This window comes from Streptomyces diversicolor, assembly GCF_057537855.1.
Genome location: NZ_BAAJXA010000042.1, coordinates 1 through 85,217, shown reverse-complemented (window position 1 = coordinate 85,217; position 85,217 = coordinate 1). Strand labels below are relative to the sequence as shown.

At 71.3% G+C, this 85,217-nt stretch carries 85 protein-coding genes; 35 read left to right on the top strand and 50 right to left on the bottom strand.

Annotated elements, in window-relative coordinates:
- The 3 genes from AC27LF_RS36340 to AC27LF_RS36330 all read left to right on the top strand — a co-directional run.
- Nucleotides 1-426, top strand: a 426-nt coding sequence (locus AC27LF_RS36340; RefSeq protein ID WP_487227826.1) for a Pycsar system effector family protein, incomplete at its 5' end; no start/stop codon positions are given.
- Between the two features lie 18 nt (nt 427-444).
- Complete coding sequence (locus AC27LF_RS36335; RefSeq protein ID WP_479660612.1) at nt 445-753, top strand: hypothetical protein; 309 nt, start codon at nt 445-447, stop codon at nt 751-753.
- A 3-nt stretch (nt 754-756) separates the two neighbouring features.
- Nucleotides 757-1,014 carry a hypothetical protein gene (locus AC27LF_RS36330; protein ID WP_479660611.1) on the top strand — a complete coding sequence of 86 codons (258 nt, stop codon included), beginning with the start codon at nt 757-759 and terminating at the stop codon, nt 1,012-1,014.
- 55 nt (nt 1,015-1,069) lie between these two features.
- Here AC27LF_RS36330 and AC27LF_RS36325 read toward each other — a convergent pair whose 3' ends face one another.
- The 3 genes from AC27LF_RS36325 to AC27LF_RS36315 form a co-directional block, all read right to left on the bottom strand.
- A complete protein-coding gene (locus tag AC27LF_RS36325; protein ID WP_479660610.1) occupies nt 1,070-1,993 on the bottom strand; it encodes a hypothetical protein in 924 nt (307 codons plus the stop codon).
- Nucleotides 1,993-2,781, bottom strand: a complete 789-nt coding sequence (locus AC27LF_RS36320) for a ParA family protein (protein ID WP_479663436.1) — start codon at nt 2,779-2,781, stop codon at nt 1,993-1,995. The genes AC27LF_RS36325 and AC27LF_RS36320 overlap by 1 nt, the downstream gene beginning before the upstream one ends.
- A 157-nt stretch (nt 2,782-2,938) precedes the next feature.
- A complete protein-coding gene (locus tag AC27LF_RS36315; RefSeq protein ID WP_479660608.1) occupies nt 2,939-3,646 on the bottom strand; it encodes a hypothetical protein in 708 nt (235 codons plus the stop codon).
- Nucleotides 3,647-3,857: 211 nt separating this feature from the next.
- Between AC27LF_RS36315 and AC27LF_RS36310 the strand changes: the two genes are divergently transcribed.
- Both AC27LF_RS36310 and AC27LF_RS36305 read left to right on the top strand, forming a co-directional pair.
- The gene (locus AC27LF_RS36310) at nt 3,858-4,277 is read left to right on the top strand and encodes a DUF6292 family protein (protein WP_479660607.1); all 420 of its coding nucleotides are present in this window, start codon (nt 3,858-3,860) and stop codon (nt 4,275-4,277) included.
- Nucleotides 4,278-4,354: 77 nt separating this feature from the next.
- Complete coding sequence (locus AC27LF_RS36305; protein WP_479660606.1) at nt 4,355-16,102, top strand: hypothetical protein; 11,748 nt, start codon at nt 4,355-4,357, stop codon at nt 16,100-16,102.
- 203 nt (nt 16,103-16,305) lie between these two features.
- On the opposite strand, the gene AC27LF_RS36300 is transcribed toward AC27LF_RS36305, so the two are convergent.
- From AC27LF_RS36300 to AC27LF_RS36290, 3 genes are all read right to left on the bottom strand, one after another.
- Entirely contained in the window at nt 16,306-16,758 is a 453-nt protein-coding gene (locus AC27LF_RS36300; RefSeq protein ID WP_479660605.1) for a hypothetical protein, read from the bottom strand.
- Between the two features lie 89 nt (nt 16,759-16,847).
- Nucleotides 16,848-17,243 (bottom strand): hypothetical protein, encoded by a 396-nt coding sequence (locus AC27LF_RS36295; RefSeq protein ID WP_479660604.1) that lies wholly within the window; start codon nt 17,241-17,243, stop codon nt 16,848-16,850.
- Nucleotides 17,228-17,599, bottom strand: a complete 372-nt coding sequence (locus tag AC27LF_RS36290; protein ID WP_479660603.1) for an SH3 domain-containing protein — start codon at nt 17,597-17,599, stop codon at nt 17,228-17,230. Before AC27LF_RS36290 ends, AC27LF_RS36295 begins: the two co-directional genes overlap by 16 nt.
- Before the next feature lie 533 nt (nt 17,600-18,132).
- On the opposite strand from AC27LF_RS36290, the gene AC27LF_RS36285 reads away from it, so the two are divergent.
- Nucleotides 18,133-18,897 carry an IclR family transcriptional regulator gene (locus AC27LF_RS36285; RefSeq protein WP_479660602.1) on the top strand — a complete coding sequence of 255 codons (765 nt, stop codon included), beginning with the start codon at nt 18,133-18,135 and terminating at the stop codon, nt 18,895-18,897.
- A 255-nt stretch (nt 18,898-19,152) separates the two neighbouring features.
- Here the strand turns inward: AC27LF_RS36285 and AC27LF_RS36280 are convergent, their stop codons facing one another.
- Both AC27LF_RS36280 and AC27LF_RS36275 read right to left on the bottom strand, forming a co-directional pair.
- The gene (locus AC27LF_RS36280) at nt 19,153-19,722 is read right to left on the bottom strand and encodes a peptide deformylase (RefSeq protein WP_479660601.1); all 570 of its coding nucleotides are present in this window, start codon (nt 19,720-19,722) and stop codon (nt 19,153-19,155) included.
- Nucleotides 19,719-20,693 (bottom strand): helix-turn-helix domain-containing protein, encoded by a 975-nt coding sequence (locus AC27LF_RS36275; RefSeq protein ID WP_479660600.1) that lies wholly within the window; start codon nt 20,691-20,693, stop codon nt 19,719-19,721. Before AC27LF_RS36275 ends, AC27LF_RS36280 begins: the two co-directional genes overlap by 4 nt.
- Before the next feature lie 139 nt (nt 20,694-20,832).
- Here AC27LF_RS36275 and AC27LF_RS36270 point away from each other — a divergent pair, with 139 nt between their 5' ends.
- From AC27LF_RS36270 to AC27LF_RS36255, 4 genes are read left to right on the top strand one after another with little or no spacing between them, the layout of a single operon-like run.
- Complete coding sequence (locus tag AC27LF_RS36270) at nt 20,833-21,987, top strand: glycosyltransferase family protein (RefSeq protein WP_479660599.1); 1,155 nt, start codon at nt 20,833-20,835, stop codon at nt 21,985-21,987.
- The gene (locus AC27LF_RS36265; RefSeq protein WP_479660598.1) at nt 21,984-22,688 is read left to right on the top strand and encodes a hypothetical protein; all 705 of its coding nucleotides are present in this window, start codon (nt 21,984-21,986) and stop codon (nt 22,686-22,688) included. Before AC27LF_RS36270 ends, AC27LF_RS36265 begins: the two co-directional genes overlap by 4 nt.
- Nucleotides 22,685-23,899, top strand: coding sequence for a glycosyltransferase family protein (locus AC27LF_RS36260; RefSeq protein ID WP_479660597.1), 1,215 nt, complete (start codon nt 22,685-22,687; stop codon nt 23,897-23,899). The genes AC27LF_RS36265 and AC27LF_RS36260 overlap by 4 nt, the downstream gene beginning before the upstream one ends.
- Nucleotides 23,899-24,795, top strand: coding sequence for a glycosyltransferase family protein (locus AC27LF_RS36255; protein ID WP_479660596.1), 897 nt, complete (start codon nt 23,899-23,901; stop codon nt 24,793-24,795). Before AC27LF_RS36260 ends, AC27LF_RS36255 begins: the two co-directional genes overlap by 1 nt.
- Here AC27LF_RS36255 and AC27LF_RS36250 read toward each other — a convergent pair.
- Nucleotides 24,753-25,280, bottom strand: coding sequence for a P-loop nucleotide/nucleoside kinase family protein (locus AC27LF_RS36250; protein WP_479660595.1), 528 nt, complete (start codon nt 25,278-25,280; stop codon nt 24,753-24,755). The genes AC27LF_RS36255 and AC27LF_RS36250 overlap by 43 nt on opposite strands.
- 101 nt (nt 25,281-25,381) lie before the next feature.
- Between AC27LF_RS36250 and AC27LF_RS36245 the strand changes: the two genes are divergently transcribed.
- The 5 genes from AC27LF_RS36245 to AC27LF_RS36225 all read left to right on the top strand — a co-directional run bounded on the left by AC27LF_RS36245 (nt 25,382) and on the right by AC27LF_RS36225 (nt 28,615).
- Nucleotides 25,382-26,284 carry an FkbM family methyltransferase gene (locus AC27LF_RS36245; RefSeq protein ID WP_479660594.1) on the top strand — a complete coding sequence of 301 codons (903 nt, stop codon included), beginning with the start codon at nt 25,382-25,384 and terminating at the stop codon, nt 26,282-26,284.
- Nucleotides 26,285-26,399: 115 nt separating this feature from the next.
- Nucleotides 26,400-26,750: a DUF6233 domain-containing protein gene (locus tag AC27LF_RS36240; protein ID WP_479660593.1), complete on the top strand. Its 351-nt coding sequence runs from the start codon at nt 26,400-26,402 to the stop codon at nt 26,748-26,750.
- Nucleotides 26,751-26,791: 41 nt separating this feature from the next.
- Nucleotides 26,792-27,784 (top strand): ATP-dependent DNA ligase, encoded by a 993-nt coding sequence (locus AC27LF_RS36235; RefSeq protein ID WP_479660592.1) that lies wholly within the window; start codon nt 26,792-26,794, stop codon nt 27,782-27,784.
- A 163-nt stretch (nt 27,785-27,947) separates the two neighbouring features.
- Entirely contained in the window at nt 27,948-28,148 is a 201-nt protein-coding gene (locus AC27LF_RS36230) for a hypothetical protein (protein WP_479660591.1), read from the top strand.
- The gene (locus tag AC27LF_RS36225; RefSeq protein WP_479660590.1) at nt 28,148-28,615 is read left to right on the top strand and encodes a hypothetical protein; all 468 of its coding nucleotides are present in this window, start codon (nt 28,148-28,150) and stop codon (nt 28,613-28,615) included. Before AC27LF_RS36230 ends, AC27LF_RS36225 begins: the two co-directional genes overlap by 1 nt.
- A 53-nt stretch (nt 28,616-28,668) precedes the next feature.
- Here the strand turns inward: AC27LF_RS36225 and AC27LF_RS36220 are convergent, their stop codons facing one another.
- The 8 genes from AC27LF_RS36220 to AC27LF_RS36185 form a co-directional block, all read right to left on the bottom strand.
- Complete coding sequence (locus AC27LF_RS36220; protein WP_479660589.1) at nt 28,669-30,015, bottom strand: exonuclease domain-containing protein; 1,347 nt, start codon at nt 30,013-30,015, stop codon at nt 28,669-28,671.
- 219 nt (nt 30,016-30,234) lie between these two features.
- Entirely contained in the window at nt 30,235-31,368 is a 1,134-nt protein-coding gene (locus AC27LF_RS36215) for a site-specific integrase (RefSeq protein WP_479660588.1), read from the bottom strand.
- Nucleotides 31,365-31,931: a hypothetical protein gene (locus tag AC27LF_RS36210; RefSeq protein ID WP_479660587.1), complete on the bottom strand. Its 567-nt coding sequence runs from the start codon at nt 31,929-31,931 to the stop codon at nt 31,365-31,367. The genes AC27LF_RS36215 and AC27LF_RS36210 overlap by 4 nt, the downstream gene beginning before the upstream one ends.
- Nucleotides 31,928-32,308 (bottom strand): hypothetical protein, encoded by a 381-nt coding sequence (locus AC27LF_RS36205; protein ID WP_479660586.1) that lies wholly within the window; start codon nt 32,306-32,308, stop codon nt 31,928-31,930. Before AC27LF_RS36205 ends, AC27LF_RS36210 begins: the two co-directional genes overlap by 4 nt.
- Nucleotides 32,305-32,946 (bottom strand): hypothetical protein, encoded by a 642-nt coding sequence (locus AC27LF_RS36200; RefSeq protein WP_479660585.1) that lies wholly within the window; start codon nt 32,944-32,946, stop codon nt 32,305-32,307. The genes AC27LF_RS36205 and AC27LF_RS36200 overlap by 4 nt, the downstream gene beginning before the upstream one ends.
- A 4-nt stretch (nt 32,947-32,950) precedes the next feature.
- The gene (locus AC27LF_RS36195) at nt 32,951-34,132 is read right to left on the bottom strand and encodes a hypothetical protein (RefSeq protein ID WP_479660584.1); all 1,182 of its coding nucleotides are present in this window, start codon (nt 34,130-34,132) and stop codon (nt 32,951-32,953) included.
- 4 nt (nt 34,133-34,136) lie between these two features.
- Entirely contained in the window at nt 34,137-34,328 is a 192-nt protein-coding gene (locus AC27LF_RS36190; protein ID WP_479660583.1) for a hypothetical protein, read from the bottom strand.
- On the bottom strand, nt 34,325-34,780 hold the full coding sequence (locus tag AC27LF_RS36185) for a hypothetical protein (protein WP_479660582.1): 456 nt from the start codon (nt 34,778-34,780) through the stop codon (nt 34,325-34,327). The genes AC27LF_RS36190 and AC27LF_RS36185 overlap by 4 nt, the downstream gene beginning before the upstream one ends.
- 236 nt (nt 34,781-35,016) lie before the next feature.
- Between AC27LF_RS36185 and AC27LF_RS36180 the strand changes: the two genes are divergently transcribed.
- The 7 genes from AC27LF_RS36180 to AC27LF_RS36150 all read left to right on the top strand — a co-directional run bounded on the left by AC27LF_RS36180 (nt 35,017) and on the right by AC27LF_RS36150 (nt 39,677).
- A complete protein-coding gene (locus AC27LF_RS36180; protein WP_479660581.1) occupies nt 35,017-35,550 on the top strand; it encodes a hypothetical protein in 534 nt (177 codons plus the stop codon).
- Nucleotides 35,547-35,993 carry a hypothetical protein gene (locus tag AC27LF_RS36175; protein ID WP_479660580.1) on the top strand — a complete coding sequence of 149 codons (447 nt, stop codon included), beginning with the start codon at nt 35,547-35,549 and terminating at the stop codon, nt 35,991-35,993. Before AC27LF_RS36180 ends, AC27LF_RS36175 begins: the two co-directional genes overlap by 4 nt.
- A complete protein-coding gene (locus AC27LF_RS36170) occupies nt 35,990-37,207 on the top strand; it encodes an AAA family ATPase (RefSeq protein ID WP_479660579.1) in 1,218 nt (405 codons plus the stop codon). The genes AC27LF_RS36175 and AC27LF_RS36170 overlap by 4 nt, the downstream gene beginning before the upstream one ends.
- A 22-nt stretch (nt 37,208-37,229) precedes the next feature.
- Nucleotides 37,230-37,835 carry a DUF4326 domain-containing protein gene (locus tag AC27LF_RS36165; protein ID WP_479660578.1) on the top strand — a complete coding sequence of 202 codons (606 nt, stop codon included), beginning with the start codon at nt 37,230-37,232 and terminating at the stop codon, nt 37,833-37,835.
- Complete coding sequence (locus tag AC27LF_RS36160) at nt 37,832-38,617, top strand: hypothetical protein (protein WP_479660577.1); 786 nt, start codon at nt 37,832-37,834, stop codon at nt 38,615-38,617. Before AC27LF_RS36165 ends, AC27LF_RS36160 begins: the two co-directional genes overlap by 4 nt.
- Before the next feature lie 38 nt (nt 38,618-38,655).
- Complete coding sequence (locus tag AC27LF_RS36155; protein WP_479660576.1) at nt 38,656-39,096, top strand: DUF6197 family protein; 441 nt, start codon at nt 38,656-38,658, stop codon at nt 39,094-39,096.
- An 86-nt stretch (nt 39,097-39,182) separates the two neighbouring features.
- Nucleotides 39,183-39,677 (top strand): hypothetical protein, encoded by a 495-nt coding sequence (locus AC27LF_RS36150; RefSeq protein ID WP_479660575.1) that lies wholly within the window; start codon nt 39,183-39,185, stop codon nt 39,675-39,677.
- A 217-nt stretch (nt 39,678-39,894) separates the two neighbouring features.
- On the opposite strand, the gene AC27LF_RS36145 is transcribed toward AC27LF_RS36150, so the two are convergent.
- Both AC27LF_RS36145 and AC27LF_RS36140 read right to left on the bottom strand, forming a co-directional pair.
- Complete coding sequence (locus AC27LF_RS36145; protein ID WP_479660574.1) at nt 39,895-40,203, bottom strand: hypothetical protein; 309 nt, start codon at nt 40,201-40,203, stop codon at nt 39,895-39,897.
- Nucleotides 40,203-41,057 carry a sigma factor-like helix-turn-helix DNA-binding protein gene (locus AC27LF_RS36140; protein ID WP_479660573.1) on the bottom strand — a complete coding sequence of 285 codons (855 nt, stop codon included), beginning with the start codon at nt 41,055-41,057 and terminating at the stop codon, nt 40,203-40,205. Before AC27LF_RS36140 ends, AC27LF_RS36145 begins: the two co-directional genes overlap by 1 nt.
- Before the next feature lie 311 nt (nt 41,058-41,368).
- On the opposite strand from AC27LF_RS36140, the gene AC27LF_RS36135 reads away from it, so the two are divergent.
- The gene (locus AC27LF_RS36135) at nt 41,369-42,040 is read left to right on the top strand and encodes a helix-turn-helix domain-containing protein (protein WP_479660572.1); all 672 of its coding nucleotides are present in this window, start codon (nt 41,369-41,371) and stop codon (nt 42,038-42,040) included.
- Between the two features lie 112 nt (nt 42,041-42,152).
- Here AC27LF_RS36135 and AC27LF_RS36130 read toward each other — a convergent pair whose 3' ends face one another.
- Nucleotides 42,153-42,986, bottom strand: coding sequence for a hypothetical protein (locus AC27LF_RS36130; RefSeq protein ID WP_479660571.1), 834 nt, complete (start codon nt 42,984-42,986; stop codon nt 42,153-42,155).
- A gap of 148 nt (nt 42,987-43,134) precedes the next feature.
- Between AC27LF_RS36130 and AC27LF_RS36125 the strand changes: the two genes are divergently transcribed.
- A complete protein-coding gene (locus tag AC27LF_RS36125) occupies nt 43,135-43,449 on the top strand; it encodes a hypothetical protein (protein WP_479660570.1) in 315 nt (104 codons plus the stop codon).
- A gap of 71 nt (nt 43,450-43,520) precedes the next feature.
- Here AC27LF_RS36125 and AC27LF_RS36120 read toward each other — a convergent pair whose 3' ends face one another.
- From AC27LF_RS36120 to AC27LF_RS36085, 8 genes are read right to left on the bottom strand one after another with little or no spacing between them, the layout of a single operon-like run.
- On the bottom strand, nt 43,521-44,120 hold the full coding sequence (locus AC27LF_RS36120; RefSeq protein WP_479660569.1) for a DUF4913 domain-containing protein: 600 nt from the start codon (nt 44,118-44,120) through the stop codon (nt 43,521-43,523).
- Complete coding sequence (locus AC27LF_RS36115) at nt 44,110-45,849, bottom strand: type IV secretory system conjugative DNA transfer family protein (RefSeq protein WP_479660568.1); 1,740 nt, start codon at nt 45,847-45,849, stop codon at nt 44,110-44,112. The genes AC27LF_RS36120 and AC27LF_RS36115 overlap by 11 nt, the downstream gene beginning before the upstream one ends.
- Complete coding sequence (locus tag AC27LF_RS36110; RefSeq protein ID WP_479660567.1) at nt 45,846-47,441, bottom strand: ATP-binding protein; 1,596 nt, start codon at nt 47,439-47,441, stop codon at nt 45,846-45,848. Before AC27LF_RS36110 ends, AC27LF_RS36115 begins: the two co-directional genes overlap by 4 nt.
- 16 nt (nt 47,442-47,457) lie before the next feature.
- A complete protein-coding gene (locus AC27LF_RS36105; RefSeq protein WP_479660566.1) occupies nt 47,458-48,906 on the bottom strand; it encodes an SCO6880 family protein in 1,449 nt (482 codons plus the stop codon).
- Nucleotides 48,903-50,438, bottom strand: coding sequence for a hypothetical protein (locus AC27LF_RS36100; protein ID WP_487231288.1), 1,536 nt, complete (start codon nt 50,436-50,438; stop codon nt 48,903-48,905). The genes AC27LF_RS36105 and AC27LF_RS36100 overlap by 4 nt, the downstream gene beginning before the upstream one ends.
- Entirely contained in the window at nt 50,435-51,241 is an 807-nt protein-coding gene (locus AC27LF_RS36095) for a hypothetical protein (RefSeq protein WP_479660564.1), read from the bottom strand. The genes AC27LF_RS36100 and AC27LF_RS36095 overlap by 4 nt, the downstream gene beginning before the upstream one ends.
- Nucleotides 51,242-51,254: 13 nt before the next feature.
- On the bottom strand, nt 51,255-51,557 hold the full coding sequence (locus AC27LF_RS36090; RefSeq protein ID WP_479660563.1) for a hypothetical protein: 303 nt from the start codon (nt 51,555-51,557) through the stop codon (nt 51,255-51,257).
- A complete protein-coding gene (locus AC27LF_RS36085) occupies nt 51,554-52,033 on the bottom strand; it encodes a hypothetical protein (protein ID WP_479660562.1) in 480 nt (159 codons plus the stop codon). The genes AC27LF_RS36090 and AC27LF_RS36085 overlap by 4 nt, the downstream gene beginning before the upstream one ends.
- Before the next feature lie 506 nt (nt 52,034-52,539).
- Here AC27LF_RS36085 and AC27LF_RS36080 point away from each other — a divergent pair.
- Nucleotides 52,540-53,601 (top strand): C40 family peptidase, encoded by a 1,062-nt coding sequence (locus AC27LF_RS36080; RefSeq protein ID WP_479660561.1) that lies wholly within the window; start codon nt 52,540-52,542, stop codon nt 53,599-53,601.
- Nucleotides 53,602-53,665: 64 nt separating this feature from the next.
- Here AC27LF_RS36080 and AC27LF_RS36075 read toward each other — a convergent pair whose 3' ends face one another.
- Genes AC27LF_RS36075 through mobC form a run of 3 tightly spaced genes read right to left on the bottom strand, consistent with a single transcriptional unit; the run spans nt 53,666 to nt 57,032 of the window.
- Nucleotides 53,666-54,808 carry a hypothetical protein gene (locus AC27LF_RS36075; protein ID WP_479660560.1) on the bottom strand — a complete coding sequence of 381 codons (1,143 nt, stop codon included), beginning with the start codon at nt 54,806-54,808 and terminating at the stop codon, nt 53,666-53,668.
- 14 nt (nt 54,809-54,822) lie between these two features.
- Nucleotides 54,823-56,592 (bottom strand): relaxase/mobilization nuclease domain-containing protein, encoded by a 1,770-nt coding sequence (locus tag AC27LF_RS36070; protein ID WP_479660559.1) that lies wholly within the window; start codon nt 56,590-56,592, stop codon nt 54,823-54,825.
- Nucleotides 56,589-57,032 (bottom strand): plasmid mobilization relaxosome protein MobC, encoded by a 444-nt coding sequence (mobC, locus tag AC27LF_RS36065; RefSeq protein WP_479660558.1) that lies wholly within the window; start codon nt 57,030-57,032, stop codon nt 56,589-56,591. Before mobC ends, AC27LF_RS36070 begins: the two co-directional genes overlap by 4 nt.
- A gap of 244 nt (nt 57,033-57,276) precedes the next feature.
- Between mobC and AC27LF_RS36060 the strand changes: the two genes are divergently transcribed.
- Nucleotides 57,277-57,657 carry a hypothetical protein gene (locus tag AC27LF_RS36060; protein WP_479660557.1) on the top strand — a complete coding sequence of 127 codons (381 nt, stop codon included), beginning with the start codon at nt 57,277-57,279 and terminating at the stop codon, nt 57,655-57,657.
- Nucleotides 57,658-58,098: 441 nt separating this feature from the next.
- Here AC27LF_RS36060 and AC27LF_RS36055 read toward each other — a convergent pair whose 3' ends face one another.
- The 19 genes from AC27LF_RS36055 to AC27LF_RS35965 form a co-directional block, all read right to left on the bottom strand.
- Nucleotides 58,099-58,299 (bottom strand): hypothetical protein, encoded by a 201-nt coding sequence (locus tag AC27LF_RS36055; protein ID WP_479663439.1) that lies wholly within the window; start codon nt 58,297-58,299, stop codon nt 58,099-58,101.
- Nucleotides 58,296-58,721 carry an ATP-binding protein gene (locus AC27LF_RS36050; protein ID WP_479663440.1) on the bottom strand — a complete coding sequence of 142 codons (426 nt, stop codon included), beginning with the start codon at nt 58,719-58,721 and terminating at the stop codon, nt 58,296-58,298. The genes AC27LF_RS36055 and AC27LF_RS36050 overlap by 4 nt, the downstream gene beginning before the upstream one ends.
- A 117-nt stretch (nt 58,722-58,838) precedes the next feature.
- Nucleotides 58,839-60,065: a helix-turn-helix domain-containing protein gene (locus AC27LF_RS36045; protein ID WP_479660639.1), complete on the bottom strand. Its 1,227-nt coding sequence runs from the start codon at nt 60,063-60,065 to the stop codon at nt 58,839-58,841.
- Nucleotides 60,066-60,226: 161 nt separating this feature from the next.
- Nucleotides 60,227-61,882, bottom strand: a complete 1,656-nt coding sequence (locus AC27LF_RS36040) for a DNA cytosine methyltransferase (RefSeq protein WP_479660638.1) — start codon at nt 61,880-61,882, stop codon at nt 60,227-60,229.
- 569 nt (nt 61,883-62,451) lie between these two features.
- Complete coding sequence (locus AC27LF_RS36035; protein WP_479660637.1) at nt 62,452-63,096, bottom strand: hypothetical protein; 645 nt, start codon at nt 63,094-63,096, stop codon at nt 62,452-62,454.
- 152 nt (nt 63,097-63,248) lie between these two features.
- On the bottom strand, nt 63,249-64,124 hold the full coding sequence (locus AC27LF_RS36030; RefSeq protein WP_479660636.1) for a phosphoadenosine phosphosulfate reductase domain-containing protein: 876 nt from the start codon (nt 64,122-64,124) through the stop codon (nt 63,249-63,251).
- 94 nt (nt 64,125-64,218) lie between these two features.
- Nucleotides 64,219-64,896, bottom strand: coding sequence for a hypothetical protein (locus AC27LF_RS36025; protein ID WP_479660635.1), 678 nt, complete (start codon nt 64,894-64,896; stop codon nt 64,219-64,221).
- A gap of 181 nt (nt 64,897-65,077) precedes the next feature.
- Entirely contained in the window at nt 65,078-65,830 is a 753-nt protein-coding gene (locus tag AC27LF_RS36020) for a hypothetical protein (RefSeq protein ID WP_479660634.1), read from the bottom strand.
- Nucleotides 65,831-65,911: 81 nt separating this feature from the next.
- Nucleotides 65,912-66,403 carry a hypothetical protein gene (locus AC27LF_RS36015; protein WP_479660633.1) on the bottom strand — a complete coding sequence of 164 codons (492 nt, stop codon included), beginning with the start codon at nt 66,401-66,403 and terminating at the stop codon, nt 65,912-65,914.
- Nucleotides 66,404-66,537: 134 nt separating this feature from the next.
- Nucleotides 66,538-67,107: a hypothetical protein gene (locus AC27LF_RS36010; protein WP_479660632.1), complete on the bottom strand. Its 570-nt coding sequence runs from the start codon at nt 67,105-67,107 to the stop codon at nt 66,538-66,540.
- Between the two features lie 86 nt (nt 67,108-67,193).
- Nucleotides 67,194-67,580 (bottom strand): hypothetical protein, encoded by a 387-nt coding sequence (locus AC27LF_RS36005; RefSeq protein ID WP_479660631.1) that lies wholly within the window; start codon nt 67,578-67,580, stop codon nt 67,194-67,196.
- Between the two features lie 79 nt (nt 67,581-67,659).
- Nucleotides 67,660-68,118, bottom strand: coding sequence for a hypothetical protein (locus AC27LF_RS36000; protein ID WP_479660630.1), 459 nt, complete (start codon nt 68,116-68,118; stop codon nt 67,660-67,662).
- Between the two features lie 678 nt (nt 68,119-68,796).
- Nucleotides 68,797-69,093 (bottom strand): hypothetical protein, encoded by a 297-nt coding sequence (locus AC27LF_RS35995; protein WP_479660629.1) that lies wholly within the window; start codon nt 69,091-69,093, stop codon nt 68,797-68,799.
- Complete coding sequence (locus AC27LF_RS35990; protein ID WP_479660628.1) at nt 69,086-69,376, bottom strand: hypothetical protein; 291 nt, start codon at nt 69,374-69,376, stop codon at nt 69,086-69,088. The genes AC27LF_RS35995 and AC27LF_RS35990 overlap by 8 nt, the downstream gene beginning before the upstream one ends.
- Nucleotides 69,373-69,846, bottom strand: coding sequence for a hypothetical protein (locus AC27LF_RS35985; protein WP_479660627.1), 474 nt, complete (start codon nt 69,844-69,846; stop codon nt 69,373-69,375). The genes AC27LF_RS35990 and AC27LF_RS35985 overlap by 4 nt, the downstream gene beginning before the upstream one ends.
- A 22-nt stretch (nt 69,847-69,868) precedes the next feature.
- Entirely contained in the window at nt 69,869-71,266 is a 1,398-nt protein-coding gene (gene dnaB / locus AC27LF_RS35980) for a replicative DNA helicase (protein ID WP_479660626.1), read from the bottom strand.
- 87 nt (nt 71,267-71,353) lie between these two features.
- The gene (locus tag AC27LF_RS35975) at nt 71,354-72,646 is read right to left on the bottom strand and encodes a hypothetical protein (RefSeq protein WP_479660625.1); all 1,293 of its coding nucleotides are present in this window, start codon (nt 72,644-72,646) and stop codon (nt 71,354-71,356) included.
- A 669-nt stretch (nt 72,647-73,315) separates the two neighbouring features.
- Entirely contained in the window at nt 73,316-73,882 is a 567-nt protein-coding gene (locus AC27LF_RS35970) for a GNAT family N-acetyltransferase (protein WP_479660624.1), read from the bottom strand.
- Between the two features lie 3 nt (nt 73,883-73,885).
- Entirely contained in the window at nt 73,886-74,665 is a 780-nt protein-coding gene (locus tag AC27LF_RS35965; protein ID WP_479660623.1) for a GntR family transcriptional regulator, read from the bottom strand.
- Nucleotides 74,666-75,256: 591 nt separating this feature from the next.
- On the opposite strand from AC27LF_RS35965, the gene AC27LF_RS35960 reads away from it, so the two are divergent.
- The 9 genes from AC27LF_RS35960 to AC27LF_RS35920 all read left to right on the top strand — a co-directional run.
- Nucleotides 75,257-75,643 carry a hypothetical protein gene (locus tag AC27LF_RS35960; RefSeq protein WP_479660622.1) on the top strand — a complete coding sequence of 129 codons (387 nt, stop codon included), beginning with the start codon at nt 75,257-75,259 and terminating at the stop codon, nt 75,641-75,643.
- 109 nt (nt 75,644-75,752) lie between these two features.
- Nucleotides 75,753-76,172, top strand: coding sequence for a hypothetical protein (locus AC27LF_RS35955; protein WP_479660621.1), 420 nt, complete (start codon nt 75,753-75,755; stop codon nt 76,170-76,172).
- A 58-nt stretch (nt 76,173-76,230) separates the two neighbouring features.
- Nucleotides 76,231-78,009 (top strand): coiled-coil domain-containing protein, encoded by a 1,779-nt coding sequence (locus tag AC27LF_RS35950; RefSeq protein ID WP_479660620.1) that lies wholly within the window; start codon nt 76,231-76,233, stop codon nt 78,007-78,009.
- Nucleotides 78,010-78,092: 83 nt separating this feature from the next.
- Complete coding sequence (locus AC27LF_RS35945) at nt 78,093-78,653, top strand: hypothetical protein (RefSeq protein WP_479660619.1); 561 nt, start codon at nt 78,093-78,095, stop codon at nt 78,651-78,653.
- Between the two features lie 514 nt (nt 78,654-79,167).
- A complete protein-coding gene (locus AC27LF_RS35940; protein WP_479660618.1) occupies nt 79,168-81,351 on the top strand; it encodes a hypothetical protein in 2,184 nt (727 codons plus the stop codon).
- An 11-nt stretch (nt 81,352-81,362) separates the two neighbouring features.
- Nucleotides 81,363-81,842, top strand: a complete 480-nt coding sequence (locus AC27LF_RS35935; protein WP_479660617.1) for a conjugal transfer protein TraB — start codon at nt 81,363-81,365, stop codon at nt 81,840-81,842.
- 110 nt (nt 81,843-81,952) lie between these two features.
- Nucleotides 81,953-84,307: a hypothetical protein gene (locus tag AC27LF_RS35930; protein ID WP_479660616.1), complete on the top strand. Its 2,355-nt coding sequence runs from the start codon at nt 81,953-81,955 to the stop codon at nt 84,305-84,307.
- Nucleotides 84,308-84,396: 89 nt separating this feature from the next.
- Nucleotides 84,397-84,897: a hypothetical protein gene (locus AC27LF_RS35925; RefSeq protein ID WP_479660615.1), complete on the top strand. Its 501-nt coding sequence runs from the start codon at nt 84,397-84,399 to the stop codon at nt 84,895-84,897.
- A 12-nt stretch (nt 84,898-84,909) separates the two neighbouring features.
- Nucleotides 84,910-85,217, top strand: a 308-nt coding sequence (locus tag AC27LF_RS35920; protein WP_487227827.1) for a hypothetical protein, incomplete at its 3' end; no start/stop codon positions are given.

Genomic DNA, 85,217 nt, shown 5'->3' with positions numbered 1-85,217 from the left:
GCGGCCAACGCCACCGTCCTCGCCGAGATCTCCCGCACGGACGCAAAGTCCGGCGTCCTGCTCACATCCTTCTCCCTGCCCCTCGCCGCGCTCGTCGCGGTGGTCCCGGGTCACCACTTACCGTCCGTCGTCGGCCTCCTCGTCGGCGCCGGCGCCCTCGGACTCATCGCCGCCATGCTCGTCGTGCTCGTCGTCGTCCACCCGCGCCTGTCGGGCGCCGCACGCGGCAGCTTCCTCTACTGGTCGCTATGCACTCCCCAGGATCTGGTGGAGGACCTCCAGGCCCCGGACGACCGCGTAGCCCACGTCATCCACCTCGCGCAGATCGCCCGCCGAAAGTACGAGGGCCTGCGCCTTGCCGGAATCATCACCGGCGCCTCGCTCGTCGTCCTTGGCGCCGCCCTGCTCGCCGCCCTCGTCGCCTGACTGCTCTGGAGAAACCGCATGACAACCGACCTCGACCCCATCACCGCGGCCCGTCGCGCCGGACGCTGGGTGATCGGAACCTTCCACGGAGCCCACGACGACGCCGACGTCGTCGCCCTCGCCGTGCGTGACGACTCCACCCCGCTCCCGTATGGCTGGGAGTGCACGTGCGGGATCGGCCAGCGCTTCCCCGCCGAAGAGGGCGTGTGGTCAAGTGCCTTGCGCCATGTCCACCCGCCCCGCTGGCGCGCATGGGCCCGCCGAGTGCCGCTCCTGCGCAGCCTCGTCCAGCCCACGGCACGCCTCCAGCACCCCCGGACGGCCTGACCGGTGACCGGCCGTGCGGTGCCCGCCGACCTGTACGCCGCACTGCAAGTCTGCTTCCCGCACGGAGGGCTGCCCGGCTGGCTCACCGCCACCGGCCCCCGTTGCGGAACCGGAGCCGCCTCGATCCCAGTCAAGAACCCCGACCAGGCGAGCGAACTCGCCGACCTGGTCGCCCTCGCCTGGTGGGAACTCCTCCAGGACCCCGGCGACGACGCGTTCACCAAGCTGTTCACTGCGGCCTGCGCACGGCACCTGAGCTGAAAACAAGAAGCGGGCCCCGTCCTCGGACGGGGCCCGCTTCTTTGTGTTCGGGAACTTACGCCGCGGATGCGGCCGACGCGTCCGCGGCTTCGACCTCGGGGCTGCTCTCCTCGGGGTCTTCGCTCACATCGGCGAGCCCTCCTTCAAGCTCGCCGCCCTCGGCTTCGGTCTCGCCGTCCAGGAACGTGACCGTCACCCCGCTGACCGAGGACAGGACCTCGATCAGGGACCTCACCGCAGTGCGAGCCCGCTTCGGGTCGTGTTCCAGTGCGGCCTGGAGGGCGCCCGTATCGAAGGTGCGAGCAGCCTTCGACAGCGCCCGCACGGTCTTCGCGGGGTCGGCCGCGGAGGTCGAGCGTGCTTCGTTCTCCTCGGAGGAGAGGTAGGAGACCACCGCTTCCTCCGTCTTGGCCTTGTGCCCGGCGGCTCCCTCGGGCAGGGCCTCTACGGCTCCCTGAACGAGTGCGGCGGTGACACTCGCGCCCTTGGCCTTCACGAGCCCGAGGTACAGGTAGACGGCCGCCTGCACGCTGTGCTTCTCGACCAGTGGGACCAGGGCCCACGCGTGCCCGTACCCCAGCTTCGTAGAAACAATTGTTTCCAAACCGCCCCCTGGCCTGGCCTGGAACAGGGCTTCGGCCACGCGCCACGTACGGATCAGCTTGCCTGCGTACTGCGGCGTGATGTCCCAGCGGGCCTGTGTGTACTCCTCGAAGGTCTCGAACTGAGCCCGATACAGCCGGGCATCACGCACCACCTGGAGCGCCTTGCCAGCGGCCCAGAAGGCGAAGCGCAGGTTCTCGATTGCGCTCTCGCACTTCACCAACATGTCCTGCTCCTGCGCGATGAGCGCCGGAGTGTCGGTGAGCTGTTTCGTCGGGAGCTTCGTGGAGTCGCCGAGTGCGCGAGCCAGCTCGATCGCGTTGTTCGGGCGCCCCGGGGCGACCGGGGCCCCGCCTACGTTGATCGCCTTACCCATCAGAGCATCTGCTCCATCGTCAGGGCCACGCGCATGAAGTCCTCACGCGCCTTCAGGGCCGTACCCGACATCTTGTACTCGGTGACCAGGGTGCCGTTCTCGTAGGCGTGCTCATGGATGGTGTACCGGCGGATCGGGTCTGCGACCCGCGGGTAGTTCCGCTCGTCAATCCATGCCTTGACCTTGTCGAGCTGCGTCTCGAACTTGTCCTTGCCGGGGTCGTGCATGTTGATCACGACCAGGAAGGGGATGCCTCGCGGCTTGAGTACGCGCTCGATCGTGTACTCGCACTCATCCCAGGTGATCTTTGACGGAGTGATCGGGACGAGCGCCAGGTCCGCGACCTCCAGCACCTCGCGCAGTGCATCTGCTGTCCGGCTCTCGCCGAGCGGGTCGGCCCCCCATTCGGCGTCAGGGTCGACGTCCAGGAAGCCCGGCGTGTCAACGATGATCCGCCGCCGCTCGGGGTCGTTGATGACGCTAGGCAAGATGTTGAGCTTGCTGCGGGTGACGACGAAGTCGAACGGGAGGGCCTCCTCTCGTACGCCCGCGCACCACTTCTCCAGGGTGCCCTGGACGTCGATGCCGGCCGCAACGACGGGAGCGCCCGCGGACTCGTCCGCGTTGGACAGCACCGCCGACCGGCCCGCGCACGCGGCCGTGTTGACGGCGATGGTGGACTTGCCCGCGCCGCCCTTCTGCTGGATGACGACGATCACTTTCGCCGTTCTGGCGACAGCGTCAGCGGCCGTGTCGATGGCCGTTGAGAGGGCTGTGGATGTGCTCATTCCGAGGCCTTCCGTTGATTTCACCGCACGATGGGCGGTTACTCGGATCGCGCACAGCTTGCCAGACGTTTGGGGCGTTGATGTGCATCGGAGCATTACGGAAAGAGCAATGGCGTTCGAGTGAAATCGAACGACTTGGAAACAGTTGTTTCTACTCTCAAGCCTGGTCGGGGATTTCGGGCTGATCCGCTGCCGTGGCCCGGTCGATCGCGGCACGGAGTAGGTCGCCGGTGGTGAGGACCTTGGCGCGGAGGCGGTCGCGGATCTCTAGTGCGGACTGCGGCGCGGAAGGCCGCCCGGCTGCGACCATGAGGGCGAGTTCGGCGGGGATGCCGTCACGTTCGGCTTCCCGGAGGGCGACGTCGACTCCATCACCCCAGCGGTCGGCCCAATCCTGGAGGGCTTCGACGGCCTCCTTGCTGGTCCAGTAGGCGGCGCGGCGGACGGTGTCGCCGAGGCTGTAGGGCAGGTTCACGGACACGCGGTGGGTGTATCCGCCGTCGCCCATGGGTGTGCTCGGTGGGGTGCCCCACGGGCGGCCCGGGGCCTCGATTTCGCCCTCTGGCGGCTTGGGCCACTTGCGGTCCAGGCCGCGGGCGCGCAGCTCCTCGCGGACTGCCCGGGTCACGATGTCGTCCCGGGTGCCGCCGAACTCGCCGGTGCGGCGCATCCTCGCGACCCGGGCCCGGATGTCGCTGCGGACAGCCGCGGCCGCGCGCCGAGACATGCCCGGCAGGATCAACTCCTTCCGGCGCGCGGCGACCCACTCTTCCTCTCGCTCCCGCTCGTCCCTGCGGCGCGCGTTCAGCGCCTCCAAGGCCTCCTCGGTCACGGCCACGTGGAACTTCATGCTCACCCTCGCCATGAAGGAAATGTAGCCAGATAACCCGAGGGACGAACGCGGGCCCCGGGGCGGGAGGTTCGTGTCGGGGTGGGAACTTAAATCGGTTGCTCCTGAGTCGTTATGGTCGTCAGGTAGGGATCAAGGATGTCCGCCGCCGGCCGGGTGGTACCCGGTGCAGGCGGTGCGGGACGGGCCAACGTCCGCCCGCCGGAGCAACGGGGGAGTAGCGCGCATGACGAACAGCCGCACCGATCACCAGCCCTACGTGCAGGCCGTGGTCGCCGAGATCGAAGAGATCGGCCTGAGCGTCGCGGGGGACGCCGTGACCGGACGCCCGCCGGCGGTCCGCACGGCCGTCGTCACGCTGGAGGTGCCGGACAGCGGTCCGTACGCCGACGAGGACAACGACCTCGAACTCGTCTGGAACGAGGCGTACGGCTGGGTGCTCCACCTGCCCGCCGAGGCCGGGATCAGCGACTGGTTCATGGGCGAGGACCTGGTGCCTGCGCCCGCCCGGGTCGCCCGCTGGGTCGACATGGTGCTGTCGAACCCGGGCCTGACACCGAGCCGGGAGGACGGGCCGCAGCGCCTGCCCGAGAGCGAGGACGAGGCGTTCGAGTCGCGCCTGTCGGCCTTCGCCGCGTCCGCCTGACGCGCTCGCTGTCCTCCCGACCGCCCGCGGGCCGTCGGCGCTGAGGCTGCGCCGGGCCCCGCAGCTTGGAGAACGACATGTCCAACCCCGTCGAAACCCCGGTCGCCCCTGCCCCCGAGCCCGGTCCGGAGGGCCGCCTCGGACCGATCGGGCGTGCCCGCGCGAGCCTGACGGCGATCGAGACCCTCCTCCGGCTGCGCGAGGACCAGTCCCCGCCCACCCCGGAAGACCTCGCCGCCCTGCGGCACTGGCCCGGCTGGGGTCCGCTCGCCCCCGCCCTGGCGGAGAACCGCGAAGGAACCTGGGCGGAGATCGGAGAGGAGCTGCAACGCCTGCTGTCGCCGCGCGAGTACCGGCAGGCCGAACAGGGCACACCGACCGCCTACTACACCCCCGACCGGATCGCAGAGGCCTGCTGGACGGCCCTACGCGATCTCGGCTTCCGCGGCGGCCGCATCCTCGAACCCGGCTGCGGCGCGGGCACCTTCATCAACCACACCCCCGACCGGATGCCGGTCGAGTGGTTCGGTGTCGAGCGCGACCCGACCACCGCGGGCATCGCCGCACTGCTGCACCCGGACGCGCAGATCATCAACGCCCGGCTCCAGGAAGCCGGACTCGCCTCGAACAGCGTGGACGCCGTCCTGGGCAACGTGCCGTACGGCAACTTCCAGGTCCACGACAAGACCGCACCGAAGGCGGTCACCGACTCGATCCACAACTACTTCATCTGGCGTTCGGTGCAGGCACTGCGCCCCGGCGGCGTCGCCATCCTGCTGACCTCCCGCTACACGATGGACTCCGCGGACGACACCGCCCGCCGCGCCATCGCCAAGCACGCCGACCTGCTGGGCGCTATCCGGCTGCCCAACGGTGCCCTCGCCGAGGGTGGCACCGGCGTCCTGGCCGACATCCTCATCGTCCGCCGGCGCGACACCGACGGTCCCCTGGACGACAGTTGGATGGAGGTCAGCGAGGTTCCGACGGTCCCCGGCCAGTACGCCAACGACTACTTCCTCCGGCACCCGGAGAACGTGCTGGGCAGGTTCGAGCAGGGGCGGGCCGCGCAGTACGGGCACACCCTGGCGGTGAAGGCGCCCGAGGGCCAGGACCTCGGGGCCGCGCTCGGCACCGCCTTCGAAGGCATCACCGCGCAGGCCCGCAACGAGGGCCGCGACTGGCGGGTCGCGGTCGGCGCGCAGCCGTTCACCGAGGACACGCTGCCCTTCCCCGTCCGCGAAGACGGCCGGAAGGAAGGCTCCTTCCACCTCGTGGACGGCAAGCCGCACGAGGTGGTCGACGGCGAGCTGGTCGCGGTCGAGCGCGCGGGCAAGGAACTGCCCAAGCTCATCGCGCTGCGCGATGCCACGCTGAAGCTGATCGAGGCGGAGACCGACCACGACACCCCCGACGCGCAGCTCGACCCGCTGCGCGCCGAGGTGAACCGGCTCTACGACGCCTATGTCAAGGCGCACGGCCCGATCAACCGCTTCACCCTCGCCGAGGGGCAGGTTGACGAGGAGACGGGGGAGAAGTCGGTCAGCCGCCGCTACCCGCGGCTGGGCGGGTTCCGTCGTGACCCGGACGTCGTCTCGGTCCTCGCGCTGGAGGACTTTGACGACGAGACGCAGAAGGCGGACAAGGCCCCGTTGCTGCTGCGTCGGGTCAACCGCCGCATCGAGCGGCCGACGTCGGCGGAGACGCCGGAAGAGGCGCTGTCGCTCTGCCTGAACTTCAAGAACAAGGTCGACGTCCCGACCATCGCGCAGCTCCTGGGGATCGAAGAGGACCAGGTGCCCGGCGCCCTCGGGGACCTGGTCTTCCCCGACCCGGACAGCGGCGAACTGCTGACCCGCGGCGCGTACCTGTCCGGGCCGGTCGTGGACAAGCTGGAGCGCGCCGAGTTCCTGCTGTCGCAGGGCCGCGAGGACCTTCAGGGGCACGTCGACGCCCTGCGCGAGGTGCAGCCCGAGCCGCTGCCGCCGGAGGACATCAAGGCCAAGCTCGGCGCCCCCTGGATTCCGGTGGAGGACGTCACTGCGTTCGCCGAGGAGATGCTGGGCGTACGGGTCGACATCATCCACGTGGCCAAGACGGCGACGTGGAACGTCGACATGCCGATGACGATCCCGGAGGCTGCGACCAGCGAGTGGGGCACGGCCCGCGTCAACGCCTTCGAGCTGCTCGACCTCGCGCTGAACGGGCAGGCCCCGAAGGTCTACGACACCTTCCGCACGCCCGACGGCGGCTCGCGGCGGGTGCGTAACGACAAGGAGACGATGCTCGCGGAGTCGAAGATGACGGCGCTGATGCGCCGCTTCGCGAGCTGGGTGTGGGAGGACCCGGACCGGGCGGACCGCCTGGCCGCCGACTACAACCGCATCTTCAACAGCACGGTGCTGCCCAAGCATGACGGCTCGCACCTGACGGTCGACGGCATGGACCCGGAGTTCAAGCCGTACGAGCACCAGTGGGACTTCGTCCAGCGCGTGCTGAGCGCGGAAGAGGGCTCGCTGTGCCCGTACCCGGTCGGCGCGGGCAAGACGGCCACGATGTTCATGACGGCGGTCAAGCTCAAGCAGCTCGGCCTGGTCAACAAGCCGATGATCGTGGTCCCGAACCACCTGCTGGAGCAGATCTCCCGGGACGGCAAGAAGCTGTTTCCGAACGCCAAGATCCTCATGGCGGGCAAGAAGGACCTCGCCGACGCCCGCTCGCGGATGCTGTTCGCGGCCCGGTGCGCCACCGGCGACTGGGACGCGATCGTGATGACGCACAACTCCTTCGGCCGTCTCGGGGTCCACCCCGTCACCGAGGCCACCTACCTGGAGGAGCTGGCCAACGAGTACCGCGTCGCGCTGAGCGCGATCGACGGCGACGACGCCAACCAGCGGCGGATCAAAGAGATCGCCAAGATGGTCGACCGGTTCGACGCCCGCGCGTCCGACCTCCGCTCCAAGGCCACCGACGCCGGTGTCACGTACGAGAACCTCGGTGTCGACTTCCTCCAGATCGACGAAGCCCACCTGTTCAAGAACCTCGCCCTGCCGGCCACGACCGAAGGTATGTCGCTCGGCAAGCCATCCAAGCGGGCCACCGACCTCGACCTGAAGCTCATCGTCACCCGCGAGCGCACCGGCCGGGACAACGTCACCGCCCTCTACAGCGGCACGTTCATCTCGAACTCGGTGCGCGAGATGTACGTCTTCAAGCACTTCACGATGCCCAAGCGTCTGGAGAAGCTGGGGCTGGGCAGCCCGGATGCCTGGGCGGCGAACTTCATCCAGTTCGAGTCCCGGCCGGAGGTCGGGGTCGACGGCGTTAGCTTCCGCCTGAAGCGGCGCCCGGTGGAGTACACCAACGCCGATGAAGCACTCGCCCTGTTTGCGGAGGTCGCGGAACTGCGGCCGCGTGAAGACTTCAAGATCAAGCGGCCCAAGCGCGTCGATCGCTACGTGGAGGTCGAGGCCACACCGAACCTGGTCCAGTACGTTAGCTCGATCTCCGGCCGCATCGACCTGATTCAGCAGGGCAAGGTCAAGCCGTTCGAGGACAACATGCTCAACGTCATCACGGACGGCCGGAAGGCAGCCCTGGACCTTGAGCTGGTCGGGATGGAGCCGGACGGCCCGGGCAAGGTCGGGGCCGTCGTCAGGAACGTTCTGGAGATCCACGAGCGCACCAAGGACCTGAAGTTCCCCGGCTATCCGGACGATGTCTCCGGTGGTCTTCAGCTCGTCTTCTGCGACCTGGGCACCCCGAGCAAGGACCGTGGGAGTCAGGTCTACGGCAAGATCCGCCGGGGCCTGATCGACGGTCTGCCGGAGGAAGGCCTGCCGGGCATCCCGCGCGAGCGCATCCGCTTCATCCACGACTACAACAGCGACCTCGCCAAGGAGCAGTTGTTCACCGACGCCCGGGCGGGCAAGGTCAGCGTCCTGTTCATGTCCTCGGAGAAGGGCGCAACGGGCGTCAACGTCCAGCCCCTCGGCGTCGCGCTGCACCACGTCGACCCGCCGCACAAGCCCGCCGAGTGGGAGCAGCGCGAGGGCCGCCTCGACCGGCCCGGCAACCTGCTCATCGACCTCGACATGGAAGTCGAGTTCCTGCGCTACATCGCGCTGAACAGCTTCGACAGCTACATGTTCCAGCAACTGGAGCGCAAGCAGCGGCCCATCGTGCAGATCATGTCCGGCCGCAAGGTCGGCCGCGTGATCCAGGAGATCGACCCTGTCGGGGCGGGCTTCGGGCAGGCCAAGGCCATCGCCACGGGCAACCCGATGCTGCTGGAGCTGGCTGACGTCAACGGCGAGCTGACCATGCTCCTCAACGAAGCCGACGGCCACCGGCAGGCGCAGGCCCGCATGAGGCGCAAGGTCGAAGTCCTCTCCGACCAGATCAGCGACGCGGAGCGCACCCTGCCCGCCATGCGCGCCATGGCTGACGCGATCACTGCTGCCGGGGACGACGACACATGGCGCACCGCAGACGGCCGCCTCATCGAGCCCGACGACGTCGCCGGCGTCCTCGCACAGACCGCACAGGGCTCCAAGCCCACCCTCGACCTGGACGCGGGCTACCGCTGGCGAGGCCTGCAAGTCGGCTTCACCTGGCACCGGCGCCAACAGTTCGGCGGGATGGCCTACGAGGGGTGGGCGCACCTGGTCGCGGGCGGACATCAGGTTGACGTCCGCCTGAACCTGAGCTGGTTCGGCAAGGGCCAGTCCTGGCGCATCGTCAAGGCGCTCGGAGAGGCCGCCGACGAAGCGGTGACCGCCCCGGTCGAGATCGAGCAGAGGGTCGTCAAGCAGCGTGCGGCGCTGGAAGACACCCGGTCCCACATCGGGCGCCCCTTCGAGAAGCACGCCGAACTGGAAGCGGTCCGCGAGCGGAAGGCCGCCCTGGAGGAGCAGATCTCGGGCGCCGCCATCGCCTCCGGTCGTGAGAGCGGGTCGGGTCCGCAGTTCGATCCCGGCGCCGCCGCCGACGGCGGCCGCGAGATGACCGAGGCGGAGATGGCGATGCACGACGCCACCGCCATGGCCGGGATGCTTGGCGGCACCGCCGTCGTCATCAGCGACGGCCAGATCATCGGCGGCGCCCGCCTGGTCGACGGGACCTCGCCCGGGGAAGATCCCACACCCGATCTGACCGATCCGCGCCTGTGGGATGAGGCCGTGCGCGCCTTCGCCACGGCCGCGGCCGCCGACGCCGACGTGACCGCATGGGCGCAGATCGACGCCAACGAGGGTGCGCCGTTCCGCGAGGGCTTCGCTGGATGGGCACAGGATTGGGCCCTGGAGCGCGCCAACCTCCCCGAGGACCGCCCGGCGTGGCTCCAAGCCTGGCTGTACACCTTGCGCGACCCCGAAGGGGCCGACACGCGTCAAGCCATCCTTGCCGAGGCCGCCGGGATCGCCTGGCGGCAGGCCAGGGCCACCGAACCCGAAGAAGCGCAGCCCACCCCGCAGGACACCCCGACCCCCGAGCCGGAACCGGCACCGGCGCCCGAGGAGTCCGCCGCGCCTCCCGCGCCCCCGCAGACCGAGCAGCAGGAAGCGGCGCCGGCCGCACCGGAGGCACCACAGGCGCCCGCCGAGGACTCGACGGAACCCGCCCCCGCCCCGGCGGAGACATCGACCGACGACGCACGACAGGCGCTCTGGCAGGACGCGGTCGACGCTCTCGGCGACCGCGTCATGGTCGGCCACATCGGCGGCCCGCAGCCCGCCCGCACCCACCAGTCCGCCGGGTGGGCCATCATGGGCGTGCTCAGCGACGACCAGGTCAAGACACTGGTCAGCGCCGTCACGATGGACGAGCAGCCGGTCAGCACGGAGCCCGGCGAGATGCCCACCGACCTCGTACGCGAGTGGATTGCCGAGCAGCAGCAGACACCGACGACGGCCTTCTACGCCTCCACCAGCAACGACCTGCCGCCCGCCCTGCGCGGCGACGGCGACGTGCACCTGTCGACCCGCGCGGACGGGCTGACCATCGAGCAGGGCGACGTCTCCACCACGATCCTGTGGGAGGAACTCCCGGCCTGGATCAACGCCGCCGTCACCCACAACACCGCCAACCGCGACCCGTTCAAGCCGTGGTGGCGATACGGGCGCCTGGACCACGAGATCCACTTCCGGCGCGACGAGAACAACCAGGCCATCCGCACCGCGCTGGACGCCCTGGCCGACGCGCTGCGCGAGACCGTGCCCCCGACCGACGAACAGCTCGCCGAAGCACGCGACCGGTACGCCCCGCCGGCGGCCACGCCCGCCACGGCCACGGAGCCCGCGGCCCCCACCGAGGACGCCCCCGCCGAGGAGAACGCGCCGCAGGAGTCCGCACAGCTCCCCGAGGACGCCGTACCGGTCCCGGGCGCCGAGGGCTACCACTACACCGAGGAAGGCCGCACCGTCCGCCTCTACACCGAGGAGGGCGAGGAGGTCGGCACGGCGAAGTGGAGCTACAGCAAGTACCGCTACCTGGGCGACGTCCAGGGCGACACCGTCCGGGGCACCGATGACGGCGCCACCGTGGCCAAGCGCATGGCCAACCACCACGCGGTCGTCTACGGCGACCGGGTACACCGGCCCACGCTCGATGACCAGGGCCGTGACCCGGTCTGGATTCTGCACAACGGCTCCGACACCCTCGTCTTCGGCGTGAGCCCGGAGGACGACACCGCCCGGGCGGCGATGTGGACCGGCGGCGGCTTCAAGGAGTCCCGCAAGGTCAGCGGCTGGTACCTGCCCCGCACCTGGAAGGAACCGACCCGCAGGCAGCGCGTGGACGACGCCGTGCGCGTCCTCGCGGCCGCCGGACGCACGGTCACCGTGCACACCACCCGGGAGGAGCGCCAGCAGCCTCCCCAGCGGCCCGCGCGGCTGCCGGAGTTGGAGGTGACGGCGCCGAACCTGGACGAGGTGCCGCAGTTCTTCAACGCTGCACCCTTCACCGACCAGGACGACCTGCAAGACGTGCAGGCGCTGGACGCCGCCTACGACCGGTGGAGCCAGCACCCCACCGTCCGGGCCTACCTCAACCAGGACAACGACGCCCGGCCCGACGGCTTCGGCACCCCGGACAACCCCATCGCCGAACTGCACATCGCCTACCACCGAGCCCGGTTGGCGCTGCGCGAACCCGTCCCCGGGGGCCCGGACGAGATTGTCCGCCGGGTCTACGGCGTGGCCGCCTGGTGCCAGGCGCTGGAGCCCGCCGTGGAACAGGCTCTCCTCGACCCCCTCCAGGACGTATACGCGGCGGCTCACGGCCTTGCCGCCCGCTCGCAGGCCACCATCGCGGCCCTGACCGCAGAACGGGCCGCGGCCGCCGAGAACACCCCCGCCCCGACGCAGGAGGCGCCCGCCGCTCAGCAGCAGCCGGACGCCGGAGACCAGCCGGACCAGACCGCCCCTGCGGCCGCTGAGGAGCAGGGCCCGGCCGACCCCGCCCCGGCCGCCGAGGAACCGCCCGCGGCGCCGCCGGTGCCCGTGCCGGACGCCGACAGTGACCTGCCCGTCGTCTCCGATGAGTTCGCGATCCTCTACGCCGCCTACCGGGAACTGGTGCCCGCCGGCATCGCCGACGGCGGCGTCACCCGGGACACCAGTCGCATCGTCATCACCGGCGACGGCGTCCGTGTCGACGGCGCCACGGTCGAGCGGCTGATGGACGCGGGACTGCTGGAGTACGGGGCGACACCGAACGTCGACATCACCCCGGCCGGTCGCCAGCGCATCAACGAACTGGAGCGCACCGACCGCCCGGAGCCCGCGGTCGGCGACCGCGTCCTGTTCGTGGCCACCGGCCGGTTGGGCATCGTCGGCGGCTACGCGGACAAGGAACACGGGCGCGAGGCACAGGTCGTCTGCGACCGCGACGGCTCGCCGAACGGCTGGGACGTCGACATCGCCCCCCTCTACATCGTCACGGTGGAGCCGGGGGTCATGGAGCCGGACGCGGCCGCCGAGGCGTACCGGGTGGCCGCGCTGCGCCAGATCCCCGGGACCCTGACCGACCCGGCCCTGCGCGGGCCCGCGCTGGAGGCCATGACCGCTGCGGCACTGGCCGCCCCGCCGGTGGCACAGGCGGCCCGCGCCAACGACCTCAACAACTTCATCTACCCGTTGGCCGCCTGGGTGGACGAGTGGGTGACCGAGGAATGGGCGGACGTCCCGCCGGACGACTGGCCCAACTGGGTCCGCGCCTACTTCCGTGAGGGCGACGACGTCGTAGACGACCGCAACGGCCTGTACGCCGAACTGGCGGGTCCGGTCTACGCGCGGCTCCGCACCACGGAGGCCGAACCGGACACCGCTCCGGCCTCCGACCTCGCCGACGCGGAGCAGCAGACCGCAGAGCCGGAGCCCGTCCCGGATGCCGACGCCGAGCCGGAGGAACAGCTCGACCTGTTCGGCACCGGCAGCGTGCCCGCCCCGCAGGAGACACCGCCCGGCCCCGCCCCGGTGCCGGACGCCCCCGATGCCCCGGAGCCGGAGCCTGCCCCGGAGCCGGAGCCCGATCCTGCCCCCGAGCCGGAGCCGGAGCCTGCGCCGGACGAGCCGGACGAGGAGGAAGGACAACTCGACCTCTTCGGCGAGGCAGCCCCCGCGCCTGCCCCCGCGCAGCGTCCCGGCCGCCGGCGCGGTCGGCGCGAGCCGGAACCCGCTGTCTCACCGGGCACCGAGGGAGCCCCTGACGGACGCCTCGGTGTGTACGGACACGCCGACCACGGCGAGTGCGAGCGCTGCGGAACCACCGACACCGACCGCTACACCGTGGTCCTTCACTGGTTCGGCCCGGACCACGCCGAGATGGCTGCCGAGTGCGGCCCCTGCGTCGAACTGACCTTGGGATTGCCCTACCAGCAGTACCGGAGCCTCGCCGACCTCGCCGAGGCCCGGCGTGACGGTGTACGCATCCAGCCCCGGCCCCACCCGGAGGACGACGAAGTCGTCTATCGGCGCACCGCCGAGAACGAGTGGACCAGCGTCCACCGGCCGACCGGCCAGCGCTACCGCACCGCGAAGGAGACCGAGAGCGGATACCGGGGCTTCGTGACGCGCGAGCTGTCCGGCGTGTCCGTGGGCACCGGTGGCTCCGTCAGCTCCATCCAGGAACTCACCGAACGAGCCGCGCTGGGACGTACCGCCGAGACCCACCCCAACGCCAGCGACGACTGGGTCTACTTCTCCTACGGCCAGGACCTGAAGAAACTCGGCATCCCCGAAGGTGAGTCCGTCACCGCCCGCTCGGAGGGGGCCCGCCGGAACCGGGCGCCGCTGGAGCATGGTCCCCTGTGGGACCTCCGCATCGGCGACACCGACTTCACGGTGGAGATGGTCTACCAGCAGGGGCTGCCGGGCCAGGACGGTCACCGCCTGGAAGTGACCGGGCCCGGAGACATGAGTACGCGTCATCCGCAGTGGGAGGGCGTACTGGAGTGGGCCCGTCAGCGCGTGCGGGACGCCCAGACCGAGCGGGCGGCCGCAGAGACCATGGCACCACCGACGGTGCAGCAGGAGCCCGCGCAGCCCGACCCCGAGCCGGAGCCCGAGCCCGAGGAGGCCCCGGTCGACGCGCCCGTCGCCGAGACGGCCGCGCCGGAGGTTGCTTCCGCGCCGGAGGTCGCAGCGAACGAGGAACCAGAACAGCCCGAGCAGGAGGAAACAGTGGCAGGCGAGCCGGACCCAACCGTCGTCGCACCGGACGCCGCCCCGGTCGCCGATCCGCCCTCGGAGGACGCCCCTGCGGAGGCTCCCGCAGCGGAAGCCGTACCGGCCGTGGACGTTGAAGACCCGCCCGCACCCCGGACCTTCACCGAGACGGTCCCGCTCGCGGCCGACGCCCGCTACCGACTCCGGCTGACCACGGCGGAGGGCGAGGGCCCCCGCGAGGGTGAGCTGTTGTACGGCGAGGCCACCGTCGCCGCGGTGCGCCTGTCCGCCTCCGGACGGTGGTTCGCCCGGCTGACTGTCGACGGCCAGCCTGTCGACGTCACGGAACTCAACGGCTCACCGATGGATGCCGCACGTCAGGGCGCGGTGATGTTCGCCGTCGTCACCGGGGAGCCGTACGGCGCCCCGCCGGTTGCCGTCAACGTCCGGGGAGTGCAGTCACGAGCGGACGTGCTGCGCGTTGAACTGCGTACCGCCGCCGAGCAGCACCTGCGCACCCTCACCCTGGCGGCCGCGCGGGCGAGCGATAACTACGGGCAGAACCCCCTGTTCCAGGCCCTGAGCGTCCAGCTCGGGCGTCTCGGTGCCGCCGACGTGGAAGACCACGGCTCGCGGCAGATGGCCGCGAACCTCACCGCAGTCCGAGAGGCGGTCATCGCCTGGGCGGCCGCGCTGCCGGCGGACCCCGCCCTCGATGAGCGCCAGCACCTGGCCTTCCCGCTCATGAACCTGCTGCACGAGACCACGCGCCTGGAGGGACGCCTCCAGGCCACCCTGGACGCGATGGTGGTCGAGCGCGCCGCCGCCCAGGAACAAGAGGCTGCGGCCGCCGCAGCCGCCGCGCAGGCCGAACCCGCCCGCGACGACACCGCGCAGCAGGCCGAACCCGCCCGCGACGACACCGCGCAGCAGGCTGACCCGGCACCGACGCCGGAGCCCGCTTCGGACCCGGTGGCCGCCGAGACGCCGGAACCGCCCGCGGCCGCCGACACCCCCGGCCCGGAGCAGGTTCCCGACGCGACCGACCAGCCCGCCCCGCTCCCCGACGACGCCCCGGAGGACACCGAGATGGCCACGCCCGCCCGCCCCGCGACACCCGAGAGCCCGGCGACTCCCGGCCCGGACGGCGCCGCCGAGCCGGGCGAGGAACAGCCCACGGCCGACCCCGCGCCGCCCGCCGCTGCTGAGCCGGAGGCCGACCTGCCGCTGTGGACCGGCCCGGCGGAAGACTCCGGCCCGCAGGAGGACCGTCCGCTCGACGTCGTCGCCGACTTCGCTGCCGTCCAAGAGGCGTGGGACGAACTCGTGCCCGCCGACAAGGGCACGGGCGCGGATCTGTTCGCCAGCGTGGAGGACGAACTCCAGCGGCTGGAAGCGCTGTTCGCCGAAGCCGTGGCCAAGCTCCACCCGCCCGCCGAACCGCAGCCCGCCCCGGCCGCCGAGACGCGACAGCCCGACCTCGCTGCCCCGGCGAACGAGGCCCCTGCCGAGCAGGAGAAGGCGCCGGACCGCGACCCGCAGCAGTCGGCGGACGCCGTCAACACAGCGCTGCGGGAGGCGGACGCCCATGCGCCCGCACTCCAGGACCTGCCAGAGTGGCAGCGCATCCAGAGCGTGCGGGGGGCCTTCGGCCACCTGATGCACGTCATGAAGGAGCGGGCGGGCGAGCACATCGGCAAGCTCATGGCCGACGGGCGCGTCGCAGACTTCGTCCGCCGGGTCTCGATCACCGCGTGCGAGAAGGTCGCCGGGTGGGCGCAGGCCGCCGCCGACAAGCTGCGCCGCACCGACGAACGCGCCACGGACAAGCGCGAGGCACTGCCGAGCGCGGAGGCACTGCTGCGGCTGGGAGGCGCGGCCCTCGAGTATCGGGGACCGCGACGTACGGGCGGCGGCACCCCGCCGTCGGCGAACGGCGCGGCCGACCCGGTGGACATCCCGGCGATGCGCAAGATGGGGGAGGCCCTCAACCGGCCGATGCCCGGGGCCAAGCGCGGTGTCTCCGCGGCCGCCGCCCGGGGCCGGTCGACCACCACGAGGCGAGGGAAGAAGCCCGCCGCCGGCGGCAGCGCCGAGCAGGCCGGGCACCTCCGCCGCGACGCCGCCGAGCAACCGCAGGCACGCAAGCCCACCCAGCGCTGACCGGCCGGGCCGGAGTCCGGGCACCCACGAGGCGCCCCGGCTCCGGCCCGCCCCCGTGGGTGGTCTATCTGGCCAGATAACCCGCGGGCCCTCGCGGTTCCCAAAAGCCCTCGTGGCGGGGCCCGTCGGCGTGGTGCGAAACGTCGTGGGGCCCGGCACCAGCGGCGTGAGGACTACTGACTCCGGGCCCCGTACAAGCCTGTTCAGGCGCCGCGCAGCGCCTTGGGGGGCGTGACCGGCATACCGCTGATTGCGGGGACTGCCTTGGGGTCGCCGGTGAGGGCGGGCCCCTGCGGGAGGGTCGTGCTGGCCTGCCAGTGCGTGACCCATCCCTCCGTCGACCGGGCCGGGTACACGTACCGCGTGGTGCCCGCCGCCACCTTGGCGGTGTTCATCGCGTCCAGCAGCGTCCCGACGATGACTTCGCCCCGTTCCGGGGCGCAGACGGCTGCCTCCTGCCAGACGGCCTTGCCGCTGTCCTCCTCGGCGGGCAGCGTCGTGCACACCATGAGCCGCTGGCTGCGGTCGGTGCTGGCCCGCCACCGGCCGCCGAGCGCGGCCCCGGCGGCGGCCTCCAGCCGGACACCGACGATGTGGTCGGCCCGCACCCACTGCTCGCCTATCCGGACCCAGGTCACGGCGAGTTGCGCTGACATGGCGTTGCTCCTTCGGTGACACGGACGCCGCCGGGCGGGCCGCATGGACCCGCCCGGCGGCGTGGTGGTGTTCTGGGTGCGCTCGGTTCCTACTTGTCGAACTCGTGCCAGGACCCGCACTGGGTGGGCTTCGTCTTGTAGGCGCAGACCCGCATCTTGAAGCGGACCCCCGAGTACAGGGTCGGCGTCTTCCAGGAGCCGCCGTTGTTGGCGACCGTGTCCTTGACGTCGACCACGAAATAGCCGTGCTTGGCGGTGCGGACCTGGGTGATCGCGCTGTAGCCGTCGGCCTTGATGTCGTTCGCGTAGACGCGTCCGGTCAGCGCGTTGTAGAAGCCCTCGGCACGCTTGTTCGGGGACGTCCACCAGCCGGAGCTGTTGGCGGAGGCGGGCGTGGCCGCCAGGCCCGTGACGAGAGCGATGCTCAGGGCGCCCACGACCGCGCCGGCGCGGGCACGGGAGCGCGTGATCAGCCGTGATGGCATGCCGTGTCCTCCGGGATGCACATGCCCGTGTCGTCCGCGCTGGTGTGGAGGAGGTCGCTCCTGATCCAGCCGGTCTTGCCCTTGGCGTTGCCGGTGGTCATCTTGACCTTGTACCAGATGCCGCTGGTGATGACCTTGACGTCCTTCTCGCTGCACTTGTTGCCCTTGTAGGCGACCCCCACCACGGTCGAGTGGGTGGACGCCTTGGAGCGGAGGTTCGCCGACGACGCCGTGACGTAGCAGCCCTTCGCGGCGGCCTCGGCGGTACCCGCGGCGGCCAGACCGGACCCCGCAAGAGCGGCGGTCAGGGTCAGTGCGGTGACGACTCTGCGCATCTGCATGTACTCCCCCGTCATTTCTAGGCACCCTCACGAATGCCTTTGCTTGTGAAACCGAAATGAATTCAAGAAGTACCGGCACGGGGCTGTCAAATCTTTTCGCACCGCGCAATATGCGTCATCTCTTAGGCTTTTCGCACCGCGCAATAATCCTGAATATCGGATTGGTTGGGTGGCCCTTTTCGTGTGGCGAGTCGGCCTCATTTCGCGTAGCGCAATGAAGGGTCGCCCCGCCCGATATGGGGCGAAGTAAAAGTATGAAGACGTTCCGCGTGGCGCATGTAGGGTTGGATCAGTGGTTCGATTTTTGACCAACGGGGGTGACGGGGTTCTAGAGGGGTCGGGGGCCGTGCGCGCGACCGGCAACGCCGGGCCAGACACAGGCCTATGGGGATGACCGCCCACCACCGCACGCCGGGGGAAGGGCGACATGCGCGACAAGGGACAGCATGCTCAGCCGCACCACGTCGAAGGAAATTCAGCCTGCTCAAACGTCGCCGGACGATGAACCCGCAGCCCGCACGGGCGGAACGCTGCATGCGCACCGGGTCATGCTCGTCGTCCAGGCCTTCACCGCATTACCCGGTACCGATCACGGCCCCAGCGAACTTGCTGCCGCCACGGGTCTGAACATTGCCGTCGTCTACCGGATTCTGCAATCAGGGATCGCCACCTCGACGTTCCTGCGGGTGCCGCCCGGCCGCTATCGGCTGGGGCCCGGCGCTGCCCGGATCGGCATGCAAGCTATGGCCACCACTCCGGACGTGGCGGCCGCCCAACCTGCACTGGAGCGCCTGAGCCGCACCGTGGACGGCTTCGCCCTGCTGTGGGTGCTCTCGCCGTACGGTGGCCCGCGCAAGGCCTACGCCGCCAGTGCGGCGGGCCGCTACGACTTCGAGTCGCTCGGGCTCGGTGTCGCCGACCTGGTGGAGGTCGCCCAGTCCCTGCGGGTGGGTGCCTCGGGCCGTGTGATCGCCGCCCACCTCTCCCCGTCGCTGCTCTCCGCCGTCCTCAAGCAGCCGGTTCCCGCCGGCGCCGGGCCTGGCACGGTGCGCGACGCCGCGGCGTACGGGGCGTCCCTGACGGAGATCCGTGAGGCGGGGTATGCCGTCGCCCGCGAGGAGGTGCCCGGCTGGAGTGCGGTCGCCGCACCCGTGATGTGGGGCGAGGCCGTCTACGGTGCGGTCTCCGTGCTCAAGCCGTCCTCGTTGATGCCCGAGGACCTGGCGCTGCCCGTCGCCGCGACCACCGCGGCCGCCGAACGGCTCACCCGACTCGTCTCGGGCGAGAGCGACGGGTACCCCGCAGCCGGGTAGGCCTCCGCGTCGACCACGACACAGGGCCGCCCCCGGCATCCGGAGCAGGATGCCGGGGGCGGCCCTCAGTCGAGTCAGGGTGCGGCGCCACGGGGGGAGCGCCGCACCCTGTGGCCAGCGTAGCGACGGGTCGCACGGTGTGCGCCCGGTTTCCGCCGCACGGGGGTGCCGGGCCCGGTCACTCCGTCAACTCACCTCTTAAGAGGTGAGTTTGTGAGGGTGAGATGCCCCGCGTCAGGTGGGGACCGGAACCGCCTACTGCTCGTATGCCCAGCTCCGGCCTGTCTGCCGGTACTCCTCAACGGGGATGGGGTAGACGCCCGGCCGCATGCGGCTCACGTACAGGTGCCCCTCAAGGTGGTCGACCTCGTGGGCGATGAGCCGGGCGAGGCCCCTCTCGTACGTCGTGGTGATGGTGGCGCCATCGAGCGTCGTCGTCTCGACCGTGATGCGCAGGGGGCGGGGGACCATGCCGCGGACGTCGAAGAACGACAGGCACCCCTCGTACTGCTCGTCCGTGTCGTCGGACGCGTCGGTGATCCGGGGGTTGAGCAACACGATGGCACCGGCGCCGTGCTCGGCGGGCTGGACGATGGCGGCCGCGCGGCCGACGCCGATCTGCGGGGCGGCGATGCCCATCCCCTTGGCGAAGGTGTGGACGCGCGAGATGCGCTCCATGAAGGCGAACAGCGTGTCCACGGCCTGCTCGGCGGCCTCCCGTTCGGCGGGCAGATCGAAGCGGCGCGCAACCTCGGCGAGGACGGGGGCGCCCTGCTGGACGACGCCGAGGTTGCGCATCTGCTCGCTGGGCTGCACCACGGTCACTTGAACTCCCCTTGATTCACGTCCTGTTCGGGCCGGGCCCGGAACCGCCATTCGAGACGATAGCGAGCGTGCAGGGCCGGGCGGGCGGTCGACCAGGTGAAGAGACGCATCGCGTTCTCCTCGTGCCGCGCGGGGGCGCTGGGCAGTGGTGAGGCCTCGGCGGTCATCGAGGTCTCGGTTCCCCACACCACCGGATCGAGCGCGGCGGGGAAGGCGAGCGTGACCTCCAGGTGCTCGGTGGGCAGCCGGACCGCGCGCTGGAACCACCTGCCCCATTTGGTGTCGCTGACCGTGTAGGCGTACTCGATCCACACCGAATCGCCGGGGTAGAGCGGGAAGCGGCCCTGGTCGTTGTCGAACAGCAGCCACACCTCCTTGAACGCGTCCCGGTCCGCCTTGGCCTGCCAGCGCATCGCCTCCCCGCGGCAGGTCGCGGTGAGCGCGAGTTCGTCCCAGGTCAGCGGGTGCTGCCGGTAGTGGGCGTTGGAGCGTTCGGGGTCGCCGGGGTAGCGGTCGACCGAGATGCGGATCAGGTAGCGGGTGATCGGAGCGGTGCCGGTGTTGCGCAGCAGGCGGCGCATGGTGAGCCGGTATGCGCGGCCGTCGTAGTCGAGGCGGGCGGCGTCGTGCGCGACGACGATCGCCGACCCGGTGGCGTACGGCTGCTCGGGCCCCCGTGGCGCGGGCACGGTGGCCACCGTGGTGGTCTGGCGGGCGCGGGCCGACTCGTACTCGCCCCACCGGCGCCAGATCGCCTTGCCCGCGTTCAGCGTCTCGTCCGCACGGCGGGCGAAGTCCTCGGTCGGCCTGTGCCGGCCGGATTCCATGTGGCTGACGTAGCTGGGGTGGAACCCCATCAGCTCGGCGAGCGCCTTCTTCGACATGCCGCGCACCTCGCGCCAGTACGCGACCTCGGCGGCGAAGTCCTCGGTGGCCTGTTCCACGGTGATCGCGTCGTCCTGCGCGTCCATCAAAGCTCCGCCCTGCGTGGCCAGTTGAGTGCGTGAGTGAACCGTGAGTGAGGACAGTTCACCATTCTGTCGCCATGCCCGGCACCGGTTTGCTCCCATCACCGGCCCGACCGTCGCGGCCGGTGAGAGGGGATCTGCGATGCGCGTGCTGTATCTGCTCAACGTCTCCAACCCGAACCGGTTGTCGGCCGACTCCGGCTTCACCTTCGCCGAGCTGCTGGCCCCGGCCCTGACGGACGCCGGGGCTGAGGTCACGGTGGCGGCACCGGTTGCCACGGGGGACCGGCGGGTGAACTTCGAGCCCACCACGGCGCCGGCCACGAAGTACCGGGCCCGCTTCGACCCGGGCGTGAGCGCACTGACCGCCCTGATCCGGCGTCGGCGGCCGGAGGTGGTGGTGGCCAACCAGATCGAGGCGGCCCCCGCCATCCGGGCCGCCCTGCTGGAAGCGGGTACGGACGCGCTGATCGCCGGGTACTGCCACTACCTGCCGTTCTCGTTCACCGACGACGGGCGGCTCCTGGCGGACCCGTCGCTGGACGACGGCGGACTGGGGTCCAGCGTGCTGCTGGCCTTCGCCGCCGGGCTCGCGGCCTGCGACCGCCTGCTGGTGCACTCCTCCACCGCCGCGTCCTGGACCACGGCGGCCGCCGCGCGCACGGGCGTGGACCTGGGGGAGAAGCTGCACATCGTGCCCGCACCGCGTGATGAGCGCCTGGTGCGCGACCCCGCCGACGTCGCCGTGCCGGACGGCACCGCGGCCGCCCTCTACAACCACCGGCTCTACGCCCACTACGGCACCGCTGCCTTCACCGACCTGGCCCGCCGCCTGGTGGCACAGGCGCCCGTCACGCTGACGGTGATGGACCTGTTCGGCACCCGCAGCCCGGAGCGGGTCCGGCTGGACCCGAGCCCCGAGCGGCACCGCGACGAACTCGCCGCCCTCGACGGCGTCACCATCGCCTCCGACCGCGGCGACCGGGTGCGCTACCGCGAGCTGCTGGCCGGGGCGCACTTCGGGATCGCACCGTTCCGGCCGGGCTGTCCCTGGTCGATGTCCGTCATCGACTGCCAGGGCATGGGCCTGCCGGTCGTCGCCCCGCGCACCGGATGGCTCGCCGAGCACATCGACGACGAACTCCTCTTCGACACCCCGGACCAGGCCGTGGCCGTCGCTACCCGGCTGGCCACGGACGCCGAGTTCTACCGGGTGCACGCCAAGCGCGCCCACGCCGCCACCGCCGACCTCACCCCTGCCGCCGTGGCGGCCCGCTACCTGGAGGCCCTGCGATGACCTTGTTCGACGCGGTGATGCTCTCCTACGACGAACCCCTCGCCGACCGGCTGCACGCCCGGCTCCAGCGAGTGCTCGGGGTGAAGGTGAAGCGGCTGCACGGCGTGCAGGGGATGCGCCGGGCCTACCGGCTGGCCGCCGAGGTGGTCGAGAGCGAACAGTTCCTGCTCGCCGACGGCGACTTCGTCCTCGCCGCCGAGTTCGCCCTGTCCGCCGTCGAACCGCTGGCCGAAGGGGTGTCGATGCGGGTGTGGCGGGCCCGCAACCCGCTCAACGGTCTGGTCTACGGCTACGGCGGACTCAAGCTGATCCGCCGCTCGGCCCTGCGGGACCTCGGCGACGCGGTCGACGTGTTGGCCGCACTGCCCGGGCGGTGCGAGTTCGCCGCCGACATCGCCGGGACCACCCGGATCAACCAGTCGCCGTATCACGCCTGGAAGGCGGGCTTTCGGGAGTGCGCGATGCTCGCACGCGGCAGCGAGTACGGCATGGCCGACGCGGAGGCCACCGAACGGATCGACGCGTGGACGGCGGGCGGTCAGGGCGAGTTCGCCGAGTTCGCGGTCTCCGGGGCCCGTGAGGGCGTCGCCTTCGCCCACGAGGCCGCCCGCGTCCCGGCCCTGTTCGACAAGCTCAACGACCCCGGATGGCTCTACCAGCGGTTCACCGCCGGTCACGGCGAACAGGCCATCGCCGGATGACCGCCGTGCCGCTGGTCCTCGTGGAACCCGGCGCCCACCGGCCGGGCGGCCACCGTGACCATGCCCTGACCGCGCTGGCGGCCGCGCACGGCAACACGGTGGTCGTCGCCCCGTACGGCGTCGCGGCACAGACGCGGGCCGCGCTGGAGGGCGCCGGGGCCCGGGTCGCCGTTCCCGCCGGCGTGGTGCCCGCGCTGCTGGCGGCCGCCGGGACGTGCACGGCGGAGCTCGCGGCCCACGGGCGGCGGGCGTTCGCCTCCCGCCGCTGGCCCACTGCGGTGCGGCGCCTGCCGCACCAGGTCGCGATGGTGTCCCGCTGCCTGCTCGAAGCCGCCTGTGTCCGCACCGGGCTTCGCCTCACCGGCGGCGCCGCCGTGGTGGTGGTGCTCAGTGCCAGCGAGGCCCTGCATGGCGCCGCTGGACTGCTCGGCGGGCCGCACCTGCGGTTCGTGCACGAACTGGTCACCACCGAGGACACCGCGCTCAGGACGCTCGGGCGTCTGGCCCGCCGGGGGGAGCGGCGGGTGATCGCGCTCGCCCCCACCGGTGCCGTCCGCGACGACCTGGCGGCCCGCTTCCCCCGCCTGCCGCTGCACGTGCGGCCGTTCGCCGTCGCGGACCCCGGCGACCGGCTCACCGACACCGACCGCGGGCGGGCGCGGGAGGCCTTCGGCATCCCCTCCCACGAGGCGGCCGTGTGCCTGGTCGGCGGCTGGTGGCCCTACAAGGACACCGGCATCGTCGGCGCCGCGCTCGCCCGGCTCGACACCGCCGTGCACGTGCTGGTCGTCGGCGGACCGGCCACCCACCACCGGCTCAAGACGTGGGCGGCGCTGCCGCACGTCCGCCTGCACACCCGCCCCGGCCCCGTCCCCGAGACGCTCGTCCGGGAGGCCTACGCCGCCTGCGACGCGACGCTGGTCGCCCGCCACCCCGGGGTGGCCAAGGAATCCGGGCTGGTGGTCGACGCCGTACGGCTGGGTGTCCCCCTGATCGTCTCCGACCATGACCCGGCGCTCACCAAGGCTCTGGCCGGGCATGACTGGGTCCGCCTCTTCCCGACCGGCGACGCCGCCGCCCTGGCCACCGTCCTGCGGGACCTGGCCTGGTCCCCGCTGCCCCGGCCCGCCGTGTCCGCGGCCGCCGACCTCGGCGTGCCCACGGCCGCCGCACAGACCGCCTTCCTCGCCCACCTGAAGGAGCCGTGCTGATGTCCGCCCTGCCCCCGTTGATCGCCGTCGTCGGCGGCGTCGAACCGGCCCTGCTCACCGCATGGGTCACCCACTACCGCGGCCTCGGGATCGAGCGGTTCCACCTGGCCTTCCACTTCCCGGAGCACGTCACCGTCGACCGGCGCCACCAGGTGCAGGCCGCCTGCCGTGAACTGGGCATCGTCCCGGACGCGGTGAGCGTCGGGCCCTGGCACGAGCACACCAACCCCCGGCTGCGGGACGCCCTGCGCGAGCGCGCCGGCGCCGGGTGGCATCTGCTCGCCGACTCCGACGAACTCCACTCCTACCCCGCACCGCTGGAGGAGGTCATCGCCGCGGCGGAGACATCGGGGACCGGCACGGTCGGCGGGCTGATGCTCGACCGGGTCACCGCCGACGGCACCCTGACCGGCTGGGACCCGGACCAGGGCCTGGACGCCGCGTATCCGCTCGGCGCGTTCCTCACGCACCGGCTCCTGCGCGGCGACCCCCGCAAGATCGTGGCCGCGCACTCCAGCGTGCCCGTGGCATCCGGCAACCACCGCGCCCCGGGGCACCGCCCCGCCAATCAGCCCGTCGTGGTCCACCACTTCAAGTGGCGCGAGGGTGTCCGCCGGGATGTCGAACGGCGCGCGGAGCACTCGGCGGACGGCACCTGGCAGACCGCGTCACCGGCCCGACTGGCGGAGGCCCGGCGGCTGCTGGAACACCTTCAGCGGCACGGCGGGCGGATCGCCGTCGGCTCCGCACGGCTGAACTTCCGGCCCGTCTCGCTGGCCGCCGTACCCGACTGGTGGGCGCGGGAGGCGACCCGTCTGGTCGCCACCTGGCGGCCGCCCGCCCTGGCGCCGGGTCAGAACGAGCCGGGCTCGATGATCTCCTCGTCCTCGTCGTGAGGGGCCTCGAACCGGGCGTAGAAGTCGTCCAGCGCCTCCGGGGAGACGGTCAGCGCGTTGGCGTCCTCGCGCTCGTTGCGCTCGGCAAGGCGCCGCAACAGCTCCTCGCGGTCGACCGGGAAGTACAGCAGGCGGGGCCTGCCGCCCGCCTCGATGACCAGCTTCTTCCACTCCTCGCGGTCCGAGCGCAGCCACAGCCCGTGATCCAGCACCGCATCCCGCCCGGCCGCGACCAGCGCGACCAGCTCCTCGCGGACCTCGGCGACCACCGGCGCCTCCAGCGCGAAGTAGTCCCGCTCCGGGTAGTCGACGCCGTAGCGGCCGTGCCGGGCATGCACCCGCTCATCCACCGACAGCCGCGCCGCACCCGGCTCCAGCCGCCGCTTCGCGTACGTCGTCTTGCCCGACCCGGTCAGCCCGACCAGCAGATACACCACCGGCCTCTCCTGGCCGTGCACGGACCGGTCGGACACTGCCGCCTTCACCGAGGCTCCTCCTGCGTCGCGGGACCTGCTCCTCACCCCAGCGTGCCACCCACCGCCCCGCCGTGCGGCCCGATTGCCGCCCCCTCACCCGGGAGCCTGCCGTGATCCCTCCGTCCGTGCTCCACGCCCTGCGCGCGTACGTCCGCCACCTGCCCGGCGGCCCCGGCGCGCCCCAACTGGCCGCCCGGCTGAGCGACCACCTCAAGCACCACCCCCTCACCGGAGTGGCTCACACCCTCGACGGCACCGCCTTCCCCGTTGTGACCAGCGACGTCATCCAGCGCTACCTGTGGCTGTTCGGGGTGTGGGAACCCCACCTCACCGCCTGGATGCGCTCCCGCCTCGCCCCGGGCGACCTGGTGGTCGACGCGGGGGCGCACACCGGCTACTACACGGTGCTGGCCTCCCGCCTCGTTGGGCCCGCCGGCCGGGTCGTCGCCATCGAGCCGTCGCCCGCCTTCCACGAGTCCCTGACGGCGAACCTCACGGCCAACGGGTGCGGCAACGTCCGCACCGTCAACGCCGCCGTCTCCGACACCCCCAGTCGGCTCACCTTCTACACGGAGCGCTCCACGAACCTCGGCGGGACCACCACGGTGCGCCCTCGCACCGTGGAAGCCTCCTTCGAAGCCGACGCGGCACCGCTGCCGACCCTCCTCACCGGCGAGGAACTCGCCGCCGCCCGACTGATCAAGCTCGACGTAGAGGGAGGTGAGGCCGCCGCCGTGCGCGGCCTCGTGCCCGTGCTGCACCGGCTGCGGGACGATGCCGAACTGGTCGTAGAGGTCACTCCCCGGACGCTGGCCAAGCAGGGCCTGAACGTCGATGACGTCCTCGGGCCCCTGCGCGGCCACGGCTTCCACGTCTACCGGCTCGCCAACGACTACGCCGCGTCCAGCTACCCGGCCGCCCTGCGCCGAGCCGCACCGCCGATCCGCTGGCGCAGGCCCGTCACGGAGATGAGCGACCTGGTCTTCTCCCGCCTCGACGCCGAGGTGCTGTGACGGGGCGCCCGTACGCACGGCGAAGGCCTCCAGGAACGTACTGGAGGCCTTCGCCGTGCCGGTCGTCCTTGACCGGGTGAGGCTCGGGTGGGCGCCTCCGCCTAGAATCGAACGCGTGAACGACCAGCCGTCTCGCCTCGACCTGCTCCGCTTCGCGCGCCGCGTCGTGGTCCAGCAGGCGACCGCGGCGCTGAACCAGATAGACGGGTGGATCGCCGACGAGGAGCGGCGCGAGGTCGAACGCCGACAGGGGGAGGAGCGGCGGCCGCCGCCTCCGGCCTGGCTGATCCAGTACGGCCTGAACCGTGCGAACGTCGACGCCGTCCACACCGGCGACTGCTGGGCCGCAGCCAAGAGCGGTCGGTGCCGACCGGTCAGCCGGGAACAGGCCCTCGATGCCCTGCGGCAGCACGTGAAGCCGTGCGTGCACTGCCGTCCGGACACGGAACTCGGCGTGCTGGACTGACGGCGGACCGGCGCCCGCGTGGAAGGCATGAGCCCGTGTGGATGCTGCCAGAGCCGATGATCGCGGAACCCGTTGCAGACCCGATACTGCCCGACGGGTGGGCGGGAGAGGTCAAGTGGGACGGATGGCGAGCGCTTCTGTCGTGGGATGCCGGGCGCCTGGTGGTGCGCTCACGCAGGGGCGCGGACCTGGTCCCCGGCTTCCCTGAGCTGCACTCCGGTGCGCTCCAGCTCCCCGACGCGACGGCGCTGGACGGGGAAGTGGTCGTATGGGAATCCGGCAGGCTCGCCTTCGAGCGGCTCCAGGGTCGCCTCCAGCGGCGCGGCGCCGGCGCGGCCCGGTTCGCCGAGCAGTGGCCCGCCCACTATGTGGCCTTCGACGTCCTGCGGCTGGAGGGCACCGACACCACCACCTGGCCGTACCGGCGCCGCAGGGCCGCCCTCGAACGCCTCTTCGCCGAGTATCAGCTCACCGCGCCGTGGGCGCTGTGCCCGTCGACCACCGACCCGGCCACCGTCCGGGAGTGGCTGACGAGCTGGACGGCCGTCGGGGTCGAAGGGGTGGTCTACAAGAGGCTGGAGAGCACCTACCAGCCGACCGTGAAGGGGGCCTGGAGGAAGTACAAGGCCCGGCATACCGAGGACGCCATCGTCGGGGCGTTCACCGGCTCTCCGGCGGCTCCGCGCACGCTGCTGTTGGGCCGGTACGACACCGAAGGGCGCCTGCGCTACGTCGGGCGCAGCACGACGCTCCCGCAGGCCTCGGGCAGGGCGGTCGCCGGGTTCCTCGCCCGGGCCGGAGATCATCCGTGGACGGGCTGGACCTTCAGCGCGGGATGGGGCTCGCGTGAGAGCCTGCACGTCACTCTCGTCGTGCCGGAGCTGGTGGTGGAGGTCGGCGTCGACGTCGCACGCGACGGTGCCGGCCGCTGGCGCCACCCGGCGCGCTGGCACCGGATGCGCCCGGAGCTGGCGCCCGCCGACACCCCGCGCTTCGAGCCGGGGCCGACAGACCGGGAGGGCCCGGCCCCCTGAGCCGCTGGCCGATCCGGAGCCGTCCGGTGAATCCGGCCGGATGGCGCCGGAATCCGGTGCCGATCCGACGCCGGAAACCGGACCCGGACTCGCCGGATTCGGTGCTGACCAGGCTGGAATCCGGTTTCGTGCCGGACGGAAATCCCTGCTGCACGCTCACCTCATGAGCGAAGAGCAGAGCAGGGGCGGGGCGACCCCGGACGGGGCTCAGCCCATCAACGCCCCTGAGAACATAGCGGCTTCAGATCGGCATGAACTGGTGAAGAAGGGCTGCCTGGCGGCGGCCTGCGGCGCGGTCGCGGGGGCCTGCCGGGCGCTCGCGGCCTGGGCGGTCAACATCTGGCTGGAGGGTGGGGGGCACTGATGGGTGACGAAGAGGGCTACAGCTTCGAGGGCATGAATCGGGCCGGGTTCTTCGCGTACGTCCGCACGACGCACGAGAAGTTCGACAAGCCGAAGTACAAGGTGATTGTCGAGCAGGCGAAGGCGCAGGACGATCTGTCCACGCTGAGCACGTCGACCGTCAGTGACGTACTCCGGGGCAAGAGCTTCCCGCGGATCGAGACCGCGAAGTGGCTCGGCCTCGGCATCGGCGGCGAGCAGGTCGGTAGAGACTTCGAAATCGCGTGGCGAGCGGCCAGGGCCAACCATTACAACGAGGCACGCGATGACGCCCTGCACGCCGCCGATCGGGCCCAGCGGCGCTCGGCCGACTCCTCCGAGAGCTGGTGGCGCGACATCTGGTCCAGGCGGGGGCAGATGACCGTGGCGGTGTTCACCGCGGTCCTTTCAGTGGTGGCGGCGCTGCTGATCCAGTTCTACTGGCGCTGATCCGTACGGCGCGGGTCCTGCCGCAGGAGGGGCGGCAGGACCACACGCAGGGGTCAGGCAGCCTCGGCGTCGACTTGCCTCGCCATCCCTTTCAGGAGATCTACTACGGCCCGGCAGTCCGACAGTGCTCGATGGTCCCCGCCGTGCAGGGGCTGCCACGCGTAGTTGCCCCAGTAGTCGGACCAGTCGCCGAACCACTCGGAGTACGGCAGCATCACGTCCTCGAACTTCACGGCGGCGAGCCAGGCCGCGGTCTGCTTCTGCGCCCGCGCCACCGCCTGCTCCCGCAGCCCCTCGGGCATGATGCCCGTCGCCGCCACCTGCCGGGCCGCGTCCTGCGCCGCCTGGTCGAGGTAGTGCAGCGTCAGCTCGTGGCGCAGCCGTCCGACGTCGAAGGACTTGTTGTAGATCAGGCAGCGTCGCCCCTCCAGAACCTCCTTCAGGCGCGGAAGGACGTCGGCGAACGAGGGGGCGCCCGTCGTCATTTGGTTGGTGATTCCGTGAATGTCGGTCGACTCGGCGGGGATCGGGATGCCCGGGTCGATGAGCGTGTCCAGGAGGACGTCCCCGCCCATGCTGTACACGGCCAGGTCCACGATCCTGGCGTCGTCCTCCAGGCCGGTGGTCTCCGAATCCAGGATGACGACTGTCGGATCGTCCACCAGGGTCTGCGCCCAGTCGACCAGTTCGGCGACCCGCCGGCGCCGGTGTTCTGCTGCCTGCCGCTGGGCTTCCTCGTGTGCCCGTTGCCGCTCAGCGCGTTCCCGGGTGTCGCGCTCGGCGCAGGGCGGGCACCATCGCGGCACCCAGCCCACCCGGTGGGTGGGGTCCGCCCGGACGGCGGCGATCTCCTCGTCGGTGGCCGTCACCACGTTGCAGTCCCGGCCCGGGCAGGTGCGTCGCCACACGGCCAGCCGCTCGGCCTCGAACTGTTTCTGCAACCGCCACAGCACCCAGCACGGCGTGCAGCGGTCCTGCTCCTGCTGCCCAATCCGGAACGAGGCCAGCGAGACACGGTGGCATTTCCAGCAGGTCCGGGCTTGCAGGGCCTGCCGTTCCTGCTGCTCCTGTACCTGGCACGGCCCGCACTTCCCGTACACGACGTGATCGCGGACGTTGCCGCACTGGGGGCACGTCCGGCGGGCTGTCTTCGCGGCCTGCTGCTTCGCCGACAGAGGCCGCATCTGCGCGGCGGCCGCCGGATCGTACAGCGGAAAGTCCCCCCACCCGTGGCCCCGCCGGTACACACGCACGAACGCCACCGGTTCCTGGCCGGGAGCTGGCTTCAACCGCAGGCTCTTGAGTTCCGTCATCGTCCGCAGATGCTGCTGATCCGCTGGAATGTCCCTGCGCTCGTACACGGGCAGGGACTCCGGCTTTGCGGGTACAGACGTGGTCACGAGAACCTCCAGACGATCGACGGTCGTAGACACAGCACAGCGCACGGCACTGACAAGCGGGCTGAGGCGGGTGGTCGCTGGGGGCCTTCGCCGGCCCCCAGACCCCCGCTCCCCGCGGCACCGACCGGCGCGGGCAGGTAGCGAGGGGTAGCGCTGGGTGCGCGCCGGACGGCACCGCGGCCTGCGCCGTCCGGGCGGGCGTGATCGGGCGTCAGGTCTTCACAGGCCGATGCCCTCGGTCGGGGCGTCCTCGAACATCGAGCCTTCGTCCACGTACTCCCAGAAGACCGGGCTGTTGGCAGACCAGCCGCCCTGACGACGCAGCTTGTCGACGCGCTTGCCGTTCTTGATGCCGAGGGTGACCAGCGTGCGCCGGGCAGAGTGGCCGGTGATCCGGCGCCCGGTCAGGCCCGCGTACCGCGCGGAGCGCGCGAGCGCGCGGCCGACACCGTCCGGAGACAGCCGCTTGGAGCCCAGGTGACCCCACTGGTCGACGGGCAGGAAAGCCGGGCCGTCCGGGGCGGCACCGGCGGCGAGCTTCGCCTCTCGCCAGGCCTGCCAGCAGCGCACCGGGCAGGTGGCGCGGTTCTCGCCATAGGTCACAGGGTCGGTCCGGGGCGGACGCCCCTTCACGCTGGGGACGTACACCTTCAGCCCCTCATCCACGACCTCGATGTGCGCGTCATCCAGCACGCTCATCTCTTCGTTGCGCCCGGCGACCGCCACCTTGAGCGAGTTGAGCGCCTGGTCCCGCAGCCGGGCGAGTTCCGGCACGACGAAAACTCTGCGGGTCCGGGCTGTCGGCTGCGGCTGTCGCTCGCGCGGCGCCTCGGCCATCTTCCGCATGTCAACCGGGGCGAGGGAGGCCGCCTTGCCGCGGCCGCGCTTCATCCGGCTCTCGTCCAGCCGGAGCGGCTTCAGCGCCCTGCGGGCCGCCTCGGTGGCCTCCTTGGGCACGGTGTAGCCGCGCTTGCGGGCCTCCGAGGTGACGCCGGTGATCCGGCGCTCGATCGTGTTCGGCGGCGCCTCGATCACCTGGTCCAGGTAGGTCACGAATGACACGAAGGTGCCGACCGTAATCGAGCTGAGCGGCAGGGGCGTGCCGGTCCTCGCAGCGAGCCACACGTGGAACTCCCGCCAGACCTCCCAGTCCCGGGCGTAGCCGTCCCGGGTCTTCTTCGGCCGAATGCGGTTCAGGTGGTCCTTGGCGTCCGTGTCCAGGGCCGCTAGGACGGCGGCCACCGGGTCGTGCACGGCGACCTCGCCGGCGCCGGGGGCGTCGTCGTCCACCAGCTCGGCGTCGACAACCTCCACCGGCTCCAGCGCGGTCCCGTACTCCTCGGCGGTCGTCACTCGGCGACCTCCACCTCGTCGGCGAGCTTGCGCACCCGCGCTGCGGAGTGGGTGATCCGTTCCGCCTCAACCTTCAGCGCGGCCAACCCGTCCGAGCCGGTCTGGACGTACCCCGCTGCGACTTCGCCCACCAGGTAGGCGACCTCGTCCAGGACCTCGGCGGCGTCCGTGAGGCCCGGGCGTAGCTCGCCGCGCTCCAGGTGATGTGCGGCGCGCGGGAGTTCGCCATACGCGGGCAGGTCATCGCGGGAGGCGACGGCGGCCTGCTCCTCGTCCTCGGCGGGGAAGGGCACGTACACCTGGGTGAGCATCAGCCCGGGCTGCTTGGTCTCCGCCTCGGTGGCGAGCCCGGAGACCACGGCGACCAGCCGGGGGTGGATGGTGTGCACCTGGTCCGGCTCGCCGGGCAGGGCCCGGTGGTGGTCGTCCAGGGACAACGGCATCTCGGCGGGGAGCTGCTCCAGCAGGGCCCGCAGCTCGCCGACGGTGTCGATCATCGGTGCGGCGGCGACCGCTGCCCGCAGTCGGGGCGCCTGCTCCGGGCCGGTGTGCTGCTCGCTCATGCCTTCTCTCCGAACGGTGCGGGGACGGTGCGGCCGTGCTCGCGCAGCCACAGGTGGAGCGCCTTCTCCTCGGCCCGCAGCCGCCTGAAGGTGGCGTCACCGGCAGGGTTCAGGTCCTTGAAGGCAACCCGGGCGCTGCGGGTCTGCGCCCACTGGCACAGCTCCCATTCCGGCTGGCCGGTGTCGCTGTTGTACGTGGCCGGGGGCAGCGAGCCGTCCCGGACGAACGTGTCCCGCTCGGTCTGCCGCTGCTCGACCTTGGCCTCGGCGGCGGCGAGCGCGGCCCGGGCCGCCTCGACCTCCTTCTGCGCCGCGGCGATCCGGTCCTCGAAGTACGTGGTGACGACGGCCGTGCCGTCGATCTCCTCGGTGCTCACTGCTCCTGGTCCTCCTTCGTGTCGGTCGCGGCGGCCGAGTCCAGCTCCGCCGCCACCCACTTCGCCGCCGCGGTGACGCTGGTGAACGGCTTGTCTCCGCTGTTCTTCGCCCACGTCGCGTAGCCCGATAGGCCGCGGGCGGGCGGGTGGAAGTCGGGCCCGATGGCCGCGTGCCAGACCGTGGCGCCGCGCTTGCCCCGGCCCTCGCTGACGGTGCCGACGATGTCGTCCTGCGACAGCCGGTCGACCTTCACCCGGGAGCAGAGGTAGGCGCCGGGCCCGGCGTCCCCCAGGTCGAGCAGCGGCGGACCGGGGTAGAGCCACAGTCCGGCCACCCTCTTGGGGGGCTGCCCGTACCCGATACGCGATGTGGTGGTCGTCTGGGTGGAGTGCTCCTCGCCGCTGATCAGGCGGACCGTGTCGCAGGACCGGCACAGCAGCCGCACGGTGATCCGGTCGTAGTGGTCGCGGTGGTCGCACTCCTCGTTGGGGCAGGCGTGCTCCGGGCCCTGCCGGCGGGGGCGCAGCTTGTCGGAGACGGTCTGATGGTCGACCTCCCAGACGGGCTTGGCGCAGTCCGGCCGGTGGGCGAACGGGTGCCACTCCAGATGAGCGGCGATGGCGTCGGAGCTACTCATCGCGTCACTTCCCGTCCGCGGTGAGCCAGCGCAGCAGCAGGGTGATGTCGCTCTGCACGGCGTTCTCGTCGCCGAGGCGGATGTGCTCCAGCAGTGCCAGGCCAGGGGTGGGCTCGCGGTAGACCAGGACCATGGTGTCGTCTTCGTCGTCCGGCAGGATGTCGGGGAGCGTGCGCCACGACCAGTCCCGGCGGGCCCCTGCTCGGGCGGCACGGACCTCGCCGACGCGTACGGCGCGAGGCCGGTAGCCGATGCGGTGCAGCAGGGCGAGCCCGGGGTCCTCGTCCGGCTCGCAGTCGGCCGGGCAGGGCGGGTTCGGCTCCGCGTCGCAGCGACGCGCGACCTCGCGGGACAGCTCCCCGAGTCGCAGCACGTTCAGCTTCGGGGCGTCGCCGACGGCCACGGTGCGGGCCAGCTCCAGCGTCTCGCGCACCAGGTGCTCGGGCGTCATGTGGGCGGCGTTCGGCAGCTCCAGGTGGGCCCGCCCTTCGGCCGTCAGCGTCGGGGTCATCGAGCCCCGGGCCGGGCCCACCCAGGTCACGGCGTCGGCGGCGCTGTCCCGGTCGGTGACCGGGTACGGCTTGCGTCCGGTGCGGATCAGGCGCTCGATCTCGTCCCGCACGCCCTCCGGGGTCCGGTCGGGGAACAGCCCCGACTCCCGGAACAGGTCGGCTGCCTCGTCCAGCCACAGCACGACGCGGTCGGCCTTGCCGCCGGTGCGCTCCTGTTGGACGGCGAGCAGGGCGGCGAGCATGTCCGCAGGCGTCTTGCCGGGTGTCGCGTGCTCCAACTCGGCGCGCAGCTTGAGGAGTTCCACGCTCTGGTGCTGGAGCTGGGTGGCGGCCCACTTCCGGGCGGCCTCCGCCTCGACGTCCTCCTCGGCGTCGCGGCGGTAGCGCTCGGCGACGGCGGCGCATTCGTCCTCGGTGCACAGGACACGGGCCACGGCCTCGGCGGAGCCGTCCGGGTTCTCGGTGACCTCGACGTCGGCGTCGGCCAGTTCGGCGGCGATGCACTCGGAGACCATCCGCAGGCCTCGCTGGGCGTTGGCTCCCAGCGCCGAGAGGTGGTCGGCGGTGAGCGGCACGGAGACTGCTCCGACGCTCCAGCGCACGCGGTGCAGATGGACGGTGTAGCGGCGGTCCGGCTCTCCCGGCACGAGGAGGAGCGGTACGGACAGGGGCATGCGGTCAGTCACCCTTTCGTGTGGTGGCGGCCCGGGCGATCCGGGCGAGGCGCTCGAAGTCGGCGTCGGTCAGCGGACCGCCGTCGGGGCGGGCGTAGTCGATGGTGAGGTGCGGGCGGGACCGTACGCGGAACAGTGCAAGCTGCCCCGGGCACCGGGGAGTTGTGTCCGCCGCCGGCGCGGCCGGGGCGGTCACCGGCCGCTCTCCGGGGCCTGCCCGGCGGCCGCCGCTTCGGCGTCCAGTTCCGCGGCGACCTCCGCCTTCATCGCGTCGTAGCGCGCGGCGTCCTCGGCGTCGTGGTACTCGACGTACACCCACCTGGCGGTGTCGTAGCCCTTCTCCTCCCGCCACGGGAAGACGGCCCGCCACAGCGTGTTCCAGGCCTCCTGGAGGTCGTGGAGGCAGCGCAGCCGTTCGCGGACGTCGTGGAAGCTGTTCGCGGCCAGCGTCTGGGAGTGGTGGCGGACGGTGTGCTCCGCGTGACGCAGGATGGCGTCCAGCGCGGAGGCCGTCCTGTAGGCGGGGGTGCCGTAGTGCTTGTCCATCTGGGCGTGCAGCCGCGGCGCGAGGAACGCGAAGACGGCCTCGGCGTCGGCGGCGGTGAGGTCCACGACGTGGAGCCGCGGCGGTTCGGGAGCGGATGACACAGGCGTTCGATTCCCTCCGGGCTGGGCGGGCCGGTTCGCTGACCTGTCGTCATGTCCGGTTTATCGCCTCGGATATGGCACGTTATCCGAGCCGAGACGCACCGTGCCACCACATCACCCGAACGTGTCTAGATTTCTGGCTCATTTCTCCCCGGCCTAGACGGAGAGGGGGCCGAAGGGGCACACTGCCCGTGGAGACCCGGGAGAACCGGGTAAGAATCCGTCGGAAGGTTCTCGTGAAGATCACCATTGAGGGCGCGAGTGAGGAATTCGCCCGGGAGGTGCTCGCGCTCGCCGCGCGGCAGGGTGCGGAGCTGTCCGTCGCCACCGTACAGACCGGCTGGACCGTCGACCGCGCCGAACGCTACCTCCGCTCTCTTCCCGCCGGCGCCCGCCGGTTCGCCGAGATGGTCATCGTGGACGGTGACGGCTACCTCGACGCCGACCAACTGCGCTCCGTCGTCGGCCGGTTGAACGGGCCGACGGTCGCCCTGTCCCGCGCCGTCCCGCGCGGCGTGAAGAAGGGCTGGTGGCCCGAGGGCACCCCGGCGCCGATCACTCCGGTGTCCGACCCGGAGAACCCGAGCTGGCACCAGAACATCGCCTACCGGATGGACACGGAGAACGTGCCCGTCTTCCGCGAGGCCCTCGCCCGCATCGCCTACACCCAGGGCGCCGCCCGGGCGGCGGGACTGCACCCCGGCGGCACCGGCAAGACGTCCGCGTCCTGGCCGCCCGCCACCGACACCAACGAACAGGAGACATCGTGACGTTATCGCCCGACGCGCTGGCCACGGCGGAAACGCTGTGGAAGCGCCTCACCGAGGACCAGCCCGCCGTGGCCGCCGCACTCGCCATGCAGGTGCGCGCACTGCCCGAGGACTGGTCTCAGCGCGTCCTCGGCGTGGCCCGGCCGCACGCCGCGCTGGAGCTGCCCGCCACCGCCGACGTGCCCATGGAGATCGAGCCGTACGACGCCGCCGACTGGGAGAACTGCCCGGCCTGCGGCGAGGTGTCGGGCCAGCTCTGCCGCTACCACGAGGGCTACACCACCGGCTACGAGGCGCTGAACCAGCCGCTCACCGAGGCCGCCCGCGTCGACCCGAAGGTCACCGTCGCGGACGCCCTGCGGCGGCTGACCGAGGCGGACGAGGCCGCCGAGCGCGGCGAACTCGCCGCCGCCGTGGAACGGCTGACCGGAGGGCAGGGATGACGACGACCAGCACCCCGCCGTGCCCGGAGTGCTCGACCGAGACCGTCCCCATGACGGTCGACGGCGAGGCCATCTGGCGCTGCCCCGACCCCGAGTGCGGCCGCCGCACGTACGGCACCGACAACGAGGACGACGACGACCTGCTGCCGCCGTACACCGAGACCGACGCGAACGGCGCCGTGCTTGCCTACCGCGGCAACGGCCACCTCGACCTGGAGGCGACCGCCGAGCTGGCCTCGCAGGACGGGCCGGACGAGGACGACGTGGAGCCCGCGGGCCCCGTCGTGCCGCCGCTCGACCTGGTCCCCGGCACGCTGCTGGTCGCGGTCGGCCCCGGGGCCTCGGGCAAGTCGACGTACGCGGCCACCGCGGCGGTCGACGTGGTGGTCTGCCTCGACTCCCTGCGCCGTGAGATCGGCGGGGACGAGGGCGACCAGTCCGTCACCCCGGCCGCCGTGGAGCGGCAGAACGCCCTCCTGGAGCAGTACCTGAGCGCCGGGGCGACGGTCTTCCTCGACAGCACGAACGTGGAGCCCCGGGTGCGGGCCGAACTCGTGGAGCGGGCCCGCCGGCGCGGCCGCCCCGTCATCGCCCTGCGCTTCCTGCCCGACCTCGACACCTGCCTGAGCCGCAACGCGTTGCGGCCGGTCAACCGGCGGGTGCCGCCGGAGACGCTGCGCTGGCAGCACGCCCTTGCGCGGGAGGCCACCCCGGACGTCCTGCTCCGGGAGGGCTTCACCGCCGTGCACCAGGTCGACCCCACCCCGACAGGAGACACCGTGTCCAACGACGTCCTTGCCCCCGAGCGGATCGCCGATGCCGTCGCCGTACTGCGCAAGGCGCAGGAAGGCGACGAGACCGCCCGCCGAGACCTTCGCGGCTACTTCCCGGAGTACGAGGGGCTGGTGATGCAGACCGATCACGCCCGCTACCTCGAACACGCCGCCCGCGTCGGGCTGGTGGCGACGCACCTCCTGATCATCGAGTGCGGGGGGTGGCTGGCCTCGGTGGACACCTACACCTCGGACTACGGGCTGCCGCTCGCGTCGGTGGCTCTCGGCGACCACTACACCAGCAGGGCGGAGGCGATCCGCGAGGCCGTGGGCGCTGCGACGGACAACGGATGGCAGCTCGAACCCGAGCACCAGTGGTCCGACTTCGACTGCGGGGGCGGGGAGGTCCACATCCCCATTCACGCCGTTCCCGGCCGCTGACCAGCGAGAAAGGACCGCATCCGTGCGTACCTGCACCCGTATCCAGCGCCGCCGAGATCGCGGCTGGCGCAAGCCCGAGCGGTGCATGATCGTGGACCGCACCTCCGACTTCGGCAACCCGTTCACCATCGCGCAGCTCGTGGACATCGGCTACAAGGAGCCGGAGGCCCGGCAGACCGTGATCGCCGAGTTCCGCCCGTGGCTGCGCGGAAGCCGCGCCAACTGGACCGCTGACGAGAGCGACCGGCGCCGGGAGAAGATCCTCACCCGGCTGCCGGAGCTGCGCGGCATGGACCTGGCCTGCCCGTGCGAGCCCGGCGAGCCGTGCCACGGTGACGTGCTGCTGGAGTGGGCCGCGCTCTCCCCGCTCGCCCTGGAGGTGCGCGTCGCCTCGACCCGCGCCCGGGTCGACCGGCAGCGCGTCTTCCACGGCCTGGAGCCGATGTACGACGCCGCCGAACTGGCCGCCGTCCTCACGCGGGACGTGCACCTCGACTGCCTGGTCGACTTCGACCCGGGCGACGGTATCCCGCAGCGCTGCGACAGCCGGACCTGGAACCACTACCTGAAGGGTCAGCGACTACACGAGGACGCGGTGCGGGTGCGGCTGGTGGAGGTCTTCGCGTGAGCCCGATAGAGGCCGACGTCCCGCGCCTGGACCGGGCGGAGGTGCACGCGCAGACCGTGCACCGGATCTACCGTGACCGTCGGGCTGCCCCGCCGACGCGGGAGCTGCTGCTGGCCGTGGCGTACGCCCTCTTCGTCGCCCCCGGCGACCCCGGGCGGGTGCTGAGCACCGCCGCCCGGGCACTGGGCCGGAGCCCGGCGACGGGGCGCCCCCGGTTCGACGCCCTGGTCGCCGACGACGCGCCCCGCTACGAGCCGCCCCGGGCGGCGGGCGACTGGGGGCCCGGGCAGGCTCCGGGCTGCGAGGCGCCGCGCCTGCGGCCGTACGTCTACCGGCCGCGCCGATCCGCCACAAGCGGCGAGGAGGAGGCCGTGGTGCCGCTGAGGCCTCTGCCCGAGCCGGTCGTGCACGTCGAACCGGGCTACGTCCCGCCCGTCGACCACCGCAACGCACAGGGCATCTGCGGGGCCGACTCCCATCACAAGGTGCTGGAGCTGGACCCGCGGACCGGCTGGACGATCCCGCACTGGTTCTGCAAGCGGCACGTCGACCACGCCGAACGGGTCGCCGAACAGGTCCGCGAGCAGAACGCGGCCGCGCCCGAACCGATCCCGAACCGCGGCGGACTGCTGCCCGCGTACTTCAAGGCACCGTGGGCGGACGTCTACCGCCACTACGCCCCGGCCGCCTGGTCACCGCCCCGGTATGGCCTGTCGGCCGACGACTGGCCCGACCCCGGCAACCCCCCGCCGGCGCGCTCCCGGCGCCTGCGCGCCATCTGACCGCACCGCCCACCACGTCCAATGGAAGGACACTCCGCATGAGCATCAACGACATCGCCACCCTCGCCGACCAGGCCGCACAGCAACTCAACCGCCCCGACACGTGGTTCGGGCTCAGCGGTCACCGGGTCACCGGCGACGCCGTCGCCCGCCACCTCGAATCCGCGGCGAATCTGATGCAGCGCGAGAACTGGGACCCCCAGCTCTACGCCCCCTTCACCGGCCACCACCTGCGCGACGCTCTCCGGAGCACAGCCGCGGACGGCCACGGCGACCCGGACACCCAGTACGTCGCCCGCAAGGTGATGGAGACCCTGCTCCAGGTCGTCATGAGCGCCCCGTACGTCGACTACGAGGTCTGGAGCGAGCACGCCTCCCGGACCCTGGACGAGGTCGTAACCCTGTGCCGCACGGCCGCCAGGATCGCCCGGCACGCTGGCCCCGCACAGCCCAACGCTCCGACGCCCTCCCTGCCGTAGGGCGCTTCACTGGACCGCACAGGTTATCTGGCCAGATAGACCAACGATCAGGGCCGGGTCGCCCGGCCCGTACGAGAAGGAGATCCATGGGCACCTACGAATCCGACCTCGCGGCCGCGAAGCGCTCGCGCACGGCGTGGGGCTGTACGTGCGGAGCCGACAACCCGGCGACGTACGACGCCTGCCACGACTGCGGCCGCCCGTCCTGGTCGTGCGCCGCATGCGGCACCGTCAACCCCTCCGGCCGCAGCGACTGCACCGAGTGTGGCAACACGATGCCCGCCGAGCTGCTGGGCGACCGCGAGGAGGGCTTCGAGATGACCTACGAGGAGTGGATCGCCACTCAGGTCGGCCCCCGCGTCGTCGGCGGTCGGTACACCCACGGCGACGCCGCGAGCGCGTACGAGGTCCTCGCGATCGAGCGCGGCCCGCGGCCGCTCGGCACCTGGCCGGTATGGGACATCACCGTCCGGTTCGAACGCGACGGCCGAGAGACAACGCACTGCTCCGGATGGGACGCCCGCTGCGACACCGTGGTGGCGCAGCCGCCCGCCGGCGGGGAGGGCACCCCCCTGCCGTAGGCGCTGCACCTGGTGCACCACGGCGGCGCGGACGCACAACAACGCGGGCCCCGGCTCCCCTTTGAAGGGGACCGCCGGGGCCCGCGGGTTATCTGGCCAGATAGACCATTCGGAGGGCGCCGCCGGTCTCCGGCAGGCCGACCGCACTGGACGGGCCCGGGGTCGTCGTGACCGTCGGGCCCTTCCTCGGCGCTGCGGCGGTGACGCCGGCGGCCGCTCACTGGCGGTTCCGGCCGGTCCTCCGGCGCCTCCGGCGGCGTTCCATGAACTGGATGAGGGCGAGCCAGAGGTCGCGCTTGTGCTCGGAGTCCTGGGGGACGACGGCCTGGACGAAGAGGATCGCGCCCGGCGTCACGATCGCGAGCACCACGGCGATGGCGACCACCCACCAGGGGGCGCCCACGAAGGTGAGCGCGCTGATCGCGGCGCCTCCGCCGAGCACGGTCGCGCCCGTGACCCGCGTCGCGCCCGGCCGGGGCGTGGGCGGGACGGGGGACGGCCCCGGCTGCTGCGTCGGGACGCTCATCAGGCGGCCTTCTTCCTGGCCTTGGCCTGCGCGCGGGTGCGGGCCCACTCGGCTTCGACGCCCGGCGGGACGTGCAGCTCGCCACTGCGCCTGCGCGTCCTGACCTGGCTGCGCAGGCGGTAGCGAGCGTTCTCGACGTCGCCGACCTTGATGCCGAGCACGTCGGCTATCTCGCCCTGGCTGAGGCCGTCCACGGTCAGGTTCCACACCGCCCGGTCACGCGGCTTGAGCCTGTTGATCATGACGGTGAGGGTGTCGCACAGGTCGCTGACGTCCTCGGGGACCGGCTCGGGGCCCGCCTGCCCGAGCGCGTGGGCGAGGATGCCGTCCCCCATCCGCACCGCGTGCAGGAGGAAGCGGTCCGTGCGCTCGGCTCGCCAGATGTAGAAGACCCGGGGGAAGACGAGTCCGCACCGGCCGTAGAAGTACGACGTCAGGCGGGAGGCCCTGCCGTCCTTGCCGCGGTTGTGGACGGGGTCGTACCCGCCCATCTTGAGCAGTTGGGGGAAGGTCTCCATGGCGACGTTGAGCGTCAGGATGGCCAGGTGCTCGCGGTCCGGCGCGCTGCGGTACAGCGTGGTGCGGTCCTCTTCCGTCATCGCCAGCGGAGTCTTCGACTTCGCGGTCAGGCGCATGAGCTTGTCCGTCCGGCGCATCACCGCGCACAGGCGACCGAAGGCGTAGGCGTACAGCTCCTCGGCCATCAGGTACCAGACCGGGCCCCGGAAGCCCGCGGCGACCACGTCGGCGACGCGGTCCACGTCGTTCTGGACGTCCTCGGGCAGGTCCTGCCCGTCGTCCTCGGCGTTGCCCCGGGCGAGCGCGCCCGGGTCCCCCGTGTCGTTGAAGCGCATGTTCTTCCTTGTCTCCGCGTCCGCATGACCCGAGGGTCGAAGCTGGTTCTAACGTGTCTGTCGCCTCGTATATGCAGAGCGGGAACGAGATTCCTTAAAAGTGGCGCCCAAAGTCATCGCCGGACTCCCAAATACCTATTCGGCAGGGGCCAATTGCGGGGCGGCAATGTCAACGAAACCGTGTCCGGCGGGTGTCCGGACAGCACTCCGGCACAGGTACGGCCCTGTCCGGACGGTTCCCGGACAGAGCCGGACAGGGGCACCGGGCGCCCCTACGCTGAGCGGGCACAGACGCACCACCGGAGGTTGCCGTGACCGCAGTTGAGGACTTCGCCCACCATCTCCGCCAACTGCACGCCGCGGCGGGCGCACCCTCGACCCGTCAGATGGCGGCACGGACCGGGTACGGCAAGAGCACGATCAGCGAGGCCTTCGCCGGACGGCGGCTGCCCACCTGGCCGGTCGCCGACACGCTCGCCGCCGCGCTCGATGCGGACACCGACGACCTGCGGGAGCGGTGGGTCGCGGCGCGAGGGCGGCCGACCACGGTGCAGCCGGTACCCGACTGGCTCACCTCCGTGCGCGCCAGTGCCGACATCCCGAGGATTGCCACCGGCCTGAGTCTCGAGAACGCGGTCGCGGCCGCATCGACCGATCCGAAGCGGGCCATCGCATCGAGTTGGGAGGTCTTGCGGGTGTGCGCTCTGCAACTGGCGCACTGCTACTACGGCGACGTCCCGGGAAGCTGGTCATCGAACGTCGTGGAGACCTACCAGCGAGCCGAGAAGGACGGGCTGCTCCCCGCCGGCGTCGCCGCCGTTGCCAACACGGTCCACTACCGCCACGTCGAATCCCAGTTCCCCGACAAGGAACTGCCGAGCACGGCCGAACTCTTCCAGATCATCGTGCTCGCCTACCGGCTGGCCTGGGAGGCACGCGAGGTTGTCGAGAACTACGTGGAGACCAGCAAGCCCCGGCCGTAGGCGCCTGCATCGTCACCGTCACGGTGGCGCGGCCGTACGACGGCGCGGGCCCCGGCTCCCCCTCGAAGGGGACTGCCGGGGCCCGCGGGTTATCTGCCCAGATAGACCGTTCTCAGGCGGACTCCTCCGGTGCGAAGTTCTCCTTGCAGTCGCCGCACATGATGTTCCGGCGCTCCAACGTCTTCGGGGAGACCCGGATGACCGCGGGCGTCGCGCACTGGCAGACGGCTTTGACGTAGTTGCGGTCTTCCTTCTCCTTCTTCCCGGTCGGCACCTCGTCGTCCCCGCCGGCGTCTGCGGTGTCCGCGTCGTCGGTGGTCCCGCCCTTGCTCCCGCCGCCGCCTCGGGTGCGGGTGGCGAAGATGTCGGGGGTGCGGGTGGCGTGCATCGCCTTGTCGAGTGCGGCGATCTCCTTGGCGTAGGTCTTCGCCGCCTCCTCCCCCAGCTCCGTACCGGCGAAGCCGTACTTCTTCTTCCACTTCTCGCCGACGTCGGCGCGCTGGACGAGTCCCATGGCCTCGGCCATCTTCCGGAACTCCTTGTTGTGGTACTGGCTGGCGGAGCAGTCGTTGACGTCCCGCGCCTCGTTGGCCGCGTGGGTGGCCTCGTGCAGCAGGTAGCCGAAGACCTTGGCCGCACCGTCGGCGAGCGACTCGGCGGTGACGAAGACCTCGTGGTGGCGCTCGTCGCCCTCGCGCAGCTTCCACCGGCGGGGGGCGAAGTGGGCCAGCTCGACCGCGCTCGCGCGGCCGCCGGTGGCCATGCTGATGACGGCCTCGGGGACGTCCTCGTGGCGGGCGCGGATCGCGTCCCAGGCGTCGACCAGGGCGGAGGTGACTCCGGCGGCGATTTTGGCGACCGTGACCTCGGCGGGCAGGTCGGGAACGACCTCCAGGGACGGGGCGGGCGCGGGCTCGGGGATGACGGCGACGGCTTCGGTAGGCATGACTTCATCCTAGCCGAAACTCACCTCTTAAGAGGTGAGTTTCTGGGGTGAGTTGGCGGCATGTCGTCCCAACTGGGGCCTGTTCGCGGCTCACTGTCGGTGTCGTCCGGTATGCAGGAGTCCTGACCTACCGGCGAAGGAGTCCCGCGTGTACGTCGACATGGCCGTCCTCGATGAGGAATGCGTCCGCCTGGCCTGCCTCATGGCCGACCGCAGCATGGAACACCTCACCGTCCCCGAGGCGCGGACTCCCCAGGAGCAAGGCGCCGCCCTGGAAGCAGAATTCTCCAGCGAGCTGGAGCGGTCCTTCGCCCGGATCGCCGCGGCGGGCTCCGATCCGGAATGCATCCTGCCGAGCATGCTGATGGGCATGGCCGGGAAGCTGGCCATCCTCGCGACGGACGTGTCTCTGCACAGCGACCGGGATGCGGCGACGGTGATCCGGTCGATCGGCGGCCGGTAGCGGGTCGGGAGACGCCGACGGGCCGCCGGGGGGAGTTCCGCCCCGGCGGCCCGTCGTCGTGTGGCGCTGCGTCAGTCCTCGGCGTGCGTCCAGGCGCTGGGCACCAGGCCGGGCATGCGGTGGTCGATCTGGTGCTCGCCCTTGGTGCAGCCCGCGAAGGGGCCGGTGGAGGCCCGCAGCTCCCGCAGGGCGGGGTCCATGTGGTCGCGATGCCAGACCGAGGGCCCGGTGTACCCGCAGGATGCCGGGTCCGTCAGCTCCTGCCAGGCGAGCCACACGGCATGCAGGCGGGCGATGGCCACGGGATGCTCCCACCACAGGTGGCACCACCGGGCATCGGCCGACGGCTCTGCGAGGTAGCCGGGCACCAGCACCCCCTCCACCCACTCGATCAGCGCTCGAAGTTCGTCGTCGTACTCCGGCGGGTCCAACAAGAGGATGAAGGGCGGGTACTGCCACTCCTCTTCGCCGTCGTCCTCCCCGGCGGCTTCCCCGCCGGCCGTCCCCTCCTCGTCAGCGGAGGCCTCGCCCGGCTCCCCCTCTTCGCCTCCGGTCAGCTTCTTGACCAGGGTTGTCAGGCTCGCGACCTGCGCCTTGAGGTCTTCGATGTCCTCGAACATGCCGATCGGCACGTCCAGCTCCGGAACATCGTCGGGCTGCTCATCGGCCACTGCGCGTCGCCTTCCGCAGCTCGTACGCGCCCACGGCGCGCTTGGTGATGGCGGCCTCCTCCTCGCGCATCTGCGGGCCGATGTGCGCCATCGCCTTCTCCGCGTACCAGGGGCGCAGACCGATCTGGGCGACGGGCATGCCGGTGGACATCAGCAGGGCCGTCCCCTTGCGCATGGAGCGGATCTCGGCGGGGTCGAGCACCTGCTCGCGCTGCTCGCTCCAACTCCGGCTACCGCCGTCCTTGCTCTTGGAGTACGAGCCCCGCTCGACGTAGTGCGCGCCGGTCAGGCTGCTGATGTCCTGGGCGAACTTGGCGTCATCGATCCCGACACCGATCACCTTCTTCGTGGCTGCGGACCACATGGAGTCCATGCCGACCTCGCCCCACGCCCGTACGCCCTGGCGGTAGCTCTGGAGGATCACGAACGGCGTGATGCCGCGAGATCCCAGGTGGCTGTAGAGGTCGGGCAAGTCTGCGATCTTGCAGATGTTGGCGGCCTCATCCAGGACGGCGCGCATCGGCTCGGGCAGGCGGCCGCCGTGGCGCTCGCCCGCCTCGGTGCCGGCGGTGAACACCGCGTCGGCGACCGCGGCCACGAGCGCCGAGGACGGGCCGCCCTTCTTGCTCAGCAGGTACAGCGTGTCCGTGCTGGTGGCGAAGGCCTCGGGGTCGAAGCGGGCCCGGTGCTTGTCCGGGGTGACCCACGCGAGCACCTTCTCGTCACGCAAGGCACTCATGGCCGTACGCGCGTTCTGATAGATCCCGCTTTGTGTCTCTTCGGCGATATTGATGGAGGAATCGACCTGTTCGGCGAGCACCGGTTCGTGCTTATAGAGCACGCGGAGCGGCGCCTTCTCCTTCGGGTCGGACAGCCACTTCATGACCTCGCGGACGGTGGCGCCCTCCCACCACGCCGCCCGGAACAGGCCGGTGAGCAGGTCTCCGGCGGCCTGGCTCCAGAACGGGTCGGCCTGTTCGCTCGTGATCTGGTTGACGAAGTGGCTGGCGAGACGCTCGGCACCCTCCAGCGTCTCGGCCTGCGCCACCAGGTCGACCCACACGTCCCGCTCAGCCTGCGCGACGCCCTGGGTGTCGAACAGGAAGGTCTGCCCGACCTTCCCGCGGGAGCCGACCGTGGCCGCGTAGACGTCGGCCTTGTTGCTGGTCATCAGCAGGGCGCCGGGCGCCTCCTCCGCCACCGGGATGGCGAGGCTGGTCGACTTGCCCGCGCGGGGCGCCATGATGGCGACGTAGGTGTCCTCGTCGGACCCGCGTAGCTCGACCCCGGACGGCAGGTGGTCGCCGAGGAGAACGCCCCGGTCGCGGGCCGGGAGCTTCGAGGCCTTCGCCCCCTTCAGCGAGGCCCGCAGCCGGGTCGCGGTACGGGCCGCGTGCTTCGGTGTCAGCTCCCGCACCTGGTGCAGGGTGGCCAAGCTGGAGGGGTTCCTGAACCACTTGAAGGTCCAGCGCAGCCCCCATACGAGGAACACGACGACCGCGAGGTCCGCGACGGTGGCGCCGACGATGGACGCGGTCTGCGACTGCGGCCACACCGCCGACCAGTCGCTGATCATCCGGTAGACGGTGAGCGGGGAGGCCGGGGCGATGTCCTCGCCGGTCATCAGTGCGCCGCCCGCTGCTCCGGCCCACGTCGTGGCGGACAGCGTCACCGCGCCACCGAACAGGATCGCGCCGCCGGCCCATGCCCGGTCAGAGTCCGTCATCATCGGCTGTCGCCTCCCACCCTCGTCGTCCGGCGCCGGTTAGTGTCCGTGCGGTAGAGCCGCAGTTCGGTCGCGGTCAGCTCCAGGGAGGCCGCGATCCCGGGCCGGGTGCCAATCTTGATCAGGTACTTGCCGCGGCCCGGGTGCCGCGCGCCCTCTTCCTCCAGGGGCCCGTTGCTGCCGTCGGCGTCGTCGAAACTCGGGTCGATGTCGAGCCCGGTCGACGTCGCAGAGGACCACGAGCCGATCATCATGCGCTCCTGCTCGGTGAGGGACCGCTTGCCGGTGACCCGGCGCAGCTCCTCCTCGGAGGACGCGCCGATCACCCACGTGTCGCACCGGTCCATCAACCCGCGGGCCTTGGCCCGGTCGGTCTCCGTGGGCAGGGCCTCGACGTCCAGCAGCGAGTGCGTGACATAGATCGTCACGTCGTTGGTCGTCCTGTTCAGGCGGCTGATGGCGTCCATCGCGTCCACCAGGCCCGGGCCTGAGCGCAGGGCGCGCCACATCTCGTCCATGGGCAGCACGAGGGATCGGTCCATCAGGCCGATGCTGCGGGCGGAGTCGATCGCGCTGTAGGTGTACGCCCACGTCGCGATCATGCCCGCGCTGACCACGTCATTGCCGCGGGCCCGCAGGGCGGAGATGTCCACGGACACGGCGGGCGCCGAGATGTCCAAGGGGGTCGTCGTCGGGCCATCGAAGAGGCCCTTGAGCGGCCCCCCGATGAGGTTGTCCAGCCCGGCGATGACCGACCGGGTCAGGTCCTGGTACCTCTCCCCCTCCGCGGCCAACTTCGTACGCAGCTCCTCGGGCGCTGCCCGCAGGGCCCGGACGACGTCGGCGACCACGGGGTCACTGCCGGACTCCTGCGCGGCAGAGGCGACCTGCACCGCGGTGTCGAGCGCAGACCTCTCGATCTCGTTCGGCGACCTGCCGAGTCCATGCTTCGTGGACAGCAGCGCGACCAGGGTCTCCAGCCGCCGGCCGTTGAGGACGTCCAGCAGGGACTCACGCCGTTCGACCGGCAGCGTGTGCACAACCCCCTTCAACGGGCCGCTGTCGAGCGGGTTCAGGCGGCCGATGCCGTCGCCGATCCGCACGACGGAGCCGCCGAGCTCGCGGATCAGATCGCTGTACTCGCCCTTCACGTCACCGGGGACGCAGGTGAGGAACCCGTACGCCGAGTAGACCAGGCACATGCGCTTGACCAGCGCGGACTTGCCCGCGCCCGGCTGCGACATGACCCACACGCCCGGGTTCGTCGTCAGCTTGCCGGTCCACCCGCTGGGATCAATGCACACCAACTCCCCCGTCAACACGTCCCGTCCGACCGGCACGCCGCGCGGCGGCAGACCGCTGCCGAGCAGGAAGGGGTAGATGCCGCCCGCCTGCGAGGTGGGGCCGGTGTAGACGGTGCCGCTGTCCTCGACCGGCACGCGGCCGCCGAACCTGCCGCCCCACCCGAGCCTGGGGGCGAAGCGGCCCCGGAGCTTCCTCTCGGCCCGCCGCTCCTCGCGGGTCGGCGCCTGCTCGGTCGCCTTGACCACCCGCTTGGGAGTGGTCACCGGCACCGGCTTGGTCTTGCGTGCCATCGTCGTCAGCCCCCTTTCACTTCACCAGCGGCGAGTAGCCGATCGGCAATCCAGCCGCGAACACGGCGGCCTGGGCGCCGAACGCGCTCCTCATCCGGATGCCGCGGGTCGCCTTGACCGCGCGGGCCAGCTCCTGGCGCGCGGCGGGCAGGTCGGCGGTGCGGCGGGCGGTGGCCGTGACCATGAGGGTCCAGTCGACCACCTGGGCACCGGCGGCCACCTGTGCGGCGGCCCGCTCCGCACGGGCGGCGTCGGCCTTCTGGCTGTACTTCGCGCGGCCCTTGACCTCAGCGGTCGCGCGGGCCTGGTTGTGGGCGTGAGAGATCTCCCGTTCCAGCACCGCCTCGCCCTCGTACGGGTCGAGCACGCGGTAGGACAGGGTGATGCGCCGCTGGTAGCGCCCGGGGGCCAGCAGCGGCAGCAGCACGGAGTACGGCAGGGGGCGGCGCGGCATCTCGCGCAGCACCCAACTGATGGACACCCCGCCGTCGTGCGCGTACTCCTCCCAGCCGTCGTCGGCGGCCTGCGGGCCGCACTCCGCCCAGGACAGTTCCTCGAACTCCTTGTCGCGGGCGTTGAAAACATCGGGGTCGTAGGCGCTGCGCACGATCCGGCGCAGGTCGACGTCGGTCGCCCGGCGCTCGATGTCCGTGCCTGTGCCGGACAGGTCGAGCGAGTCGACCACCCGCAGCGCCTCGGCGACCTGCTCGGCGAGGTCCGCCGGCGGATTGGCGGACGCGTTCGGGTCGACGGTGACGCTCATCCACGGCGCCACGCTCGCGGTGGCGTGCGGGGTCGTGCGGACCAGTTCGTCAATGATCTTCTTGGCGAGCTGCGGGGCGTTCGGGTCCTTGCGGGAGGCGACGTCGTCGCCGAGTGCTTCTCCGGCCCCTGGGGTGATCTGGATGGTGACGGACGCCCCCTTGACCTGCTCGTCGGTGGACATCGCGTCCAGCACAGACGACCAGGTGCGCAGGCTGCTCTGTACGGCGCCGGTGGGCGCCATGAGGCTGCCGCCCGGGGCGAGCAGGGTGGTGATGGTCATGTAGCCGGTCGCGCGGTCGTGGACCACGCCGACGGGGCGGCCGCTGGTCGGGTCGTGGGCCTTGATCAGGGTTGAGCTGGCGCCGACGCCGGGCAGGTCCAGGGCGTACGGGTGCGGCAGCAGCAGACGCCGGTAGGAGGTGGCGTCGAACTTGGCCGCCCGCTTCCAGGCGACCTTGGCCCAGTAGTAGTTCAGCGCGGACATGCCGTGCCGCTTGGCGGCGGCCAGACCGAAGATTGCGCCGGTTACCGGCAGGGTGACCAGCAGGGTCAGCGGGGCCTGGGTGGCGATCAGGCCGTCCGCCATCAGGATGACCGCTGCGAAGATCGTCGCGTTGCGCGACAGCCCGCCGAAGCCGAAGCTCCGGCGGGCTCGAAAGCCCTCGACCATCAGGGTCTTGGGCACTTCGTGGGTGGTCACTGGTTCCCTCCGCCGATCTGTCCGCTCGCGCCCTGGATCGCGTCATTGACGCCGTCCAGGACTTGGATGCCGACGCCGACCGGGCCCGCGGCCGCCGCAGCGCCGCCTCCCGCGGCCGCCGCTCCGGCACCTGCACCAGCCGCGCCCGCTCCGGCACCTGCACCAGCGGCTGCGGCGTCCGCTCCGGCAGCGCCTTCGGGGCCGCCCTGCCCGGGCACGCGTCCGGCCTCGTTGCGGGCGGCCTGCGCCTGGGCGTCGCCGCCCTGGCCGCCGTCCTCGCCGGAACCGCCGTCGCCGCCGCCCTGCCCCTGGCTGCCCATGCTCTGCTCGACGTACTTCGCGTGCTCAACCGCGCTCGTGCCGCTGTTGTCGCCGCCCGCATCGCCGTCGCTGTCTCCGCTGGCCTTCCCGGCGAAGTAGCCCGCCGCGGCGGACAGGGCGCCGCTGGCGCCGCCCGCGCTCATGCCCGCGCCGACCGCCGCCCCGAAGGGGGCGAAAATCTTCGTGAGGGGCCCCGGGGCGAGGACCGCGAGGACCAGCGTGGCGCAGCCGCGCAGCCATTCCGCGAGGGTCTTCGAGTGGCCGAACTCCGCGAAGCCGGTGCAGATGATGACCGCGACCGTGGGCTTGTACGCAACGATGACCATGCCGGAGGTGATCAGGGTCGGCGCCCACTTCCGGGTGGCCTCACCGCCCGTCCGGCCGCCGCCGGCCACGGGGATCAGCAGGCAGATGATGGGGATGGCGCTCTGCCGCAGGAAGATCATCACCATCTGGATGAAGCCGATCAGCAGCAGCACGCCGACGATGCACAGCAGGGTGATGGGGTTCGAGACCGCGTTGGGTAGCAGGACGGCGATGATCCGCTCGTAGGCCTGCCCGTCGTCGTCGAAGGTCGCCTTCACCAGGCCTGCGCTCAGTGCGTCCCCGAGCGTGAGCAGGAACGCGAACAGACTCACGCCGAGGGCGGAGAGGAAGAGGTTCTCCACCCATCCCCTCATGGCCACTCCGGCGTGCTGCACCTTGCCGGTGACCGCCATCTTGGCAAGCTGCCAGATCACCCCGGCCACGGCGATCACCAGCCCGAGCCAGACGAGCATGCCCGCCAGGGTGGCCTGGCCGTCCCACAGTCCGGTGCCCTTCAGGTCGACCGACGGCCCGAGCAGCGCGAAGGTCAACACCTTCTTGATGATCCACTTGGTGACGTCCTGGGCGGACTTGATGATGTCGCCCAACACGGAGTCCCAGACGTTCTTCCAGGCCTCCTTGATGGCTTTCTCGCCGACGTCGCCGACCGCGTCGCACATGTCCGAGCCGGTCAGACCGCCTATGCCGCCCAGCTTGCCGCCGGTGTGCAGGATCGTCCCCAGCACCGGGCCGGTGCCGATCCGGCACGCCCCTTCTATCGCGTTGCCGATGATGCCGTCGGCCCGCGCGGGCTGCGGCGCCGAGACGACGGACACGCCGAACACCGCGACCAGGGCGAGCAGGACCGCGGCGAACCGGCGCCCCACGGCGCTTCGGCGCATCACGACGCCTCCCTTATGGCCGTCCATCCGGAGTCGTTGAAGTCAGCGTCGCCCGGGGCCACGATACGCGGCTGGGCCTGGCCCTGGACGTCCTGCTGTGCGCGGGCAGTGGCGTCGCCGGTGAGCTTCCAGTCGCCGCCCTCCCACTGCGCGCCGGCCAGAGTGCGGGTGTAGGAGCCGGACTCCTTGTCCATCTCGCCGTTCTTCTGGACGACGCGCGAGAGCAGCCACGCGCTGACCTCGGTGTCGGACTTCTTGATGATCTTGAAGCCCACGACGGTACTGCGGACGTACGCGCCCGACGGCAGCGGCGACCCGGCGCTCACACCCATCTGCTTGGCCAGGGCCTTGTCGCTGGCCTGCGCGTTCAGCTCGATCTGCTCGGCGTTCTGCGACGACTGGTCGGCCTTGCCGATGTAGGACCGGTAGATGCGCAACTGCTCGTCCACGTTGGACTTCTGGCCCTCGATGTCGGTCGCGTTGGCGGCCACCATCATCGCCACGGCGCCTTCGGTGGTCTTCGGGAAGCCCACCTGACTGCCGTGGTCGTCGGTGCGCTTCCCCCGCGGAAGCGCCGCCCACGAGTTCGGCTCGGTCCAGTTCTCCGGCGGCGCGTACGTCGCGCTCGGGCCGGGCGAGGCGGACGCGCTCGCGCTCGCGCCCGGCTTGCCCGCGGGCGTCTTCCCGCCGCCGTCGTCGTCGCCGCCGCTGAGCACCGCGTAACCGGTCAGCGCGAGCACGGCCGCGAGCGACGCACCCGCGAGCCACGTGCCCTTCGTGTTCCACGTCCCCCTGGTGCGTGCCATGTCTCCGCCCGCCTCAGCCTGCGATGCCGTTGAGGATCGCGATCAGGGAGCTGGACAAGATGATCGCTGCCAGCCCGCCCCCCATCCACTTGAAGGGCTCACTTCCGCCGCCGTTGCGGCTCTTGTCCGAGACGGCGAGCTTGTAGACGCCGAACGCGACGCCGCCGACCCCGGCCAGGATCAGCAGCCACAGGCCGTAGCCGAAGATCTGGGAGACCGGGCCGTCCATGCCCGGGATCTTCGTCGGCTTGGCACCGGGGATCAGCCCGGCGAGGTACACATCGGCGGCGGCTGCCCGCTCCATGGCCATGCTCATTTCCCTTCGATCGTGCGCCGCAGCTTCTCGGCGGCGTTCCGGACGTCCTTGTACTCCAGGGCCTCGTCAGGACCCTTAACGGCCCGCAGGACGGGCAGGTACGGCAGCCTCGCCACCCCGGCCAGTCGCCCCTCCAGGGCGCGGACCAGGAAGCGGGCGTCCTGCACGGGCCGGGCCGGGGAGTCGGCCACCCACACCAGCCACGGCCGGGGAAGCGATCCCCAGCGCAGCAGGGTCTGCTCCAGCATCTGCACGGCGTACAGCGTGGAGTCGGCTACGAGCACCGGGGAGGCGCCGTACGGGATGTGCTCGCCGTACGTCAGCACGCGGGCCCGGGCGCCGCCGGCGTCGTTGTCGAGCATCTTGGCGACGGTCGCCACTGCAATGCCGTAACCGTTGTCGACGGGCATCAGCGCGTACCGGAGGGCAACCGGCGCACCAGTGCCCGGGGTTGATGTCACCGATTGGGTGGTCATGCCGCAACTCCCCCCGTATGCCTTCGTTTAAGTCACGTTATTGGGTTCTTGGGATCACTGAGGCTAGCGTGAACCTCCGACAAAGCAGGGTGGTGTTTTCCCGAGAGTCGGAGGTCAGGCACAGGTGTCGCTCTACAACAGCGCGCGACAGTCGGGGACTTGCCTGCACCGTAGGAGCCGTTTCGAGACTGCGAAGCGATCACACCTGGTCAACCTGGCCGAAGTCACACCGTCAACTCTCACACTCATCAGCCACACCCCCGGGTCGCCAACGGTTCCACATGGACGCCTCCATTTCGCTGAGCGAAATGAAGGGGGCGTGATTTCGCTGTGCGAAGTCGCCCTGTCCGAAACCTGATCCCGACCCTACGTGAGCCGCGGCCGCGCACTCGGTCCGGCCCCGACCGAATGGAGGCGCACACGCCAAACAACTCGTGATCTAGTACGGCAGAAAGTCACACAACCGGCACGACAGCGAAGCGAGAACACGCACGGGGGGATAGCACGTGAAGGTGCTCATGGGGGCCGCCGCCGCGGTCATAGGACTCATCGTCCTGTCACTTCTCGTGGTGGTAGGGGTGGTGATTTCCGACGACAACGCCTCGGCGACCGAAGGCGGCGCCAACGGCGGCCTGAAGGGCGTGCCGACCGAGTTCCGGGAGTGGATTCTCAAGGCGGACGCCGCCTGCAAGGAACAGGAGTTGACCCCGGCGCTGCTGGCCGCGCAGCTCTGGCAGGAGGCGAAGTTCAAGACCTCCAAGGAGGAGGCGACCAGCGGCGCCGGCGCGCAGGGCCCGGCGCAGTTCCTCCCCTCGACCTTCGCCACCTGGGGACGCGACGACGACGGCAACGGCGAGACCTCCCTGTGGGACATAGGTGACGCCGTCATGGCGCAGGGCCGGATGATGTGCTCGCTGCTGAAGCAGGCGAAGTCCTCCGGCTTCCCGGGCGACGTCCGCGCGCTCGCGCTGGCCGGGTACAACGCGGGCTGGGGCAGGGTCGAACAGTTCAAGGGCGTGCCACCGAAGTCCTTCGCCAACGGCGAGACGTTCAACTACGTCCAGCTCATCCTGAGCTACATCCCGCGCTTCCAGGGTCCGAGCCTGATCCAGGTCTCCGGCCACGGCGCGGCCGCCGACGCGCTGCGCAAGGCGATCGGCCGGATCGGCACTCCGTACGCGTGGGGCGGGGGCGGACCCACCGGCCCGACCAAGGGGTTCTGCGACGGCACGAACGGCTACCTCAACGGTGACTGCGTGGCCTCCAGCACCATCGGCTTCGACTGCTCCGGCCTCGTCCAGTACGCCTTCGCACCCAAGCTGCAACTGCCGCGCACGGCGTCCGCGCAGTACGGCGCCACGTCCGACCGGCCCGTCTCCCGCAGCGACCTCAAGCCGGGCGATCTGCTGTTCTGGTCGCACGGCGGAAGCGGCTCGATCTATCACGTGGCGATCTACGCGGGCGACGGCAACGTGGTACAGGCCCCGCGCACTGGAAGGGACGTGGAACTCGCTCCCCTGACCTCCGCGATGCCCGAGCGGGACTACTACGGGGCCACCCGCCCCTGACCCGAAACGACGTGTGCCGCAGACCGGTCGTCGGTCTGCGGCACACGTGCATCTGGCCGGTGCTCTACCGGGTCTTGCCACTCTTCGCGGTGGGTCCGGCCTCCCGGTGCGCGGCCACGCCGGGTGTCGTCGGTGCGGCGCCCTTCGCGGCCTTAGTAGGGCCCACACTGGGCGACGTCGACCGGGCCGCCGCGGTGTTCACCTTCGGCCCCGGTCCCGCCGGCGCACCGACCGGCTTGCGCAGTGCATCGTTGGCGGCCTGCACCAGGCGCCGCCCAATCTGCGGCTGCTCCCCCTCCTGCCATGAGGGGTCCTTCGACAGGCGGGCCAGATGCTCCGCAACCGGCTGCCCCTTGCTCTCCATGTCCGCCATCCGCGCGGCCACCAGCGGCCACTGACGGGCCGACACCAGAAGGTCCGCCTCACGCTCGTTGCCCGGCATTGCCTCGCGCACCATGCGCGCGAATCGCTGGTTCTCCGACGGCGCGATGGACAGTTGCCGAAGGGCCCGCTCCCGGTCCCCCAGATCGAGGTCCCTCGGGATGTCCAAACCGGTGGTCAGCGGTCCGTACGACAGCGTCGCGTCCCGGCTCGTGGTCGGTACCTCCGCCGCCGCGAGCACCTTGGCAATCGCCTGGTCGACGCCGATGCCCTCCTCGTGTGCGGACGCGAGGATCGCCCGCACGTCGACAGCGTGCTCGTTCAGCGTCGCCATCACCCGGGCCATCTGCGGCCAGTCCGGAGAGGACAGGATCGCCTCGCGCACCGGTCCCGCCGGGAGCGTCTCGCGCAGCAACTTCGCCCACTCCTCGGTGCCTTCACGCCTCACCTTCTCAGCGTTCGCCGCGACCTGGTCCCGCACCGTCACGGTGATCTCGCCGACGCGCGGCAGCATCGTCTCCAGATCGACCCCGGCCCGCTTGAGTGCCATGAGCTGCTGGGCGAGCTGGGGCCAGTCGGCGCCCTCCAGCAACGCCGTGCAGATGTCGTCCGGGAGGAACTTCTTGACCTCCTCCGAAGCCTCCGCCGCGGCCGTCTCGGCGTCCGGGAGTTCGTCCTCCTTCCCCGCCTTCTTCTGCTGCTGGCGGCGCACCGCATCCGCGATGGCCATGACCAGACGGAACGCCATCACGGAGGTCTGCACCGCCTCGGCGGCGGCCTCCGCGAACGCCTCGCCGGGGCGTTCCTCCGGCGTCGGCATCGTCATGTTCGCTCCCCTCGTTACCGGCCCCTTCGCGGGCCCTTGCGCTGCTCATCACCCGGCGGCCGACGTGTCGGTTCGGGCGCCCCCGTCTTGCGCGGTCCACTGGTGCGGCCGGTGCCGCCCGTGGACGTCGGTGACGGGCTCTTGCCGGTGGCTGCCGTCGTCGCGCCGCGCTGACGACTCCACCCGTCCAGCCGCCATGTAAGCACTTCTGCGACTGAGTCCGCTGAGGTCAACTCCCTTCGTGCCGCGACGGCGGCGAGGACCTCGACCGGGTCCTCTCCGGCCTTCTCGACCGCTGCCAGTCTGGTGCGCAGTGCGGGCCACGCCGGGTCTGCGAGCACCGCACGCGCGTGTTCGGGCACCGCCTCCTGGAGCACGCCCGCCATCGGTCGCTCACCCGAGACAGCAGGGGTGCGGCGGGCCCCGGTGGGACGGGTCGTCGTGCGCTTCGGGCGCGGCCGGTACTCGCGTGCCGCGCTCGCGCCGGTGGTCACCTCGACTGCCTCGCGCAGCAGTCGACCGGCCTTGCCGGAGGCCTCCGCCTGGGCTCGGTGTTCCTGCGCCTGGTGCCAGCGGCGAGAGGCCTCGATTGCGGTCACGAGAGCGAGCAGGAAGCCGAGTGCGGCGACCGTGTCACTGCGTCCGGCGGCCGCCGCCGACTGGGACAGCAACTGTGTCGACTCCCGGTAGAGACTGCGCGCCTGCCCCTCCAGCGCGCGGTCGCCCGGCACGCGCGAGGCGCGCTCGAACTCGTACGCCGCGTCCCGCAGTCGGTCGCGCACCATGCGCGGCGAGATCACCGCTGCGATGACGATGAGGTCGCCGAGCGCTGCGACGTCCCCGGCCCCCTGGTGCAGCCCGCCTGCGCCGAGCTGGTCGGCGGCCGCGCGTACGCGCCGCTCCGCCTCTTGCCACATCTCCGCCGGCGCAACCGTCGGCACCGTGACGGGTCTCGCCCAGCGTTCCCGCACGCGCGGCAGCGACAGATCGGAGGCGAGCCGGGCGCCGGGAAAGAACACCGCGCGCTGTCCGCCGTCACGGTCGCCGGGCAGGGCAACGGAGTACCCGGTGATGTTCCCGTCCGGCGCGACGCGCTTGTTCACCCGGACCCCGGCGGCGGTGAGCCGGGCGAAGAAGTCGTCCTCGTTCGCGGCGGCGGCCGCAGCCTCTCGGACCGCCCGCTGAAGCGTCTCGCGTACCGGCTCCCGCAGTCCGCGCCGGACCGCCTTCTCCTGCTCCCCGGTCTTCGGCCATCTCCGCGCGGTCTTGTCGCCGTGGGTCAGCCGACGCAGCCCGAACTCGACCTCGAAGTTCCGCGCGGCGGCGTGCATGTTCGGGATGTCCTGCCGCAGCCGCGGCTTGCGACCGTCCTGCCGGGCCTGCGTCGCGACGATGTGAATGTGGTCGTCGGCGTGCCGGATCGCCACCCACCGACAGCCCTGGTCGTCGCCGTGCTTGGCGATACCGGCGGCGTGCATCATCTCGCGGGCGACCCTCGCCCATTCCTCGTCCGTCAGGAGCCGGTCCTCGGGCGCATTGCGCACCGCGACGTGGTACACGTGCTTGGCCGGTCGCTTGCCGAGCAGAGCGTGCACGGGGGCGTCCAGGATGAGCGCCAGGTCGGCGATCGTCATGTGTGGCGAGCGTGCCGGGTCCTCGACATAGGGGTCGTCCCAGGAAGCGACCATGTGCGGGTCGGTGTGCTCGTCGCGCTTGCCCGGGCCGTACAGGTAGTCCAGCAGTCCCCAGGTGTCCGTGCCGTCCCGGGCCTTCTTCGGCATCATGCGCGCGGCCGCCGTTCGCGCATCACCTGGCGCGTTGCCTCGTCCATGCGCTGGATCGCCTTGAGGATCGCGTCCAGTGTGGCCGTGAGCTGGTCACCGGTCACGGTGCCGTCGGCGTTCAAGGCCTTCGCGATCTGGTTCACGTTGTTGCCGATGCGCGAGGCCTGGTTACGGGCCTGGATGAGTTCGGCGATGAGGTCGCGTGCCTCGATCGAGACGGGCACGACCTTCTCCTTGGCCACCTTCAGGGCGGCGTCGCCGACCCATGCGGCGAGGGCCTGGTTGTCGCGCGCTGCGGCCTCGCGGACGATCGTCAGCTCGGTGTCGGTGTAGGAGACCTTGATGCGCTTGTCGCGACGGCCGTCGGCCTCGCGCTCGCGGTAGCGTGCGCTGCGATCGGAGGAGCGGCGCCGGCCGTCCGCTGCCGGTGGCTCTGCCACGCAAGCCCCCTTCCCAACCCCCCGGTCCGTGCTCGGACCAAAGATCACCGGCCGCCCACAGTAGTGGGCCGAAAGCCGGGGATCACGCAAACTGGGCCCAGTTTGCACTAACTCGCTTCCGGTGGCTGAGGCCATCCGGAAGCACACACAATGCGCGTGGTGACCCGTCAAAGACCCCTGCGGCCTGCGGTAATGGGCCCGCCCCGGCGGCCGCCGTCCGGACGGAGCAAGTACGATCACGGGCATGGCGAGTGCACACGACTTCATGCAGAAGATGAGGGAAGCGCAGGCGGCCCGCGAGAAGGCCTTCGAGCCGCTGGCGGAGATCCTGGGCAAGCGCGAGGAACTCCAGCGCCAGTTGGCGGAACTGGACGCGCCGTACGCCGAGGCCTTCGTCGCCGCGGAGGCGGCGGGCTGGACTGCGGAGGAACTCAAGGCGATCGGTGCCGAGGAACCGGCGAAGCGTCCGAAGGGGCGCCCGCGCGGTCGGCGGTCGACGGCGAAGAAGGCGACGCCGGAGAGCTCCGCAGCGGAGGCTGCGGTCGCTTCACCGGCGGCTGCCATCCCGGAGCAGGAAGGCGCCGGTGAGGCCGCCACGGCGGCCGCCGCAGGCGTCTCCGGCTGACCACGACGAACGAAGAGGGAAGGGCCCCGCTGCGCGGGGCCCTTCGCGTTGTGCACGCATCCCTCCCCGGCCTCTCCAGTGTCCGGCCGGGCTCCTCCGCGTCAAGGTCGTACGTCCGCTCCTCGCCGCGTCGCTCGTTCCTCCCGACGCCCCTGCGGTGCGGGCGCTCCACCTTGACACTCCGTCCCCCGACCTGCGGAAGGGCCTTGACGGGGAGGGAGGAAAATGGGTCGGCGCCAAGAGGCCCGGCAGGCGGCTAGGGCCGTCTCGCGGGTGCGGGCCGGGAGGGTAGGGCGTTCCAGAATTCTGGAACACGCAACGGTGCCCCGGACCCTCACAGGCGGGTATCCGGGGCACCGTTTCCGGCCGCTGTCCGCGACGGGGGAGGCGCGAGCAGCGGGGTTCGGGGAGCGGGCTACAGCCCGCTGGTACGGCGGGCGCTCACAGGTCGCCCGCCGCGATCATTTCCTTGCGGGTGCGGCGCACGGTGAGCTTGCGCGGCTCCTCCGCCGGCCACTCCGGTCCGCCACCGTGCGGCTTGCGGAGCCACACGACTCCGCCGCGAATGTCGGTGACGACGGCCCGCGTCTGGCCCTCCATCACCTCGTCGCCGACCGACGGCATGGTCTCGGTATCGGTCATCGGGTCACCTTCATCTCTGCCCAGACACGCTTGCCCCACCAATGGCGCCCGTTGCCCATCAGGTCGTACCCCCAACGGTCCGCCATTTCCTCAACCAGCGCGAGCCCGCGGCCGCCGATGTCGTCCGGTCCGGCCTCGCGTAGCTCCGGCAGGTGCCGGGGCTCACGGTCGATCACGGCCACGTAGACCCGGTCCTCGTCAGGCCGGTTGATGATGACCCGCACGGACTGACCGCGAGCGTGCCGGACGGCGTTCGCGAACAGCTCCGTCAGCACCAGAGCGGCGGTGTCCCCGACCTTGTCCATCTCCCACACGCGCAGGGCGATCCGAGCTAAGTCGCGTGCCTTCTCGGCGGTCTCCGGCGTGCGTTCCATCGTCTCGCTGTAGCCGGGGTGTCCCGCCGCGCGGGGTGTGGTGGTCATGTCGGGCATCGCCAGACCTCGGGGGTAGCGGATTGGTCGAGACACGACCGTAAAGGCCGAAGGGGGTAGCGACAGGTACAGTCGCTACCCCCTTGCGGAGGGGTACAAGTTGTACCCCTAGGCGGCCACGCCGAGTTGACGCGCGAGGCCGCGGGCGTCGTCCCGGATGATCGCGCTTCCGCCCTCTGCCAACTCCGCTGCCGCGCCCCGCGCGAAGAGGTTGAAGCATGCCGTCTCCGGGCTCGCCTCGTAAGCCTTCTTCAGCAGGTGCACGACCGCCACCGACTCCCCCGCGAGGCTGTAGGCGCGGGCCGTCTCGATGATGTGGAAGCTGCGACGGGTGGCGCTCTGCATCGAGCCGAGGTCGATGTGCGTGGCCGCGTCGACCGCCGCGCCGGAGCGCACCAGGTCGTTGTTCATGGTGATCGCGTACGCGTCGACCATGCCCCGGCCGAACATCAGCCAGGGGTGCACGTACGCGTCACCGAGTCGCTTGGCGGCGGCGTCGGCGCTGTCCCAGTGCCGTTCGGCGTTGCCCTTCTGGCCGACCTTGGCGAACGACAGGGCGGCGGCCAGGTGCAGCAGCCCGCCGAGTGCGATGTCCTCCGGTCCGCGCTCCGGATCGAGCAGCCGGATCGACTTCATCGCGAGGTCGACGCGCGCCTCGTGCCGCTCTCCGGCGTCACGGAAGACGTGGTTGAGGTACCACGCGGAGGCCGCCATGGCGCGTGGGCTGTCGGCGTCCTGAGCCATCGTCATGGACCGGTCGCCGGTGAGCATCACCAACTCGGGAGCGGGCTGGAAGCTCAGGTAGAGCTGGGCCAGGTGGTAGCCCTGCGCGAGCAGCACCTGGGACCGGCGCCGGTCGGCGCCTTCGTGGGTGCGGGCCGCGTGCTGGAGGTCGGCGAGCAGGGCTGGCAGCACGTTGGCGATACGGCTGCGGTGGTCGCCGAATCCGTGCCACGCCTGCCACGCGTTCTGTACGCGGGTGGCGAGCGCTGCCGCCGGCGTGGGCTCCTCGTCCCGGGTGAGCAGGTCGTAGGTCGTCAGGGCCTCCTTCACGCGCAGCAGTGAAGGGTGCGCGGCCTTGGTGTAGGTGGCGGCCGCGATACGTTCGTCGCCGGTGAGGGTGGCAAGGTCGTCCACGCCGAGGGACTCCGCGAGGCGCAGGAGTAGCGGCAGGCGTGGCATGCCGAGTCGGTCGTTCTCGATCGCCTTGACCCATTCCGTGCTGCGGCCGATCAGACCGGCGAGCACCGGTCGCGTCTGGCCTTTCCGCTCGCGTTCGCGTCGGACCCGCTGACCGAACGTGAGGGGCGGGCCATTTTCAGCGTCGTGCGTCATGATGGACTCCGTTCTGACGTCGCACTCAGGACGGTACCGGTGCGCGAGCATCCGGGGACCCCGGTCTCCGAGTCGAGTACCCGAAGGGGACCGGAAAGCCCCGGCGGGCCGCTGATCTCCAGCGGCCCGCCGGGGCTTTGGTGTTGCCGGGGCGGGCGCTCCTACGCCGCCGTCGCGGTCGGCGTGGGCTCCTCGCCGAAGAGGTCCAACTGCTCGGGCTCGGCGACCGTCGCGCCGGTGTCGATGCCGTACAGCTTGTGCACGTAGGCGCGGACCTTGGTCTCCCAGTCGGCGTCTCCGAGGATGCGGCCGAAGATCGCGGCGGACACCATCGGGCAGACCGCGTCCGCCGCCTGCTGGGCGACGTTGCGCACGCCGCGGCCTCGTCCGACGTGGGTCCACGGGTAGTTGGCGGGGAAGCCGACCAGGCGACCGATGTCGGACTGGGTGATGGTCTCGCCGGTCTCGGAGTCGGCCCACCCGTACGCGGTCGCGGTGACGCAGGTCGACGGCAGGTCGGCGCTGCGCGAGCCGCCGCCCTTGGCCCGGCCGGTGGCGGGGTCGACGGGCCGGTTGCCGCGCGTCAGGTAGGTCCGGCCGGTGGGCCAGCCGACCACCTGGGCGAAGGTCGGCGCGGGGATCGGGGCGGCCGGGACGACGTCCACGAACGGCTTCTCGGCGCCGCGGTGCGCGGCCATGAACCGGCGCTTGCGGTGGGAGGCGCCGTAGTCGACGGCGTCCAGCGTCCACGCCTCCGTGGTGTGCCATCCGGCCTGCGTCAGTTCGCCGAACAGTGCGTCCTCGATCTGGCGGGGCAGTGCGCTGGACTGCTCGACCATGACGCACTCCAGGATGCTGCCGGGCCGGGCGAGCATCCCGAGCGGCCAGATGATGACCTCCGCCATGAGCCCGGCGCGCGGGTCCTCCAGCCCCGCGAGCGGGGCGCGGACCTCGTCCCACGTGTCGCCGGAGCGGGGCGCGTAGCCGGTCTCCGAGTGCTCCCAGGGGAGGAACCCGGCGGCCGCGCCCGCCTCCCAGATGACGCGGCAGATGATGTCGATGGCGCCGGTGTAGCGGCCCTTGCCGAGCCCGCTCGGGGTGAACGCCTGGCACGGCGGGGTGAGGGCGATGATGCTGACGAACTGGAGCGCGGGGTTCTCCGGGTCCAGCGCGGTGACGTCCGCGTGGATGACGCGCAGTCCGGCGGCGACGGCGGTGGCGACGGCGCCGCCGTCCAGGTCGATTCCGATGATGTCGACGTCCGCGCCGAGGATGTCGCGCAGTCCCAGGGAGAGGCCTCCGGGGCCGTGGAAAAGGACGACAACGCGCTTGCGCAGGATGCGGCCGAAGCAGTCGCGCTCGGGCGCGAAAAGCCACTCGATCGGGAACGGCGCCGCGTACCACTCCAGCAGTGCGCGGGTCTCGTCGTCCAGGGCGGCGAGCCGGTCGGCGGTGACCGGGCCCTGTGACTCGATCCGTCCCAGGGCGATGGCGGCGCGCTCGCCGCGGGCCTCGCGGGCGAGTTCCTCGACGCGCTCCTCGTACCCCTCGGTCACGGCGTACGCGCACTCGGCGATGCGCTCGACCGCGTTGAACGCCCACTCCTCGGTCTCCTCGCTGGGGTTGAGGGCGGCGTACTGGGTGAGCAGGGCGGCGGCCGTCTGGCACTCGGTCAGCGCGGGGTGTCCGGCGGCCGCGGCGATGGCGGCGGCGTCCTCGGCGTCCTGCTCGGCTGCGGCGGTGGCGTAGTCCGGGTGGATGGCCGCGGGGCGCAGGAGGTTCAGCATCCCGCCGGCGGAGGCATGGGTGGTTCCCATGTGCCACGTCCTTGGTGTCGTTGAGGGTTCTCGGTGTGGCCCGGGGGCCGGTGCCGGTCGGGATTCCCGCCCCTTCCGACGTAACTAATACTCTCAAGTTTTAGGGTGCGAGTCAACCCCCGATACCCCACAAAACCCCAGGTCAGAAGCCTTTTTGAGGGCGTTTCAGGCGTCCCCCTGCCACTCCCCCGGCGGACGCCGTAAGCCGGGCCGGTCGGGGGGCTCCCTCCTCGGTCGGGCAGGCGCAGCCGACCGCGGGCCGTGTCGGGGTGCCAGGCTCGCGCTCGCGCGACCGCCGAAGGCGGCTTGGCCTGGCGGCCCGGCGCGGGCTGTGGTCCCCTCCGGGGGCCCGTCCGGGGAGGGAGCCCCCCGACCCCGCCACCGATCACCCACCACGGGCCCGCACTTCACCGCGCTCCCCCCGCCCCCTCCGAGAGAGGGCCGGGGGCGTGGGGGCGGAGCCCCCGCTGTCTGGACCGGCGGGCGCCGACCGGCCACACCCCGAACTCACCTCTTAAGAGGTGTGGTTGGGCTCCGGCGGACAGGTGGCCGGTGGCGGGCTCGGTGGCCTACTGCTGGGCCTGCTTGCGGGCCTGGGTGATGAGCCGCTTCCAGGTGTCGACGGACTGGCCGTGCTGCTCGGCGAGGGCGGCGGCCACGTCGGCGGTCTTCCGGCCGGGGGCTGCGGCCAGGGCATCGGCGGCCAGGCGGACGCGCGGGTCGGGCCTCTGCGCCTTGGCGGCGCGCTTCTTGGGGTCGGGGCCGGAGGGGCGGCCGCCCTTGGTGCCGAACCCGCTGACCGGGTTGTCGACCCATGCCCAGAGCTGGGCGCGGGTGCGGTACTCGCGGGTGCGGGTGGTCAATTGCTCGGTGCGGACCGGCTCCGGCCACTCCGGCGGCGGGTTCTTCGTGTACTGGGTGATCCGGGCCGGGTCGACGCCGAGGACGCGCGCCTGCCCCACCGGCGGGAGCTGCTCGTCCGGGTCGCCGCTGCGGTCGACGCCGGACAGATCGCGGGGCCGCTTGCGGTGCTCGGTGAACCAGTCGTCCCACGCCTGGACGTCCCAGTGCATCACGCCGTCGATGTCGCGGGCCTCGGGGTGGCCGTTGGCCTGGCGGTCGCGCCACAGCTTCGACAGCGTGTCCCGGCTGTAGCCGCTGTGCGCGATCAGGTCCTCACGGCTCGCCCACGGGCGGCCCTCGATCGTCTTCACGGGTGTACTCCTGGTGGTGTCGGTCGTAGATACGATGGTGACGGTTCGGTTTTGGGTCTGTTGAGGGCCCTCGGTGGCCGGACCGCACGGCCCGGCGGGATTCCCACGCTTTTGCGCCCCGCCGGGCCGCTTGGTGTCCGGCTCCGGGCCGGTCAGCTCTTGGCGCGCTCGATGATCTCGCGCAGGCTGATCGACTTCTTGAACTGGTGGCCCATGTCCGCCTCGGCGTCGGCGTACTCCTCGAACAGCTCCGGGTTGAGCTGCGCACTGCGCACGAGGTCGTCGGTGTGCGCGAGCGGGCAGGCCCGGCAGCTCAGGCGCCGCATGCCCTGGTCGTAGGCCTCGTGGTGCTCGATCCCGTTCTCCCGGTGGACCTCCCAGACCTGCTCGGTGCTGAGCCGGTGAACCGGCAGCCACGTCGTCACGACGCGCAGCGTGCCCTTGCCGGACATGCGGTTGCGCTCCAGGATCGGCTTCTTGGCGCGGGCCCGGGACTCCTCGGCGCGCATGCCCATCGCGTACCCGGCGCGGACCGGGCGCCCGAGCCGCAGCTCGGTGCCGACCTCGTCCACGTAGTCGCGGCCGACCGCGGTCTTGGTGTCGCTCGTGCAGTAGCGCGCGAAATGGCCCGGCCAGTTGCCGTGGGAGCGAATCCGCTGCCACAGCGAGCCCCACAGCTTGCTGCGGCGCACGGCGAAGGGGACGCCGTACTGCTCGGCGTGCGAGCGGGCGACTTCGAGCGCGCCGGGCCACTCGACCAGGTGGCCGCGCTCGGTGGTCCCGAGGTCGCAGTGCAGGATGCGGACCTTGTGGAGCTGGCCCGCCTTGTCGGCCCGGGTGCACACCTCGTGCACGGTGGCCCCGCTGTCCTTGCCGCCGCTGTCGCCGACGATCACGACGTCGTGGGCGTCGAAGTCGAACTCGGCGGACTCCGCGGGCGCGGCCGGCGCGGCGGTCGGCGCGGCGAACAGTTCCATCTGGGCGGCGGCGCACCCGGCGGCGCACGGCGGGAGGGGCTTCTTCGTCACGGTCGTCTCCTGGCTGAGGTGTTCGGTGTGGTCGTGCCGGGCCCCGGCGGGGGAGCGGGATTCCCGCCCCGCTCCCCCGCCGGACTGGCGTCGGTCACTTGGTCCGGGTCGGCGTCACCTGCGGCGTGGCGAGCCACGCGGTGATGACCTCGACGCAGTCGGCGAACTGGTCGGCGGGGCGCGTCATCAGCTCGCGCTCGGCGCCGGTGCCGTCGCCCGCGAGCACGGTCCACTCGTCGCCGGTCTCGGGCGCCCGGCTGACGGTGATCTCCTCGTCGTCGGCGTCGCTGTAGAGGTAGAGCACGACGTAGGGCTCGGCGAGCATGCGCGGGAAGCCCTTGCGGGTCTGGTTGTGTCCGACGACCAGCCACGTGTTCCCGGCGTCGTCGTCACGGTGGACGGTGATGCCCCGCTCGGTGAGAGCGCGGGTCGCGATGGTCTCCGCCGTCTCCGGGCCGTACGGGGGCTCCTGGTCCTCGTGCTCGCCGCCGTGCTCCACGATCAGGTCGCGCACGGCCTCGATCGGCACGTCCAGGTAGAGCGAGCCGTCGCCGAACTCGCCGCCGGTCAGCCAGATCTCCCAGTCGTCCTCGCTCTCCCAGGCCTCCGTGTCGGGGGCGGTCAGGCCCGGGAGCAGGAAGACCTCCGCCTCCTCGGCGCCGGGGGCGACCTTGAGGGTGAGCACGTTCCCGTCGGCGAGACGGATGCCGTTGAAGACCTTGTCGGTCCCGCCGGCCGTGAGGCTGTCGAGTCGCGGCGTGCTGATGGTCATGGGTCGTGCCCTTCGTTCGTTGAGCGTTCTCGGTGTGGCCCGTGGGCCGGTGCCGGTCGGGATTCCCGCCCCTTCCGACGTAACTAATACTCTCAAGTTTTCGGGTCCGCGTCAAGCTGATCCGCAGATCAGGACCCCTCCGGGCCCGCCTTGGGGGCGGACCGGAGGGGCGGCGGGCTGGTCAGTCCTGCGGCAGGCTGAGCCAGTCGGTGATCAGTTCGACGGGGGCGCGGGTCAGCTCGATGACGGGCTCTGTGCTCTCGCCCGGCTCCTCCACCCCGGCGTCCCACTGCACGCGGCCCCGGTACGTCGTGTGCCAGCCGGGCAGGTAGATCTCCAGCAGGACACCGGTCCGGCCCCGGCTGCGGACGCGGTCGCCTGCGGTGAAGCCGAAGGTGCGCCGGTCGTAGTCGATGCTGTCCTGGTCGACGGGGCGGATCAGGTCGCGCGTGGTGCGGAACGTGTCGGCGTCGCCGTCCCACTGGACGGTGAGCGTGCCGTCGGTGTCATCAACCGTGCGGACGGTGCCGCGCTGCTCCCACTGCCGGGCGCCCTTGAAGGGCTCGTGGTGCAGGGCCATGCGCTCGACTCGGGTGCCGGGCCGGTAGCGGGCCGGGTAGAGGGTCGCGGGCACGATCAGCACCTCATCGTTGAGGCCGATGACGGACGTCAGTCGGCCGGTGAGGCTGACGACCTGGGAGTTGCGGGGATCGAGCTTGGGCAGCGCGCGGTAGCAGACCTCCCCCGGGGCGCCGGTCCATGCCCAACGGCGGCGGGGTGAGCCGTCGATGTGGCCGACGACCAGGTCACCGGGCCGGACGGCCTTGGCGAGCGCGGGCCGGATCAGGCCAGGGTCCAGGTCGGCGGGGAGCGGGCCCATCTGCTCGTCCTTGATCACGATGTGCCAGAAGTCGACGGGGGCAACGGAGGTCATGGCATCTCCTGGAGGGGTCGGGGTGAAGGTGGTCGGTGTCCGGCCCGGGCCCGGGGTGTCCGGGCCCGGGCGGCGGGGGCGTCAGCCGCGGGCGAGCTGGGTGAGGTCGGCGCGCTTGGCGTGCACCGCGAACACGGCCTCCAGCAGGGCCTGCGCGACGTCCTCGGTGGGGGCCGCGGCGAGGTGGCCGTGCAGGATCTCCAGCGCGGTCACTAGCCGGGCGTCGTCGGCGGTGCGCTCTCCGCCGTCGACGCCGGGGAGCGCGAGCGGGCGGCGGGTGACGGCGTGGGTGACGTACTGCGCGAGCTGGGCCGGGAAGCCGGTGCCCGGGGTCTCGATGGCCACGACCTCGGCGGCGGCAAGAGCGAGGTCGGCGTCGGTCGGGATGCCGTCGGCGGCCGGGGCCTCCTCGTAGAAGGAGAGGGCGACAGTGTCGAGCAGGTCGGCGAGCACGAGCAGCGCGCGGCCGTTCCAGGCAGAGGCGAACAGGGTGCGGCGGCGGGCGATGCCCGCGAGGGCGGCGGCGCGGGCGGCGGCGGCGCGGGCCTGCTCGGTCGGCTCGAAGACGGTCATGCGGGTTCCCTCCAAGGGAGTTGAGGTTCCTCGGTGCGACCCGGGCGGCGGCGGGATTCCCGCCCCGCCGGCGCCCGGGTGGTCTGGTGGCCGGTGCCGCCGGGCCCGGAGTTCCGGGCCCGGCGGTCGGCGGCCTACTTCTGGTAGGCGGGGATCAGGGCGCGGACCTTCTCGGCGCCGATGCACCCGCCGTCGTGGCGGTAGATGCTCGGCGGCTGGCCGTTGCGCCCGCGGTGGTGGCTCCAGTAGCGGACGCCGGACCAGCCGCACAGTTCGCAGTGCAGGTACCACGGGTTGTCCGACCCCGGGAAGCCGTGGAGGACGGCCCGCCAGTGGTGCTCGGTGAGTCCGGCGAAGGCAGTCAGCGCACCCTGGGTGTTGCGGTCGTTGGCGGGCATCCGGGGGTGCAGCAGGGGCACCGGGCCGTTCAGCGGCTTCGGGGCGTCGGCGCGGAGCTGCTCCAGCGCGACGGCGGTGACGCGACCGGCGGCGTACTCCTCGGCGAGGTACGCGGCGGCCATGTCGATGCCCTTCTCGCCCTTGGGCGGGCGGCGAAGGTTGTGCTCGCCCTCGGTGGTGACGACCAGCCAGTCACGGTGCCAGCGGTAGGCCTGTCCGATGACGCGGTCCTGCCCGATGATCACCGGGTAGCGGCACTCGATGTCCGGCTCTCCGATGCGGGTCTTCAGGGTGGTGGCGCTCATGCTCGTGCTCCTTGTTGAGGTGGTTCGGTGGCCGGGGCCCGCGAGCGGGCGGGGATTCCCGCCCCCGCCCGCTCGCGGGGTGTTGGTCAGTTCGGGCTGTCGGTGAACCCGGCGCCGGTGAAGGCCAGTTCGTCGGCGTAGAAGACGTCCGTGAGTTCCTCGAAGGCCTGCCGCTCGGCGTACTCGCGCAGCGCGAGGTGTGCGGCGTGCCCCTGGCTGACGGCCTCGTAGGTGAGGAACCTGAGCGGCGACTGCGAGTCGCGGCACGCCGCGTCCAGGTCCTCGCCCTGGACGTACCGCTCCGTCGGGTCGTCGGAGGCGCGCTGTACCTCCAGCACGTAGCGCTGGGGCCGGTCGGCGTCCCGCCAGACCTTCCGCTCGTAGACACCCTCGTCGTCGGCGAGGACGAAGTAGGTCCCGATCCGCTTGTCGAGATCCACGCGGAATTCGACGCGGTCCATTTCGGGGTTCATGCCACTGGCCTTTCGTTGAGCGTTTTCGGTGGGCCCGGCGGGGGACGGGATTCCCGCCCCGTCCCCCGCCGGGGGTAGGTCAGATCGAGAGAGCCGGGTTCTTGATGACGCGGAACGCCGTGCCGTTGTCGGCGACCAGAACCGCGCCGCGCGCCAGGTCCTTCACGTGCTCCGGGATCTCGGCGGTACGGAAGTCCGCCTTCTGCATCACGTACCAAAGGCAACCGGCCACGTCCTCGGGCTGGGTGCTCTCGTCGCCCTCGGCGACGGTGATCCAGTCCTGACCGGCGGGCTGGTACTGCCCCAGGTAGACGGGGGTCGGCTCCCAGGTGGGCCGCTCGTCCAGGTAGTTGGACACGCCCTGTCGTGCGGCGTGCGAGGCGCCACCCTGGTGCTCGTCCACGTCGGCGAGGTGCATCAGGTCGGTGATCAGGTCGCTGATCTCGCCGCCGTTGGCGCCGTGGTACAGCTCCCAGGCCAGCCGCGCCTTGGCCGCGCGGTCCGGGGTGGTGGGGCTGTCGTCGGCGATGTGGGTCATCGTGCGTCCCTTCGTTGAGGTTGATCGGTGTCGGCCCGGAGGCCTGTCGGCCGGGGATTCCCGCCCCCTTCCGACGTAACTAATACTCTCAAGTTTTGGGTCCTAGGTCAACTCCCGGCACGCAGAAAACAGCAGTTCAGAAGGCTTTTTTGGCGAGTTTTCCGGCGCCGGATCACCCCCGGAACCACCCTCGGCGGGCGCCGCACGACGGGCCGGTCGGGGGTGTTCCCTCCGCGGCGGGGCAGGCGCAGCCGACCGCGGGCCGTGTCGGGGTGCCAGGCTCGCGCTCGCGCGACCGCCGAAGGCGGCTTGGCCTGGCGGCCCGGCGCGGGCTGTGGTCCCCTCGGGGGCCCCGTTGCGGAGGGAACACCCCCGACCCCCACACCCCCCACCACCCACGGGCCGCAAGATCAAAACGGCGCCCCCACCCCTCTGTGGAGGGCCCAGGGGTGTGGGGGCGGAGCCCCCGCGTGCCTGAACCCGCACCCGCTCCCCCACCCCGCCACGAACTCACCTCTTAAGAGGTGAAGCGGCCCGATAGTCGGGCGACCGCCGGATGCACGAGGCACGGCGCGGAGCGTCGTTCCTCGAGCAGGAGCATCCCGCCGGCCGTGGCCGTGAACGCCGAAGGGCCCGGCGGACGGATGTCTCGCCGGGCCCCGGGTCGGGCTGGTCGGGTCAGTAGAGCTGGACGCGGGTGAGGACGATGTGCGGCGGGTCGGCGTCGGCGACGATGACGTACTCGGCGATGCCGAGCGAGCCGTCCGCCCCCAGCGCCATGCGCCGCTGCTGCGGCCACCGCGCCGACGCCGTGCTGCCCGGCACCTCGCCCCTCGTCTCGTTGATCACGACCGTGGCGGCCACGATCGCGCCGAACACCGCGCCGGGCAGGTTCTTGTCCATGAGGAGTTCGGTGACCTCCTCCGACAACACGCAGGGCAGGCCCTCCGGCTCCTCGCCGTACGGCTCACTCAACGGGCAGGTCCGCCGCGCGGCGGCGCTCGATCAGCTCGGCGACCGCCGTGGTGGGAAGCGTGCCGTCCAGCGCGGCGGCGGTCAGCCGGTCCCCGGCCGGGTCGGTGTCGAGCATCGCCTCGCACCACCAGCGGCGCAGGACGCCCTCCGCCTCCTCGGGCGCGGCGGCCAGCAGCTCGCGGTAGAACTCCATGCGGCGCGGACCGTCCAGCGCGGCCGCGATGCCCTCGGCGTTGCGCGGCACCCGCTCCGGCTCGTGCGGGTGAATCGGCTGTGCGGTCATCGCGTGCCCCTCTCAGTCAGCTCCGAGTCTGCCCGTTCACGGCGGCCGCCGTCGACCGGCTGCGCGGGAACGGTGGCCCGCTTCGCCTCCCACTCGGTCTGGCGGGCGACGGTGACCTCGGCGACCGCGTCGGCCAGCTCGGCGCACAGCCGGAGGATCGCGCTGGCGTCCGCGTGGCCGATCGACGTCACGGCCACCACCTCGCGGACCTGGGCGAAGGCGTCGTAGATGCTGAACGCGCCGGGGCTGCGGGTGCAGGCCTTGAAGCTGCCCCGGTCCTGCTGCCCCATCTCGCGGCGGACCCGCTCCAGGCGGGCGACGTCGACCGTCGGCCGTTCGGCGCCGCGCTGTGCCTTGATCACGGCGTCCAGGATGGTCCGCATCGCGGGGTAGACCGCGTTCCAGCGGTCGGCGATGCGTCGGGCCCGGGACTCGGTGACGAACCTGTTCCGTACGTCGGTGGCGATCATGTCGGATTCCCCTTTCCGGAGGTCAGAAGCCCGTACCGAGGTCGCGGGCACGGGCGTAGTGCCCCTGGAAGGCGACGGTGACGGTGCCCGTCGGCCCCTGCCGGTTCTTGCCGATGATCAGGTCCATCTCGCCCGCCCGCTCGTGCTCCTTGTCGTACGCGTCGGGCCGGTGCAGCAGGACAATCGCGTTGGCCTCAGCCTCGATCGCCCCCGACTCACGCAGGTCGGCCATCATCGGCTTCTTGTCCTCGCGCTTCTCGACCTCGCGGTTGAGCTGAGCCGCCGCGATGACGATGATCCTGAACTCGCCGGCCAGCTCCTTCAGGCCCCGGCTGATCTCGTCCACCTCGCCGGTCCGGTTCTGCCCGCTCTTACCGGAGGCCTTCATGATCTGGAGGTAGTCCACCACCAGGACGCGCGGGAGCCTGCCCTGCGCCTGGAGCCAGCGCAGCCGCGACCGGAGCCGCACGATGGTCGCCGCCGGACCGTCGTCCACCACCAACGGCGAACCGCCGATCCGCAGCGCCGCGTCGTGGATGCGCTGCCGGTCGTCGTTCTGGTACTCGCGGTCCTTGACCCGGTTCAGGGGAACGCGCGCTTCGGCCGCGATGATCCGCTCCATGAGCTGGGAGTGACTCATCTCCATGGACGACACCAGCACCTGGCTGCGGTGCTCGATCGCGATGTGCCGGGCGATGTCGAGCAGCACCACGGACTTGCCGATCGCCGGGCGGGCTGCGATCACCACCAGGTCGCCGGGCTCCATCGGAAGCATCGCCTGAAGGTCCCGGTACGGCAGGGGCAGGCGCTCGGGCGGCGGCGCGTCCATGCTGACGAGGTACTCCTCCAGCATGTCGTCCAGCTCCGCGACCCGTTCCAGGCCGCCGCCGGCGCCGAGCTGCGCCGCTGCCTGCATCTCGGCCTGCGCGGCGTTGACGATGTCGGCGACTTCGCCCTCGGCGGCGTAGCCCATCTGCACGATCCGGGTGCCCGCCTCGACCAGGCGCCGGAGCTTGTAGCGCTCCATGACGATCCCGGCGTAGTACTCGGCATTCGCCGCCGTCGGTACCGTCTGCACCAGGGTGTGCAGGTAGGACGCGCCGCCGATCCGCTCGATGTCGCCGGACTTCGTCAGGTACGCCGCGACCGTGATCGGGTCGGCAGGCTGGCCCTTGCCGTACATGTCCATGATCGCGTCATGGATGGTGCCGTGGATCGGGCGGTAGTACGCCTCAGCGGTTACCCCGGTCTCGGTGACCTCGCCGATCGCGTCCTTCGACAGCAGCATGCCGCCGAGCACGCACTGTTCGCTCTCCACGTCGTTCGGCGGGACGCGCTCGAAGGGGACGGTGCCCGGCGCCTCATCGAACAGCGAACCGCTGCCGTCCTCCATACCGTCGTGCTGAGTGGGTACGCTCATGAGTGAATCCCTTCTTGAACTGGGTGATTCGAGCGGCGGCAGGGGCCTTTCCACGGGCTCCCCTGCCGCCGTTGTGCTGCGGAGGGTCTAGGTGAGCACCGACGCCTTGGCGTTGCTGGGGTGGCTCGGGTGGCACTCGCACCGGACCAGGCGGCCGTCGTCGTCCTCGCGCATCCGCTGGCCAGGCTGACGGGGCTCGATGCCGTCGTTGCACTTGCCGCACCAGTCGGGCAGCGCGGGGCGCTGGCTGGGCACAGTCTTCGGCGGGACGAACTTCTCCAAGTGAGTCGCGAGCTTGTACCAGTTGGCCCGGCTTCCCATGTCGGTGGCCGCGGCGATCAGGTAGTCGGCGTCGATGCCCTCAGCGAGGAGAGCGGTGGCTTCGCGGACCATGGCGGCCCGGCCGCGGGCCGGAATACCGTGCCCGTGCTTCTGGCGGGACTCGATCCAGGCCTCTGCGATCCGCAGGCCGTCACGGGTGTCCGGCTCCTCGGCGGCAGCCGAGGGGGCGGTGTCGTTCTGCGGCGAAGCCGAACTCTCCTCTCCTCGTTCCGTCCCTGCATCGGGTGTGACGGTGGGGTCCGTTGGGGCACCCGGGTCACCAGAGAGAGAGGCTTCTTTGAGAGAGCTTCTTAGAGGGTGATCGTTTTCGCTGGTCAGGGGAAGATCCGTTCCAGAAATCTGGGCTGGCGTTCCAGTTTTCTGGAAGGGCGATCCAGTTTTCTGGAATGAGGGGCCCTCATCGTCCGTGACCTGGGGCGTTCCAGTTTTCTGGAACGGCTTGCCCTGGGCGTCCACCAGTCGCACGTGGGCCAGCGTCTGGCCGTTCGGTGAGGTCTCCACCTCGGTGAGGTGCGTCGGGGGCTGCGGAGGGTTGTTCCGCCAGTCCGGGTCGTACGCGTCCAACTTGTCCCATGCGTTCCGCCAACCGAAGTGGGCGGCGCCCGGCGGGAGGTCGTTGACGGTGAACCCGCGGCTGATGCCCTGAGCGGCCCGCGCCTTGCCCTTCAGCTTCGTGATGCCCGCGAGCTCCACCGAGTCCTTCGGCACGACCAGGTTGAGGTTCTCCAGGGTCTTCAGGACCTCGTACATCGCGCTGACCGACATGGGCTTGTCGTTCGGCCCGGGCAGCAGCCAGCACAACTGGTCGATCGTCATGCGCCGCATGCCGCTCCGCGGCCGGCGGGAGGCCTCGGTCATCATCGACCGCAGCAGGCTGTAGAGCCGGTACGCGGTGTGGGTCATCCCGGGCATGAGCATCACGTAGTCGCGCACCATGGTGTACGACCAGTAGTCCGTGATGGTGCCGGAGAACTCGAACTCTTCGTCGCCGCCCGGAACGGCGGCAGCGGCGGCCAGGGCCTTCTGCGGGCGCTTCACGGCGACACCGCCTCAGCGGTGAAGTCCGCAGCCGACGCGACCGAGAGGGTCGGCGTCGCGACACTGCGTGTCGTTGGGTGGATCTGGAACATTGTCTGGGGTCTCCCCTGAAGGTTTGGGGAGTCGCAGACCGGCAAGTGACGGTAAAGAGACGGTGAGCTGGGACACGCTGCTGCGTGCTGGTCGCTTCTCGTTCTATCCTGGGAGTGGTGACCTCGGGCCTGTGGCAAGGCTCGGGCCCCGGCGTCATCGCCGACCTACGACTCAAGCTGTGGAGGCTGGGAGTCGATCTAGATGGCCGTTCTGCTGTGGCAAGCAGGGCGGCCATCGACGTTTTAGGGGGCTCGTGCTGGCCGCAGCGAGCCGAGGACATACCCGCCGGTGGACGTGCTGCGGATGACTGGCCATCCTTCGATCTTGCACCGCTGGTACCGGAGTCCTGAACGCATTTTCGAGCTGCCGGTGTGTTGCTGCGGCGAAGACGGGTGCTGAGTACGGGTCATCGTGGTGCCTTCCTGGTTCCGTTGGTTTCACCGCGGTTGCGGCTACTCGGATCAGTGCGGCGCCGACCACCACAATCGGCTGCCGCTCTGCGCAGTGTCTCCCGGTGCGCTCGGGAGGGGCGTCGTGCGTCTCGCGCATTGTCCTCCCCCGAGGGCTCCTGTGTGGTCAGCCTGCCAAACCCGGTGTGTCGGCGGCGCACAGGGGTGCGTCGGGGTGCAGAACGAGCGACGAAGGGCGCTGGGCCATCCAGCCCGAGAGCCGGTGGGACGGCGCCTCGGTACGAACGTGCTCGAACCCTTCGCGCAGGTAGTAGCTCTGCAACTTCGCGTTGTCGCGCCAGACGTCCAGCCGAAGCCACGGGAGCCCCCGGTCGCGTGCGATGCCCCCGGCCCAATCGAGCAGTCGGCCCCCAAGCTGCTGACCGGCCGCCGAGCGAGCCGTGATGAGCTTTGCAACATAGACCGCCGACTCGGGGTCGTCAGCCCTCGTCCAGAAGTCTGCGTCGGGACGAGCCAGGGTGATGGTCCCGAGCAACTCGCCGTTGGCATCCGGGACCACCCAGGTGCGCCCCTCGGCGATGTCAACCTGCCACTTGGCCAGGGCTCGATCGCGGAAGCCGGGCGAACGCCACTGGTCGATGCCCGCGTTGGCAAGCCACTCCTCGGCTTCGATCCGCAGCTTCATGAGGGCGTTGGAGTCGTCCGGGGAAGCCGGGCAGATGAGCTGTGACAAGGGTCAGTCCTCGATCTCGTAGACGAGCGTATTGAGGTCACCAGGGGCGATGGTGACCATGCAGCGGACGGCTGTTCCGGCCGAGTTGTAGCCGACTCGGATGTGTCGCAGGACGGGAACCGTGCTGCCGGTCGGGAGCCCGAGGCGCACGGCCTGGTCGGCAGTCAGGGTCCACGCGCGCAGCTTGTCCACCTTGCGCGCCTGGGCGTACTGCCTGTCCTTGATGTTGGCGAGGATGCCTCCCGGCATGGTGACGTCCTCTTCGTCCATGAGAGGCGTATCGAATGCGACCTCGGTAGGAAACCAACTGTCGGCGAGCTGGAACGGCTCGCCGTCGACGCGGCGGGTTCGCCGGCGGGCCACGACGAAGGTTCCAGGCTCGACGCCAAGCTCCTTCGCGATGTCAGCCGGTGCGCGCTCCACGCTGACGGTGGGGGTGTCCTGGCTGGGGACCCGCCCGAGTTCGAGGATCGCGGCCTTCCAGTCGTCTATGCCGTTCTCGACGTCGTCGCGACGGTTGCCGTGTTCGAACCGGTGCATGGCGAATTCGATCGGCTCGACCCGCCGAACGAAGACGCCCTTCCCCTGCTGGCTGGTGACACGTCCTTCGGCGCGGAGGATTCCGACGGCCTGCCGAAGTGTCTCGGCGCTCGTCTCGAATTCCGCTACCAGGACGCGAGTTGGCGGTAGCTGGCGCTCAATGACGCCGTTGTCGATGCGCGAACGCAGGACAGCGGCGATGTCTTTCGCCCCCATCCGCTTCTTTGGCTGGCGGGTTGTCATGCGGAACAGAGTACCCGGCTTGTCTAGTGAAGCTAGCCCGGGATGGAACTTCTTTGGGTGCCGACTCCATTTCCGCAGGTAGGAGTTGCCATTTCAGTTGCAGTGACACGCCGTCAGACCCGTTTTGGGTCTTGGTTGTTGACGGCTTGCCTGGTGAAGCCGTACGGTCTTTCCATCTTCCCCAGTTAACTAGGGAAGTGGTCGGGGGAGGTGTATTCGTCATGCCTCCTGACCTGCTTGAACTGCTCGAAAGCGCACCGCCAGAGCTGGTCTGACCAGCACGGAACCACCGTCGAATGACGGCAGGCCGGGGCGGGGGTGAACGTCACTTGAGAACTGAACAGCGTGCCAAGAGATGAGTATTTGGGCCGGATGGCCGCCGGGCGCTCTCCATGAGAGGGCTGCCCGGCGGCACTCCAAAGGCACAGGTCATGAGGGGCGTGCCCGACTGGTTCGGGCTCTCCGGAGACAGGGGTTCGAGTCCCCGCTCGCCTACCGCGTCGTCCCCCGTACGGCGCGACCCCCGACACGGCGATTGCAGCGCCTGTGTGCCGGGGGTCCACGGATCTACCAGCAAAGGAACCGATCCGCATGACCATGATGCCCGCTGACCTGCCCCTGTCGTCCACCGGGATCGCCGAGGACGTTCAGGACGCGGTCGCCGACGCCTTCCCCCTCTTCGAGTCGGTCCAGAACCTGGCCCGCCTCGGTGTGAGCGTCGCCTTCGAGGTGGCGCCCTCGCGCATCGTCGCCACGATCGAGGTCACCGCGGACGCGGTGAAGGTCCTGCCGGCGCTGCTGGAGGAGATCGACAACGCCCGGCCCGGCCAACTGCCCAACGGCAAGCTCGTCGTCACCGGCTCGATGTGCCAGGGGACGGTCACCCTGCGGGTCCTGATCCCGCAGGAGTGGGTGACCGCCGAGGAACTGGCCGTGCTGACCGGCACCGCCGCCGCCGACCCCTCCCACCTGCTGTGAGCGCCGCGGATGCCGCTGAGGCGGCCCGCAAGGCAGAGGAAGCCCGACAGAAAGCTCAGGCCGACTTGCAGCGACACGGTCAGGCAATGACCAAGATCGGAGGACGACGGTGACGATCAGCCTGCTCACCCGGCCGAAGAAGACGGCCGTCAAGAACTTCCACGACCAGCACGGGCCGATGGACGACTGGTCCGCCGACGACTTCGAGCACCTGCTGGACCTGCTCGTCGTCGTGAACGCCCCCGGCCCGCTGGCCCGGTTCCGCCTGCGGCTGACGCTGCTGATGTGGACCGCGGCGACGATGCCGGTCTACGCCCTCGCCGAGCTGCTGTGGTCGGCGCAGGAACGGGTCTCGCAGCACTTGAACGTGGTCATGGACTGGCTGGACGACCGGTGCTCGAACGCCGAGTCCGCGTGCAAGCGGTCCGGTGACCACGCGCTGGTCGAGTACGTCGGCCGGGTCTTCGACTCGGTCTCCCGCGCGGCCAACGTCGTCGGGCGCAAGGCCGCCCGTCTCGTACAGGGCTGACGGACCGAACACCGAGGTGGCCGCCGAGAGGCGGCCACCTGCATGAAAGGAGGTCGGTGTGGGGGCCCGTAGGTCAACTGCCCGCAACGCCCGGAGTACGACGCCGCGCCGCCCGGCCAAGGCGGCGGCCTCGCCGCCGACGCCGGAGGCGCGGGAAGACGGCGAGGCCCTGGACGCGGATCTCCGAGACCGCGCCGCCGACGTGATCGACGGCGCCCGGTGGACCGGGGCTCAGGAAGCGGCGGCGCTGATCCAGGCCGCCAAGAACGAGGTGGACCAGATCCGCCGGGCGGCCGCCACCGACGCCAAGCGCGTCCTGGTGGAGGCCGCCGAGGAGGTCGGGGAGCGGCTGCGCCGCGCCGAGGTCGACGCGGACACGATCCGCGCCGGTGCCCGGAGCGACGCGGAAGCGATCCTCGATCAGGCCCGGACTGCCGCGGCCGCCGAGACCGAGGAGGTCATGGCGGCCGCCGAGGAGCAGGTCAAAAGCCTGCTCGCCGATGCCGAGAAGCAGGTGAGCATCGTGCTCGCCGAGGCGGAGGACCGGGCGAACGCCCTGGTGGAGCTGCGCCGCACTTCGGCTGAGGCCGCCTACCGCAAGGCCCTGGATGACGCCGCCCGCATCGTCGGTGAGGCGCAGGACCAAGCGGTGGAGATCCGAACGGCCCGTGCGGCACTCGACTCGGAGCTGGACCTGACCCGCCGGTCGGCCCGGCTCGCCCTGGACGAGGAGCTGAGCGTGCGCCGGGCGGAGATCGACGCCGACCTCGCCGCGTACCGGGCGGAGGTGGATGCCGCTCGGGCGGAGATCGAAACCGAGTTCCGCCAGCTCGGCGAACAGCACGAGCGGGAACGGCAGGCGCGGCGGGCTCGACTCGCGGCTGAGTTCGAGGAGCTGCGCAAGGAGGCGGAGAAGGAAGCCCGGGCCGCCGCCGGCGCAGTACGTAAGGAGGCGGATGCCACGCTCGCGGAAGCCAAGCGCGAGCTGGACGCCGCCCGCGAGGCCCGGCGCGTCGCCGAGAAGCGTGCGGCGAAGCTCAAGCGGACCCGGGACCGCGGGGAGATGGTCAAGCAGGGAAGCATCTGGGTCGCGCTCGCGGCCGTGATCGTCCTCACCGCCTCCGGCGAGTGGGCCTTCGCCCGGATGGTCGGGCTGGGCAACACTCCGCTCGGAGACATGGGGTGGGCACTCCCCCTCGGTCTCGACGTCTACGCGGTCACGGCCTTCCGCATGAAGAAGGACGTGCCCTACGCGCTCGGGCTGATGGCCGCCACCAACATCACGTACCACGTGGCCGACATGACCGGCCACGGCGTGACGGTGGTCCACGGCAAGACGCACCCGAGCATCGGGCTCATCGTCGTCGCGGTCCTCGTCGTCGTCGCGATCGTCTGGCGCGTCCACCGGCTCCTGGAGAACGACCACGAGGAGACGGCGCCCGCCGAGGCCGCGGCGGACACGGTCGACCCGTCCGCCGGACGGGGCGACTCGGACCGTACGGACGCAGCCGAGCCGAACCGTACGGCCGACCCGAACTCGGACCGTACGGCGGGCCGTACGGACGCACCCCGTACGGACCGTACGGCGACCCGTACGGCGAAGACCCGTACGGCCCGTACGCCCGCCCCCCGTACGGGCGGCCGTACGGCGGCTGTCCGTACGGACCAAGAGGCGATCCAGATCCTGAAGGACTTGCCCCGCGGGGCCGACGGGTTCGTCACCGTCAACGCCGCCCGTACGGCCGTCGGCTGCAACCGCGACCGGGCCGTACGGCTGCTGGATGAAGCGGGACTCCTGAGCCCCGCGGACCGAGAGAAGCACCTCGCCGCTCGCTGACGCGCGGCGTCGTACGTCGCGGGCCGGGCCCGCCACTGCCCCCGAGAGTCGGCGGGCCCCTTCCCCCGAGAGGAGATCACCCCGTGCCCGAGATCGAGCACATGAACAACGAGGTCCTGAACCGGGTGCCGGCGCAGTTCCGGCCCCTGCTCAACCTGGACCACCTGACCACCTGGACGCTGGACCGGCAGCGCGTGCACAACGACGACCACGGCGAGTACGAGGCGGCCCGGGCGATGTTCCAGGCCGTTCTGCGCTCCCAGCACGTGGAGGGAGACGGCAAGTGGTCGGCCCGGCGCCGGGCCCGGAAGGTCGAGAAGCACCTGAACCGCCTGGTCAAGGCCTCGCGGGACGCGGCGCAGGCCTCGGAAGGCCTGCGCACCGCGTACGCGGACCACGTCCGCACCGTCGCCGCCCTGCCCGGTCAGCGGGCGGCCAAGGCCCAGGCCAAGGCCAACCGGCGCGATCAGGTGAACACCTTCGCCACGAAGTCGCTGAACAAGACGGTCGCCGCGATGGCGGCCCGGCCCGACGGCGACACCGAGTCGGGCGACGAAACCGCAGGTCAGGACACCGGTAAGGGGCCCGGAGGGCGCACCACAGTCCGGGGCGTGAACGACCTGTTCGACCGCAAGGGAGCTTGATCAGTGCAGCAGGTGCCCTCGATCTCCGAGGTCCGCCAGGCCCGCCGCTCCGCCCACTGGGCGGAGCGGCAGGCCCGGCAGGTCCAAGCGCGAGGCGACGCGGGTCTTGCGGACGCCTGGTGGGACCGGGCTCGCGCGCTCTGCAAGGCCAATCCGGAATTGTGGAATGACCTCGCGCGGACCTTGGAGAACTGGACCGGCCGTCACGACGGCAGTCACGGCGCGTAAGCGTCATCACCATCATCATCACCCGGGGGCGGACCGGTTTTGGGGGGTCAAGGCGGGCGCGCGGGCGCACGGGCGCGCGGGCGCGCGAGGATCTCTCATCCGGTCACCCTCTGTCAACCCTGGAGAGCACGTGGCTGATGACCCTCGGGACGACAACCGGAACGGCAACGTCGTCTCCTTCCGATCTCGGGGAGGTGCCCCGCCGGGGCTCCCCCCGATCCCGGGCGCCCCTCCCCCGGCGCCCCCGGCCCCTCCCGCCGAACCGCCGGAGACGGACGACGGCGGGATGGTCGTCCCCGCCCGGCGTCGCCGGTCGGTGGCCGACTCCCTGGCCGACCTCACCCCGGCACTCCCGCCGACTCCCGGCGCGTCCGGGCCGACGGGCACCGTCGCTCTCCGCTCGGAGGGGGCGGCGCCCGCCCGCCAGGACGACGACGGTGAAGCAGACGGGCCTGGCGTCGCAGCCCTCGGTCTCGCGGCGACCCTGGCCATCGCACTGGCCGCACTCCGGGGTACCGCGACGGCGCTGACGGACTGGCGCCAGCGGCGCCAGGAGCGGGCCGAGGAACTGGCCCCGCTGCGCGAGGCTCGCCTCAAGCACCGGCTCGCGGGCGAGGAGGCCATGGCCAAGCACGCCCTCGCCATGCAGAGCATCGGCGACAAGGCAGCGCAGAAGCGCGGCAAGTCCATCCCCTCCAGCCAGGAATACGGCCGCAAGGCCCTCGGTGGCGGCCGCGGCTCCCTCATGGGAGGCGGTGGCAAGGGCGGTGGCAAGGGCACCGCCGGCGGAACCGGGCCGGGCCGCAGCGGTAAGGGCGGGTCTGGCACCGGCCTGACGCCGGGCGGCAAGAAGAACTCGCCGAAGACGTCCGGGGGGCTCGGCTCCCTCGGCACCAAGGGCAAGGGCGGCTCGAAGCCGCCGGGCTCCGGCAAGAACGGCTCGACCGGGAAGAACGGCGGCTCGGGGTCGGGGATCAAGTCGCCCTCGGGCGGCAAGTCCCCCAGCTCGAAGAAGTCCAGCCCCGCGCTAGAGAGGGCTCGTGGCCGACAGGAGCGGGCGGCGACACGGCAGGGCGCGAAGATCCAGCGCCGCGCAGACCGGCAGGCGGCCCGAACGGAGAACCGGGCCAAGGACCGGGACGCCGCCCGCGACCGCAAGACCCGCGCGGCGGACGCCCGGCAGGACACCAAGGACCGGGTCCGCAACGCTCGGGCCGACGCGAAACAAGCCCGCAAGGAGCAGGTCCGCCAGGACCGGTTCGAGGCCAAGCAGAAGGCGCGCAAGGCCCGGGCCAAGGCCCGCCGGAAGAAGAAGGAGACCGCGGCGGCCGCCGACGCGACGTTCGGGCGGGCCGTAGCGAAGGCGGCGCGGCGCCGACTGAAGAAGCGCCGGAAGAACCTGGCTCCGCCGGTGCTGACCACGGTCAAGCGCAAGAAGTCGAAGAAGGGAGGCCCCAGCGGCGGGGCGACACCGGCCGGGCCGAAGGTCGACCTGACCAAGAAGCCCAAGCCGGGGACCGCGCCGAAGGTCGACCTCACGAAGAAGCCGAAGCCCGCCGGCGGTTCAGCGACCGGCGCCGGGCCGAAGGTCGACCTGACCAAGAAGTCCAAGCCGGGCGGCGGCACGAAGGCCTCCGGGCCCGGCAGGAAGAAGAAGGTCCGGGTGAAGCCGAAGTCGAAGAAGAAGACGCGCGGCTCCGGATCGGGCACAGGTCCCGCCGACCGGCGCAAGGCCAGCCGCAAGGAACGGGCCCGCCGCGCGAGCGAACGGGCCAGGGCCAAGGCGGAGGGCGCCGCCGACTCCACGGAGAGCGGCTGGGAGTTCTACACCCCGCCGCCGCGCGGAGAACGGCGCAGCGCCTACGACTCCATGCGGGACACCGACCCGCAGCAACAGGAGGTGTGGACGGCGGGGCAGGTCTTCCCGCCCGGCTACCAGGCCCCCTCGCGCGAGCCCCTGACCACCGGGGCCCGCGGCCTCCCCGCCGGAAGCACCACGACGAACACGAAGGAGGCGCCCGTGGGCAACTCGCCCGCTGTGAAGACCGGGGCCGTCACGACCGCTATGGACGGCGGCATGAACCCGGAGCACGCGACGGAGGTGACGCTCGATGACGTCACCGAGTTCCTGGACGAGGTGGTCTCGGAGGCCTTCGCCGCGCACGACGAATGCCTCCAGCTCTCCGTGAAGGCCAAGGAGCTGATGTACGCGCTGGACGATGTGGCCGCCCGGCTGGCCGCCAAGCACAACATCCTCGGCACCCTCACCGCCTGGGCGATGCGCAAGCTCGCCGAGTCGATGGAGGTCCTCTCCCGCAAGGCCGAGGAGATGTCCATCAAGTCGCTCCACGCGGCCGAGACCTGCGAAACCGCGAAGACCGAGCTGGACGACGCGTACCGGCCGCTCACCCAGGCGACCGCGGACGCGGGCCTTCGCACCCCCGCCGCTCGCGTACACAACGAGAACTAGGAGGTCACCTCGTGTCCGGAGAAATCATGCCCGGTCAGGTCGTGTCCGGGGAGATCGTCCCCCGCGAGAGCTACGTCCCCGCGGTCCCCGACAGCGGGGACAACCTCCCGGCGATCCCCGACAGCAACCTGGGCTTCCTCAGCCTCGGGCTTGCCGTCACCGCGCTTGCCGCGCAGGCGCTGTGGCTCAAGGAGAAGATCTGGGTTCTCCAGGGACTCTTTCGCCGCAACGCCGATAAGGCGAGCAACATGTCGGAGATGTGTGACGCGGCGGAAGTCGATCCGCGTTTCACCGCTCTCATCATGGAGGGCGCCACCTCGCTGCGGGAAGTCGCCGAAGCCTCGGGCGACCTGGTGAATGCCGCCGACGAGATGCAGACGGACGCACAGGGCTTCGCGGACGCCCACGAGGGCGAATACCGCGGAGGCTACGAGGTCGTGCAGTCCATGGGCGTGCAGCAGCCCAAGCCCGGATTCAACGAAGTCAAGTAACCGAATAGCCGCCCGGACGCGACAGCGCCGGGGCGGAAAGCCCCCACGGGAGGGGCCCCGGCGAATTCGCCGGGGCCCCTCCCGTCTTTCCTCCCGGAGGGGAAATGACGATGACGACGACCGACGTCGTAAAGGCCGATGCCGCCGCCGGTGAGCGGGGGCTGACCCGCAAGACCGCCCGCCGCCTCGCGTGGGCGGAGCGCACCGTGTACGGCGCCGCCGGCACCTGGGCCGCCGTCGGCCCGCAGATGCATCTTCCGTGGTGGGCGCACGGCGCGGCCCTGGCCACCGGCGCCCTCACCGGCGTCGGCCTGTGGAAGCGCAGCGACACCGAGGACTGGGCGCGACGGCTCACCTCGTCGCTGCGGGCCCTGCCCGTGCTCGGCTGGACGGCCGCCTACACCGGCGGTCTGCTGGTCCCGGTCTTCGAATACCCCAACGGGTGGCCGATGTTGGGTGCGGCCGCCTGGACGGCCGTGATGATCCCCATGACGCCTTGGACTCGCTCCAAGGGTCTGAAGCGGGCCGTCGACAACCTCCCGGTCCTCGCCGGTGAGTCGGACGTCGTAGACGCGGAGCCGGTCACCTTCGCGGACCACATGCGGGCCCTGTGGAACCAGTCGAAGGCCACCGGGGACACCACCCTGGAGGGCATCCGCCAGTACGACCCCACCGAGCCGGACTTCGAGGCGATCGTCCTGGCTCCCCCCGGCCACACCGTGCCGCGCACCTTGGATGAGCGGGCCATCGCCGGAGTCTTTGACGTCCCGGTCGACGCGGTCCGCACCGCGGCGGTCGACGGCTACGGCCCGGGCCGCCTCGCCATCCAGGTCGCGCCCCGCCTCGCCGAGGCCCGCCGCGTACAGGAAGCCCTGGAGGTCGAGGCAGAGGACCCGGGCGCTGCCCTGGAGCGCATCTGGGCCGAACACGTCAACTGCACCGGCGGCGCCGCCCCCGGCGTCGACCTGGTCGCGTACGCGATCGGCGAGGACCAGATCCGGCTGCGGATCGCTGCACCGCGCGGCAAGACGCTGCGGGTCAACCACGAGGCGCTGTGCTCCGCGCTCGGGATTGACGACATCTCCCGCCTCGTCATGGAGGGCGCGGGCCCGCGCGAAGCGGTCGTCTACATCTACCGGGCCAACCCGCTCCTGCACGTCCGGTCCCCCACGGTCGAGGACCTGACGATGGACGACCGCGGGCGCATCTCGATCGGCGTCGCCCACGACGGCACGGTCGCCCGCATCCAGTTGTTCAACTTCGACACCGGCCGCGCCCAGCACGGAATCACCGCCGGGACCACCGGCGCGGGCAAGTCGGGCCTGATGCGCATCCTCGGCGCCGCACAGCGGATCTCGGGCGTCATCTCCTGGATGGCCGACGTCCAGGGCGGCATGTCGATGCCGGAGATGGAAGGCCGCATCGACTGGATGGCCAAGGGCCCCCAGGAGACGATGCAGCAACTCCGCGCACTGCACGCGGTCAAGGAGTACCGCGAGGCCCACTCGCGCGGCCGCGGCGACTTCGACTTCCACGGCCGGTGGCGCCTGATCCAGTGGACCGGCGACGAGATCAACCGCCTGCTCTCCTCCCTGGACCAGGATGTCCGCAAGGAAGCCGCCTGGATGATCGGCGACCTCCAGAAGACCGGCCAGAAAGTCGGCATCGGCGTCGACCTCGCGGTCCAGTCCCTGCACCTCAAGGAACTCGGCGACAACCACGAGATCCGCGAGAAGGGCAAGGAAGGCCACGTCTTCCTGCTGCGCACCGCCTCCTCCTCCACTCAGGGCATGGGCCTGGACGGCATCGCGCCGATCGGCGCGCACGTCTCCCCCATCCCGGAGCGGATCTACGAGGGCGCCGGGGCCAAGGAGCTGTTCGAGGGCACCGCCGCCACCGAGGGCGTGCCGACCCCCGGCATGGGATGGCTCATCACGGAGGGCAAGGCCATCCTCTTCCGGACCTTCGTCTTGAAGAAGGTCAACGGCCTCTACCCCCAGCTCGAAGAACTGATGGACGGCCGTCCGATGCCGACCCTCACCCCGGAGGAAGCCCGCGCCGCCGGCGCCGCGTACGCCCACCGGGGCACCGCGGCCGCCGGAAAAGCCACAGGCGGTCCGTCCTTCCGGGGCGGAGTCGACATGAACGCCCTCAACAGCGAGCTGGAGCGCGTCGCAGACCTCCTGGAGGCCGACGAAGCCAAGAAGAAGCAGGACGCCGAGGAACTCCCCGAAGCGCCGTCGCCCATGGCGGCCGCCAAGGCGAAGGCCCCGACGATCCGCGAGCGGATTCTTGCCGCGCTCCAGGGCCACCCCGAGGGCCTGGCGCTCAAGGAGATCCGCACCGCCGTCGGCTGCGGCACCGAGGGCGGCCCCGCCACCCGCAGCGTGAACAACGAGGTCAGCACGCTCGCCGCTGAAGGCGGCCTCGTTGCGCTCGGCAAGGGCGTCTACCGCCTGCCCTGACCCCCCTCGAAACGGCAGGGGACCGGCTACTCCGCCAAGACCGGCCGGTCCCCCGCCCACTCCCCCAACGCATCGAAGGAGCCAGCCCAGTGAACCACCCCGACCGTCCCGCCGGCCGCGCGCTCAGTGAGGCAGAGGCGGAGGCCGAAGCCGCTCGCCTCATCGCCGAGGGCTACAGCCAAAACGCCCCCGTCGCCACCCGCTACAAGGACGTGGCGCCCGTGCCCGCCATCGGCTACGCCCCGCCCGTCCAGCAAGACGGCCGGGCCCCCATGAGCCAGGGCGCCACCGATGCCAGCGTCCTGATGCTCGCGGGCGCCGGATCGGTGTCCATGGTCAGCGTGTCCGCCGGAATCCTGATGTACCTGTCCCAGTACGCCGACCCGGTCGTCTGCGGCATCGTCCTCGGGGCTCCCACGGTCGTCGTCCTCGCTCTCTGCCGCCTGGTCCGCCGGGCCAAGGAGGTCGTGGAGGCCGCGCCTCCCGTCATTCACCAGCACTACGAGGGCACGGTCATCCAGAACAACAGCGAGATCAACACCCACACCCGCGGCGTCATCGCCCGCACCCGCAACCACTTCGACCGCTGAGGGGAACCGACCGTGAAGCGACCCGGCAACGTCCTGACCGCCGTCCTCGAACAGCACGGCGAGCGCTGCGCCTGCCACGGCGCCTGTGGCGACAGCAAGAGGCACCCGGGCGACGGCGAGCAGTGCAAAGCCACAAGCAGCGGCAAGAACAAGCCCCTGCTGGCCGCACCGCAGACCCCGCACGCCACCGATGTGCAGAACGCGGCCGCGCCGCTGGAGGAGCTGCGCCCCTGGTGCTGGCCCTGCTGGCGCGACGCGCTCGCCGCCGAGCGGGCCCGCGCCAACGAGCAGCGCGGCCAGGAACTCATGGAGATGCAGAT

Excerpts from the sequence above, each read along its gene's own strand:
- AC27LF_RS36335 (WP_479660612.1), top strand. The coding sequence starts at position 445 with ATGACAACCGACCTCGACCCCATCACCGCGGCCCGTCGCGCCGGACGC.
- AC27LF_RS36325 (WP_479660610.1), bottom strand. The coding sequence starts at position 1,993 with ATGGGTAAGGCGATCAACGTAGGCGGGGCCCCGGTCGCCCCGGGGCGC.
- AC27LF_RS36320 (WP_479663436.1), bottom strand. The coding sequence starts at position 2,781 with ATGAGCACATCCACAGCCCTCTCAACGGCCATCGACACGGCCGCTGAC.
- AC27LF_RS36315 (WP_479660608.1), bottom strand. The coding sequence starts at position 3,646 with ATGGCGAGGGTGAGCATGAAGTTCCACGTGGCCGTGACCGAGGAGGCC.
- AC27LF_RS36310 (WP_479660607.1), top strand. The coding sequence starts at position 3,858 with ATGACGAACAGCCGCACCGATCACCAGCCCTACGTGCAGGCCGTGGTC.
- AC27LF_RS36305 (WP_479660606.1), top strand. The coding sequence starts at position 4,355 with ATGTCCAACCCCGTCGAAACCCCGGTCGCCCCTGCCCCCGAGCCCGGT.
- AC27LF_RS36300 (WP_479660605.1), bottom strand. The coding sequence starts at position 16,758 with ATGTCAGCGCAACTCGCCGTGACCTGGGTCCGGATAGGCGAGCAGTGG.
- AC27LF_RS36295 (WP_479660604.1), bottom strand. The coding sequence starts at position 17,243 with ATGCCATCACGGCTGATCACGCGCTCCCGTGCCCGCGCCGGCGCGGTC.
- AC27LF_RS36290 (WP_479660603.1), bottom strand. The coding sequence starts at position 17,599 with ATGACGGGGGAGTACATGCAGATGCGCAGAGTCGTCACCGCACTGACC.
- AC27LF_RS36285 (WP_479660602.1), top strand. The coding sequence starts at position 18,133 with ATGCTCGTCGTCCAGGCCTTCACCGCATTACCCGGTACCGATCACGGC.
- AC27LF_RS36275 (WP_479660600.1), bottom strand. The coding sequence starts at position 20,693 with ATGGACGCGCAGGACGACGCGATCACCGTGGAACAGGCCACCGAGGAC.
- AC27LF_RS36270 (WP_479660599.1), top strand. The coding sequence starts at position 20,833 with ATGCGCGTGCTGTATCTGCTCAACGTCTCCAACCCGAACCGGTTGTCG.
- AC27LF_RS36265 (WP_479660598.1), top strand. The coding sequence starts at position 21,984 with ATGACCTTGTTCGACGCGGTGATGCTCTCCTACGACGAACCCCTCGCC.
- AC27LF_RS36260 (WP_479660597.1), top strand. The coding sequence starts at position 22,685 with ATGACCGCCGTGCCGCTGGTCCTCGTGGAACCCGGCGCCCACCGGCCG.
- AC27LF_RS36255 (WP_479660596.1), top strand. The coding sequence starts at position 23,899 with ATGTCCGCCCTGCCCCCGTTGATCGCCGTCGTCGGCGGCGTCGAACCG.
- AC27LF_RS36235 (WP_479660592.1), top strand. The coding sequence starts at position 26,792 with ATGCTGCCAGAGCCGATGATCGCGGAACCCGTTGCAGACCCGATACTG.
- AC27LF_RS36230 (WP_479660591.1), top strand. The coding sequence starts at position 27,948 with ATGAGCGAAGAGCAGAGCAGGGGCGGGGCGACCCCGGACGGGGCTCAG.
- AC27LF_RS36225 (WP_479660590.1), top strand. The coding sequence starts at position 28,148 with ATGGGTGACGAAGAGGGCTACAGCTTCGAGGGCATGAATCGGGCCGGG.
- AC27LF_RS36210 (WP_479660587.1), bottom strand. The coding sequence starts at position 31,931 with ATGAGCGAGCAGCACACCGGCCCGGAGCAGGCGCCCCGACTGCGGGCA.
- AC27LF_RS36200 (WP_479660585.1), bottom strand. The coding sequence starts at position 32,946 with ATGAGTAGCTCCGACGCCATCGCCGCTCATCTGGAGTGGCACCCGTTC.
- AC27LF_RS36195 (WP_479660584.1), bottom strand. The coding sequence starts at position 34,132 with ATGCCCCTGTCCGTACCGCTCCTCCTCGTGCCGGGAGAGCCGGACCGC.
- AC27LF_RS36170 (WP_479660579.1), top strand. The coding sequence starts at position 35,990 with ATGACGACGACCAGCACCCCGCCGTGCCCGGAGTGCTCGACCGAGACC.
- AC27LF_RS36155 (WP_479660576.1), top strand. The coding sequence starts at position 38,656 with ATGAGCATCAACGACATCGCCACCCTCGCCGACCAGGCCGCACAGCAA.
- AC27LF_RS36150 (WP_479660575.1), top strand. The coding sequence starts at position 39,183 with ATGGGCACCTACGAATCCGACCTCGCGGCCGCGAAGCGCTCGCGCACG.
- AC27LF_RS36145 (WP_479660574.1), bottom strand. The coding sequence starts at position 40,203 with ATGAGCGTCCCGACGCAGCAGCCGGGGCCGTCCCCCGTCCCGCCCACG.
- AC27LF_RS36140 (WP_479660573.1), bottom strand. The coding sequence starts at position 41,057 with ATGCGCTTCAACGACACGGGGGACCCGGGCGCGCTCGCCCGGGGCAAC.
- AC27LF_RS36130 (WP_479660571.1), bottom strand. The coding sequence starts at position 42,986 with ATGCCTACCGAAGCCGTCGCCGTCATCCCCGAGCCCGCGCCCGCCCCG.
- AC27LF_RS36115 (WP_479660568.1), bottom strand. The coding sequence starts at position 45,849 with ATGATGACGGACTCTGACCGGGCATGGGCCGGCGGCGCGATCCTGTTC.
- AC27LF_RS36110 (WP_479660567.1), bottom strand. The coding sequence starts at position 47,441 with ATGGCACGCAAGACCAAGCCGGTGCCGGTGACCACTCCCAAGCGGGTG.
- AC27LF_RS36095 (WP_479660564.1), bottom strand. The coding sequence starts at position 51,241 with ATGGCACGCACCAGGGGGACGTGGAACACGAAGGGCACGTGGCTCGCG.
- AC27LF_RS36090 (WP_479660563.1), bottom strand. The coding sequence starts at position 51,557 with ATGAGCATGGCCATGGAGCGGGCAGCCGCCGCCGATGTGTACCTCGCC.
- AC27LF_RS36085 (WP_479660562.1), bottom strand. The coding sequence starts at position 52,033 with ATGACCACCCAATCGGTGACATCAACCCCGGGCACTGGTGCGCCGGTT.
- AC27LF_RS36075 (WP_479660560.1), bottom strand. The coding sequence starts at position 54,808 with ATGACGATGCCGACGCCGGAGGAACGCCCCGGCGAGGCGTTCGCGGAG.
- AC27LF_RS36070 (WP_479660559.1), bottom strand. The coding sequence starts at position 56,592 with ATGATGCCGAAGAAGGCCCGGGACGGCACGGACACCTGGGGACTGCTG.
- AC27LF_RS36060 (WP_479660557.1), top strand. The coding sequence starts at position 57,277 with ATGGCGAGTGCACACGACTTCATGCAGAAGATGAGGGAAGCGCAGGCG.
- AC27LF_RS36055 (WP_479663439.1), bottom strand. The coding sequence starts at position 58,299 with ATGACCGATACCGAGACCATGCCGTCGGTCGGCGACGAGGTGATGGAG.
- AC27LF_RS36050 (WP_479663440.1), bottom strand. The coding sequence starts at position 58,721 with ATGACCACCACACCCCGCGCGGCGGGACACCCCGGCTACAGCGAGACG.
- AC27LF_RS36045 (WP_479660639.1), bottom strand. The coding sequence starts at position 60,065 with ATGACGCACGACGCTGAAAATGGCCCGCCCCTCACGTTCGGTCAGCGG.
- AC27LF_RS36040 (WP_479660638.1), bottom strand. The coding sequence starts at position 61,882 with ATGGGAACCACCCATGCCTCCGCCGGCGGGATGCTGAACCTCCTGCGC.
- AC27LF_RS36025 (WP_479660635.1), bottom strand. The coding sequence starts at position 64,896 with ATGACCATCAGCACGCCGCGACTCGACAGCCTCACGGCCGGCGGGACC.
- AC27LF_RS36020 (WP_479660634.1), bottom strand. The coding sequence starts at position 65,830 with ATGACCTCCGTTGCCCCCGTCGACTTCTGGCACATCGTGATCAAGGAC.
- AC27LF_RS36015 (WP_479660633.1), bottom strand. The coding sequence starts at position 66,403 with ATGACCGTCTTCGAGCCGACCGAGCAGGCCCGCGCCGCCGCCGCCCGC.
- AC27LF_RS36010 (WP_479660632.1), bottom strand. The coding sequence starts at position 67,107 with ATGAGCGCCACCACCCTGAAGACCCGCATCGGAGAGCCGGACATCGAG.
- AC27LF_RS36005 (WP_479660631.1), bottom strand. The coding sequence starts at position 67,580 with ATGAACCCCGAAATGGACCGCGTCGAATTCCGCGTGGATCTCGACAAG.
- AC27LF_RS36000 (WP_479660630.1), bottom strand. The coding sequence starts at position 68,118 with ATGACCCACATCGCCGACGACAGCCCCACCACCCCGGACCGCGCGGCC.
- AC27LF_RS35990 (WP_479660628.1), bottom strand. The coding sequence starts at position 69,376 with ATGACCGCACAGCCGATTCACCCGCACGAGCCGGAGCGGGTGCCGCGC.
- AC27LF_RS35985 (WP_479660627.1), bottom strand. The coding sequence starts at position 69,846 with ATGATCGCCACCGACGTACGGAACAGGTTCGTCACCGAGTCCCGGGCC.
- dnaB (WP_479660626.1), bottom strand. The coding sequence starts at position 71,266 with ATGAGCGTACCCACTCAGCACGACGGTATGGAGGACGGCAGCGGTTCG.
- AC27LF_RS35965 (WP_479660623.1), bottom strand. The coding sequence starts at position 74,665 with ATGACAACCCGCCAGCCAAAGAAGCGGATGGGGGCGAAAGACATCGCC.
- AC27LF_RS35960 (WP_479660622.1), top strand. The coding sequence starts at position 75,257 with ATGACCATGATGCCCGCTGACCTGCCCCTGTCGTCCACCGGGATCGCC.
- AC27LF_RS35940 (WP_479660618.1), top strand. The coding sequence starts at position 79,168 with ATGGTCGTCCCCGCCCGGCGTCGCCGGTCGGTGGCCGACTCCCTGGCC.
- AC27LF_RS35930 (WP_479660616.1), top strand. The coding sequence starts at position 81,953 with ATGACGACGACCGACGTCGTAAAGGCCGATGCCGCCGCCGGTGAGCGG.